113 protein-coding genes, 1 rRNA gene and 1 pseudogene (1 of these 115 running past the window's edge) are annotated in these 109,187 nt (G+C 71.5%); 57 read left to right on the top strand and 58 right to left on the bottom strand.

What is annotated here, in order from left to right; translation table 11 throughout:
- The 3 genes from ACFPZJ_RS20950 to ACFPZJ_RS20940 form a co-directional block, all read left to right on the top strand.
- A protein-coding gene (locus ACFPZJ_RS20950) for an ABC transporter ATP-binding protein (protein WP_381023774.1) crosses the window boundary here: on the top strand, positions 1 to 356 show its 3' end. The gene continues 733 nt to the left of window position 1, outside the view; 356 of the gene's 1,089 nt are visible here — the last part of the coding sequence; the start codon falls outside the window, past its left edge; it ends in the stop codon at positions 354 to 356.
- Between the two features lie 236 nt (positions 357 to 592).
- The gene (locus ACFPZJ_RS20945; protein ID WP_381023771.1) at positions 593 to 1,048 is read left to right on the top strand and encodes a hypothetical protein; all 456 of its coding nucleotides are present in this window, start codon (positions 593 to 595) and stop codon (positions 1,046 to 1,048) included.
- A gap of 103 nt (positions 1,049 to 1,151) precedes the next feature.
- The gene (locus tag ACFPZJ_RS20940) at positions 1,152 to 1,883 is read left to right on the top strand and encodes a nucleotidyltransferase family protein (protein ID WP_381023768.1); all 732 of its coding nucleotides are present in this window, start codon (positions 1,152 to 1,154) and stop codon (positions 1,881 to 1,883) included.
- A gap of 178 nt (positions 1,884 to 2,061) precedes the next feature.
- Here the strand turns inward: ACFPZJ_RS20940 and ACFPZJ_RS20935 are convergent, their stop codons facing one another.
- The 6 genes from ACFPZJ_RS20935 to ACFPZJ_RS20910 all read right to left on the bottom strand — a co-directional run bounded on the left by ACFPZJ_RS20935 (position 2,062) and on the right by ACFPZJ_RS20910 (position 8,399).
- Positions 2,062 to 3,729, bottom strand: coding sequence for a DoxX family protein (locus tag ACFPZJ_RS20935; protein WP_381023765.1), 1,668 nt, complete (start codon positions 3,727 to 3,729; stop codon positions 2,062 to 2,064).
- 118 nt (positions 3,730 to 3,847) lie between these two features.
- Positions 3,848 to 4,783 carry a 23S rRNA (guanosine(2251)-2'-O)-methyltransferase RlmB gene (rlmB, locus tag ACFPZJ_RS20930; RefSeq protein WP_381023762.1) on the bottom strand — a complete coding sequence of 312 codons (936 nt, stop codon included), beginning with the start codon at positions 4,781 to 4,783 and terminating at the stop codon, positions 3,848 to 3,850.
- 87 nt (positions 4,784 to 4,870) lie between these two features.
- Positions 4,871 to 6,268 (bottom strand): cysteine--tRNA ligase, encoded by a 1,398-nt coding sequence (gene cysS, locus ACFPZJ_RS20925; RefSeq protein ID WP_381023759.1) that lies wholly within the window; start codon positions 6,266 to 6,268, stop codon positions 4,871 to 4,873.
- 92 nt (positions 6,269 to 6,360) lie between these two features.
- Positions 6,361 to 6,867 carry a 2-C-methyl-D-erythritol 2,4-cyclodiphosphate synthase gene (gene ispF, locus ACFPZJ_RS20920; RefSeq protein ID WP_381023756.1) on the bottom strand — a complete coding sequence of 169 codons (507 nt, stop codon included), beginning with the start codon at positions 6,865 to 6,867 and terminating at the stop codon, positions 6,361 to 6,363.
- Complete coding sequence (gene ispD / locus ACFPZJ_RS20915; protein WP_381023753.1) at positions 6,857 to 7,609, bottom strand: 2-C-methyl-D-erythritol 4-phosphate cytidylyltransferase; 753 nt, start codon at positions 7,607 to 7,609, stop codon at positions 6,857 to 6,859. The genes ispF and ispD overlap by 11 nt, the downstream gene beginning before the upstream one ends.
- 307 nt (positions 7,610 to 7,916) lie before the next feature.
- On the bottom strand, positions 7,917 to 8,399 hold the full coding sequence (locus ACFPZJ_RS20910; RefSeq protein ID WP_003953493.1) for a CarD family transcriptional regulator: 483 nt from the start codon (positions 8,397 to 8,399) through the stop codon (positions 7,917 to 7,919).
- Positions 8,400 to 9,007: 608 nt separating this feature from the next.
- On the opposite strand from ACFPZJ_RS20910, the gene ACFPZJ_RS20905 reads away from it, so the two are divergent.
- Entirely contained in the window at positions 9,008 to 9,664 is a 657-nt protein-coding gene (locus ACFPZJ_RS20905) for a copper chaperone PCu(A)C domain-containing protein (RefSeq protein ID WP_381023751.1), read from the top strand.
- Positions 9,665 to 9,781: 117 nt separating this feature from the next.
- On the opposite strand, the gene phoP is transcribed toward ACFPZJ_RS20905, so the two are convergent.
- A complete protein-coding gene (gene phoP / locus ACFPZJ_RS20900; protein WP_019326704.1) occupies positions 9,782 to 10,462 on the bottom strand; it encodes a two-component system response regulator PhoP in 681 nt (226 codons plus the stop codon).
- Positions 10,459 to 11,814 carry a two-component system sensor histidine kinase PhoR gene (gene phoR / locus ACFPZJ_RS20895; protein WP_381023748.1) on the bottom strand — a complete coding sequence of 452 codons (1,356 nt, stop codon included), beginning with the start codon at positions 11,812 to 11,814 and terminating at the stop codon, positions 10,459 to 10,461. Before phoR ends, phoP begins: the two co-directional genes overlap by 4 nt.
- A gap of 189 nt (positions 11,815 to 12,003) precedes the next feature.
- On the opposite strand from phoR, the gene phoU reads away from it, so the two are divergent.
- The 5 genes from phoU to ACFPZJ_RS20870 all read left to right on the top strand — a co-directional run bounded on the left by phoU (position 12,004) and on the right by ACFPZJ_RS20870 (position 16,532).
- Entirely contained in the window at positions 12,004 to 12,708 is a 705-nt protein-coding gene (gene phoU, locus ACFPZJ_RS20890; protein WP_381023745.1) for a phosphate signaling complex protein PhoU, read from the top strand.
- A 120-nt stretch (positions 12,709 to 12,828) separates the two neighbouring features.
- Positions 12,829 to 12,984 (top strand): hypothetical protein, encoded by a 156-nt coding sequence (locus ACFPZJ_RS20885; RefSeq protein ID WP_381023742.1) that lies wholly within the window; start codon positions 12,829 to 12,831, stop codon positions 12,982 to 12,984.
- Between the two features lie 190 nt (positions 12,985 to 13,174).
- Positions 13,175 to 13,426, top strand: coding sequence for an SCO4226 family nickel-binding protein (locus ACFPZJ_RS20880; protein WP_381023740.1), 252 nt, complete (start codon positions 13,175 to 13,177; stop codon positions 13,424 to 13,426).
- Positions 13,427 to 13,627: 201 nt separating this feature from the next.
- Positions 13,628 to 15,082, top strand: a complete 1,455-nt coding sequence (locus tag ACFPZJ_RS20875) for a non-reducing end alpha-L-arabinofuranosidase family hydrolase (RefSeq protein ID WP_381023737.1) — start codon at positions 13,628 to 13,630, stop codon at positions 15,080 to 15,082.
- 502 nt (positions 15,083 to 15,584) lie between these two features.
- A complete protein-coding gene (locus ACFPZJ_RS20870; protein ID WP_381023734.1) occupies positions 15,585 to 16,532 on the top strand; it encodes a DUF2637 domain-containing protein in 948 nt (315 codons plus the stop codon).
- Positions 16,533 to 16,655: 123 nt separating this feature from the next.
- On the opposite strand, the gene ACFPZJ_RS20865 is transcribed toward ACFPZJ_RS20870, so the two are convergent.
- Positions 16,656 to 16,931 (bottom strand): hypothetical protein, encoded by a 276-nt coding sequence (locus ACFPZJ_RS20865; protein ID WP_381023731.1) that lies wholly within the window; start codon positions 16,929 to 16,931, stop codon positions 16,656 to 16,658.
- Positions 16,932 to 17,267: 336 nt separating this feature from the next.
- On the opposite strand from ACFPZJ_RS20865, the gene ACFPZJ_RS20860 reads away from it, so the two are divergent.
- From ACFPZJ_RS20860 to ACFPZJ_RS20835, 6 genes and pseudogenes are all read left to right on the top strand, one after another.
- A complete protein-coding gene (locus ACFPZJ_RS20860; RefSeq protein WP_381023728.1) occupies positions 17,268 to 17,768 on the top strand; it encodes an MSMEG_6728 family protein in 501 nt (166 codons plus the stop codon).
- Positions 17,769 to 17,820: 52 nt separating this feature from the next.
- Entirely contained in the window at positions 17,821 to 18,261 is a 441-nt protein-coding gene (locus ACFPZJ_RS20855) for a VOC family protein (protein ID WP_381023726.1), read from the top strand.
- Positions 18,262 to 18,383: 122 nt separating this feature from the next.
- Positions 18,384 to 19,253, top strand: coding sequence for a hypothetical protein (locus tag ACFPZJ_RS20850; protein WP_381023723.1), 870 nt, complete (start codon positions 18,384 to 18,386; stop codon positions 19,251 to 19,253).
- Between the two features lie 62 nt (positions 19,254 to 19,315).
- Positions 19,316 to 21,358, top strand: a complete 2,043-nt coding sequence (locus tag ACFPZJ_RS20845) for a PA14 domain-containing protein (RefSeq protein ID WP_381023721.1) — start codon at positions 19,316 to 19,318, stop codon at positions 21,356 to 21,358.
- Between the two features lie 130 nt (positions 21,359 to 21,488).
- Positions 21,489 to 22,023 (top strand): annotated as a pseudogene (locus tag ACFPZJ_RS20840) (IS481 family transposase); the annotation flags it as partial.
- 11 nt (positions 22,024 to 22,034) lie between these two features.
- Positions 22,035 to 22,382, top strand: a complete 348-nt coding sequence (locus tag ACFPZJ_RS20835; protein WP_381023718.1) for a DUF5959 family protein — start codon at positions 22,035 to 22,037, stop codon at positions 22,380 to 22,382.
- An 89-nt stretch (positions 22,383 to 22,471) separates the two neighbouring features.
- Here ACFPZJ_RS20835 and ACFPZJ_RS20830 read toward each other — a convergent pair whose 3' ends face one another.
- Positions 22,472 to 23,233: a phosphoglyceromutase gene (locus ACFPZJ_RS20830; protein ID WP_381023715.1), complete on the bottom strand. Its 762-nt coding sequence runs from the start codon at positions 23,231 to 23,233 to the stop codon at positions 22,472 to 22,474.
- Between the two features lie 168 nt (positions 23,234 to 23,401).
- Here ACFPZJ_RS20830 and ACFPZJ_RS20825 point away from each other — a divergent pair, with 168 nt between their 5' ends.
- The gene (locus tag ACFPZJ_RS20825; RefSeq protein ID WP_381023713.1) at positions 23,402 to 24,664 is read left to right on the top strand and encodes an MDR family MFS transporter; all 1,263 of its coding nucleotides are present in this window, start codon (positions 23,402 to 23,404) and stop codon (positions 24,662 to 24,664) included.
- A gap of 209 nt (positions 24,665 to 24,873) precedes the next feature.
- Here the strand turns inward: ACFPZJ_RS20825 and ACFPZJ_RS20820 are convergent, their stop codons facing one another.
- Together ACFPZJ_RS20820 and ACFPZJ_RS20815 are read right to left on the bottom strand one after the other, a co-directional pair.
- Positions 24,874 to 25,980, bottom strand: coding sequence for a DUF4037 domain-containing protein (locus ACFPZJ_RS20820; protein WP_381023710.1), 1,107 nt, complete (start codon positions 25,978 to 25,980; stop codon positions 24,874 to 24,876).
- Positions 25,981 to 26,051: 71 nt separating this feature from the next.
- A complete protein-coding gene (locus tag ACFPZJ_RS20815; protein WP_381023707.1) occupies positions 26,052 to 26,528 on the bottom strand; it encodes a DUF2000 family protein in 477 nt (158 codons plus the stop codon).
- On the opposite strand from ACFPZJ_RS20815, the gene ACFPZJ_RS20810 reads away from it, so the two are divergent.
- Positions 26,527 to 27,372: a helix-turn-helix transcriptional regulator gene (locus tag ACFPZJ_RS20810; RefSeq protein ID WP_381023704.1), complete on the top strand. Its 846-nt coding sequence runs from the start codon at positions 26,527 to 26,529 to the stop codon at positions 27,370 to 27,372. The genes ACFPZJ_RS20815 and ACFPZJ_RS20810 overlap by 2 nt on opposite strands.
- 9 nt (positions 27,373 to 27,381) lie before the next feature.
- Positions 27,382 to 28,026 (top strand): class I SAM-dependent methyltransferase, encoded by a 645-nt coding sequence (locus ACFPZJ_RS20805; RefSeq protein WP_381023701.1) that lies wholly within the window; start codon positions 27,382 to 27,384, stop codon positions 28,024 to 28,026.
- Positions 28,027 to 28,037: 11 nt separating this feature from the next.
- On the opposite strand, the gene ACFPZJ_RS20800 is transcribed toward ACFPZJ_RS20805, so the two are convergent.
- Positions 28,038 to 28,544, bottom strand: coding sequence for a type III secretion system chaperone family protein (locus ACFPZJ_RS20800; RefSeq protein WP_381023699.1), 507 nt, complete (start codon positions 28,542 to 28,544; stop codon positions 28,038 to 28,040).
- Complete coding sequence (mshA, locus tag ACFPZJ_RS20795; protein WP_381023696.1) at positions 28,537 to 29,874, bottom strand: D-inositol-3-phosphate glycosyltransferase; 1,338 nt, start codon at positions 29,872 to 29,874, stop codon at positions 28,537 to 28,539. Before mshA ends, ACFPZJ_RS20800 begins: the two co-directional genes overlap by 8 nt.
- 245 nt (positions 29,875 to 30,119) lie before the next feature.
- Between mshA and ACFPZJ_RS20790 the strand changes: the two genes are divergently transcribed.
- The 3 genes from ACFPZJ_RS20790 (at position 30,120) to ACFPZJ_RS20780 (ending at position 34,021) form a co-directional block, all read left to right on the top strand.
- Entirely contained in the window at positions 30,120 to 30,905 is a 786-nt protein-coding gene (locus tag ACFPZJ_RS20790) for a class I SAM-dependent methyltransferase (protein WP_381024628.1), read from the top strand.
- Between the two features lie 238 nt (positions 30,906 to 31,143).
- On the top strand, positions 31,144 to 32,235 hold the full coding sequence (locus tag ACFPZJ_RS20785) for a C40 family peptidase (protein ID WP_381023693.1): 1,092 nt from the start codon (positions 31,144 to 31,146) through the stop codon (positions 32,233 to 32,235).
- Positions 32,236 to 32,677: 442 nt separating this feature from the next.
- On the top strand, positions 32,678 to 34,021 hold the full coding sequence (locus tag ACFPZJ_RS20780; RefSeq protein WP_381023690.1) for a PP2C family protein-serine/threonine phosphatase: 1,344 nt from the start codon (positions 32,678 to 32,680) through the stop codon (positions 34,019 to 34,021).
- 121 nt (positions 34,022 to 34,142) lie between these two features.
- On the opposite strand, the gene ACFPZJ_RS20775 is transcribed toward ACFPZJ_RS20780, so the two are convergent.
- The 3 genes from ACFPZJ_RS20775 to ACFPZJ_RS20765 all read right to left on the bottom strand — a co-directional run bounded on the left by ACFPZJ_RS20775 (position 34,143) and on the right by ACFPZJ_RS20765 (position 35,992).
- Complete coding sequence (locus tag ACFPZJ_RS20775) at positions 34,143 to 34,475, bottom strand: DUF2516 family protein (RefSeq protein WP_381024626.1); 333 nt, start codon at positions 34,473 to 34,475, stop codon at positions 34,143 to 34,145.
- Between the two features lie 108 nt (positions 34,476 to 34,583).
- Positions 34,584 to 35,231, bottom strand: a complete 648-nt coding sequence (locus tag ACFPZJ_RS20770; RefSeq protein WP_381023688.1) for a hypothetical protein — start codon at positions 35,229 to 35,231, stop codon at positions 34,584 to 34,586.
- A gap of 77 nt (positions 35,232 to 35,308) precedes the next feature.
- Positions 35,309 to 35,992, bottom strand: coding sequence for a helix-turn-helix domain-containing protein (locus ACFPZJ_RS20765; protein WP_381023686.1), 684 nt, complete (start codon positions 35,990 to 35,992; stop codon positions 35,309 to 35,311).
- Positions 35,993 to 36,245: 253 nt separating this feature from the next.
- Here ACFPZJ_RS20765 and ACFPZJ_RS20760 point away from each other — a divergent pair, with 253 nt between their 5' ends.
- Both ACFPZJ_RS20760 and ACFPZJ_RS20755 read left to right on the top strand, forming a co-directional pair.
- The gene (locus tag ACFPZJ_RS20760) at positions 36,246 to 36,839 is read left to right on the top strand and encodes a TetR/AcrR family transcriptional regulator (RefSeq protein ID WP_381023684.1); all 594 of its coding nucleotides are present in this window, start codon (positions 36,246 to 36,248) and stop codon (positions 36,837 to 36,839) included.
- Complete coding sequence (locus ACFPZJ_RS20755) at positions 36,832 to 38,022, top strand: SGNH/GDSL hydrolase family protein (RefSeq protein WP_381023681.1); 1,191 nt, start codon at positions 36,832 to 36,834, stop codon at positions 38,020 to 38,022. The genes ACFPZJ_RS20760 and ACFPZJ_RS20755 overlap by 8 nt, the downstream gene beginning before the upstream one ends.
- A 280-nt stretch (positions 38,023 to 38,302) precedes the next feature.
- Here the strand turns inward: ACFPZJ_RS20755 and ACFPZJ_RS20750 are convergent, their stop codons facing one another.
- From ACFPZJ_RS20750 to ACFPZJ_RS20720, 7 genes are all read right to left on the bottom strand, one after another.
- Positions 38,303 to 38,926 (bottom strand): RraA family protein, encoded by a 624-nt coding sequence (locus ACFPZJ_RS20750; protein ID WP_381023678.1) that lies wholly within the window; start codon positions 38,924 to 38,926, stop codon positions 38,303 to 38,305.
- A 26-nt stretch (positions 38,927 to 38,952) separates the two neighbouring features.
- Complete coding sequence (locus ACFPZJ_RS20745; RefSeq protein WP_381023675.1) at positions 38,953 to 40,983, bottom strand: HelD family protein; 2,031 nt, start codon at positions 40,981 to 40,983, stop codon at positions 38,953 to 38,955.
- Positions 40,984 to 41,034: 51 nt separating this feature from the next.
- On the bottom strand, positions 41,035 to 41,643 hold the full coding sequence (locus ACFPZJ_RS20740; protein WP_381023672.1) for a TetR/AcrR family transcriptional regulator: 609 nt from the start codon (positions 41,641 to 41,643) through the stop codon (positions 41,035 to 41,037).
- Positions 41,644 to 41,701: 58 nt separating this feature from the next.
- Entirely contained in the window at positions 41,702 to 41,941 is a 240-nt protein-coding gene (locus ACFPZJ_RS20735; protein WP_381023669.1) for a hypothetical protein, read from the bottom strand.
- Positions 41,942 to 41,965: 24 nt separating this feature from the next.
- Positions 41,966 to 43,036: a phosphotransferase gene (locus ACFPZJ_RS20730; protein WP_381023666.1), complete on the bottom strand. Its 1,071-nt coding sequence runs from the start codon at positions 43,034 to 43,036 to the stop codon at positions 41,966 to 41,968.
- A 554-nt stretch (positions 43,037 to 43,590) separates the two neighbouring features.
- Positions 43,591 to 44,343, bottom strand: coding sequence for an HAD family hydrolase (locus ACFPZJ_RS20725; RefSeq protein ID WP_381023664.1), 753 nt, complete (start codon positions 44,341 to 44,343; stop codon positions 43,591 to 43,593).
- Positions 44,343 to 45,221, bottom strand: coding sequence for a GntR family transcriptional regulator (locus ACFPZJ_RS20720; RefSeq protein WP_381023662.1), 879 nt, complete (start codon positions 45,219 to 45,221; stop codon positions 44,343 to 44,345). Before ACFPZJ_RS20720 ends, ACFPZJ_RS20725 begins: the two co-directional genes overlap by 1 nt.
- 225 nt (positions 45,222 to 45,446) lie before the next feature.
- Here ACFPZJ_RS20720 and ACFPZJ_RS20715 point away from each other — a divergent pair, with 225 nt between their 5' ends.
- Positions 45,447 to 45,635, top strand: a complete 189-nt coding sequence (locus ACFPZJ_RS20715) for a hypothetical protein (RefSeq protein ID WP_381023660.1) — start codon at positions 45,447 to 45,449, stop codon at positions 45,633 to 45,635.
- A 38-nt stretch (positions 45,636 to 45,673) separates the two neighbouring features.
- Here ACFPZJ_RS20715 and ACFPZJ_RS20710 read toward each other — a convergent pair whose 3' ends face one another.
- The 4 genes from ACFPZJ_RS20710 to ACFPZJ_RS20695 all read right to left on the bottom strand — a co-directional run bounded on the left by ACFPZJ_RS20710 (position 45,674) and on the right by ACFPZJ_RS20695 (position 50,005).
- Entirely contained in the window at positions 45,674 to 46,588 is a 915-nt protein-coding gene (locus ACFPZJ_RS20710) for a winged helix-turn-helix domain-containing protein (protein ID WP_381023658.1), read from the bottom strand.
- Between the two features lie 315 nt (positions 46,589 to 46,903).
- Entirely contained in the window at positions 46,904 to 48,163 is a 1,260-nt protein-coding gene (locus tag ACFPZJ_RS20705; RefSeq protein WP_381023655.1) for a GNAT family N-acetyltransferase, read from the bottom strand.
- A gap of 187 nt (positions 48,164 to 48,350) precedes the next feature.
- Positions 48,351 to 49,304: an asparaginase gene (locus ACFPZJ_RS20700; protein ID WP_381023652.1), complete on the bottom strand. Its 954-nt coding sequence runs from the start codon at positions 49,302 to 49,304 to the stop codon at positions 48,351 to 48,353.
- 68 nt (positions 49,305 to 49,372) lie between these two features.
- Entirely contained in the window at positions 49,373 to 50,005 is a 633-nt protein-coding gene (locus ACFPZJ_RS20695) for an RsiG family protein (RefSeq protein ID WP_381023649.1), read from the bottom strand.
- Positions 50,006 to 50,185: 180 nt separating this feature from the next.
- On the opposite strand from ACFPZJ_RS20695, the gene dtd reads away from it, so the two are divergent.
- Complete coding sequence (dtd, locus tag ACFPZJ_RS20690) at positions 50,186 to 50,611, top strand: D-aminoacyl-tRNA deacylase (RefSeq protein WP_381023647.1); 426 nt, start codon at positions 50,186 to 50,188, stop codon at positions 50,609 to 50,611.
- Between the two features lie 9 nt (positions 50,612 to 50,620).
- Here the strand turns inward: dtd and ygfZ are convergent, their stop codons facing one another.
- From ygfZ to ACFPZJ_RS20660, 6 genes are all read right to left on the bottom strand, one after another.
- Positions 50,621 to 51,586: a CAF17-like 4Fe-4S cluster assembly/insertion protein YgfZ gene (gene ygfZ / locus ACFPZJ_RS20685; protein WP_381023645.1), complete on the bottom strand. Its 966-nt coding sequence runs from the start codon at positions 51,584 to 51,586 to the stop codon at positions 50,621 to 50,623.
- A 9-nt stretch (positions 51,587 to 51,595) separates the two neighbouring features.
- Positions 51,596 to 52,033 (bottom strand): Fur family transcriptional regulator, encoded by a 438-nt coding sequence (locus ACFPZJ_RS20680; protein WP_381023643.1) that lies wholly within the window; start codon positions 52,031 to 52,033, stop codon positions 51,596 to 51,598.
- A gap of 65 nt (positions 52,034 to 52,098) precedes the next feature.
- Positions 52,099 to 52,674, bottom strand: coding sequence for a heme-binding beta-barrel domain-containing protein (locus ACFPZJ_RS20675; protein WP_381023640.1), 576 nt, complete (start codon positions 52,672 to 52,674; stop codon positions 52,099 to 52,101).
- A 228-nt stretch (positions 52,675 to 52,902) separates the two neighbouring features.
- Entirely contained in the window at positions 52,903 to 53,739 is an 837-nt protein-coding gene (locus ACFPZJ_RS20670) for a hypothetical protein (RefSeq protein ID WP_381023637.1), read from the bottom strand.
- The gene (locus tag ACFPZJ_RS20665) at positions 53,736 to 54,857 is read right to left on the bottom strand and encodes a hypothetical protein (protein WP_381023634.1); all 1,122 of its coding nucleotides are present in this window, start codon (positions 54,855 to 54,857) and stop codon (positions 53,736 to 53,738) included. Before ACFPZJ_RS20665 ends, ACFPZJ_RS20670 begins: the two co-directional genes overlap by 4 nt.
- Complete coding sequence (locus tag ACFPZJ_RS20660) at positions 54,854 to 55,678, bottom strand: hypothetical protein (RefSeq protein WP_381023632.1); 825 nt, start codon at positions 55,676 to 55,678, stop codon at positions 54,854 to 54,856. The genes ACFPZJ_RS20665 and ACFPZJ_RS20660 overlap by 4 nt, the downstream gene beginning before the upstream one ends.
- A 102-nt stretch (positions 55,679 to 55,780) precedes the next feature.
- Here ACFPZJ_RS20660 and ACFPZJ_RS20655 point away from each other — a divergent pair, with 102 nt between their 5' ends.
- Positions 55,781 to 56,143, top strand: coding sequence for a DsrE family protein (locus ACFPZJ_RS20655; RefSeq protein WP_381023629.1), 363 nt, complete (start codon positions 55,781 to 55,783; stop codon positions 56,141 to 56,143).
- 52 nt (positions 56,144 to 56,195) lie between these two features.
- Here ACFPZJ_RS20655 and ACFPZJ_RS20650 read toward each other — a convergent pair whose 3' ends face one another.
- The 8 genes from ACFPZJ_RS20650 to ACFPZJ_RS20615 form a co-directional block, all read right to left on the bottom strand.
- A complete protein-coding gene (locus ACFPZJ_RS20650) occupies positions 56,196 to 56,456 on the bottom strand; it encodes a DUF3099 domain-containing protein (RefSeq protein ID WP_381023627.1) in 261 nt (86 codons plus the stop codon).
- A gap of 101 nt (positions 56,457 to 56,557) precedes the next feature.
- Positions 56,558 to 56,845 (bottom strand): DUF1416 domain-containing protein, encoded by a 288-nt coding sequence (locus ACFPZJ_RS20645; protein WP_381023625.1) that lies wholly within the window; start codon positions 56,843 to 56,845, stop codon positions 56,558 to 56,560.
- 42 nt (positions 56,846 to 56,887) lie between these two features.
- Positions 56,888 to 57,733 (bottom strand): sulfurtransferase, encoded by an 846-nt coding sequence (locus ACFPZJ_RS20640; RefSeq protein WP_381023622.1) that lies wholly within the window; start codon positions 57,731 to 57,733, stop codon positions 56,888 to 56,890.
- A gap of 125 nt (positions 57,734 to 57,858) precedes the next feature.
- Positions 57,859 to 57,939, bottom strand: a complete 81-nt coding sequence (locus ACFPZJ_RS20635) for a putative leader peptide (protein WP_350310325.1) — start codon at positions 57,937 to 57,939, stop codon at positions 57,859 to 57,861.
- Positions 57,940 to 58,201: 262 nt separating this feature from the next.
- Entirely contained in the window at positions 58,202 to 58,939 is a 738-nt protein-coding gene (locus ACFPZJ_RS20630) for an LmeA family phospholipid-binding protein (protein WP_381023619.1), read from the bottom strand.
- A gap of 187 nt (positions 58,940 to 59,126) precedes the next feature.
- On the bottom strand, positions 59,127 to 60,326 hold the full coding sequence (locus ACFPZJ_RS20625) for a hypothetical protein (RefSeq protein ID WP_381023617.1): 1,200 nt from the start codon (positions 60,324 to 60,326) through the stop codon (positions 59,127 to 59,129).
- 3 nt (positions 60,327 to 60,329) lie between these two features.
- Entirely contained in the window at positions 60,330 to 60,584 is a 255-nt protein-coding gene (locus ACFPZJ_RS20620; RefSeq protein WP_381023614.1) for a MoaD/ThiS family protein, read from the bottom strand.
- A 60-nt stretch (positions 60,585 to 60,644) separates the two neighbouring features.
- Positions 60,645 to 61,547 (bottom strand): alpha/beta hydrolase, encoded by a 903-nt coding sequence (locus ACFPZJ_RS20615; RefSeq protein WP_381023612.1) that lies wholly within the window; start codon positions 61,545 to 61,547, stop codon positions 60,645 to 60,647.
- A 253-nt stretch (positions 61,548 to 61,800) separates the two neighbouring features.
- On the opposite strand from ACFPZJ_RS20615, the gene ACFPZJ_RS20610 reads away from it, so the two are divergent.
- The 6 genes from ACFPZJ_RS20610 to ACFPZJ_RS20585 all read left to right on the top strand — a co-directional run bounded on the left by ACFPZJ_RS20610 (position 61,801) and on the right by ACFPZJ_RS20585 (position 67,243).
- Complete coding sequence (locus ACFPZJ_RS20610) at positions 61,801 to 62,589, top strand: winged helix-turn-helix transcriptional regulator (protein WP_381023610.1); 789 nt, start codon at positions 61,801 to 61,803, stop codon at positions 62,587 to 62,589.
- Positions 62,590 to 62,662: 73 nt separating this feature from the next.
- Positions 62,663 to 63,685 (top strand): LacI family DNA-binding transcriptional regulator, encoded by a 1,023-nt coding sequence (locus tag ACFPZJ_RS20605; protein WP_381023608.1) that lies wholly within the window; start codon positions 62,663 to 62,665, stop codon positions 63,683 to 63,685.
- 100 nt (positions 63,686 to 63,785) lie between these two features.
- Positions 63,786 to 64,766 carry a S1C family serine protease gene (locus ACFPZJ_RS20600; protein WP_381023605.1) on the top strand — a complete coding sequence of 327 codons (981 nt, stop codon included), beginning with the start codon at positions 63,786 to 63,788 and terminating at the stop codon, positions 64,764 to 64,766.
- An 8-nt stretch (positions 64,767 to 64,774) separates the two neighbouring features.
- Positions 64,775 to 64,951, top strand: coding sequence for a hypothetical protein (locus tag ACFPZJ_RS20595; RefSeq protein ID WP_381023602.1), 177 nt, complete (start codon positions 64,775 to 64,777; stop codon positions 64,949 to 64,951).
- Positions 64,952 to 65,051: 100 nt separating this feature from the next.
- A complete protein-coding gene (locus ACFPZJ_RS20590) occupies positions 65,052 to 65,789 on the top strand; it encodes a response regulator transcription factor (RefSeq protein ID WP_381023599.1) in 738 nt (245 codons plus the stop codon).
- Complete coding sequence (locus ACFPZJ_RS20585) at positions 65,786 to 67,243, top strand: sensor histidine kinase (RefSeq protein ID WP_381023596.1); 1,458 nt, start codon at positions 65,786 to 65,788, stop codon at positions 67,241 to 67,243. Before ACFPZJ_RS20590 ends, ACFPZJ_RS20585 begins: the two co-directional genes overlap by 4 nt.
- Here ACFPZJ_RS20585 and ACFPZJ_RS20580 read toward each other — a convergent pair.
- Both ACFPZJ_RS20580 and ACFPZJ_RS20575 read right to left on the bottom strand, forming a co-directional pair.
- Positions 67,218 to 67,436 (bottom strand): DUF397 domain-containing protein, encoded by a 219-nt coding sequence (locus ACFPZJ_RS20580; RefSeq protein ID WP_381023593.1) that lies wholly within the window; start codon positions 67,434 to 67,436, stop codon positions 67,218 to 67,220. The genes ACFPZJ_RS20585 and ACFPZJ_RS20580 overlap by 26 nt on opposite strands.
- On the bottom strand, positions 67,433 to 68,266 hold the full coding sequence (locus ACFPZJ_RS20575; protein WP_381023590.1) for a helix-turn-helix domain-containing protein: 834 nt from the start codon (positions 68,264 to 68,266) through the stop codon (positions 67,433 to 67,435). Before ACFPZJ_RS20575 ends, ACFPZJ_RS20580 begins: the two co-directional genes overlap by 4 nt.
- A gap of 137 nt (positions 68,267 to 68,403) precedes the next feature.
- Here ACFPZJ_RS20575 and ACFPZJ_RS20570 point away from each other — a divergent pair, with 137 nt between their 5' ends.
- The 5 genes from ACFPZJ_RS20570 to ACFPZJ_RS20550 all read left to right on the top strand — a co-directional run bounded on the left by ACFPZJ_RS20570 (position 68,404) and on the right by ACFPZJ_RS20550 (position 74,320).
- On the top strand, positions 68,404 to 68,631 hold the full coding sequence (locus ACFPZJ_RS20570) for a hypothetical protein (RefSeq protein WP_381023587.1): 228 nt from the start codon (positions 68,404 to 68,406) through the stop codon (positions 68,629 to 68,631).
- Positions 68,628 to 68,903, top strand: a complete 276-nt coding sequence (locus ACFPZJ_RS20565; RefSeq protein WP_381023585.1) for a hypothetical protein — start codon at positions 68,628 to 68,630, stop codon at positions 68,901 to 68,903. The genes ACFPZJ_RS20570 and ACFPZJ_RS20565 overlap by 4 nt, the downstream gene beginning before the upstream one ends.
- A 174-nt stretch (positions 68,904 to 69,077) precedes the next feature.
- Entirely contained in the window at positions 69,078 to 71,141 is a 2,064-nt protein-coding gene (locus ACFPZJ_RS20560) for a pectinesterase family protein (protein WP_381023582.1), read from the top strand.
- Positions 71,142 to 71,371: 230 nt separating this feature from the next.
- Entirely contained in the window at positions 71,372 to 72,139 is a 768-nt protein-coding gene (locus ACFPZJ_RS20555; protein ID WP_381023579.1) for a carbonic anhydrase, read from the top strand.
- Between the two features lie 285 nt (positions 72,140 to 72,424).
- Positions 72,425 to 74,320 carry a PA domain-containing protein gene (locus ACFPZJ_RS20550; protein WP_381023577.1) on the top strand — a complete coding sequence of 632 codons (1,896 nt, stop codon included), beginning with the start codon at positions 72,425 to 72,427 and terminating at the stop codon, positions 74,318 to 74,320.
- Positions 74,321 to 74,451: 131 nt separating this feature from the next.
- On the opposite strand, the gene ACFPZJ_RS20545 is transcribed toward ACFPZJ_RS20550, so the two are convergent.
- Together ACFPZJ_RS20545 and ACFPZJ_RS20540 are read right to left on the bottom strand one after the other, a co-directional pair.
- Entirely contained in the window at positions 74,452 to 75,606 is a 1,155-nt protein-coding gene (locus ACFPZJ_RS20545; protein ID WP_381023574.1) for a DUF2993 domain-containing protein, read from the bottom strand.
- A gap of 58 nt (positions 75,607 to 75,664) precedes the next feature.
- Complete coding sequence (locus ACFPZJ_RS20540) at positions 75,665 to 77,485, bottom strand: bifunctional metallophosphatase/5'-nucleotidase (protein WP_381023571.1); 1,821 nt, start codon at positions 77,483 to 77,485, stop codon at positions 75,665 to 75,667.
- 157 nt (positions 77,486 to 77,642) lie between these two features.
- Here ACFPZJ_RS20540 and mshD point away from each other — a divergent pair, with 157 nt between their 5' ends.
- A complete protein-coding gene (gene mshD, locus ACFPZJ_RS20535; RefSeq protein WP_381023568.1) occupies positions 77,643 to 78,569 on the top strand; it encodes a mycothiol synthase in 927 nt (308 codons plus the stop codon).
- Positions 78,570 to 78,577: 8 nt separating this feature from the next.
- Here the strand turns inward: mshD and ACFPZJ_RS20530 are convergent, their stop codons facing one another.
- The gene (locus tag ACFPZJ_RS20530) at positions 78,578 to 79,237 is read right to left on the bottom strand and encodes a hypothetical protein (protein ID WP_381023565.1); all 660 of its coding nucleotides are present in this window, start codon (positions 79,235 to 79,237) and stop codon (positions 78,578 to 78,580) included.
- An 821-nt stretch (positions 79,238 to 80,058) separates the two neighbouring features.
- Here ACFPZJ_RS20530 and ACFPZJ_RS20525 point away from each other — a divergent pair.
- The 3 genes from ACFPZJ_RS20525 to ACFPZJ_RS20515 are packed head-to-tail and all read left to right on the top strand — an operon-like array spanning position 80,059 to position 83,799.
- Positions 80,059 to 82,290: an RNA degradosome polyphosphate kinase gene (locus ACFPZJ_RS20525; protein ID WP_381023562.1), complete on the top strand. Its 2,232-nt coding sequence runs from the start codon at positions 80,059 to 80,061 to the stop codon at positions 82,288 to 82,290.
- Complete coding sequence (locus tag ACFPZJ_RS20520) at positions 82,271 to 83,371, top strand: CHAD domain-containing protein (protein ID WP_381023560.1); 1,101 nt, start codon at positions 82,271 to 82,273, stop codon at positions 83,369 to 83,371. Before ACFPZJ_RS20525 ends, ACFPZJ_RS20520 begins: the two co-directional genes overlap by 20 nt.
- Positions 83,368 to 83,799, top strand: a complete 432-nt coding sequence (locus tag ACFPZJ_RS20515; protein ID WP_381023557.1) for an NUDIX hydrolase — start codon at positions 83,368 to 83,370, stop codon at positions 83,797 to 83,799. Before ACFPZJ_RS20520 ends, ACFPZJ_RS20515 begins: the two co-directional genes overlap by 4 nt.
- Here the strand turns inward: ACFPZJ_RS20515 and ACFPZJ_RS20510 are convergent.
- A complete protein-coding gene (locus tag ACFPZJ_RS20510) occupies positions 83,796 to 83,975 on the bottom strand; it encodes a hypothetical protein (protein WP_381024624.1) in 180 nt (59 codons plus the stop codon). The two genes, ACFPZJ_RS20515 and ACFPZJ_RS20510, sit on opposite strands and share 4 nt — an antisense overlap.
- A gap of 158 nt (positions 83,976 to 84,133) precedes the next feature.
- Between ACFPZJ_RS20510 and ACFPZJ_RS20505 the strand changes: the two genes are divergently transcribed.
- Both ACFPZJ_RS20505 and ACFPZJ_RS20500 read left to right on the top strand, forming a co-directional pair.
- Complete coding sequence (locus ACFPZJ_RS20505; protein WP_381023554.1) at positions 84,134 to 84,976, top strand: SCO4651 family lipoprotein; 843 nt, start codon at positions 84,134 to 84,136, stop codon at positions 84,974 to 84,976.
- An 85-nt stretch (positions 84,977 to 85,061) separates the two neighbouring features.
- Positions 85,062 to 85,238, top strand: coding sequence for a hypothetical protein (locus tag ACFPZJ_RS20500; RefSeq protein ID WP_381023552.1), 177 nt, complete (start codon positions 85,062 to 85,064; stop codon positions 85,236 to 85,238).
- Positions 85,239 to 85,292: 54 nt separating this feature from the next.
- Here ACFPZJ_RS20500 and ACFPZJ_RS20495 read toward each other — a convergent pair whose 3' ends face one another.
- Positions 85,293 to 85,688 carry a metal-sensitive transcriptional regulator gene (locus tag ACFPZJ_RS20495; protein ID WP_381023549.1) on the bottom strand — a complete coding sequence of 132 codons (396 nt, stop codon included), beginning with the start codon at positions 85,686 to 85,688 and terminating at the stop codon, positions 85,293 to 85,295.
- A 239-nt stretch (positions 85,689 to 85,927) separates the two neighbouring features.
- Between ACFPZJ_RS20495 and ACFPZJ_RS20490 the strand changes: the two genes are divergently transcribed.
- Positions 85,928 to 86,548, top strand: a complete 621-nt coding sequence (locus tag ACFPZJ_RS20490; RefSeq protein WP_020269925.1) for a DUF47 domain-containing protein — start codon at positions 85,928 to 85,930, stop codon at positions 86,546 to 86,548.
- A gap of 9 nt (positions 86,549 to 86,557) precedes the next feature.
- Positions 86,558 to 87,556, top strand: a complete 999-nt coding sequence (locus ACFPZJ_RS20485; protein WP_381023546.1) for an inorganic phosphate transporter — start codon at positions 86,558 to 86,560, stop codon at positions 87,554 to 87,556.
- 254 nt (positions 87,557 to 87,810) lie between these two features.
- On the opposite strand, the gene pstB is transcribed toward ACFPZJ_RS20485, so the two are convergent.
- The 4 genes from pstB to pstS form a co-directional block, all read right to left on the bottom strand.
- On the bottom strand, positions 87,811 to 88,587 hold the full coding sequence (gene pstB / locus ACFPZJ_RS20480) for a phosphate ABC transporter ATP-binding protein PstB (RefSeq protein ID WP_381023543.1): 777 nt from the start codon (positions 88,585 to 88,587) through the stop codon (positions 87,811 to 87,813).
- A 27-nt stretch (positions 88,588 to 88,614) separates the two neighbouring features.
- Positions 88,615 to 89,676 carry a phosphate ABC transporter permease PstA gene (pstA, locus tag ACFPZJ_RS20475; RefSeq protein ID WP_381023539.1) on the bottom strand — a complete coding sequence of 354 codons (1,062 nt, stop codon included), beginning with the start codon at positions 89,674 to 89,676 and terminating at the stop codon, positions 88,615 to 88,617.
- Positions 89,673 to 90,677 carry a phosphate ABC transporter permease subunit PstC gene (pstC, locus tag ACFPZJ_RS20470; RefSeq protein ID WP_381023536.1) on the bottom strand — a complete coding sequence of 335 codons (1,005 nt, stop codon included), beginning with the start codon at positions 90,675 to 90,677 and terminating at the stop codon, positions 89,673 to 89,675. Before pstC ends, pstA begins: the two co-directional genes overlap by 4 nt.
- Before the next feature lie 131 nt (positions 90,678 to 90,808).
- Positions 90,809 to 91,936, bottom strand: a complete 1,128-nt coding sequence (pstS, locus tag ACFPZJ_RS20465; protein WP_381023534.1) for a phosphate ABC transporter substrate-binding protein PstS — start codon at positions 91,934 to 91,936, stop codon at positions 90,809 to 90,811.
- A 537-nt stretch (positions 91,937 to 92,473) separates the two neighbouring features.
- On the opposite strand from pstS, the gene ACFPZJ_RS20460 reads away from it, so the two are divergent.
- A complete protein-coding gene (locus ACFPZJ_RS20460; RefSeq protein WP_381023531.1) occupies positions 92,474 to 94,024 on the top strand; it encodes an FAD-binding oxidoreductase in 1,551 nt (516 codons plus the stop codon).
- 149 nt (positions 94,025 to 94,173) lie between these two features.
- On the opposite strand, the gene ACFPZJ_RS20455 is transcribed toward ACFPZJ_RS20460, so the two are convergent.
- The 3 genes from ACFPZJ_RS20455 to ACFPZJ_RS20445 all read right to left on the bottom strand — a co-directional run bounded on the left by ACFPZJ_RS20455 (position 94,174) and on the right by ACFPZJ_RS20445 (position 97,026).
- Entirely contained in the window at positions 94,174 to 94,884 is a 711-nt protein-coding gene (locus ACFPZJ_RS20455) for a phosphatase PAP2 family protein (RefSeq protein ID WP_381023528.1), read from the bottom strand.
- Positions 94,885 to 95,137: 253 nt separating this feature from the next.
- Positions 95,138 to 96,145 carry a C40 family peptidase gene (locus ACFPZJ_RS20450; RefSeq protein ID WP_381023525.1) on the bottom strand — a complete coding sequence of 336 codons (1,008 nt, stop codon included), beginning with the start codon at positions 96,143 to 96,145 and terminating at the stop codon, positions 95,138 to 95,140.
- Between the two features lie 110 nt (positions 96,146 to 96,255).
- Positions 96,256 to 97,026 (bottom strand): trypsin-like serine peptidase, encoded by a 771-nt coding sequence (locus ACFPZJ_RS20445; protein ID WP_381023523.1) that lies wholly within the window; start codon positions 97,024 to 97,026, stop codon positions 96,256 to 96,258.
- A 505-nt stretch (positions 97,027 to 97,531) separates the two neighbouring features.
- Between ACFPZJ_RS20445 and ACFPZJ_RS20440 the strand changes: the two genes are divergently transcribed.
- The 7 genes from ACFPZJ_RS20440 to ACFPZJ_RS20410 all read left to right on the top strand — a co-directional run bounded on the left by ACFPZJ_RS20440 (position 97,532) and on the right by ACFPZJ_RS20410 (position 104,714).
- Positions 97,532 to 97,840 (top strand): hypothetical protein, encoded by a 309-nt coding sequence (locus tag ACFPZJ_RS20440; protein ID WP_381023520.1) that lies wholly within the window; start codon positions 97,532 to 97,534, stop codon positions 97,838 to 97,840.
- A 90-nt stretch (positions 97,841 to 97,930) separates the two neighbouring features.
- Positions 97,931 to 98,053, top strand: a complete 123-nt coding sequence (locus ACFPZJ_RS20435) for a hypothetical protein (protein WP_381023518.1) — start codon at positions 97,931 to 97,933, stop codon at positions 98,051 to 98,053.
- Positions 98,050 to 98,877 (top strand): DUF8175 domain-containg protein, encoded by an 828-nt coding sequence (locus ACFPZJ_RS20430; protein ID WP_381023516.1) that lies wholly within the window; start codon positions 98,050 to 98,052, stop codon positions 98,875 to 98,877. The genes ACFPZJ_RS20435 and ACFPZJ_RS20430 overlap by 4 nt, the downstream gene beginning before the upstream one ends.
- A complete protein-coding gene (locus ACFPZJ_RS20425) occupies positions 98,867 to 100,192 on the top strand; it encodes a hypothetical protein (protein WP_381023514.1) in 1,326 nt (441 codons plus the stop codon). Before ACFPZJ_RS20430 ends, ACFPZJ_RS20425 begins: the two co-directional genes overlap by 11 nt.
- A complete protein-coding gene (locus ACFPZJ_RS20420; protein ID WP_381023511.1) occupies positions 100,189 to 101,745 on the top strand; it encodes an SCO6880 family protein in 1,557 nt (518 codons plus the stop codon). The genes ACFPZJ_RS20425 and ACFPZJ_RS20420 overlap by 4 nt, the downstream gene beginning before the upstream one ends.
- 6 nt (positions 101,746 to 101,751) lie before the next feature.
- The gene (locus ACFPZJ_RS20415; RefSeq protein ID WP_381023510.1) at positions 101,752 to 103,161 is read left to right on the top strand and encodes an ATP-binding protein; all 1,410 of its coding nucleotides are present in this window, start codon (positions 101,752 to 101,754) and stop codon (positions 103,159 to 103,161) included.
- Between the two features lie 14 nt (positions 103,162 to 103,175).
- Entirely contained in the window at positions 103,176 to 104,714 is a 1,539-nt protein-coding gene (locus tag ACFPZJ_RS20410) for a TraM recognition domain-containing protein (protein WP_381023507.1), read from the top strand.
- Between the two features lie 41 nt (positions 104,715 to 104,755).
- Here ACFPZJ_RS20410 and ACFPZJ_RS20405 read toward each other — a convergent pair whose 3' ends face one another.
- Entirely contained in the window at positions 104,756 to 105,298 is a 543-nt protein-coding gene (locus tag ACFPZJ_RS20405; RefSeq protein ID WP_381023504.1) for a GNAT family N-acetyltransferase, read from the bottom strand.
- 93 nt (positions 105,299 to 105,391) lie between these two features.
- On the opposite strand from ACFPZJ_RS20405, the gene ACFPZJ_RS20400 reads away from it, so the two are divergent.
- Genes ACFPZJ_RS20400 through ACFPZJ_RS20385 form a run of 4 tightly spaced genes read left to right on the top strand, consistent with a single transcriptional unit; the run spans position 105,392 to position 109,048 of the window.
- Entirely contained in the window at positions 105,392 to 106,312 is a 921-nt protein-coding gene (locus ACFPZJ_RS20400) for an ABC transporter ATP-binding protein (protein WP_381023501.1), read from the top strand.
- Entirely contained in the window at positions 106,309 to 107,088 is a 780-nt protein-coding gene (locus tag ACFPZJ_RS20395; protein ID WP_381023498.1) for an ABC transporter permease, read from the top strand. The genes ACFPZJ_RS20400 and ACFPZJ_RS20395 overlap by 4 nt, the downstream gene beginning before the upstream one ends.
- Positions 107,089 to 107,111: 23 nt before the next feature.
- A complete protein-coding gene (locus ACFPZJ_RS20390) occupies positions 107,112 to 108,371 on the top strand; it encodes a sensor histidine kinase (protein ID WP_381023495.1) in 1,260 nt (419 codons plus the stop codon).
- Positions 108,368 to 109,048, top strand: a complete 681-nt coding sequence (locus ACFPZJ_RS20385) for a response regulator (RefSeq protein ID WP_381023492.1) — start codon at positions 108,368 to 108,370, stop codon at positions 109,046 to 109,048. Before ACFPZJ_RS20390 ends, ACFPZJ_RS20385 begins: the two co-directional genes overlap by 4 nt.
- A 53-nt stretch (positions 109,049 to 109,101) precedes the next feature.
- Here the strand turns inward: ACFPZJ_RS20385 and rrf are convergent.
- A 5S ribosomal RNA gene (gene rrf / locus ACFPZJ_RS20380) occupies positions 109,102 to 109,187 on the bottom strand; the annotation flags it as partial.

Raw genomic sequence — 109,187 nt, 5'->3', positions numbered from 1 at the left:
AGGTGCCGATCACCGACGGCGGTGTGAAGTTCGGCAACTCGGTGGTGCCGGTGCAGCGCGACGCGATCTCCGCCACCACCGACAAGACCGTCACCGTCGGTGTCCGCCCGGAGCACTTCGACGTGGCCGGCGCCGAGTCGGACCAGGGCCTCGCCGTGACGGTGAACGTCGTCGAGGAGCTCGGCGCCGACGCCTACGTCTACGGCACCGCGAAGATGGGCGACACCTCCAAGGACCTGGTCGTCCGCGTCAACGGCCGTGACGTGCCGGAGAAGGGCAGCCAGCTGCACGTCGTGCCGCGCTCCGGCGAGACCCACGTGTTCTCGACCTCGACCGGCGAGCGCCTGTCCGACTGAGCGCCGCCCGGTCCACGGCACCGGACAAACACCCGACCTGGGGTGATTCACCCAGGTTGACGAGGAGGGCCCCGCAGACCGCTGCGGGGCCCTTTTCCGCTGTCGACAAATACCCCGGCACACCGGTCATTTCGAGCCGCGTGCGTCAACCCCGTACCCAATTTCGGACGGTCTCTCATCCCCCGAACCGGTGACTAAATGTCTACAAACCATTACGGGGCGCTACCCTCACACGCGTGAAGCACACCACTACCCCACAGACGCGACGCGGCCGGGGCCCCGCCCGCCGGATCGGCCGCTCCCTCGCCCTCGTCCTGCCCGTCGTCCTGGTACTTTCCGGGACCCTCGCGGTCACCCACGTCAACTGGTCGGGGAACCCCTCCGGTCCGGTGCTGACCGCCGCGGACACCGCCCTGTCGGACAGCGCCTCGAAGGCCGACGCGCGCGCCCCTCAGGACGTCCTGCGCGACCAGCTGCTGACCGAGCTGCAGGAGGAGGACCCGGGTGTCGCCCTCACCCACCTCCAGCAGGCCGTCGACGACCGGCCCTCACTGGCCAGGCACTGCACGTCGATCGCCCGTGCCCTCGGCCGTGCCGCGGTCCGGGTGTACGGCCCCACCCGCGCCCAGTCCTTCGCGCGTCCGGTCTGCGACACGTCCTTCGCCTCGGGCGTCACCGCCGCGCACCGCTGAGCGCACCGAACGACCGATCCGCCAGGTGGGAAGTGGGTAACGGCTGATGTAAGAGACGGCTGTCCACGGGATGCGCGAGCGGGACGCCACGTACAGTTCGGTCATGACCGATCCGAGTGCCGCGTCCCGCCCCGTCCAAGCCGTCGTCCTGGCCGGCGGCCAAGGTTCCCGGCTGCGTCCCTACACCGACGACCGGCCCAAGCCGATGGTCGAGATCCCCGGTACGGGGACGCCGATCATCGGCCATCAGCTGTCCTGGCTCGCCGAAGAGGGCGTGACCGACGTCGTCGTGTCCTGCGGCCACCTGGCCGAGGTGCTGCAGAAGTGGCTGGACACGGCCGATCTGCCGCTCTCCGTCACCACGGTCGTGGAGACGGAACCCCTCGGCCGCGGCGGCGGGCTGAAGTACGCCGCCGCGCACCTCCCGCACCCGGACCGGCCCTGGTACGCCACGAACGGCGACATCTGGACCCGTTTCTCGCTGCGCGACATGGCGGACTTCCACACCGAGCGGGACGCCGTCGCGACCGTCGCCCTGGCCCGCCCGCGCATTCCGTGGGGCGCGGTGAAGACCGACGGCTTCGGCCACATCACCGACTTCATCGAGTCCCCGCCGTCCACCTTCGAGATCAACGCGGGTGTGTACGTCTTCTCCCCCGAGTTCGCCGGCATGCTCCCGGAGCGCGGCGACCACGAGCGCACCACGTTCCCGCACCTGGCCCGCGTGCGTCGCCTGGCCGGTTTCCCCATCCCGCAGGGCTCCTACTGGCGCGCCATCGACACCGCCAAGGACCTGACGGAGGCGGCGAGGGAACTGGCGGCCCTGGGCCGCTGACCTCCTCGGGCACACCGCCGGCAGCCACAGCAGCCACCCGCCGTTCCCAGGAACCGTTCCGCAGGAACACCGCCGACCAGGCACGCCGACGGGGTCCCGCACGTCGTCCGTGCGGGACCCCGTCGTCGTACGTACCGGCGCCGCGGCCGGCCCCAAGGGGCCGGCCCGGGTGGGAGCCTCAGCCCAGCAGGCCGCCCACGAGTCCCGGCTCCCCGGTGGAGGAGCCGCCGTCGGAGCCGCCGGCCGAGCCGCTGCCGCTGGTCGCACTGCCGCCGGAGGTCGGGCCGGAGCTGGTGCTCGGCGCCTGTCCGGCCGGGGAGGACCGCTGGGGCGGGACCTGGCCGACGCTGCCCTGGGTCTGGCTGGGAGCGCCCGTGGTGGCGGTGCCGCTCTCGCGGGCCGCGCCCGGGGTGGTCGCGGCGCTGGCGGACGGGGAGGCCGCGCCCGACGTGGCGCCCTGGGTGGGCGAGGTGGACGCCGACGGCGTGCGCTTCTGCCGCTGGCCGGGCTCCTGCGGGAGCGGGGAGCCGGGCAGCTCGTTGCGCGGGGCCTCCCCCGGGCCGGGTACGACCACGCGGTCGACGTCGCGGACGGCCCCGCCGAGCAGCGAGCCGACGAGGAGCGTGATCCCGGCGACGACGGCGGTGACGAGGGCGCCGCGGCGCAGCACGTAGCGGCGCAGGTCCCACAGGGCGGCGCGGGGTCCGAGGCGGCGCCAGGCGCTGCCCGCGAGCCGGCCGTCCACGGAGTAGACCGGGGCGCCGGCGATGATCAGCGGGGACCAGGCGGCGAGGTAGATGATGTCGGGGGTCTCGTAGGCGGGGACGCTCGTCCAGCTGACGGTGACCAGCAGCGCGGCCGACAGCGTCGCGCCGCCCACGGCTGCGACGCGCTGCCAGCAGCCGAGGACCGTCAGGACGCCCACGATGACCTGGGCGAAGGCGATGACGAGCCCGGCGCCGACCGGGTGCTGGAGGGCGAACTGGCGCAGGGGCTCGGCGACTTCCCAGGGGTGCAGGGTGTTCAGCCACTTCACCAGGGAGCCGCGCTCGCCGCCGTCGAAGTAGACGGGGTCGCACAGCTTGCCCATGCCGGCGTAGATGGAGATGAAGCCGAGGAAGACGCGCAGCGGCAGCAGCACGACGCCGAGGTGCATACGGCGGCCCGGGTAGTAGGCGTGCCGTGCCGGGTCGTCGCCGTGCCGCCTGGCGGACCGCCCGGTCTGCTCGCAGTCCGCCGCGGGACAGGCGCCGTGGTCGCCGTAGTCCGCGAAGTCGTCGTCCTGGTAGCCGGGTTCGTCGTAGGAGCTGCCGGCGGTGCGCATGGGCGGCAGCAGGCGGGTCTCACCGGAGGCGGGGGTGCGCTGGGCACCGACCACCGGGGTCTCGACGGTCTGGGCGTAGTCGTCCTGCGGGGCCTCGTCGCCGTAGCCGGTGTCGACGCGGGGGATGACCTGCGTGGCCCCGGCGTCGGAGAGCGGCTCGTCGGCGTACCGGACGCTTTCGCTCCGCACGGCCTGCAGGAGCCGGTGGGCGCCGGTGTCGTCCGGGGCGGACCTGCCGCTCCAGACGACGGGCCGGCGGCGGGGCTGGGTCGCGCCGGCATGGCCGGCGGTGCCCATGGCGGGGATGCGGGCGGTGTCCTCGGCGGCGCTCAGATGCCGTGCGATCCGAGGGGATTGGATGCGCCGCGTCGAGGCGCCCAGCTGCACGCGGAAGCTCGCGTGGTTGACGATGACCTGCGCCGGATCGCTCGGCACCTTCACCATGCTCAGCGCGGGAGCGTCGTCGTGTCCCGACGAGCGGTCCCCCGTGGGTGTGCGGGGTGTTCTGGTGTCCACACTCATCTAACCGAGTGACGTGGTGTTAGGACACTGCTTTGACTCGCCGGATCTGTCCGGACCGCGTCAAGCTTGCCCGAACCGACCGGAACACCCCGTCTGGATGAAGGTGCCGAACGCCCGTTCAGGCCCTGCGGCGCGCCGCCTCGTACAGCACGATCCCCGCCGCCACACCGGCGTTGAGCGATTCGGCGCCGCCGGGCATCGGAATCCGCACCCGGAAGTCGCACGTCTCGCCGACCAGCCGCGACAGCCCCTTGCCCTCGCTGCCGACGACGATGACGACGGGTCCCTCCAGCGCGTCCAGCTCGCCGAGTTCGACGTCCCCGTCGGCGGCGAGCCCGACCACCATGATCCCGGCCTTCTTGTACGCCTCCAGAGCCCGTGTCAGGTTCGTGGCGCGGGCGACGGGCGTACGGGCGGCCGTACCGGCGGACGTCTTCCACGCGCCGGCGGTCATGCCGGCGGCGCGCCGCTCGGGCACGACGACGCCGTGTCCGCCGAAGGCGGCGACGGACCGTACGACGGCACCGAGGTTGCGCGGGTCGGTCACCCCGTCCAGGGCGACGATCAGCGGGTCCTCACCCTCGTCGGCGGCGTTGTCGGCGAGGTCCTGCGGGTGGGCGTACTCGTACGGCGGGACCTGGAGCACCAGCCCCTGGTGGTTGAGCCCGTTGGTCATGCGGTCGAGCTCGGGCCGGGGCGCCTCCATGAGGTTGATGCCCCCGCGCTCGGCGGCCAGTTGCAGCGCCTCGCGGACCCGCTCGTCGTTGTCGATGAACTGCTGGACGTACAGCGTGTTGGCGGGCACTCCCTCGCGCAGTGCCTCGACGACGGGGTTGCGGCCGACGACGAGTTCGGAGGTGCCCTTGGAGCGGGGCCCCTTGGCGCGGCTCTGGGCGCGCCGGGCCTTGGCCTGGGCGGCGCGCTGCTTGGCGTGGCCCTTGCGCATCTCGGCGGGCGGGGTCGGCCCCTTGCCCTCCAGGCCCCGGCGCCGCTTGCCGCCACTGCCGACCTGCGCGCCCTTCTTGCCGGACATGCGGCGGTTGTTCGCGGCCATGATCTACCTGTCTCTGTCGCGTGCGTACGTACGTCTGTGCAGTGTGCCGCCCGGAGGCCCGGGCGGCACAGTCGATCAAGCGGGGCGCTAGCGCGGGCCGAGGCTCCAGCGCGGCCCCTGCGGGCTGTCCTCGATGACCAGACCGGACTGGTTGAGCTGGTCGCGGATGGCGTCCGCGGTGGGCCAGTCCTTGCGGGCCCGGGCGGCCTCTCGCTGGTCGAGGACCATGCGGACCAGGGTGTCGACGACACCGTGCAGGTCCTCGCCCCGGTCGGTCTCCCCGGCCCAGTGCGGGTCCAGCGGGTCCAGGCCGAGCACGCCGAGCATGGCGCGCACCTCGGCGAGGCGGGCGACGGCGGCCTCCTTGTCGTCGGCGGCCAGCGCGCTGTTGCCCTGCCGGACCGTGGTGTGGACGACCGCGAGCGCCTGCGGCACCGACAGGTCGTCGTCCATGGCCTCGGCGAAGGCGGGAGGCACGTCGGGAGCGGGCTCGACGACCCCCGCCTTCTCCACCACCCGCTGCACGAAGCCCTCGATCCGCGCGAACGCCGACTCGGCCTCGCGCAGGGCCTCCTCGCTGTACTCGATCGTCGACCGGTAGTGCGGGGTGCCCAGGTAGTAGCGCAGCACGATGGGACGCCACTGCTTGACCATCTCGCCGACCAGCACCGAGTTGCCGAGCGACTTGGACATCTTCTCGCCGCTCATGGTGACCCAGGCGTTGTGCACCCAGTACTGGGCGAAGTCGTCGCCGTACGCCTTGGCCTGCGCGATCTCGTTCTCGTGGTGCGGGAAGACCAGGTCCAGGCCGCCGCCGTGGATGTCGAAGGCCGAGCCGAGGTACTTGTGCGCCATGGCCGAGCACTCCAGGTGCCAGCCCGGCCGGCCCCGTCCCCACGGCGTCTCCCAGTCGGGCTCGCCCGGCTTGGTCGCCTTCCACATCGCGAAGTCGCGCGGGTCGCGCTTGCCGGTGATGCCCTCCTCGGCGGGCTGGCGCATCTCCTCCAGGTCCTGCCCGGACAGCTCCAGGTACGAGGGCCAGGACCGCACGTCGAAGTAGACGCTGCCGTCGGCCTCGTAGGCGTGCCCGCGCTCGATGAGGGTGCGCATCATCTCGACCATCTCGGTGACATGGCCGGTGGCGCGGGGCTCGTAGGTGGGCGGCAGGCAGCCGAGCGCCTGGTAGCCGTCGTTGAAGGCGCGCTCGTTCTCGTAGCCGATGGCCCACCAGGGGCGGCCCTGGTCCGCCGACTTGGCGATGATCTTGTCGTCGATGTCGGTGACGTTGCGGACGAACGTCACCTGGTAGCCGCGGTACTCGAACCAGCGGCGCATGATGTCGAAGTTCAGTCCCGACCGGATGTGCCCGATGTGCGGGGCCGCCTGCACGGTGGCGCCACACAGGTAGATCGAGACGCGACCCGGCTTGAGCGGGGTGAAGTCACGGATCTGCCGGGCGCTGGTGTCGTACAGGCGAATAGTCACGTGTCCCAGGGTAGTGGGCCGCGCGCAGTGCCTTGCGACCTTCCGCGCAAGGGGGACGGATTCGTGACGTTCGCCCCCTTCACGCGACTGCCTCAGGAGCCGGCCCTGACCACCAGCGCCGTGGCCACCGCCATCAGGCCCTCGCCGCGCCCGGGGAAGCCGAGACCGTCCGTGGTCGCGCCCGACACGGACACCGGAGCCCCGGCCGCCTCCGAGAGGATCTTCTGGGCCTCCTCGCGGCGCTTGCCGATCTTCGGCCGGGGGCCGACGACCTGCACCGCGATGTTGCCGATCCGGAAGCCGGCCTCCCGCACGATCCGGGCGGCCTCCGTCAGCAGCACCACTCCGGACGCCCCCGACCACTCGGGCCGGCCGGTGCCGAAGTGCTGCCCCAGGTCGCCGAGGCCGGCGGCGGAGAACAGCGCGTTGCAGGCCGCGTGCGCGACGACGTCCGCGTCGGAGTGCCCGGCCAGCCCGGGCCCCTCGCCCTCCCACTTCAGGCCCGCGCACCACAGCTCGCGGCCCTCCTCGAAGGCGTGGATGTCGGTGCCGATGCCGACCTGCGGCAGGGGCGTCCCCGCGAAGCCGTCAGAAGCCATCGTTGAGCCTCCTGCGCGCCAGCACCGCCTCGGCGAGCACCAGGTCCAGGGGGCGCGTGACCTTGAACGCCTCCTCGTGCCCGGGCACCGCCACGACCGTCAGCCCCAGCTGCTCGACCATCCCGGCGTCGTCGGTGACGTCACCGGTGACCTCCGTGTGCGCCCGTACGAGCGTCGCCCGGTCGAAGCCCTGCGGCGTCTGCACCGCGCGCAGCCGCGCCCGCTCCGGCGTGGCGACGACCGGCTCGGGATCGCCCGGGACGGCCGCGGGCTCGACCTGCTTGACGGTGTCGGCGAGCGGCAGCGCCGGGACGACGGCGGGCGCGCCTTCCCGTACGGCCTCGATGACGGCGTCCACCGTGTCCACCGGCACCAGCGGCCGGGCCGCGTCGTGCACGAGCACGATGTCGTAGTCGGAGGGCAGCGCGTCCAGGCCGAGCCTGACGGACTCCTGGCGCGACTGCCCGCCCGGTACGACGAGGAAGTCCGTCCGCTCGGGCAGCGCGTGCGCGTCGAGCAGGGACTTGACCTCGCCTGCGCCGTCGGGCGGGGCCACGACGATCACCAGCGAGACATGGCGCGACGCGGCCATCGCGCGCACCGCGTGGATGAGCATGGGGGTGCCGCCCAGCGCACGGAGCGCCTTGGGGGCGCCCGGACCGAGGCGTACACCTCGGCCGGCGGCCGGGATCACGGCCGCCGTGCGGGCCGCCGACGGCGTGGGGCGCGAATCGTCAGACATAGTTCCTGTCAGGTTTGTGTGCTCGGCCCAGGTGGGTATGGCCTGGGAGGTACCCCCTGCTCGCGGAGCGTGGGGGAGTGCCGGGCGCGACGCCTTGACCGGCCCCTTCCGTGACACTGGTCGAGCCAGCCGCCCGGGCCCGGCACACCGGAGCGCGGGGACGTGAGTGACGACACATCACGGCACGCCCCGCGGCGTACGGCGAGCGAGTACGAACATGCCGCAGCGCCCGGCGACAGAAGTTGCGTCATCGGGCACCGCGGCATTGTGCTGTGCGAAGTGCTGAACGAACGGGCTTCGCCTCGGGTCAGGAGGCGAGAACCTCGTCGAGCAGGGCCTCGGCCTTGTCCTCGTTGGTGTTCTCCGCGAGGGCGAGCTCGCTCACCAGGATCTGGCGAGCCTTGGCGAGCATGCGCTTCTCACCGGCGGAGAGTCCGCGCTCGCGCTCGCGACGCCACAGGTCACGCACGACTTCCGCGACCTTGATGACATCGCCCGAGGCGAGCTTCTCCAGGTTTGCCTTGTAGCGACGGGACCAGTTCGTGGGCTCCTCGGCGTACGGCGCGCGCAGCACCTCGAAGACCCGGTCCAGCCCGTCCTGACCGACCACATCACGCACGCCGACGAACTCCGCATTGTCCGCTGGCACACGTACCGTCAGGTCACCCTGGGCGACCTTCAGCACCAAGTAGGTCTTGTCCACGCCTTTGATCTGGCGAGTTTCGATGGCCTCGATCAGCGCGGCCCCGTGATGGGGATAGACCACGGTGTCGCCAACCTTGAACGTCATGTGACAGGTACCCCTTCCGTGGCTATCCAGGGTAACACGGATACGGCGTCTTCTGAATGGCGTTTTCGCAGGTCAGGGCATATCTCGGGGCTTGACAACAGCGACACGAACGTGCTTCGCCGGGCGAGCGGAACAAGATATTCGCAGGTCGGAGCGGCTGTCCGGGGCAGGTGAAACGCGTACGGTACACGCATCCGGAGGCCCATCCGGGCGACCGAACATCCCGGTATGTCCGGTTCCAGGCGTGCGACTTCCGCTACTCCGTTCGGCGGCCCGAGCCGGGTTCCGGCCGAATCGGGAATTGATCACGGAGGGCCGGACGGCGCGGCCGGTGATCAATTCCGGGGGCGCCCGCGCATTCCTTCACGAGAAATGCCGCGAGCCCCCGGGGATGGTTAGCGGCACTCCCGGGCGCTACTTATGTGAATGTCGGACGACGGCGGGGCCAATGGGACCACCGAGTCGCTTGTGCCGCAGTGGGACGAGGGTGTCGGGGGGTCGGGTGCGGGCGCGCGCGGGCGGCTCGGTAACCTAAGCCCGCTGACAGACACTTAGGGCGGCTTTACACCTCGCCGCCGCCTCGCTCGAGTCAAGGAGTTGCCGCCGCCGTGAGCAGCAGCCTTCGACGCGGCGCCCTCGCCGCCGCCGCCATCGCGTTCTCGATCGCCTCGCTCGCCGCGTGCGGTGCCGGCAACAACGCCCAGACCCTGCAGATCAAGCCGGACAACGCGGCGACGACCGTCGGCGACATCAAGATCCAGAACGCCATCGTCATCACCCAGCCCGACCGCGAGTCGACGGGCCCGGCCGTGGTGTCCGCCACCCTCTTCAACTCCGGCGACACCGCCCAGGAGCTGGAGTCGATCACCCTGCCCGGCACCGGAAAGACCGCCGAGCTGAAGCCCGCCAAGGGCAGCCGCAGCCTTACCGTCCCGGCAGGCGGGTCGCTGATCCTCGGCGGCAAGGACAACGCCTCCGCCGTCCTGCCCAGCAGCCGCGAGGCCGTCCAGGACGGCAACGCGCAGAAGGTCACCTTCACCTTCAGCGAGACCGGCGACGTGAGCCTCGAGGCGTTCGTCGTCCCGGCCGAGGGCTACTTCTCCTCCTGGGGGCCGACCGAGGTCCCGGCCGCGCCGGGTGCCTCGGCGAGCCCGTCGGGCGAGCCGTCCGAGGGCGCGTCGGCCTCGCCGGGCCACACCCCCGGCACGTCGGCCTCCCCGACCGAGTCGGCGGCGGCCGAGGGCGGGTCGGCGGCCGGCCACTGAGCGGCCGTACCGCGACCGGTTCGTACGAGAAGGGCGGGGCCTCCGTGGAGGCCCCGCCCTTCTCGTCGTGCGTACGGGCCGTCGGCGACGCAAGCGTCTCCGTCGTCCGGGTCCGGTCTACGGCTCGAACTTGTAGCCGAGGCCGCGGACCGTCACCAGGTAGCGCGGGGCGCCCGGATCCGGCTCGATCTTGGCGCGCAGACGCTTGACGTGCACGTCGAGGGTCTTGGTGTCGCCGACGTAGTCGGCGCCCCAGACCCGGTCGATGAGCTGCATGCGGGTCAGCACGCGGCCGGCGTTGCGCAGCAGCATCTCCAGCAGGTCGAACTCCTTCAGCGGCAGGTCGATCTTGGTGCCGCCCACGGTGACGACGTGCCGGTCGACGTCCATACGCACCGGGCCGGCCTCCAGCGCGGCCGGCGCCACCTCCTCCGGCTCGCCGCGGCGGCGCAGCACGGCGCGGATGCGCGCGACCAGTTCCCGGGAGGAGAACGGCTTGGTGACGTAGTCGTCGGCCCCTATCTCCAGGCCGACGACCTTGTCGATCTCACTGTCCTTCGCGGTCACCATGATGACGGGGACGTTGGAGCGGCCGCGCAGCTGGCGGCACACCTCCGTGCCCGGCAGGCCGGGCAGCATCAGGTCGAGGAGGACGAGATCGGCGCCGTTGCGCTCGAACTCGTCGAGTCCGTCGGGCCCCGTGGTCGCGACGGCGACCTCGAAGCCCTCCTTGCGGAGCATGTACGACAGGGCGTCGGAGAAGGACTCCTCGTCCTCGACGACGAGCACACGGGTCACGGAAGGACCTCCGGGGCGGAAAGCGTTTCGTACGCGGTGGTGTTCGGGGATGAGTCGTGGGATGCGGGGGTGGACCGCCCGGTCTCTGCGTCGAGGCCCGCGCCTGCGGCGCGCGCGTCCCGGGCGGACTGCTGTGCTGCGCGGTCACGGGCCGCACCGGCCTCCGGCAGCCGCAGCGTGAAGGTGGAGCCCTGGCCTTCGGCGCTCCACACCGTGACCTCCCCGCCGTGCGAGGCGACCACGTGCTTCACGATCGCGAGGCCCAGCCCCGTGCCGCCGGTGGCACGGGAGCGGGCCGGGTCGACGCGGTAGAAGCGCTCGAAGATGCGCTCCTTGTCCTTGTCGGAGATGCCGATGCCCTGGTCGGTCACGGCGATCTCGATCAGGTCCCCGCCGGGCTGGCTCACCCTGCGGGCGGCGATGCCGACGCGGGTGCGGGCCGGGGAGTAGTTGACGGCGTTCTCGACGAGGTTGCCGAGGGCGGCGGCGAGCTGGCCGCGGTTGCCCCACACGGCCAGGTCGGCGGTACCGCCCTCCTGCCGGCCGCCTCCCCCCTGACCGAGCCCTTCGGGCACCCCTACGTTCGAGGCCATGGTGATCTGCTTGGTGCCGGCCTGGTGCCGGCAGCGGTCGATGGCCTCCGCGACCAGTTCGTCGACGCGGACCGGCTCGGCGTCCTCCAGCGGGTCGTCGTTCTGCACCCGGGAGAGGTCGATGAGCTCCTGCACCAGGTTGGTCAGCCGGGTCGCCTCGATCTGCATCCGTCCGGCGAAGCGCTCCACGGCCTCCGGGTCGTCGGAGGCGTCCATGACGGCCTCCGACAGGAGGGAGAGCGCGCCGACGGGCGTCTTGAGCTCGTGGCTGACGTTCGCGACGAAGTCGCGCCGGACCGCCTCGATACGGCGGGCCTCGGTGAGGTCCTCGACGAGCAGCAGCACCAGCCGGGAGCCGAGGGGGGCCACGCGCGCGGAGACGGCGAGGGCCTCGCCCCGCCCGGTCCCGCGCCGCGGCAGGTCCAGCTCGACCTGGCGTATCTCCCCGTCCCGTCGGGTGTCCCGGGCCATCTGGAGCATGGGCTCGACGGCGAGCTTGCCGCCGCGCACCAGCCCGAGGGCGTAGGCGGCGGAGCTGGCCTTGACCACGGCGTCCGCCTCGTCGAGGACGACGGCGGAGGAGCGCAGGACGGACAGGACGGTGTCCACGCCCGGCGGAAGCACCGGGTCGGTGTGCAGGGAGGTACGAGTCGGGCGCTTCTGCTCGCGCTCGCTCCAGCGGAACGCCAGCATGGCGATGACGCCGGTGAGCACCCCGGCGATCGCTGCCGCTGCGGCGACCGCCGCGTTCACGTCCATGCATCCAGGTTAGGCATGGGGTGCGACATCCCCACAGCCGTCGGAGGGCGAGCTCGAACAGTCGTCGCCCAGAGTTCACCTTGGAGCCAGTAATGGTTCATTTGGGGTGCCGGAAACGGACGCGTACGGGCCGCAACGTGGGAGCGTGGGGTGCGAACCCCCGGAAATGACGTACGAGAGGGAACCCTGATGCGGGACGCGTACCACGAGGAACTGGACTCGATCGGCGACGGTCTGGTGGAGATGGCCCGGCTGGTCGGGTCGGCGATCGGGCGCGCCACGACCGCCATCCTCGACTCCGACCTGAAGCTGGCCGAGAGCGTGATCGAGGCCGACGCCAAGGTCGACGAGCTCCAGCACGGCCTGGAGGCCCGGGCCATAGCCCTGCTGGCGCGGCAGCAGCCGGTCGCGACGGACCTGCGTATCGTCGTCACGTCGCTGCGCATGTCGGCCGACCTGGAGCGCTCCGGCGACCTCGCCCAGCACGTGGCGAAGCTGGCCCGGCTGCGCTACCCGAACCGGGCGGTCCCGCAGGACCTGCACGCCACCATCCTGGAGATGGGCCAGCTCGCCCAGCGTCTGATGGCCAAGGCGGCCGAGGTGATCGTCACCAAGGACGTCGACCTGGCGCTCCAGTTGGAGCAGGACGACGACGCGATGGACCTGCTGCACCGCACCCTCTTCCAGCACCTGATGGACGACCGCTGGAAGCACGGCATCGAGACGGCCGTCGACGTCACGCTGCTCGGCCGCTACTACGAGCGGTTCGCCGACCACGCCGTCTCGGTCGCCAAGCGGGTGGTGTACCTGGTGACCGGCGAGCACGCGGACGAGATCCAGGCCGCGGACATCCAGCCGGAGATCCAGCCGGTGGCGGGCGCCGAGAGCGCCTGAGCAGGCGCGAAAGGGGTCGGCCGGGGCTTCGCCGAGGCGCGTCCGAGCCACAGTGCGCCGTTGATGCGCCCAGCCCCGCGGGCGTCCAATGGGCACAGGCTCCAGCCTTGAGGAGGGACCATGGCCGAATCCCCCATCCCGACCCCCGACCCCACGCAGGAACGCGAGACCGAGCAGCCCGCCGAGATCAAGAACCTGATGCTGATCGCCGCGTGCGGCTGCGGCTCGGGCTGCGGCTGCGGCTGCCAGTCGGGCAGCCCCTGCCAGTGCGGTTGAGACGAGAAGTGGCGTACGGCTGATCCCGTACGACGGTGAAGGGCCCCGGCGCTGCCGCCGGGGCCCTTCGGCGTGCGCTGGCCTTCGGCGTGCGGGCCCGGGGCGGTCCGGGCACCGGTCGCCGCGCAGGCGTCAGGGGCGCAGCATGAAAGAGGGGGCGAGCGCACACGCGACGAGGAGGTGCGGGGCCATGGCCAAGTTCATGGACGTCCACCACAACATGAAGGGCATCACCGAAGACCAGCTGCGTGAGGCCCACAACGCCGACCTGGCCATAGAGAAGGAGGAGAAGGTCCACTTCGAGACGGCCTGGGCGGACCCGGACTCCGGCACGGTCTACTGCCTGTCCGAGGCCCCCTCCGCCGAGGCGGTCCAGCGCATCCACGAACGCGCCGGGCACAAGGCGGACGAGATCCACCCGGTGCCTCTGACGGTGCAGTAGCTCCCACGGGCACACGGGGGTCGGTTCACACACCGGTACACCGATCACGTACACGGCTATTGACGTGTTCAAGGCAAGTCTTTAGCGTCCGCCGGGGGAAAGCGCTTCCCCCGCTGGTCGCCAGCTGTCGCCGGCTCTTGCCAGTTCTTCACGTTCTCGCCTGTGCCTGTGGACCACCGAGCCGACCCCGTGGAGTCCGCCATGCGCCTGAAGACCCTGTCCGCGTTCACCGGCCTGTTAGGGCTGCTGAGCCTCCTGCTCGTCGCGTTACCCGGCACCGCGGCACACGCCGCCACGACGCGCCACGAGGCGGAGACCTCGCCGTCGGTCTGCACCGGCTCCCTCGACTCCAACTACCCCGGCTTCTCCGGCAGCGGCTTCTGCAACGGCGTCAACGCGGCGGGAGCGTACGCCCAGTTCACCGTGAACGCGCCGGCCGCCGGCACGGCGACGCTGCGAGTCCGCTTCGCCAACGGGACGGCCACCGCCCGCCCGGCCGCGCTCCTCGTCAACGGATCGACGGTCCAGACACCGTCGTACGAGGCCACGGGCGCCTGGTCGACCTGGGCCACCAAGACGCTGACCGTCCAGCTGAACGCGGGCGGCAACACCGTCCGGCTGAACCCGACCACCGCGGCCGGCCTGCCCAACGTCGACTACCTCGACGTCGAGGTCGCCGGTCCCGCGGCCGGCCTGCCGTCGAGTTTCCGGTGGCGCTCCAGCGGCCCGCTGATCGGGCCCAAGTCGGACGCCACGCACAGCATCCGGGCCGTGAAGGACCCGTCGGTCGTGTACCACGACGGCCGCTACCACGTGTTCGCCACGACCACGAACAACAGCGGCGCGTACAGCATGGTGTACCTCAACTTCACCGACTGGTCGCAGGCGAACGCGGCCCAGCACCACTACCTGGACCAGACCGCGATCGGCACGGGGTACAAGGCGGCCCCGCAGGTCTTCTACTTCGCGCCGCAGAAGCTCTGGTACCTCGTGTTCCAGACCGGTGACAACGCCGCGTACTCGACGACGGCGAACATCGCCGACCCGAGGTCCTGGAGCGCCCCGAAAAAGTTCTACGCCGGCGGCATGCCGCAGATCATCAGGGACAACATCGGCAACGGCTACTGGGTCGACTTCTGGGTGATCTGCGACAGCGCCAAGTGCTACCTGTTCTCCTCGGACGACAACGGCCACCTGTACCGCTCGGAGACGACGGTGGCCGACTTCCCGAACGGCATGGGCAACACCGTCATCGCGATGCAGGACGCCAACAAGTTCCGCCTGTTCGAGGCGCCCAACGTGTACAAGGTCGCGGGCACCGACACGTTCCTGCTGATGGTCGAGGCGATCGGCGGTGACGGCAAACGCATGTTCCGGTCGTGGACCGCCCCGGCCATCACCGGCCCCTGGCAGCCCCTCGCGGACACCGAGGCCAACCCGTTCGCCCGGGCCAACAACGTCACGTTCGACGGCACACCCTGGACCCGGGACATCAGCCACGGAGAACTGATCCGCAACGGCGTGGACCAGACCCTGACCATCAGCCCGTGCAACCTGCGCTTCCTGTACCAGGGCATGGACCCGGCGGCTACGGACCCGTACAACCTGCTGCCCTGGCGGCTGGGACTGCTGACGCAGACCAACTCGACCTGCTGAGCGACGGGACGGGGGTGGCCCGGCGGTCCCGGGCCATCTTCACGGGAAGCCGCTCCCCGCCCTGTGCTTGTCATAAAGGGATATGTAGGGCTGGAAGCGCGATACAGCGCCGGGACAGTATTAACAAAAGAAACTCGTCACAAAACCCTTCACCCGTTTGCCGCGCATCCGCCGCAGCGGACAGACGTTAGTCGGGATACGAGCGAGGCGACCGCAAAAGGGAACATTCGGCCTGGTCGTGAGCCGTGAGTGAGAGGACTCGACTGTGGAACGGGCGGTAAAGATGGGCTCCTACACCTACATTCCCGCACCGGGACGCTCATCCACGACCGTCGACGGAACTCTCACCAGGGACGGACGCCTCATCGCACTGAGAGCGACGGAGCCCCTCCTACGAGATTTCATCGACGCCATGCGAGCGCTGGAGGACGAGCTCGACCGGCGGTGGATGAGCGCGACGGGCCGGCCCACGTTCGCCCGAGCGGAATGATCAGCCCTCGCCATGTACGACTTCAGCGAAACGGGCACCGGCCGACACCGCGCCCCCACCAGCGCCGCCCCTCATCCGCTGGTGCCACCGGACGCGACCTGGGACCCGGCCGAGGAACTCGCCTTCATGCTCCAGGAGGGCCTGCTCCGCGAGAGCCAGGAGCAGAGTGCTCGGAGGTTTCCCACTCCGCGCGACGACCGACCGGCGGACGGCGGGCCCGGTGACGGAATCCCGGGCCACGGACGTGGCGCCGGCGGCGCAAGGCACGGTGGCGAAGGTCCCGGCGGCGACATGCCCGCTGCCGGAGGTCTCGGTGTCCGAGGCCCCGGGGCCGAGGCCCTGGCCGGTGACCCGGCTGCGGGTGCCGGTACCGGCTCCCACCTGAGGAACCTCCAGGACATCACGGCGGAACTGCCACCGCTGAAGGCGGCGCCACGAGGCCACCGCAAGGTGCGGCAACGCCCGGGTCTGGCCCGGACCGTCAGCTGCGTCATCGCCGCCGCGGTGGCCCTCATCGCCTCCGCGGTGAGTTTCATCAGCGGGCTGGCCTCCTACAACCCGCTGCGCGACGCCGCCGAGTCCGGGGCGCAGAGCGGTGTCGCCTCGTGGTGGCCCCTGCTGGTGTACGGCCCCTGGCTCGCCGCGTCCCTCTCGGTCCTGCGGGCCGCACTGCACCAGCGCCGCGCCGTTCACTCGTGGTGCGTCGTCCTGATCTTCTCGTCGATCGCCATCCTTCTCTCGGTGGCCCAGGCCCCCAGGACCGCCGTCGACATCTCGGCGACGGCCCTGCCCGGACTCGCGTCCCTGGCCTGCTTTCAGCAGCTCGTACGCCAGATCACGCTGACCCGCCCGCCTCACCGGCCCATTCCCCGCCATCGCCTGCGGCCGTCGCGGGCCCGGGCCGGGTGCCCTGGGCGGGACTCGGTCCCCCGTACCAAGCCGCATGAGAACGAGGCGTAGAGACACTACGAGGCGTACAGACGCTTATGGGGCGCGTTTCCTGCCGGAAGCGCGCCCCTCACGGTGAGGACGGTGGTGTCCGCCCGGGCGGACACCACCGCAGCTCCCCGCTGCCGGGGCCGCTCAGCCGGCCGCGCGGTGCTGCCGCAGGTCGTGGACGCTGGCGGTGAGGGTTCCGTCGTGCTGTTCGTAGTGGGACAGGGCGATGCCGAGGCCGAAGAAGGTGGGAGCCCACTCGCCCACGAAGAGGCCCCACCGGTCGGCGCGGGCGAGCCCGGTGCCCGGTTCGGCCTTGAGGCTGACCATCCAGGCGGCGACGGTGAGTCCGATGGACGTGAAGGCGGCCATGTAGGCGTGCTCGCTACGGACGCCCATTTCGTGCATTTTCTTGACGATCATGGTGCTCTCCCGGTCACTGGCCGGTAGTGGGGGGAAGGTGGCGGCAGCGTCCCGCGCTGGCCATAGCTCAGAGTGCCCCTTTTCCTCAACAACACCCGCGATCCGGGAAATTGGCGGCGCCTTTTTATTTTCCTTTTCAACCTGCCGGGCAGGTGCGCCGCCGCCCAGGTGGCGTGATGGCATGAGCGCCGGACGTGGTACTCGCGTGCACAGACCGCATGAGCTCTCCCTCGCGCGGGCTGTCGCTTCAGTGACTGGTGGACTGTGACTCGTGGCTCGTGACTCGTGACTCGTGACTCGTGACTCGTGACTCGTGACTCGTCGAAGGACGATGGCATGCAGACTTTCCTGCCGTATCCCGACTTCGCCGCGTCGGCCGTGGTCCTGGACCGTCGCCGGCTGGGCAAGCAGCGGGTCGAGGCACTGCAGGTCCTTCGGGGACTCGTCGTGCCGGGTTACGGGTGGCGTCACCATCCAGCGGTCCGGATGTGGGCCGGGTACGAGGAGGCGCTGGTCCGGTACGGACTCGAAGTGTGCAGGGTGTGGCGTGAACAAGGTCATCAGGACAGCTGCGCGGCCACGCTGGTCGCCGACCTCCGCGCCGTCCGCCCCGGCGGCCCGCTGCGCGACCAGGCGGCCCTGGCTGCCGCCGGCGAACTGCCTCCTTGGCTCGGCGACGAGGCCTTTCACCGCAGCCACCGCTCGGCGCTGCTGCGCAAGGACCCGACCGCGTACGCACCGCACTTCAGTGACGTTCCTGATGACCTGCCGTATGTCTGGCCGACATCGGACCGGGCGGGAGACGCCCTTTCCGGGGATTCCCTTCGCGGGAAGTAAAGGGCCAAGGAAATTCCGTCCGAGAAATCGACCGCCCCTTTAGGATCGGAAGATGACGATTCAGCGCATGGATAACGTCGGCATCGTCGTCGACGACCTCGAGGCCGCTATTGCGTTCTTCGCCGCGCTGGGTATGGAGCTGGAAGGCGAGATGCTGGTCGAGGGACGTTGGGTGGACCGTGTCGTCGGGCTCGACGGCGTCCGGGGCGACATCGCGATGATGCGGACGCCGGACGGCCATGGCGGGATCGAGCTGACGAAGTTCCACACGCCGGCAGCGATCAGCGCCGAGCCGGGCTACGCACCGGTGAACACGCTGGGCATCCGTCGCATCATGTTCGCCGTCGAGGACATCGAGGACGTCCTCGCCCGCCTGCGCGCCCACGGCGCCGAACTGATCGGCGAGGTGGAGCGGTACGAGGACAAGTACCGGCTCTGCTACGTCCGCGGCCCCGAGGGCATCATCGTGGCACTGGCGGAGGAACTCGGCTGAAAGCCCCCGGCTCGCGAACGCCCGGCCTCGCCCGGCCTCATGGTGGAGCCGCCGACACCACGGCTCCGTGAGATGAGCCCGCGCACACATGCCCATGACTGTGGGGCTCGGGTGGCGCTAGCGTGCGGCGGTGGTCAGGAGCGAGGGAGCAAGCAAGTCTGGGTGCGGCGGCCGCGCGCCGCCTGACGGAGACGGGCCGGTACGAGTTCGAGCCGGGGCTGACGGACGTCGAATTCGCGCGCATCGAGCGTGAGTTCGGCTTCGAGTTCGCCGACGACCACCGAGCGTTCCTCGCGGCAGGCCTTCCGGTCAACGTCCCTCCCGAGGACGGACAGACCTGGGACAGGCCCTGGCCGGAGTGGCGCGCCGGTGACGTGGACAGCCTGCGTCGACAACTCGCCGGGCCGGTCGAGGGTGTTCTGTTCGATGTGGAGCGCAACGGGTTCTGGTACGCGGGCTGGGGCGAGCGCCCGGCCGACCAGACGGCGTCTGTGGAGACGGCACGGCGTCACCTGGCGGAGGTGCCGGTGCTGGTACCCGTGTATGCCCACCGGTACCTGCCCACCGGCCGGGGAAACTTCGGGCACCCGGTGCTCTCGGTGTGCCAGACCGACATCATCTACTACGGGCTCGACCTGGACGACTACATCCACCGCGAGTTCGGTGAGGCGCGGGGCGCCGTCGACGACAGCTGGAACCCGAAAACGACGGTCCCCTTCTGGCGGGACCTTCTCCGATCGGTCAGGGTGCGCGCGGGGACGGGCTGGACCACTCGGCTTCGCGGGCGGTCCCCGCCATCCGGAAGATCATCGACTCGTCGGTCGCGGGCGGCTTCGACGACAACGCCGGCCTGCCCGTCCCGGGACCCCGGGGCCCCGGGGCATGGTCGCGCGGCCTGGGCCTGGAGCGAAGGACTGTCCGGAGCCCGGCGGGTGTCCGGAGCCGGAGGGGCTCGGCCAGCGGGGAAGGGCAACCCTGCCCCCGCCTCATGAGTCACACAGGCGTCGCCGTTTCACATGCTTTCCCTTGGTCCAGAAGGGGCCCACTCTCTGTGATGACTCGTACCCGGCTGTCCGCGCTGGCCGCGACGGCGGCGCTCGCCACCACCGGCGGCCTGATCACCGCCGCCCCCGCCTCCGCGGCGGTCACCTGCACCTCTCCCGTCTGGAGGGCGCAGTACTTCGGCAACTCCACCTTCAGCGGCACGCCGAAGCTCACCGCCTGCGACACCGCCATCAGCGAGAACTACGGGTACGGCGACCCGGCCGGCGTCACGCTGCCCAAGGACAACTTCTCCGTCCGTTGGTCCCTCACCCGTGACTTCGGCTCCGGCGGCCCCTTCCGGCTCTCCGCCGCCACGCAGGACGGCATGCGCGTCTACGTCGACGGTGTGCGGAAGATCGACCTGTGGAAGAACGTCTCCACCACCGCCCGCAAGACCGTCGACCTGACCATCCCGGCCGGCAAGCACACGATCCGCGTGGACTACGTCGCATGGACCGGCGTCGCCAACGCCGCCTTCACGTACACCCCGCGCACCGAGGCCGCCGTCGACACGGTCAAGCCGCTCGCCCCGACCGGCCTCACCGCCGCGTACGACTGGACGACGGCCAAGACCACCCTGCGCTGGACCGCCAACAAGGAGATGGACCTCGCCGGGTACCGCGTGTACCGCCGGCTGAGCGCCACCAGCTGGGCCAAGGTCAGCGGGACGTCCCTGCTGACCACCCGGTCCTTCGTCGACGCCCCGCCCGCCACCGGCCAGACCTTCCTGTACGAGGTCCGCGCCGTCGACAAGGCAGGCCGCGAGTCCACCGGCAGCCCGGACGTGACGGCGACGACCGTCGACCGCACCGGGCCGGCCGCCCCCACCGGACTCACGGTCGCCACCGGCGAAGGGTGGTGGGACACCCTGAACTGGCAGGGAGTCGCCGACACGGCGAAGTACGAGGTGTACGCCTCGTCCGCGGCTGCCGGACCGTTCGAGCTGCGCGGTACGACGACCACGACGTCGTACCGGACCAGCGGCGCCGTGAACACGAACACGTACTACCGGGTCCGGGCCCTCGACGCAGCCGGCAACCCGGGGGCGTACGCGACGGTCACCAGCGACGGCGTCGACCGGATGCCACCGAAATCCCCGACCGGCGTCACCGCCAGCGCCCGCCCCGGCTACACCAACGTGCACTGGAGCCAGCCCGACGGTTTCTACGAGGACTGGGACAACGGCGGGCTCTACCGCGTGTACCGCTCGCCCGGCAAGACGTTCGACCCGACCGCGCGCACCCAGGTGACCTGCGTCGCGGAGGAGAGCCACGAGGCGAGCAACGGCGGCAACTGCTACGACGTGGACATGCCCGCGAACACGTACGTGACGTACGCCGTCACGGCGGTGGACCCGTACGGCAACGAGTCGGCGTACTCCGCGCCGGTCGTCGTCCGCACCGGCGACACCGTGGCGCCCGGCCCGGTCACCGGCGTGAAGGTCACCCCGCGCAACGACGGCATGCTGGTGAGCTGGGCCGCCTCGCCCGAGGACGACATCGACGAGTACGTGGTGTGGAAGGGCGTCCGGCAGGCCGACGGCACGGTCAAGTGGCTCGGCCCCGACACCTGCTCGGATGGCACGAGCAACTGGCTCGCGATCCTCTGCGGCAACCTGCCGGACGGCGAGGCGCACGTGTACGCGGTGATGGCCAAGGACCACTGGGGCAACACGCTGCACCCGAGCGACCCGAAGGTCACCGTGGTCGAGGCCACCGAGCTCGACGTCCGGCCGTCCGTGACCGTCACCCGGGACTGGAGCCTCGGCAGCCTGAGCCACAACCGGACGACCACTCGTCCGTCCGTCGACTGGCAGTGCACCGACACGGCCCGCTGCGCCACGGTCATCGGCTACCGCGTGAGCCGGTGGAACCCGGTGACCAAGGCGTACGAGCCCCAGCACGACGGACTGCTCCCGGCGGACGCCCGGACGTGGGAGGACGCCACGGCGACGAAGGGGAACACATACTTCTACACGCTGGAGGCCGTGACGGCCGACGGCGCCGTGGTGGGGACGTACCCCTGGTACACCGTCTTCCAGGACCGCGTCTAGCTAGAGGTCATTCACCTAAAGCTGTGCTTCGCCCAGTGGCGGTGGGTCGCTGACGCGAAAGGTCGGCGGAACGAATTTGGCCGGGAGCTGCTTTAGGGCGAGTGATCATGGCCCCGTAAGCGTCCGGCGCGTCCTCATCGGCGGTGGCCGGCACAAGACGCTGCCCTCGAAGCTGTCCGGCCGGGACCTCAAGGCTCTGCTGGCCGGTGGACGCGCCCGACCTGCTGGCCCCTGGGCGAACGACCCAGGCCCAGGCCAGGACACGAAGGGGGCGGTGGAGGTGGACCGGACCGTCAACGCGGTCGGCTACGTCGGTCTTGGAGGTGACAAGGTCCCGGTCGGCTGGCCGTTCGCCGGACAGCCGGTCACCCTCCGGCTCGACGGCAAAGTGCTGCAGGTCCTGGACGAGCAGCGTGTTCTGCAGGCCACCTTGCCCAGCCCTTTTGCCGCCCTCTGCCTGCGGGCGCCCGCAAGGAGGCCGTTCGGCCGGACCGCCACCGCTGCTGCCTCCGCCCGCCGAGCAGATCGCCGAGCGGACGGTCAGCGGCGTTGGCGGCTTCATGGTCGCCGGACAACGCATACAGCTCGGCCGCGGCTATGCCCACCAGGTCGTCACCGCCCACCTGAGCGAGGACGTGATCCGTGTCTTCCACGGCCAAGAGCTGAGATCGTCGTCGTGGCGGAGTCCGTCAGCGCCCACTTCTCGGTGACCCTCCTCCCTGAGGACCTGGAGGAGTGGGAAGACGCTTTGGCAACGCTGGAGTCCGGTCGGTTCGCCATGTGGCTCGAATCCGGCCGGACTCCCTCGATGAAGTTCAAGCCTGACGAGAGCCGAGGGCTCTGGGTGTCCGTTCACGACGGGCCGTCGTCGGGCGTCAGTGTCAGCCTCCCGCTGTTCGCACCACCAGAGGCGTGGGCCAGCGAGCAGCGCGACCTGCTCGCCCGGGTGCGGGAGGTCTATCCCCGCGAGGTCGTCGAGACTTCACCCGGCTCCTACGAGTGGCGGCGCGCCACCAACGTCTGACGGCCCGGCCTGGCACCTGACGGCCCAGCCCCACCAACAAGCCCCCGACCCGCGAGGAAATCGCAGGTCGGGGGCGCAATGGCGTTGCGTTACTTCTTCTTGCCCTGGTTCTTGACCGCCTCGATGGCTGCCGCCGCGGCCTCCGGGTCCAGGTACTTGCCGCCGGGGGTGACCGGCTTGAAGTCGGCGTCGAGTTCGTAGTACAGCGGGATGCCCGTCGGGATGTTCAGGCCCGCGATGTCGGCGTCCGAGATCCCGTCCAGGTGCTTGACCAGGGCGCGGAGGCTGTTGCCGTGGGCTGCGACCAGGACCGTGCGGCCGGACAGGAGGTCGGGGACGATGCCGTCGTACCAGTACGGGAGCATGCGGATGACGACGTCCTTCAGGCACTCCGTGCGGGGGCGGAGCTCCGGGGGGATCGTCGCGTAGCGCGCGTCGTCCGACTGGGAGAACTCGGCGCCGTCCTCCAGCGGGGGCGGCGGGGTGTCGTAGGAGCGGCGCCACAGCATGAACTGCTCCTCGCCGAACTCGGCGAGGGTCTGCGCCTTGTCCTTGCCCTGCAGGGCGCCGTAGTGGCGCTCGTTCAGGCGCCAGCTGCGGTGGACCGGGATCCAGTGCCGGTCGGCGGCCTCCAGGGCGATCTGCGCGGTGCGGATCGCGCGCTTCTGGAGGGACGTGTGGACCACGTCGGGCAGCAGGCCGGCGTCCTTGAGCAGCTCTCCGCCGCGCAGCGCCTCCTTCTCGCCCTTCTCGTTGAGGTTCACGTCCACCCAGCCGGTGAACAGGTTCTTCGCGTTCCACTCGCTCTCGCCGTGGCGGAGGAGGATCAGCTTGTACGGTGCGTCGGCCATGGCCCCGAGCGTAATCGAACCCCCTGATCGCTCGCGCGCCCCGCCCGCAGGGCGGACGGTCGACGGGTTCCGTTAATTGAGTGGCCCCCACAGACACCCGGGTCGTAAGTTGTGCCTGCCGCCCGAGCCGCTTACATCGGGTGGTGTGCTGATCTTGGTGGGGGATCCATGCCGTTCGTTCGTGCCGGACGTGCCGTCCGGGAGACCGTCTCGGGGCTGCCGCGGGCCTTCTGGTGGCTGTGGACCAGCACGCTGGTGAACCGGCTCGGCGGTTTCGTCGCCACCTTCATGGCGCTGTACCTCACGCTCGACCGCGGCTACTCCGCCTCGTACGCCGGTCTGGTCGCCGCCCTGCACGGCCTCGGCGGGGTGGTCTCCTCGCTGGGGGCCGGGGTGATGACCGACCGGCTCGGGCGGCGGCCGACCCTGCTGGTGGCGCAGGCGTCCACGGCCGTGTCCATCGCGGTTCTCGGGTTCGTGCGGGATCCGGTCTCCATCGCCGTCGTGGCGTTCTTCGTCGGCATGGCGTCCAACGCCTCCCGGCCGGCGGTGCAGGCGATGATGGCCGACATCGTGCGGCCCGAGGACCGTATCCGTGCCTTCTCCCTCAACTACTGGGCGATCAACCTGGGTTTCGCCGTCTCGTCCGTGGCGGCGGGGTTCATCGCTGAGGTCAGCTATCTCGCCGGGTTCCTGATCGAGGCGGGGATGACGATGGTGTGTGCCGTGGTCGTCTTCCTGAAGCTGCCCGAGTCGCGTCCGGCGGGCGGGGCGGGGAGCGAGGAGGCCCCGGGTGACGGTGTCGGGCTCGGTGCCGTGCTGCGCGACGGGCGCTTCATGGGGGTCGTCGGGCTGTCCTTCCTGATCGCCCTCGTCTTCCAGCAGGGCGCCGTCGGCCTGCCGGTGGCGATGGGCCGGGCCGGATTCAGTCCGGCCGACTACGGCATGGTGATCGCCGTCAACGGCGTCCTGATCGTGGCGTTGCAGATTCCCGTGACCCGGTTCATCCAGCACCGGGACGCCCGGCGGCTGCTCGTGGTGTCGTCGCTGCTCGCCGGGTACGGCTTCGGGCTCACCGCCTTCGCCGGGTCGATCGGCGTCTTCGCGCTCACCGTCTGCGTGTGGACACTGGCCGAGATCGTCAACGCGCCGACGCAGACCGGTCTCGTCGTACGCCTCTCCCCGCTGCACGGCCGCGGGCGCTACCAGGGCATGTACACCCTGTCCTGGTCCGTCGCCTCCCTCGTCGCCCCGCTGATGGCCGGCTTCGTGATCGACCGGTTGGGGGCGGAGTGGCTGTGGGGGCTGTGCGCGGTGGTCGGTACGGTCGCCGGGCTCGGGTACGGGCTGCTGATGCGGCGGCTGCCGGAGCCGGAGCCGGGTGTGGTGCCGGGAGCCACCGGGGCGAAGGCGGAGGCCGCTGCGGGGTGAGGGCCGGGCCCGTACGAGGAGCAGTGCCTCGGGGCCTCCGACGGGTGGTTCCTCGGCGCCTCCGAGGAGTGGTCCTCCGCGCGTCCGACGAGCAGCTCCTCCGAGGAGTGGTTCGTCCGGACGTCCGACGAGCGGCTCTTCGGGTGCGGGCGACGAGCGGCTTCTCGGTGCGGGTGCGGAGCGGCTTCTCGGTGCGGGTGCGGAGCCGTTCATTCCACGGCATCCGTCGCCGCCCGGAGGATCCGCGGCCGGCAGAGCAGATCGGTGTTGTCCGCCCACTGGTCCACGGCTCCCACCGGCGGCAGCGTGCGCAGAGTGGGGTCGGTGACGGTGCGGGCCAGTGCCTGGGCGAAGCGGTCGGCGCGCAGGACCAGGAAGGGGCGCGAGTGGTAGGGGCGGCGCCGGGGGTCGACCGGGGCGGCGAGTCCGGAGGCGTTCTGCAGGGCGGCGACCGTCTCGTAGGCGTCGCACAGGTGCGCCTCCCTGGTGGGGTGGTCCGTCGCCGCGAGTGCTCCGCGCAGCGAGGGCGTGAGGGACGCCGCCGCCGGCAGGCGGCCGAACGCGCTGCCGAGCCACTTGCTGTACGGGGCGTACCGGCGCTCCAGCAGCAGGCACAGCCGCATCAGGTCCCGCACCAGCCGGGCGGCCACGACGGCCGAGCCGAGGTCGTCGCCGACCTCCGCGCAGCGCCCCACGAACGCCTCCTCCTGCGACAGGCGCTGCCACTGGCAGGCCAGCAGGTGGCGCCACACCTGGTCCGGGTACCACTCCAGCCTGCGCCGGACGGCGGTGAGGGCGCCGAGGCCGTCGTGGAACACGGCGCCGCCGGTGGTCTCGGCCAGCCGCTGCTGCGGCATCGCCAGCCACTCGCGCACCCCCGGCTCGGCGTCGGCCGAGCTCAGGCCGAGCCGGCGGGAGAGCCAGGTGTCGAGGTCGTGCACGTCCACGCGGTGGTCGACCGGGCCCTCGGTCGGCGTCATGAGCCCGGAGGAGTCCAGCGGATCGTCGCTGTCCCGGAAGTGGGTGGGCCAGCCGCGCACCCGCTTCGGCAGCCGCTCCGCCAGGACGCGACGGATGTCGGCGCCGTACCGGGCGCGGTCCTCGGCCGTCAGGAAGAGCTGCAGCCGCGGACCCCACTCGTGGTCCGCGGACCGCGGGGTGTCGAGGCCGAGCACCTCCGAACCGCTGCCGACCCGGGCGGCCGCGTACCGCAGCCTGGGGAAGGCGTCGCGGAGGACCGGCCGTACGGCCTCGTCGTAGAGGACGCGGGACAGTTCGACACCGGGCATGAACCTGCCGCCACCGGACACCGTCATGCCCCCACTGTCCCGGGGGTCCCGCCTTCGGGGCCATCCATTATCGCGTTGCGGGCGCGCGGCGACCGGGCTCACGGATGCATCCGCGCCCCCTTCACCACCTTGTCCACGGCGTTCCTCGGCCCGTACACCGCCAGCCCGACCAGGTCCAGCTCCCCCGTCCGGACCGCCCGTACGGCCGCGCGGTTGTCGCGGTCGTTGCCCGTCGTGAAGAGGTCGGACGTGAAGACCGCGCGCGGCAGGGCGCGGGACAGCACGCGCGCGTGGGCCGTCGTCAGGGTCTCCTTGGTGCCCTCGAAGACCAGCACCGGCTGGCGGAACATCGGCAGGTAGGGCACGCCGTCCGCGTCCTCGTACGGTGCGCCGATCACCTCGGGGACCTCGGTGCCGAGGCCGCTGACCAGGAAGGCGGTGACGTTCAGGCGCTGCCAGGGTTCCAGGTCCTCGCGCAGCAGGACGGCGATCTTCGTGTCGAAGCGGAGGGGTTCAGTGCTCATGGAGCGAGACTGCCGGGAGCCGCAGGGCGCGGTCTTGTACGTTCTTTGCATGGGCCCGCAGGGCAACGCCCCCCAGCAGAACGTCTCCGCGTGGCGGCCCCGCGTCCCGGGCGTCGTCGAGGTCTTCCACGCCCGGTTCACGCGGTACGCGTATCCGATGCACGTGCACGAGGCGTGGACGCTGCTGATCGTCGACGACGGGGCCGTACGGTACGACCTGGACCGGCACGAGCACGGCACCCCGCTCGACACCGTGTCGCTGCTGCCGCCGCACGTGCCGCACAACGGCTCGGCCGCGACACCGGACGGCTTCCGCAAACGGGTGCTCTATCTGGACGGCACGCATCTGCCCGACGACCTCATCGGGGCCGCCGTGGACGGGCCCGACCTGCGTGATCCGCTGCTGCGGCGGCGCGTCGGGCAGGTGCACGCGGCACTGGTGCGGCCCGGGGACGAGCTGGAGGCCGAGAGCCGGCTGGCGTTCGTCGGCGAGCGGTTGCGGGCCCATCTGCGGCCCAGAGCCCAGGCGCCGGCCCCGCGGCGTGATCCGGTGCTCGCGCGCCGACTGCGCGAGCTGCTCGACGAGCGGGTCGTTGAGGGGCTGAGCCTGGAGGAGGCCACCGGGCTCCTGCACGCCCATCCGGCCCATCTCGTCCGGGCGTTCAGCGGCGCGTACGGCATAGCCCCGCACCAGTACCTGATGTCGCGCCGTGTGGGCCGCGCCCGCCGGCTGCTCCTCGACGGCCTCCCGCCGGGGGAGGTGGCCTCGGCGACCGGGTTCTTCGACCAGTCCCATCTCACGCGCCACTTCCGGCGGCTGGTGGGTGTGCCGCCGGGGCGGTATGCGGCGACGGCGGTGAAAAAGGCCTCGTCGTCCGGGCGTTCGCGGTCGTAGTGTCCGAGCGTGGACTGGCACAGGTGGCACGACGCGTACGACTCCTCCGGCTCGTTCCTGGCGCGACGGCTGACGCTCGTCCAGGACCGTGTGCGGCGCGCCCTCGACGAGGCCCCGCCGGGGCCGCTGACGGCGATCAGTCTGTGCGCGGGGCAGGGGCGTGACCTGATCGGCGTGCTCGCCGATCACCCACGCCGGGACGACGTGCGGGCCCGTCTGGTCGAGCTGGACGAGCGGAACGTCGAGGTCGCGCGGGGTGCGGCGCGGGCCGCGGGGCTCGCCGGTGTCGAGGTCGTCGCCGCCGACGCCTCGCTGACCGACCACTACGTCGACCTGGCGCCCGCCGATCTCGTCCTGGTCTGCGGCACGCTCGGCAACGTCACCGACGCCGACGTCGAACGCATCCTGGACCACTGCACCCGGCTGTGCCGGACCGGGGGCACCCTGATCTGGACCCGCAACCGCAAGGCCCCCGACCTCGTTCCGCAGGTCTGTGCCTGGCTGGAGCAGCGCGGGTTCGCCCGCCTGTGGGTGTCGGATCCGTCGCTCGCCCAGGCCGTCGGCGCCCACCGGTTCACCGGCGAACACCGCCCCCTCGTGCCGGGAGAGCGGATGTTCGAGTTCGTCGGGTACGACGTGCTGTGGAGGACCTGAACCGCCGGCCGTCAGTCTCCGGCGGGCCGTTCGAGCAGGTGCGTGAAGGCCTCCAGGTTCCGGGTCGACTCGCCGCGTGAGACGCGCCAGGCGTACTCCTTGCGGATGGCGCTCGCGAAGCCGAGTTCCAGGAGGGTGTTGAAACTGCCGTCGGCGGCCTCCAGGACCTGTCCGAGCAGCCGGTCGACCTCGTCCGCGGTGACGGCCGACAGCGGGAGCCGGGCGGTGACGTAGACGTCGCCGTGCTGGTCGACGGCGTAACTCACCCCGTACAGCTTGAGGTTGCGTTCCAGCAGCCAGCGGTGGACGGCCGCCTCGTTCTCGTCGGGGTGGCGGATGACGAAGGCGTTCAGCGACAGCGAGTGGCGGCCGACGATGAGCGACACCGTCGTCGACAGCTTGCGGGTGCCCGGGAGTTTCGCGACGTACGTGCCCGGTTCGGGGCTCTCCCACTCCACACCGGCGTCCTTCAGGGCGCCCTCGATGACCTGTGCCGCCTGCCGCTCCGCTTCAGCCATGGTGGGAGCGTACGCGACGCCGGTGCGCCTGCAGCGCGGCCGTGTACACGTCCGCGGTGGCGGCGGCCGCGGTGTCCCAGCCGAAGGACTGGGCGTGCCGGGCCGCGGCGGCGCCCATGCGGTCCGTCAGTGCCGGGTCGTCGGCGAAGTCGCGCAGCACGCGCGCGTAGTCGGCGGGGTCGTGGCCGCGCACCAGGAAGCCGGTGTGTCCGTCGCGCACGGCGACCGGGAGCCCGCCGACCGCGGCCGCGAGCACGGGCGTGCCCGCCGCCTGGGCCTCTATGGCGACCAGGCCGAAGGACTCGCTGTAGGAGGGCATGACGAGCAGGGAGGCGGCGCGGAACCAGTCCGCGAGCTGCTCCTGGCCGACGGGCGGGCGGAACCGTACGACGTCCGCGATGCCGAGGCGGGCCGCGAGCTTCTGCAGCCCCTCGGGCCTCGCGAGGCCGCTGCCGCTGGGGCCGCCGACGACGGGGACGACGACGCGGGAGCGCAGCTCGGGGCGCTCGTCGAGGAGGGCGGCCACGGCCCGCAGGAGCACGTCGGGGGCCTTGAGGGGCTGGATGCGGCCCGCGAAGAGCGGGACCAGGGCGTCCTGCGGCAGGCCGAGGCGGGCCCGGGCTGCGGCGCGGCCGTCGGCCGGAGAGAAGCGGGCCAGGTTCACCCCGGGGTGGACGACCGCGACCTTGGCCGGATCGGCTGCGTAGTGCCGGACGAGTTCGTCGGCCTCCTCGGCCGTGTTGGCGATGAGGCGGTCGGCGGCGTCGACGATCTGGGTCTCGCCGATGACGCGGGCGGCGGGCTCGGGGGTGTCGCCGTCGGCCAGGTTGGCGTTCTTGACCTTGGCCATGGTGTGCATGGCGTGCACCAGCGGGACGCCCCAGCGCTGGGCGGCGAGCCAGCCGACGTGGCCGGAGAGCCAGTAGTGGGAGTGGACCAGGTCGTAGTGGCCAGGGCGGTGGCCGGCCCAGGCCTGCATCACGCCGTGCGTGAAAGCGCACAGCTGGGCGGGGAGGTCCTCCTTGGCGAGGCCCTCGTAGGGGCCGGCGTCGACATGGCGGACGAGGACGCCCGGGGCGAGCTGCACGGTCGGCGGGAGGGCGGCGGCGGTGGCGCGCGTGAAGATCTCGACCTCGATGCCCAGCGCGGCGAGGCGCTGCGCGAGCTCCACGATGTAGACGTTCATGCCGCCGGCGTCGCCGGTGCCGGGCTGGTGCAGCGGGGACGTGTGCACGGAGAGCATGGCCACGCGGCGGGGCCTGCGGTGCAGCCTCAGGCGCGGCGGTACGGCCGGGGAGCGCCGCCCGAGCCTGCCGATGTAGTGGCTCACGTGGCGTTCCTCCTCGCTTCAGGGCATGCCTTCGCAGGGCGCACGGGCCCTCCGAGGAGGTGCAACACCGGACGGGGCCGCTCCATTTCCGCACGGGCGGTTTTTGCCCAATCATTACCGCTGCTCGCTCAACCGTTCGACTATGGGCTGCGTGGCCGTTCCGGCCCCCTACCCTCGTACGCATGACATCCCGCGCCGCCTCCCTCCCCCGCTCTCGGTTTCGCCCGAGCGGGCGGGCCCCCATCGTGGGAACGGTGACGCGCGGGACGACCAACCCCAACCGGCTGCGCCGCATGGACCGCTGGATCGCGGCCACGCACGGCGCCGAACTGCGCCGCCGCACCGACCCGGTCGCGGTCGACCTGGGGTACGGGGCAGCCCCCTGGACGGCCGTCGAACTGCTCGGCCGCCTGCGTACGGTCGCCCCACGCGCGCGCGTGGTCGGCGTCGAGATCGAACCGGCGCGGGTCGCGGCGGCCCGGCCGTACGAGCGCGAGGGGCTCGTCTTCCGGCACGGCGGGTTCGAGGTCCCGGTCCCCGGGCGGCCCCTGCTCATCCGCGCAGCCAACGTCCTGCGGCAGTACGACGAGGAACAGGTCGCCGCTGTCTGGGCCGGGCTGTGCGCCCGTCTGGCACCGGCGACGGAACACTCCCGTGGCGGGCTGCTGGTGGAGGGGACCTGCGACGAGATCGGACGCCGGCACGTGTGGGTGGCCCTCGGCCCCGAGGGTCCGCGCACGGTGACCTTCGCGACCCGGCTGGGCTCCCTGGAGCGCCCCTCGGACCTGGCGGAACGCCTGCCGAAGGCGCTCATCCACCGCAACGTCCCCGGCGAGCCGGTGCACGCCTTCCTGAGGGACTTCGACCGCGCCTGGGCGGCCGCCGCGCCCTATGCCTCCTACGGCGCCCGGCAGCGCTGGATCCGGGCGGTGCGGGACCTGAGCGCCGACTGGCCGGTGACGGACGGGCCGGTGCGGTGGCGGCAGGGCGAAGTCACCCTGCGCTGGGAGGCGTTGGCGCCGCGCGGCTGACGCGGCCGGGGCGGGACCCGCCCGGACGCGGACGGCCGGGCCGCGACGCGCCCGGGCGTGCTCCCCGGGGAACGATCTCCGTGAGTCGTTCGTCACACTCGCGGGGGGATCGTCATGACGAGGCGGGGAGGGAGGAAGTACCAGCACACGTACGACCTCTGTCGCTTTGGACGTCGGCATGGCAGCATCCCCCGGACGCCGAAGTTACTGGTGGTTAACCACGTTTGGGGGATGGGGTATGGGAACGGGTAAGCGCGGCCTGATCACGGCGGCCGTGACCGTGGTCTGCGCGGTCACCGTGCTGGCGGCACCGGGCACGGCGTTCGCGAGCCCGGCCCCCGCACCGAACCCCAGCACGCCACCCTCTGTCGGCGCGAGCCCGACCCCGGTGCCGGGCAGGGACCTGGAGGCGGTCCGCGACAGGCTCGACAAGCTGTACCGGGCGGCGGCCGTCGCCACCGACGAGTACAACGCCGCCGAGGAGAAGGCGAAGCAGCAGTCCGCCGACATCGCCCGGCTCGCGAAGAAGATCGTCGAGGGTCGGGAGAAACTCGCCGAGTTGAAGGACCGCGCGGGCGCCGCGGCCCGCGCCCAGTACCGCAACGGCGGGCTGCCGCCCGAGGCGCACCTGATGCTCAGCGACGACCCGCAGGAGTTCCTCGACGGCACGCGCCGGGTCCGCCAGGGCGAGCACGCCACGAAGGGCCTGCTCGGCGAACTGATCCGTACCCAGCAGGACTTGGAGCAGTACGCGCAGGACGCGACCGCCCAGCTGAAGAAGCTGGAGGCGGGCCGCAAGGCCAAGGCCGCGGCGCAGCGCGAGATCGAGAAGCAGATCGCGGCGGCCGAGAAGCTCGAGTCCGAGCTGGAGAAGGGCGAAAGGGAGCGCCTCGCCGAGCTGGAGCGGCAGGCCGCGCAGCAGGCGCAGACCGCCTGGCTCGACTCCGGCATCCTCGACGAGATCACCGGCGAGGCCTCCGAGCAGGGCAGGAAGGCCGTCGAGTACGCCACCGCCCAGCTCGGCAAGCCGTACCAGTGGGGCGCCGAGGGCCCGAAGACCTACGACTGCTCCGGGCTGACCTCACAGGCCTGGGCGTCGGCCGGGCAGGGCATTCCGCGCACCTCCCAGGAGCAGTGGAAGCGGCTCAAGCACGTCGACATCGAGGACATGCGCCCCGGCGACCTCGTCATCTACTTCGACGACGCCAGCCACGTCGCCCTGTACATCGGCGACGGCTCCATCGTGCACGCCCCCCGGCCGGGGCGGACGGTGACGATCGCGGGGGCGGGCACGATGCCGATCCTCGGAGTGGTCCGGCCGGACGCGTAGGCCGGCACCGGCCGTGGAGGCGACGCCGGGCGACATGTCCGGAGGCGTGAGGCCTGGCCGGCTGGCGTGGGGCGCATGGCCGGCTCGCGTGGGGCGCGTGGCCGGCTGGCGTGGGGCGCCTGGCCGACTCGTGTGGAGCGCAGACCGGATGGCGTGGAGCGCAGGCCAACCGGTCGGCAAACGTGTCGGTGACTTGTCCCACGTGACCCAGCCCACGCTCAACGCCCCGGCAAACCCGGTGCGGACGTGACGTTCGTCATCCCCGCGGCACACTTCCCCTGTCCAACTGCGGTACATATCGCGGCATATGACAGTGGCCGAGGGCGCAGCGGCGTGCCTCACACCATTCCACTGCGGCGCCGACACCCGCTATGGTCCCCGTCGGTGGGTCGAGACCCCTCGCCCCCGCCGTGCCCTCGGGGGGAGGGAAGGAACTCAAACGATGCCCGTACCCGTACCGCGGCAGAGAGCGATCCCGGCCGTGGAGAGTGGTCAGGCGCAGGCCGCGCCCCTGGGCGGCGGCACTTCCAAGGACTCCTTGGGGGCTGCCCCGCGCGAGGAGGCCAAGGCCGGGAACACCAAGGACCAGGTCGAGAACCACACCGCCCACGCGAACCTGACGCTGCTGCTCATCGAGGACGACCCGGGCGGCTCGCCGATCGTGCCCGACCTGCTCGACCAGGCCGGCAAGCCGATCCGCGTCCGTACCGCGCGCAACCTCACCGAGGCCGAGCGGCTGCTCACCGACGACGTCCACTGCATCCTGCTGGACCTGGCGCTGCCGGCGCCGGGCCGGGCGGGCGACGGTGACGACGACGAGCTGGCCGTGCTCAAGCACGTGCTGAAGCTCGCGCCCCGGCACGCCGTCCTCGCGCTCACCGCGTCCGGTGACGCCGAGCGCGGCGCCGAGGCGGTGCGCGTGGGCGCCCAGGACTACCTCTTCCGCGACGAGCTGGACGGCCGGCTGCTCAGCCGGGCGATCCGGTACGCCGTGGAGCGCAAGCGTTCCGACACCGCCGAGCGGCGGCTCGCCGAGGGCCGTATGCGCGCCCAGGAGAACCGCCGTCTGGAGCGCGGCCTGCTGCCGACCCCGCTGCTGGAGGGCTCCTCCCTGCGGTTCGCCGCACGCTACCGCCCGGGCCGCTCGCGCGCGCTGCTCGGCGGCGACTTCTACGACGTGGTCCGCACCCAGGACGGCACCGTGCACGCCATGATCGGCGACGTCTGCGGGCACGGCCCGGACGAGGCCGCGCTCGGCGTGGAGCTGCGCATCGCCTGGCGCGCGCTGACGCTGGCGGGCCTGTGCGGGGACCAGCTGCTGGGCACACTCCAGCAGGTGCTGGAGCACGAGCGCGCCGACGACGAGATCTTCGCGACCCTGTGCACGGTCGACATCGCGCCGGACGGCCGCCGCGCGGGCCTGTGCCTGGCCGGGCACCCGTCGCCGCTGCTGGTCCGCCCGGGCCGGCCCGCGCGGCTGCTGCCGTACGACAACAACGGCCCGGCCCTCGGCCTGCTTCCAGGTGCCCGCTGGCCGCGTATGCAGGTGGAGCTGGGCGCCGAGTGGAGCCTGATGCTCTACACCGACGGCCTGATCGAGGGCCGTGTCGGCGAGGGCCGGGAGCGGCTCGGCCAGGACGGCATGGTGGAGATGGTCCGCCGCCAGCTCTCCGAGGGGCTGCGGGGGGAGGCGTTGCTGCGGGCGGCGGTGAACGAGGTGCGGGACCTCAACGGGGGCGAGCTGACGGACGACGTGGCCGTGTTGCTGCTGGATCGGGCGGGGTGAACGGCCTGCCCCCGTTCCGCGTGTCGGCGCAGACGGAGCGCGCATCCGCTGCGGCTGGTCGCGCCCAGGCGGCGGCGCCGCAACCGCATGTCGGCACGGCCCCGCGCCGGCAGGGACGCTTCTAGCGGCCGCCGTTCCAGGGGCCGTACGGGCCGTCGCTGCTGGAGCCGCGGCCGGTGCGGCCGCCGCCCGGGAGGCTGCGGATCGCGGGCCGTACGTCGACCATGTACACGATCGTCGCGATGAGGCCGATGATCGGCAGGAACGACAGGATCGGGAAGAGCAGGTTCACCACGAAGGCGAGCCCGAGGATCAGCAGCCAGAACGGCTTGGTCTTCTTGTCGGCCGCGCGGTAGGCGTCCTCACGGCGTACGGCGGCATCGATCAACGCGAAGCCGCTGAAAACGATCAGGGCCATGCTCAGCAGCCACATCAACCCCGCGAAGCCCTGCATCAGCACAACGTCCACCACCCGAATCGGCTCGTCCCTCTGCGGTCACCGTACCCGTAGAACGGGCCGGACACCCCGAGGGTGCCCGGCTCGTGCCACCGATTGCGCCGCTTACTTGGCGGGCGGGGTCGTCTTCCTGGCGGGGGTCTTGCGGGCCGGGGCCTTCCTGGCCGGGGCCTTCTTCGCCGTGGCGGCCTGGGCGGCCTTGGCGTCGGCGGGCTTGGCCTCGTCCTTCACCTCGACCGGCTCGGCCTTCGGCTCGACGGCCACGGCCAGCTCCTCCACGCCCTCGGCGATGTCCTCGATGCCCTCGGCGGCCTCGCCGCGCCAGGTGCGCACGGCCTGCTCGCCGTGCTCGGCGACCTTCTCGTAGGTCTCCCTGGCCTTGACGGCGTACTCGGCGGCCACGCCGACCCCGCGCAGCGCGAGGTCCTGGGCGGTCTCGCCGAACTTCTTCAGGTCCTTGTCGAGGGTGCTGCCGAACTTCTTCAGGTCGGCGTCGAGGGAGCCGAGGAACTCGCTGACCTTGGTCTGGAAGGTCTCCTGCGTCTCCTTGACCCGGGCGGTCGCCTTCTCCTGCACGGCCTTCGGGTCGGTGTTGCGCACGGCCTCGATCCGGGCCGGGGCCTCGGTGCGCAGCTGCTCCACCAGGGCCGGCACCTTCTTGGCCTGCTGCAGGGCGAGGTCGGCGGTGCCGGCGGCGAAGTAGAGCGGGGTCGGGTTGCTCAGGGTCTTGCGCAGGTCGTCGGTGATGGCCATGGTGAGGGTCCTCCCGGATTTCTTTCTCGGCTGAGGGTCTGTGTGTCCGCAGTCGGCGGCCGGTGCCCTGGTCCGGCTCAACTGGCCGTCTGCTGCGGACCGTTGTCGTTGCCGCCCGCCGTGCGGTGACGGCGTTCGGCGGTCTTTCCGCCGCCGGTGCGGGAACGGCGTGCGGCGGTGCCGGCACGGTCGCCCGTGCGGGTACGTCCTACGGCGGTGTCGCTGTCCGGAGCGTCCGCGGCGTCCTCGCCCCCGTCGGCGCCCGGGGCCTCGGTCGCGCCCGTGGCGCCCTCGGTGCTCCGGACCGCCTCGGCGTCCACGGTCCCTCCCGCCGCCTCGGCCCTCCCCTCGGCGCCGGCCGTTGCGGCGAGGCCGGTGACCTCGCCGTCGGACCCGCCCGCCGGGGCGCTTCCGAAGCCGTTCTCCTTGCGGAAGGACTCGTAGATCTGGAGCAGCACCTGCTTCTGCCGCTCGGTCAGCGTGGGATCGGCGAGGATGACGGCGCGCGTCTCCACCTCGTCGCGGTCGCGTTCGGCGTCGAGGATGCCCGCACGGACGTACAGCGTCTCCGCGGAGATCCGCAGTGCCTTGGCGACCTGCTGCAGCACCTCCGCGCTCGGCTTGCGCAGCCCGCGCTCGATCTGACTGAGATACGGATTGGACACTCCGGCGGCGTCGGCGAGCTGCCGCAGCGACAGCTGCGCGGTACGCCGCTGCTCGCGCAGGTACTCACCGAGATTGCCGACGTTGAGCGATGCCATGTCTCCACCTTGCCCAACTCCGCTAACTATTGCAAGCACCCGCTTGCAAGAGTGCGCCACGCCACGCGGGGAACCCCTCGGACGGCCGATCCCGGCCAGCCCCGGCAAGTCCGCGCCCCCTCAGCAGTCCTCTGGGCAGTTCGGCGCCACCTAGGCGTTTCGGCGCCACCCAGGCAGGACAGCGGCACCTAAGCTGTACGGCTATTTGCCTAAAGGCCTTAGGCAGATAGCCTTCGGAACGGAGAGGGAGGCCATGACACGCGCAGGACTGACCGCGGAGCGGCTGACGCGGGCCGGGGCGGAGCTGGCCGACGAGGTCGGCTTCGACCAGGTGACCGTCTCGGCGCTCGCCCGGCGGTTCGACGTCAAGGTCGCGAGCCTGTACTCGCACGTGCGCAACTCCCAGGACCTCAGGACCCGGATCGCCCTGCTGGCCCTGGAGGAACTCGCCGACCGGGCCGCCGACGCCGTGGCCGGGCGGGCCGGCAAGGACGCCCTGACTGCCTTCGCCGACGTCTACCGCGACTACGCCCGTGAGCACCCCGGCCGTTACGCCGCCGCCCAGCTCCGGCTCGACCCGGAGACGGCGGCCGCCGGCGCCGGTGTCCGGCACGCGCGGATGACGCGGGCGATCCTGCGCGGCTACGAGCTCGCCGAACCGGAGCAGACCCACGCCGTCCGGCTGTTGGGCAGCGTCTTCCACGGCTACGTCAGCCTGGAGCTGGGCGGTGCCTTCAGCCACAGCGCCCCCGACACCCAGCAGACCTGGACCCGGGTGCTGGACGCCCTCGACGCCCTGCTGCGCAACTGGCCCGCCCCGACATCAGAAAGCCGAACCCGTGGCTGAACCCGTGCCCACCCGGTGGACCACCACCCCCCTCACCGCGGACCTCGTGCGCGGCGCCCTCGACCTGGAGCGCACCGAGCGCGGCGTCCTGCCGCACCGGCTGCCCGCCCGGGCCCGCGCGCAGTGCGCCGACGAGCAGCTCGCGACGGCCGAGTCACAGCCGTCGGGCGTACGGCTGGTGTTCCGTACCTCGGCGACCGCCGTGGAACTGGACACGCTACGCACCAAGCGGACCTACGTCGGTGCCCCGCCCCGCCCGGACGGCGTGTACGACCTGCTCGTCGACGGCCGCCCGGCCGGCCGTGCGACGGCGACCGGCGGCAACACACTGACCATCGACATGGCCCGCGGGACCGCCGAGCACCGGCCCGGTCCGCCCGGCACGCTCCGCTTCACCGGGCTGCCCGACCGGGCCAAGGACGTCGAGATCTGGCTGCCGCACAACGAGACCACCGAGCTCCTCGCCCTGCGCACCGACGCGCCCGTCGAGCCCGTGCCGGACCGGGGCCGCAGGGTGTGGCTGCACCACGGCAGCTCGATCAGCCACGGCTCCGACGCGGCGAACCCCACGGCCGTCTGGCCGGCGCTCGCCGCCCGTCTCGGCGGCGTGGAGCTGATCAACCTCGGTCTGAGCGGCAGCGCCCTGCTGGATCCCTTCACCGCCCGTGCCATACGGGACACCCCTGCCGACCTGATCAGCCTCAAGATCGGTATCAACCTGGTCAACCTGGACCTGATGCGGCTGCGCGCCTTCGGTCCGGCCGTCCACGGCTTCCTCGACACGGTCCGCGAGGGCCACCCGGACACGCCGCTGCTGGTCGTCTCGCCCATCCTGTGCCCCATCCACGAGGACACGCCCGGCCCCAGCGCCCCGGACCTCGGCGGACTCGGCGCCGGACGGCTGCGGTTCGTGGCGATGGGCGATCCTGCGGAACGCGCGAGCGGCAAGCTGACCCTCGGCGTGATCCGGGAGGAGCTGTCCCGCATCGTGCGGGAGCGGTCGGCGGACGACCCGCACCTGCACCACCTCGACGGCCGCGACCTCTACGGCGAGTCCGACCACGCCGAACTCCCCCTGCCCGACCAGCTCCACCCCGACGCGGCAACCCACCGCCGCATCGGCGAACGCTTCGCAGCGCTGGCCTTTGGAGAGGAGGGGCCCTTCGCCGGCAGCACGACCTGACCTCCGTCCCGGCGTCCAAGCTCCCGACGACCCCGCCCCGGCGAGTTCCTGACCGGCGGCGAGGCGTGGCTGTGGTACCGCTCGGGCCTGATCGACCCGGACCGCACCCGACACCCACCGTGTGGGTGCGCGGAGCGGGCTCAGGACGTCGACGCCGGCTCCGACGCCTGCGGGCGCAGCTCCGACCGGTTGTCGGCGAGCCGGTGCCCGGGGCGCCGAGGTCCTCGGCCGCCGGTGGCGCCGCTCCCCGGGGCTCCCGTTGCGCGGCAGCCCCGGGAGGTCACTCCTCGAACCCGCCGTCCGCGAGGATCCTGTCGATCCGCGCCCGGTGCGCCGCCTCCCACACGTCGAGGGACTCCTCCGCCTCCTGCGCCAGTTTCGCCCGGGCGGCGGCGAGGATCTCCTTCCGGCGGGCGCCGGGGACCATCACCACGCCCTCCTCGTCGGCCACGACGACGTCCCCCGCGTCGACGGACACCCCGCCGCACCGGACCCGCTCACCCAGCGGCCGTACGGCCGACTTCTCGCCAGGGATCGGGATGACGCCCCGCGCGAACACCGGGAACCCCATCTCCCGCACCTCGGCCAGGTCCCGGATCAGCCCGTCGGCGACGAGGGCCGCGACGCCCCGGCGCCGGGCGACCGCGCACACGTTGCCGCCGGCCAGCGCGTAATCCAGGTCGCCCGACTGCACGACCACGACCGAACCGGGCCCGGCCCGGTGGACGGCCGCGTGCAGCATCAGGTTGTCGCCGGGCGGGCACCGTACGGTGAACGCCGGCCCGGCCACGCGCGGCGGCGGGCCCCACAACGCACGGATGCCGATGTCCATGACCTGGGCACGCCCGAGCAGGTCGGCGAGGGTGGTCGTGGGGATGTCCGCGAACTCGTCGGTGTCGGCCATGACGTGGACCCTATGCCCTCGCTCCGTCAGAACGGCAGGGCCCTGCTGCGCACCACGTCCAGCCGCGACACCGCGCGCGTGAGCACCACGTACAGCCGGTGCGGCCCCCGCTCCTCCGCCTCCGCGATCGCCGCCGGCTCGACGGCCACCACATGGTCGTACTCCAGGCCCTTGACGACACTCGCCGGCACCACGGCCACCCGCGCGTCCAGTTCCTCCGGCCCTCCCGTGGGCACTCCGGCCACGGTGAGGGCGTCGCGCACCCGGGCCACGTCCGCGTCCGCAGCGACGACCCCGACGGAGCCCTCCTGGGCGAGCGCGTCCCGTACGGCGTCCACGACCGCGCCGAGCACCTCGCCCGGGGCCGTCTCGCGGATGCGCAACTCCCCGTCGCCGCGCAGGGACGTGGCCGGCGGCACGTCGACGCCGAGCCGTCCGAGCAGCCGGTTGGCGAGGGCGACGACCGCCTTCGGCACCCGGAAGCCGGTGGTCAGCGCGATCACGGCCGCGTCCGGCTTTCCCAGGTGCGTGAGGAGCGTCCGCCACGACCGCGCCGCCCACGGCGTGGTGCCCTGCGCCAGGTCGCCGAGCACCGTGAGCGAGCCGAAGGAGGACCGGCGGGCGATGGCCCGGCACTCCATCGGGGAGAGGTCCTGCGCCTCGTCGACGACGACATGGCCGTAGCCGTCCGGATGTTCGATGAGCCCGGCTACCTCGTCGAGCAGCACGAGGTCGGCCGCCGACCAGCGCGCCGACCGCCACGAACGCGGCGGCCTCGCCCACAGCAGCGCCTTCCGCTCGTCGGCGTCCAGCAGCCCCTCGGCGGCCGACTCCAGCACGGCGGGCTCGGAGAGGAGTTCGGCAACGACCTCCTCGGGCCGCACCCGGGGCCAGACGGCGTCCAGGTACGAGGCCACCGGCCGAGCCCGTTCCGTCCGGCGCAGCCACGCGGTGGTGCGCGGCCCGCCGCGCCGCTCGGCCTGATCCCGCAGACAGCGCACGATCCGGCTGCGCACCCGCTCCCTGCCGACGCCGTACAGCGGCCGCTCCGCCCGTACGTCCGCCACGATCCCCGCCAGCTCCCGCGCCCCGATCCGCCAGCGGTACGAGCCGTCCGGTACGGCGAGGTCGTCGGTGCCGTCGGCGCGCACGCGCGCGTACAGCGCCCGGCGCAGCACCTCCGCCATCCGGGCGTCGTGCTTGACGACGGCGGTCCGCTCGTCGTCGGTCCCGGTGACCGGGTGCCCGGCGATCTCGTCGGCGAGGGTCGACTGGCGTACTCCGCTCTCGCCGAGGGCCGGGAGGACCTGCGCGATGTACGACAGGAAGGTGCGGTTCGGGCCGAGGATCAGCAGGCCACCGCGCCGGATGCGCTGCGGATGGGTGTAGAGCAGGTACGCCGCCCGGTGCAGCCCGACGGCCGTCTTGCCGGTCCCGGGCGCGCCCTGCACGCACACCGACACCGCGAGGTCCTCGCGTACGAGGTCGTCCTGCTCGGGCCGGATGGTCGCGGCGATGTCCCGCATGGGGCCGACGCGGGGCCGTTCGATCTCCCGGGCGACGATGGCGCTGGCCCGGGCCTCGCCCCGCGCCAGGTGCTCGTCCTCCAGGCCGGTGAGGTCGGCGGAGTCGCCCCGGCTGCCGGGCGCCCACCCGAAGCGCCGCCGCACGGCCACGCCCTGCGGATCACGGGCGGAGGCCTGGTAGAAGGCCCGGGAGACGGGGGCGCGCCAGTCGACGACGAGGGGCGGCGCGGCCGGGTCCTCGGTGATCCGCAGCCGCCCGACGTGGTAGCGCTGCCCGGCGTGGTCCCCGCCGCCGAAGTCCAGCCGCCCGAAGAACAACGGCCCCTCGGGCAGCTCGCGCAGCTCCTCGGCCCGGCTGCGCAGCCGGTACCCGAGCACTTCCGCGTCGGCCCCGGACGCGGAGACGTCCTCGCCGGTGACGACGTGTTCCCGGGCATCGTCGGCCATCGCGGCCAGGGCGGCGCGGCAGCGGTCGTGGTGGGCGCGTTCGTGGGCGAGGGCCTGCCGGAGGGCGGGGTCGGGTGACGTCATTCCACCGAGCGTACCCAGAAAACGCAACTGAGTTAAATTCTTTTCTGAGTCTCACCGCGCCAGTCGGGACAGCCCTCCCGCCAGCAGTCCGAACGCCCGCTCCGCCGCCGCCACCGCGTCCCCGCGTACGTCGGCCACCCGCTCCCCGGCCGCGATCCGCCGCCAGTTCTCCTGCGCGAGGATCCGCTGGACGGCGATGATCTGCCCGGCGGCGAGCCGGGCCTCCAGGTCGCCGCCGAGCGCCTCCGCGAGCGCGGCCTCGGACCGTTCCAGATGGGCGTACAGCCGCGCCACCAGCGACGGCGTGCCGTACAGCAGCCCGTGAAAGGCGAGCACCTCCGGGTCGTCGTTCAGCCCTGTCACCGGGTCGCACCGCTCCAGCCCCCGCAGGAAGTGCCGCCGCAGCGCCTCGATCGGCGAGGGCCCCTCCGCCGCCACCCGGGCCGCCTCGCCCTCGTGGTCGGCGATCCGGTACAGCACCAGATCCTCCTTGGCGGGGAAGTACCGGAACAGCGTCGGCTTGGAGATCTCGGCCGCTGCGGCCACCTCGGCGACGGACACCGCGTCGAAGCCCCGTGCCACGAAGAGCCGGATGGCGGTGTCCGACAGCACCTGGTACATCCGCTGTTTCTTGCGCTCGCGCAGCCCGGGGTTGGTCATGGGGTGAGCCTACGCAGCACGGCACGAACCACGGACCGGCCGCCGGGCCGGGCCGCGGTTACGCGAAGGCCAGGCCGGGGGTCGGGTCGGCACCGGGGCGGTAGGGCAGCCCGAGCGAGGTCAACGCCTCCCGCAGGGTCATCGCGTACGAGCCGACCGCCAGCCTGACGTCCAGGGAGTGCAGCCCCTCCCCGCTCACCATGCGGTCCAGGTCGACGTACGCGGACCGCACGACCTCCAGCCGCCGGCAGACCCGCCAGTCCTCACGCCAGTCGCGGGTGCGCTCGGGCGGCAGCACGCAGTTCCCACGCGAAGCCGGGGTCTATGCCCCCACCCGTCCGCGGTGCCAGTGGACGAGCGCCGCCATGATCTGCGCACGGCCCGGCACGTCCGTCAGGCCGAGCGGCTCGGCACCCGCGGCCAGGACCCGGTGCAGTTTCCCGGCGGCCCGGGGAAGAGCCAGCCAGTCGAAGTCCGGTCCGTCGCACAGTGACAGCGCGATACGGATCAGGTCGGTCGGGACCGATTGAGCCCGCTTGAACTCCAGCAGCAGCGGGAGGTCGCGCTCCCAGCCGTACGCGCTGCCGGGACGGACGCCCTCCACGACCCGGCACCACTCCCGCGCCATACGGCGCTCCTGTTCCGCGGGAAAGCGCATCAGGTAGAGATGCGTCGCCACGTCGTAGAGCGGATCGCCGAACATGGCCAACTCCCAGTCGATCGTCCAGAGCCGGCCGCACGGGTCGATGATGAAGTTCTCGCGGTGCAGGTCGGCGTGGAGCAGACAGAAGGGACGTTCATGCAGGCCTGACGTCCTCTTTCTGAGCTGCTGGAAGGAGTCGTCCGTCACTCCGAGGTCCCGGAACAGGCCCTCGAACTCCGCGCGGTTCCTGCCGTAGACCTGGTCCTCGATGAAGACGATCAGACGGTCCAGGAAGCCGCTGCTGTCGCCGTCCTCGGGCCGGTCCTCGGGTTCACAGCGCCGCTCGACGTCGAGCATGTCCGGCCTGATCAGCGCCAGTTCCCGGAAGAGCCCCACGATCTGGTCGAAGACCGCGTCGGGTACGCGCCGGCCCGGCCGGTGGAGGGCGCCGAGCGTGTCCCCCTCGATGAAGCTCTGGAGGCCCATGTCCTCGACGTCGACGATGTCGGGGATGCGTGTGATGTGCCCCTTGAGGGCGCGCAGCAGTTCCTCCTCCGACAGGAAACATCTCCGGTCGAACCACAGGATCGCGTCACGTGGTTCCCGGCACTTGACAGTCACCGTCCGGCCCGGAAGCGGGAACACGTACGTCTCGTGGTGGTACCCCTTCAGCGGGCCCACGACCGCTGTCGCATCGCCGCTGACCTCGTCGGCTCGTCGCCGGGCCACGGAGACCGGTTGCGCTGCCATGCTCTGCGTTCGGACCGTTCTGGTGGAACCGATGGGGGAAATGGGAAGCACGTTACTCTCCCGCGGGCCGGGACCGGAGCGAAATCCGGCCATTCGAGGGACCCGGCGCCCGCCGAGGAGGGGAGGGCCCGTCCCGGCGCCGCCCCTGACGGGTTCCCGGCTCCGGCCGCCGCGCGTGACTTCGACGGGCCCGTCCGCTCCCTCTTCGGCGGCTCGTCCACGGCGGGTGTGGCGCGGCGGATCAAGGAGGCGGCTCGGGCCGACTGGGGCGCCCTGGACCCCGAGGCCGGACGACTCGCACGGCATCCTCCGGCACCTCAGGGACATGTACGACCGGTCGGCGAAGCCGCTCAGCCGGCGTCCGCTCCGGCGGGCGGAGGAGATCGTCACCGAGCAGGAGCTGGCGGCGGTCGGGACCGGCGGTCCCCCGACGTCGGGACCCTGCTGGACCTGCCGTCGGGCGCGCAGCGCGCCCTGCGCGTCCGCCGAGCGGTCCTCTTCGTCCTCATGACCCAGGCCTGAGGCGGCGACCGGGCTGACGGGCACCCCGGCCGTTACCTCCCGAGGACCCGCAGGGACCGCAGCAACGGCTCCAGCGACTGGACCATCTGCCGCGCACCGGCGTTCCGCAGGCACTTGGCCTTGCGCTCGTTGCGCGCGTAGCCGAGAAACGGCACACCGGCCTCGCACGCGGCCGTGAAGTCGCTGGGCGAGTCGCCGATCATCAGGGCGGCGGAGGGAGCGGCGCCCATCGCCCGCAGGGCCCGGTTGAGGCAGTCGGGGTTCGGCTTGAGCCGGTGCAGGTCCTGGGTACGGCCGTAGATGTGGGGGGCGAAGCAGGAGTGCAGCCCCCGGCCGGTCAGGTAGGTGCGGACCACTCGCGGCGAGTTGTTGGTGGTGATGGCCAGCCGTGAGCCGACCGCGGCCCAGGTGCGTATCAGCGGGTCGGCGTACGCGGTGGGCATGGCCGAGGACGCGGCCCGCAGCTCCTCCTGGGTGAGGCGTTCCTCCAGCTCCGCGACCAGATCGCTGCCCGGGTGGCGGCGGTCGACGGCGCGCAGGACGACATGCGGGTCCAGGGTCTCGCGCTCGGTCTCGGTCAACAGCCCGCGCAGGCCCCGGCTCTCCAGCCACTCCACCAGGTCCCCCGCTATCCGGCCCGCGGAGTGCCGGGCGAACAGACGGCAGATCGGTCCGTCGAAGTCCCAGAGCACGACGCGGGCACGTCTGGTCAGCTCCCCGAGTTCCCCGGGGTCCGTCAGGGTTCCGGCCGTCGCCGCTGCGGTCTGCGTCGCATCAGAAGTCACTAGGAGAGTGTCAGGTCCGACGTGATGGTTTCCCAGAGGGCGTCGAACCACTTCTGCGACTCCTCCACGAACGCCGCGTCCCGGCGGCCGGCCCGCTTCTCGAAGGAGAAGAGCAGGGACTCCGTGCCGAGCACGTCGTACATGTCCACCGTGCCGCTGTCCGTGAACTCCTCGCGCCGCGTGACCATGTAGTACGCGATCAGCGCCTCCCGCTGGTTGAGGAGGTAGAGCTTCACCGGCGGCGTGAACGGCAGCGCGCGGAACGTCACGTGGACGTCGATGCCGTGGGTGGAGCGCAGGGCGTACAGGTTGTGCCGCAGGACGTGGCCCTGGGCGTTGCGCTGGGCCAGCCAGCGCTCGTGGACCGGGTCGTCGTCGCCGTGCCCCTCGACGGAGATGGGGAAGGCCAGGTTGATGTCCCGGGACGGCAGCAGGACCCGGACGTCGATCGACTCGGGGCGTATGCGGCCCTCGTGGATCAGCCGGAGCGGTTCGCCCAGCGCCAGCATCAGCGTCTCGGCGGTCAGGCACGCCGCGTCGACCCTGACCCGCGGCACCTTGAACGCCTCCGTCAGCCGCGGCGCCAGCCCCACCATGGTCGGCTGCGGCCCGTCCCGCTCGGGAGCCGGCTCCGCGATCCGGGGCGGGCTGCCCTTGCTGACGTTGGTCAGCAGGCCGTCCTCCTGGAGTGCCCGCAGGGCCTGGCGCACGGCTCCGCGCTCCACGCCGAACTCCTCGGCGAGTTCCGCCTGCGTGGGCAGGCGCTGCCCCGCCCGGAGCTCGCCGACGCGGATGCGTTCCCGCAGGACATCGGCGATTTCCTGGGGCGAGAGCCTTCTGCTGCCGTTCACTGCCACGTTCTCCTGAGTCACGACCAAACGCTACAACTCGGATCCATCTACGGGGAGTTGTTTGAAAGTTGTTTATGAGTAGGGGCCAAGTGGGGACAACTTAGTCAGAGTTGGTTGCCAACTTGGTCGAGTTGGCGGAGGTTCTGCTTCCGAAGTTCGACCCCCCGGCGCCGCCGGCCGCACCATCAGCTCCCCGCCTCACCGCACCACCCCCACGCCCGTCCGTCCAGGAAGCCCGAAGGGGGAAAGACCGTGCCCGTCCTCGCTCTCCTCTCCGCCGTCTTCGTCATCGGCTTCGAGCAGCTCGTCCAGTGGAAGTACGGCGCCACCGGCCTCGTCGGCCTGCTCCTGCTCACCGTGGGCATCAAGGCCAAGAGCCCGGCGGTCAGCTCCGCCGGGGCGGTCGTGCTCGCGCTCCTGATGGCGGGACCCGCCCTGTGAGTGCCCGCTCTGCCACCGGCTCATCCCTGTGGGAGGCGTCAGCTCGTGAGCTTCAGCTCCGAACTGATCGTCTCCCACAGTGCGTTGAACCACAGATGGGACTGCTCCACGAAGGTCGTGTCGCGCAGCCCGGCGCCCTGCGAGAACGCGAACAGCATCTGCCGGATGCCCTGCGCGTCGTACATCACCAGGTGCTCGTGGCCGATCTCCTCCTCGCGGCGCGAGAGCGTGTAGTACGCGAACAGTGCCTCCGCGCCGTTGAGCAGGTACAGCTTCACCGGCGGGGTGAAGGGCAGGGCACGGAAGGATACGTGCACGTCGATGCCGTGCGAGCCGCGCAGGGCCAGCAGGTTGTGCTGAAGAACCTGCAACTGGGCGTTGCGCATGGCGAGCCACCGCTCGTGGATCGGGTCGCCGTCGCCGTGGCGGCCCCCGACCGGCACCGGGAAGGCGAGGTCGATGGTGCGGCTCGGCACCAGGACCCGGACGTCGACCTTGGCCGGTTTCAGCTGTCCGGCGTGGATCCGGCGCAGCGGTTCGCCGATGGCGAGCGTCAGGGAGACCGCGGTCAGGCACACCGCGTCGATCTCCACGTGCTCGGCGGCGAAGGCGGACCCGATACGCGGGGCGAGGGCCACCGTGGTGGGCAGCGGCGGGGCGGAAGGGCCGGTCAGCGCACGGACGGGGTCGGGGGCGACGGTCGCCGGGCTCCCCTTGGAGACGTTGGTGAGCAGATGCTCCGACTGCAGGATGCGCAGGGCCTGGCGCACGGCTCCGCGCTCGACGCCGAACTCGTGGGCCAGCTGTGCCTGGGTGGGCATGCGCTGCCCGGGCCGCAGCACTCCGGACCTGATCCGGGCGCGCAGTTCGTCGGCCACCTCGCGGTGTGTCCTCTGTGGCCGCTGCGACCTCTTCCGCTCAGTGACGGAGGCGTGTTCCGGGTCCACACCCAAACACTACAACTTCCCGCCATCTTTGGGCAGTTCGGTGAAAGGTGGTTATGAGCCGCTTCCAAGCGGAGATAAGGACTGTGAAGTTGGTAGCCAACTTGAGCAACATGGTCACACTTCGCACAAGGTTGGCCACCACGCTGACGAGGGACCGACCGGGCTCCCTTCCGGAGGGGAGCCGGGAGCCCGACCGGTGGGCACAGCCACAACTCCACATCGACAACCGAACACCGACCGCACAGCCACAACCGAACAACAACCGCATCGCAACGGTTCGCTACGGATGAGCGTCCCTGTCGTCGGCAGAAGGGAGCGGTCTCAGAACACGTCGGGGCACCACGGTCGCCTGGACGTACGCAGCAGGGCGTCGGCCTTCCGGGCGGCGCCCGCTCGTTCTTCCCGGATTCGGCCCAGCGCCGCGAGGCGCACCGCCGACTCGTCGCCCAGCCACAGCGTCGCCAACTCGCCCACCTCCAGCGCGAGGTCGGCGCTCCGCGTGGTCGGCGTGCAGGACCCCGTTCCGTCCTCGGATGCCTCCAGCAGGTACCGTCCGCCGGTCAGCCCGCCCCGGTCGGACACCTCCACCACCAGCGACCCCGGCGCCTCGTACGTCCGTGCCTCCAGGGCCCGTACGACGTCCAGGATCCGTACCCACAGCCAGTCCGCCTGCGTGGTGATGGCGGCCGCGCGCGGGTCCGGCAGGAAGAACGGGAGCAGGTCGTCGGGGGCGCGCCAGCCGGTCTTCACCCGGGTGATCCAGTCGATGGAGCACAGGTAGCGCCACAGGGCGCGCTCGGCGGCCGGGGTCACCGCGGTCAGCCACTTGACGCTCGCCGTGTTCAGCGGCTGCTTGCCATCGCCCCAGTTGTCGTCGGCCTGGTAGACGACCATGCCCTCGACCTCGCCGGCCGCCGACCGGTACACGGCGTAGAAGGGCTCGTTCCACGACGCCCAGAAGCGGACGGCTCCGGTGGCGAGCTTCCACCACAGCTCGTCGCGGCTGACGGCGCCCGGCTGGACGCGACGCAGCCGCTCGTGCAGCTCGGGGCCGAGCTTGCGGATGTCCTCGCCGTCCACGAGATCGACCCGGCCGCCGTCCTCCGGGCCCGCCCAGCGGGGGTCGAGGCCGGTGCGCGGTACGTCGATGGTCCACTCGGCGGCCCAGGTCGCGGGGCCGAAGCCGTACCGCCCGTAGATCGGGTACTCGGCGGCGATCAGCGTGGCGACGACGTCCCCGCGGTCCTTCGCGGCCGCCAGGTCCCGGGTCATCATCCGGGTCAGCAGGCCGCGGCGGCGGTGCGTGGGACTGACGGTGACGTTGGAGACGGCGTCGGCGGGCACGGGTGCGCCACCGACCGCGGTGAGCTCCTGCTCGAAGGAACGGAAGGTCGCGACACAGCGTCCGCCGTCGAACGCGCCCAGCAGGCGGCCGGGGACGAACTGACTGCGGCGGGCGTCGAGGACGTCGTCGGGGACGGTGGGTTCGCGCAGGAAGCCGGTGTTCAGCGCACGGGTCCAGTCGGCGAACTCGGGCTCGGTGACGGGGCGTACGTCGATGGCGTCGGTGCGGGGCGTCATGGGGGCCACGGTAGGTGGACGGGGGTGCGGGCGTCGCACCCTTTTTTCCGCACGGCCCCTCGCCTCCGCACGGCCCCTCGCGACGTCCGTACGCCCCTGGTCGCTTCCGCGCACCCCCTCGCTGCTTCCGTACGGCTGCTGGTGGCCTGGTACCGATGTCCCCCTCCGCGCAGACCACTCCCGCCCGTCAGAACACCGCCCGTGTCTCCCCCACCTCGCGCCCCCCGCCCAGCAGGGGCGCTCGGCCGATGCGGTCCACCACCGGCGCGTCGATCCCCATCACGGTCAGGGCACGTGCCAGCACCGGACCCAGCGCCCGGCCGGACCCGTCCTCCACCTTGAAGGCCAGTGCGCGGCCGTCCGGCAGCGCCACCGCCTGGACCGCCTCCGCGCCCATCTTGGACAGCGCGCCGGGCACCTCGCGCATCAGCCAGGTGTCGTGGCGGCGCGTGCCGGCGACGTACTCGGGGTGGGCGCGCATGGCGTCGGCGACACGGCGTTCGGCCGAGCCCGGCTCCGCCAGCACGAAGGACCGGTACGCCCGGGCCAGGCCGGTGAGGCTGATCGCCATCAGGGGCGCTCCGCAGCCGTCCGTGCCGACGGCGGCGACCGGCTCGCCCGCCGCGTCCTCCACCGCCCTGTGGATGATCCTCTGGAGCGGGTGGGCCGGGTCCAGATAGGTCTCCGTCGGCCAGTCCCGCAGCAGGCAGGCGGCGAGCATCGCGGTGTGCTTGCCGGAGCAGTTCATCGTCACGCGGTCGCGCGCCGCGCCGGAGACCAGGTACGTCTCCCTCTCCTCGGCGTCCAGCGGCAGGTCGGGCGGGCACTGCAGCCGCTCCGCGCTCAGGCCGTGCTCGTCGAGCATCTTCTGGACCAGGTCGCGGTGGAAGGACTCGCCGGAGTGGCTGGCCGCGGCGAGCGCCAGCCGTTCCCCCGACAGGTCCAGGCCCGCCCGCAGCACACCCGCCGCCTGCATCGGCTTGTTGCTGGAGCGCGGGAAGACGGGTGCCGTCACGTCCCCCAGCGCCAGCTCCACGGCACCGTCCGCGTCCAGCACCACCAGGGCGCCCCGGTGCCTCCCCTCGACGAACCCGGAGCGGACGACCTCGGCGAGAACGGGGGGTATCGCGGGTACGGACATCGGCGGTGGCCTTCCGGACGGGGCCGACCCGCCCCGGCCGACGGCCCGGGATCGCCGGGCCGTGTGCGTCACATGAGCAGGTCGTCGACTTGTGCTTCTCCTTCACGGTACCTGCGGGCGATCTCCGCACTGCAGTCGTCGGCCGTGCGCTGCAGCCGCTGCCGCCGCCGCGAGACCTGCTGCTCGTACCGGCCCAGCCGCCCCATCGCGGCGTTCAGCTCCAGGTCGGTGCGGGCGTCCAGGTCGGACAGCTCCACCTCGGCGAGCATCTCGGCGGCCAGCCGCCGGTACTCCTCGCCGTGCGGGGTGCCGAGTGTCACATGGCGGGCCGAGGAGCGGTGCCGCGCCGGGGCGTCCCGCAGGATCTCCGGCAGCCGGTCGACGACGGACGCGTCCGCCGGGGCGGCGACGGAGGCCGCGCCGGCCGGGGCGCGCCGCGCCAGCTCGGCGCGCAGGATGTCGATCCGCCCCTGCAGCAGCCGCCGTACGTAGCTCAGGTCGGCCTCGTCGCGCTGGGCCTCGCGGCGCAGCGCGCGCAGCTCCGCCAGGCTCAGGACGGCCAGGCCGGGCCCGGGCGGGTCCTGGGGCAGGGGCGGGCTGTCCGTGCGCTGGATGGGCGGACGGTGGTACTCCACGTCCCCGACCCCCGCGTGGGTCAACGAGACAGCCCCAGGCGGCTGCCCGGTACTCGATGTGCTCATGTGTCTCTACCGTCCCCTCGACCGGCGTGTGCGCAAGCATCGTGCCACCCTGACCGGCCGCCGTGTGACCGAGTGCTCACGATCCGCCCCGGATGGACGGTTAGGAGGAATAATGGGCCGACCGGGTCCCCGCGCGGACCGCACGCGGGCCGGGTTCCGCCGCCCTGCATCATGGTCGGTATGCGTGCAGTGGTGCAGAGGGTGGACGGTGCGAGCGTCGTCGTGGACGGCGAGACGGTGGGGTCGATCGAGGGCGAGGGGCTGTGCGTCCTCGTCGGCGTCACCCACGAGGACACCAAGGAGAAGGCGGCCCAGCTCGCCCGCAAGCTGTGGTCGATCCGCATGCTGCACGACGAGAAGTCGTGCAGCGACGTCGGCGCACCGCTGCTGGTGATCAGCCAGTTCACCCTTTACGGCGATGCCCGCAAGGGCCGTCGGCCCACGTGGAACGCGGCGGCGCCCGGCGATGTGGCCGAGCCGCTCGTCGACGAGGTCGTCGCGCAACTGCGGTCGCTGGGGGCGACCGTGGCGACGGGCCGCTTCGGGGCGCGGATGCGGGTGTCCCTGACGAACGACGGCCCGTTCACCGTGCTGCTGGAGATCTAGAACCCCCGGTCAGGGCTCGACCACGACCTCCTGGGCCGCCGCGGTGTCCCCCGCCACCAGGTGCGCGTCCACCGGGACGTTCCGCTTGACCAGGGCCAGGGCGACCGGCCCCAGCTCGTGGTGGCGTACGGACGTCGTGATGAAGCCGATCCGGCGACCGTCCGGGCCGTCGTCCGCGAGGCGGATCTCCGTACCGGGCGGCGGCAGGTGGACCTCGCTGCCGTCCAGGTGCAGGAAGACCAGCCGCCGCGGCGGCTTGCCCAGGTTCTGGACGCGGGCGACGGTCTCCTGGCCCCGGTAGCAGCCCTTCTGCAGGTGCACCGCCGAGCCGATCCAGCCCAGCTCGTGCGGGATCGTGCGGTGGTCGGTCTCGAAGCCGAGGCGCGGCCGGTGGTGCTCGACGCGCAGCGCCTCGTAGGCGAGGAGCCCGGCGGGCGGGCCGGCCTTCTCGGCGTAGGACTCCAGGTCCGCGCGGGGCAGGAAGAGGTCACGGCCGTGCGGGGTCTCCCGTACGACGACGCCCTCGGGCACGTCGGCGATGGAACCGGCCGGCAGGTGCACCACCGCGAACTCTGCGGTCCGGTCGGCGACCTCGACCCGGTAGAAGAACTTCATCGACTCCAGGTACGCGATCAGCGCGCCCTGGGTGCCGGGCTCCACGTGCGCCCAGACCGTCTCACCGTCGTCCACCAGGTACAGGGCGTGCTCGATGTGGCCGTGCGCGGACAGGATCAGCGCCTCGGTGGCCCGGTGCGGCGGGAGCTCGCTGACGTGCTGGGTGAGCAGGAGGTGCAGCCAGCCGAGTCGGTCCTCGCCGGTGACGGTGACGACGCCGCGGTGGGACAGGTCGACGAAACCGGTGCCGTCGGCGAGGGCACGCTGCTCGCGGAACAGGTCGCCGTAGTGGGCGGCGACGCCTTCGTCCACGCCCTCGGCGGGGACGGCGCCGGGCAGGGACAGCAGGGGGCTCTTCATATGCCTAGCCTACGACTCGGTATTTGAACCCTTCAGGGAACAGTCCCCGCACTGGCCGAAGATCGCGAAGTGCTTCATGTCCGTGTCGAAGCCGAACTGCTCGCGCAGCTTCGCGGTGAACTCGGCGGCCACCGACAGATCCGCCTCGATGACGTTGGCGCAGTCGCGGCAGACCAGGTGGATGTGGTGGTGCCGGTCGGCGAGGTGGTAGGTCGGGGCGCCGTGCCCGAGGTGGGCGTGGCTGACCAGCCCGAGTTCCTCCAGGAGCTCCAGGGTCCGGTAGACGGTGGAAATGTTGACCCCCGACGCCGTCTTCCGCACTTCGCTGAGGATGTCGTCGGGGGTCGCGTGCTCCAGGGTGTCCACGGCTTCGAGCACGAGTTGCCGCTGCGGCGTCAGCCGGTAGCCACGCTGCCTGAGGTCGCTCTTCCAGTCGGTGCTCACCACACCAAGAGTCTAGGACGCTTTCCCGGAGGGCCCCCTGCTCGCCCACGTGAAGAAGGCGATGGCGCCTACTTGAAGAAGGCGATCCCGTCGTCCGGCAGGTCGTCCGGGAGGGCCTTGGCCCAGCGCTCGACCTCCTCCGGGGTGACGACCTTCTTCAGGTGCGCCGACATGTAGGGGCGCAGCTCGACCTCGGGGGTCTGCTTCTCGCCGACCCACATCAGGTCGCTCTTGACGTAGCCGTACAGCCGCTTGCCGCCGCTGTAGGGCTGGGAGGCGCCCGTGCGCGCCACCGCGTCCGTGACCAGGTCGATCTGCGGCTTCCTGTCGGCCAGCTCGCCGTACCAGATCTCGACGACGCCGTCGTCGCGGGTCATCGTCACCTCGACCTTGCGGTCGGCGTCGACGCGCCAGTAGCCGTGCTCGGACTCCAGGGGCCGGACCTTGTTGCCGTCGTTGTCCAGGACCCAGGTGTGCGAGTGGTACTCCAGGAAGTCCCGGCCGTCGTGCGTGAAGGTGACCTCCTGACCGAAGTTGCACTTCTCGGCGCCGGGGAAGTCGTGCACGCCCGCGCCCGCCCAGTTGCCGAGCAGGAAGGCGAGGGGCACGAGGTCCTTGTGGAGGTCGGACGGGATCTCGATCATGAGCAGCAGTTCCTAGAGAGGGGTCAGCGCTGGCCCTGGTACAGCTTCTTCACGGTCAGTCCGGCGAAGGCGAGGACGCCGACGGCGACCAGGACCAGCAGGATTTCGAAGAAGAGTTCCACGGGATGCTCCTCGGTGAGCGGAGGGGTGTGCGGGACACAGGGCCGGGCCCCAGCTTACGCGGCCGGGACCCGGTGCTCCTTGTGAGGTACGTCAGCGTGCGGTACGTCAGCTCAGCAGCTGGCTCTGCAGCGTGACCGTCTGGTGGAAGGGGACGGGGTGCGCCTCGCCCTTGCGGGACTGCACGACCAGCGCGAGGGTGTCCCCGGCGGCGAGATAGGCGTGCCGGACGTGCTCCGGGCCGTACGGCTTGTGCTCGACGTACGCCACGCGCTGGACGTGGTCGACGTTGGCGTCGTCGGGGAACTTCTCGTCGTGCACGGACAGCTCGGTGCCGCTCAGCTGGTACTTCGGCTGCGCGTAGGGGGCCAGGTAGGGCCCGAGGAACTCGTCCGTGACGGACGCGGTGTCGAACTGGAGCAGGTAGATCCGCGTCCGCGTGCCGTCCTGCGTGGTCCAGCCCCGGGCGGCGATGTGCCGCAGGCCGTGGTCGGTCAGCTTCTGCCGGAGCTCCTCGCCGTCCTCCTTGTCGGCGTACTCGGCAAGGAGGTCCTTCGTCGCCAGCCAGCCGTCGGTGCCGCGCAGGCCCGCGTCCTCCTTCGCGCCCTCGGGCGCGGGCAGCAGCAGGGCGCGCAGGTCGGCGTGGTGCGTGCCGGCCAGGTTGGTCTCGGCGAACGGCCCCGGGCGGCCGGAGGGCAGTGGCGGCTTGGTGAGCGTCGGGTAGGCCCAGCGCCCGTCCGACTCCGTCGCCAGCCCCGGTACCTCGGTGCGCTCCAGGCGCGTGATGCCGTACGCGGCGGAGGTGCCGACCGCCGCGAAGACGGTCACGGCGGCGGCCCAGCGCAGGACGGCCCGCAGCACGCGACGGTCCTTGCGGACCTCGGCCGGGGGCTGCGGCTGCAGCTGCTGTTCTTGTTGCTGTTGTTGCTGCTGCTGCTCGGTCATACGGCCTTCCCCGGCTCGGAGACACGGTCGAGCTGCTCGGTGAACAGCCCCGCGGCCCCCTTGGTGTCGAGTGGCTTCGCGCCGTCCGCGGTCGCGGTGACCAGGACGTTGCCGACGTACGCGGAGCAGAACATCGTCTCCAGGTCCTGCTCGGAGTCCTTCGGCGGCAGGAAGCAGTGGGCGTTCTCGTGGCCCTCGATCTTCGGGCCCTTCCGCAGGACGTCCAGGGCGGCGAGGAACTCGCTCTGGAAGCGCGCCACGTCGCGCACGGCCGCCCTGTTGTCCATCCGGGCCAGCTCGACGCGCATGGTGAAGGCGTCGGCCGTGAAGGCCGGGGCGAGATCGGTGGTGCTGACGTAGCTGCGCATCGCCAGACCCGTGATGCGCTGCCGGTCGATCGCCTTCTCCAGCCGCTTGCGCTGGGTACGGGGCAGCCCGTTCAACGCCTCCTTGCGCAGCGCGGTGGCCTCCTCGCCGCTCAACGCGGCGTCCGCACCGAACCGACCGAGATCCGGCCCACGGCCCCACCGGGTGTCATACGGCACGAGCATCCCGGCGAGCGGGGAGCCGCCGGCCTTCTCACCGCCCTCTGCGCCGGCCCGGGTCCTGCTGCGGGCCTCGTCCTTCGGGAACTCCCAGACAGCCGCCCCGGCGTCCCGATCGGCCCCCTTCACCGTCACGACGGTGTATCCGACACCCGCGACGACGGCGACCGCCAGCAGCGCGGACGTACCGAGAACGCCGACGCGGCCACGGCGCAGGCGCAGGCGCTCGCGGACGGGAGTCGGGGTGGGGGTGGTGACTGGTTCGGGGAGGGGGGTGGGTGCGGCCGGCGCGGCGGCTACGGGTGCCGGGGCAGGTGCGGGTGCCGGGGTGGGGCCGGATATCGGGGCGGGCGCGGGCCCAGCCGCGGACGCCGGTGCGGGCGCGGACGTGGCTGTCGGCTCCGGTGCGGGCCCCGGCTCAGGCACCGGACCGACTGCGAGCCCGGGCTCGGGCGCGCCCTCGGCCTGCGGGCCGGCGAGGGGGGTCGGCGCAGGTGCCGGTTCCGCCGTCGGCGCGGGCGTGGGGCTCGGGGCCGTCGGCGGGGTGGGCTGGTGGGACTGGTTGTCGGTCACAGTCGCTCCATCTGCCGTTCGGCCAGGTCCATGATCTTCTTCTTGGGGATCGGCCTGGTGTCCGTGATCCAGATCTCCATGGCGATGTCGCCGCGCCAGGCGAGGGCCTTGGCGGTGTACTCCGGCAGGTAACCGGGGGTGGTCTCCGGGCGGTTGTGGACGTACGCGCGGCCGTTCTCCGTGCCCGGGATGCCCCAGCTGTCGGTGTCGTCCTCGTCCTCGGTCCAGTACTGGTTGCCCTCGCTGTTCGCGGCGGCGCCCAGGCCCTCCTCCTGCCGGAACTGGATCAGCCGGATCTCCACCACCGTCGTGCTGCCGAGCTCCCAGCCGGTGACGGCGGCGCGCCGGAACTCGTCGCTGATGAGCTCGCCGAACGCGTGGTCCGGGTGCTCGTAGAACTCCGCGTAGCCGTCCAGGTCGAGCCAGCCGTCGTCGCCCATGAGGTACTCGGCGTCCTTGGCCCCGCGCGGCTTCTTCAGCAGCAGCTTCCGCAGGTCACCGTCGGTCTTCACACGCCGGTCCTGTGCGGCCGTCAGTGGCTCGGGTCCCTCGCCCTTCGCCTGCGGCAGCACCGGCTGCGACAGCGACGGCAGCTCGGTGGGCTCACGCTCGGCCTGGAAGAGATATCCGGCGCAGGTGCCCGCGACCAGCCCCAGTGCGGCGGCGACACCGATCAGCGCCGCGGTACGTCCGCGCCGGCGCCCGCCGGAGACCGACCCGGACCCGTCGGCGGCTGCCCGCTCCGGTCCCGCGCCCGCCTGCGCCGAACCGGGCGGTCTCGGCGCATCCGGGGCGTCGACCACTTCTTCGGGTTGTTCCAAGACGTCCCCCCACAGAAGGTGAAGCACGCATTCCGTATGCGCGCGCACAGGAGACCGTCGGCCAAGGCCCCTGGTTGTGGCGACGTTGATTACGATTCGGCCATGGCGAAGAAGCTCGTAGTGAAGGTGACGGCGGGGGCCGATGCCCCCGAACGCTGCTCCCAGGCGTTCACGGTCGCGGCGGTGGCCGTGGCCAGCGGCGTCGACGTCTCCCTGTGGCTGACCGGGGAGTCCTCCTGGTTCGCGCTGCCGGGCCGCGCCGCCGAGTTCGAGCTGCCGCACGCCGCCCCGCTGCCCGACCTGATCGAGTCGATCCTGGCGGGCGGCCGGATCACCCTGTGCACGCAGTGCGCGGCCCGTCGCGAGATCACGGAGAAGGACGTCATCGAGGGCGTACGGATCGCGGGGGCGCAAGTCTTCGTGCAGGAGGCGCTGGGCGACGAGACGCAGGCGCTCGTCTACTGAGACACCCGGGCGCCCATCTCACGGGCCTGCCCGGGCGGCCACCTCCCCGGGCCTACCCGGACCGCCGCTTGCCGTCCAGCTCGTCCCACCACTCGTCGGAGACGGGGTCCCCGGACGGGTCGTCCCACCAGCGGTCGTCGGGGCCGCGCCGGTTGGCGATCATCGCGGCGACGGGCGGGATGACCATCGCCACCACGCACATGCCCACGGCCACCGGCACCGACCACAGGCGCACGACGCCCCAGGCCATGACGAACAGCCCGACACACGTGCCCATGAGGGCGAAGTAGATGCGCCGCCTCCGCGCGTACATACCACCAGCGTAGGCCCGTGGGGCCCGGTCCGGGGCACGGCGAAGGGCCGCACCCCAGGCGTCCAACCCGTGGGGTGCGGCCCTTCAGCGAACAGACGCCGTCAGACGGCGATCGCGACCTCCGCCAGGCCGCCCTTCTGGGCGACGACCGTGCGGTCGGCGGTGGCGCCGGGCACGAGGGCGCGAACAGTCCAGGTGCCCTCGGCCGCATAGAAGCGGAACTGTCCGGTCGCCGAGGTCGGCACCTCGGCGGTGAACTCGCCGGTCGAGTCGAGCAGGCGCACGTAGCCCTGCACCGGCTCGCCGTCCTTGGTCACCTGGCCCTGGATCGTGGTCTCACCGGGCTTGATCGTCGAGGCGTCCGGCCCGCCGGCCTTCGCTCCACACATGTCGTTCTCCTGAAGAGGTCGGATTGGGTCGGTCGGGAGGGGTTACTTGTTGGCGCCGAGCTCGATCGGCACGCCCACCAGGGAGCCGTACTCGGTCCAGGAGCCGTCGTAGTTCTTGACGTTCTCCACGCCGAGCAGCTCGTGCAGGACGAACCAGGTCAGCGCGGAGCGCTCACCGATGCGGCAGTAGGCGATGGTGTCCTTGGACAGGTCGACGCTCTCCTCGGCGTAGAGCGCCTTGAGCTCCTCGTCCGACTTGAACGTGCCGTCGTCGTTGGCGTTCTTCGACCAGGGGATGTTCCGGGCCGAGGGGACGTGACCCGGACGCTGGGACTGCTCCTGCGGCAGGTGCGCCGGGGCGAGCAGCTTGCCGGAGAACTCGTCGGGCGAGCGCACGTCGACCAGGTTCTGGGTGCCGATCGCGGCCACGACGTCGTCTCGGAAGGCACGGATCGACGTGTCCTGCGGCTTGGCCTTGTACTCGGTCTTCGGACGCTCCGGCACCTCGTCGCCGGCGACCAGCTCGCGGGCGTCGAGCTCCCACTTCTTGCGGCCGCCGTCGAGGAGCTTGACGTTCTCGTGGCCGTACAGCTTGAAGTACCAGTAGGCGTAGGACGCGAACCAGTTGTTGTTGCCGCCGTAGAGGACCACCGTGTGGTCGTTGGCGATGCCCTTCTCCGACAGGAGCTGCTCGAAGCCCTCCTGGTCGATGAAGTCACGGCGGACCGGGTCCTGAAGGTCCTTCGTCCAGTCGATCCGGATCGCGTTCTTGATGTGGTTCTTGTCGTACGCGGACGTGTCCTCGTCCACCTCGACGATCGCGATGTTCGGGTCGTCCAGGTGCTCCTGAAGCCAGTCGGCGTCGACCAGGACGTCGCTGCGGCTCATGCTTCTTCTCCTCCGGGGCAGTTGCGGCGGGGCGTGCGAGGTCTTCACGGCGCGCGCCCATGTCGAGGGCGGCGCACGGGTGCCCTGGGACAGGGCGATGAGGGATACGGAAGCCGGACTTCCGCTCAGAAGGTGCGACAGAGCATGGCGGCAACGCGGCACAGGTCTACTGCCCGCCGCTTCGTGAGATCCGCCTGTCGCTTCATGCGGTCGATCGTAGGGACGGTCGGGGGACCGTGTCACCGGTGTGTCGTATGGTGAGACGCGATCGTCCGTGATGTGGGATCGAGGCCGGGATCGGGCAGCCGTCGCCCGGCTCCCGGGCGGACGTGTCCGTCATCGGCCCCGCGCCTCGGACGGCACTGTCTCGCCCATCGGACGGCGGCCGTCCACCGGACGTGGTCCAGCCGGCCGTCGGCGAACGCGGTGGCCCGCATAGGGCCACCAGCGCTCCCGGACGGACGTGGTCTACCCGGCCAGCCGGACGTCGGAACCCTTCACCGTGATCTCGACGCCGTTCTGCGCGGCCTCCACCTTGTCGAGCCGGATGCCGCCGGGCAGTCCGTCGATCCGCTGCTCGAAGTCGGTGATCGCCCGGACCCGGTTCTCCGCGAGGTCGACCCCGCCGAAGCTGGGCAGGGAGTCGGCGTGCACCCGGACGGTGTCGCCCTCGACCGCGACCGAGCTGAGCACGGACACCGGCTTCGGCAGCTCGGTGCCGAGCACGGTCGCCTCCACCTCGACCTTGATCTTGCCGTTGCCGCCGTCGGAGAGGCCGACGACGTGTGCGCTGACGCCGGGGGCGACCTGGGTGGCGTCGGACTTGGCCGTCTTGAGCAGCTCGTCGTAGGAGATGAACGCGGTGCCGGTGGCGCTGGCGGCGGTGGCGGAGCTGTAGTCGCCGGAGAACTCGACGCCCTTCATGTCGGCGCGCAGGTCGTCGATACGGATCTTCTGGGCACCGTTGCCGGTGGCGGCCTCGTACGTGTCGATGCCGACCTGGACGTCGTCGAGGGAGCCGCCGGCGACCTGCGTGAGGAACGGGAAGCCCTTGATCGACACGTCGGGGGTGGCGGCGAGGTTCTCGGTGGTTTTCAACCGGTCCGCGGCCTCCTTCTCGGCGAAGTTGACCGCGACGCGGTCGACGACGACGAAGAGGACGGCCAGGACCACGACGACGATCGACAGTATTCGCAGTGCTCGCATGCGGCTTTCCCCACCTGGTCGGTCGACGACGGTCCCTGACGACCGGGTGGCCGTCCACAGCGCGAGCGTAACCCTGCGGGATGCTCTGGCCCGGGGATTGTCGATCAGCTGTGACAAGGGCGGCAGTGCGGGCTGGGCGGGGCGCCGCTCCGGGCGGCAGGCAGGCCCGCGGCCCACCGCGGCGCGCTCAGACCAGGGCCCGGCCCAGGACGTACACCACGGGGGCCGCCGCCGACAGCGGCAGCGCGACGCCCGCCGTGAAGTGGACGAAGCGGGACGGGTAGTCGTAGCCGGCCACCCGGTGGCCGATCAGCGCGCACACCGCCGCGCCCGCGCCGAGCAGCGCGCCCGACGTGCCCAGCCCCGTCATCGAGCCGACCACCATGCCAGCCCCCGCCGCCGCGAGCAGCGCGACCGCCACCGACGCCGGTGTCGGCAGCGGTACGGCACGGGCCAGGACCGCCACGGCCACCGCGGCCGCCCCCACCGTCACGGCGTCCGCCTCGGCCGCGAGGTATCCGCCCGCGACGATCGCCAGGGCCGCCGCGGCGACGGTCGCCATCAGGCCGTACATCCGCTCGTCCGGATCGGCGTGCGAGCGCAGTTGCAGAACGAGCGCCAGCAGCACCCACACGCCCAGCGTGCCGAGGATCGCCGCCGGCGACCGGCCGGACACCAGCAGCGCCACGTCCGCGACCAGTCCCCCGGCGAATCCCAGCGCGATGCCCTGCCGCGCCGGCCACATCCCGTTCAGCCGGAACCAGCCCGCGGCCGTCACCGCCTGGAGCAGCACCAGCGGCACGACGAGCGCGTACGTGCCGACCGCCGCCGTACCGGCGAGCAGCAGCCCGAGCAGCGCCGTGAGCGCGGCCGGCTGCATCCCCGGGTCGATGATCGGCGAACGCCCCTCCGCCCGGGCCCGCTGCGCGTCGGTGATCCGCGCGTTGCCGGCGAGGGTGGCGGGACCGTACTGGGGAGCCGCGCCCCCGGCCGTGCCCTCCGGCCCGGCGGCCTCAGCGCGCGGAGGAGGCTCGTACGCGTTCACTGCGTTCACCGGCGGCAGATACGCCGTCTCCGCCGCGGCGGCCGGCGAGGACACCGGCGGCTGGGTCTGCGTCTCCCACGTCTGCCCCTGCCACTGCTGCGTGTACTGCTGGTCGGCGTACGGGTCGCCGTACCCCGGGTACGCCTGGTTGCCCTGGTACGCCTGGTTGCCCTGGTACGCCTGGTCCCCCTGGTACGCCTGGTCCCCCTGGCCCGACGGGTACCCGTGGTCACCCTGCTGTCCGGGCCAGGTCTGCGGCTGCTGTCCCGCGTACGGCCCGTATCCGTCGTACCCGTGGTACGAACCGCCGTTGCCGCCGTTCCCATACGACTGGTCGGTCATCGCTCATCCTCCTGCGAACGGCGGGAGCACCTCGACCGTGCCGCCGTCGGCCAGCCGTACCGTCTCATGTCCGCGGGTGCCCACGGGGTCACCGTCGACGAGGAACGAGCACCGCCGCAGGACGCGCGTGAGCTCACCGGGGTGTCGAGCGCGCACCGCGTCGAGCGCCTCGGCGAGCGTGGCCGCCTCGTACGGCTCCTCGGCCACCCCGGCCGCGGCCTTGGCGGCGGCCCAGTAGCGCACCGTGACCTTTGGCATCTGCTTCCTCAATCACATGACGCCCACCCGACGGTGAGCTCGACCGTGAACACCGTCAGGCTAGCCCGCCCGGGCGACCACCCAGTCCCCGATCCGGTGCAGCAGTGCGTCGGCGGCCGCGTGCTCGGCGTGGCCCATGCCGGGCTCGACCCAGAGTTCGCCGTGGCCACCGGCGGCCGCCGCCAGCATGCGGGGGTGGTCGAGGGGGAAGTAGCCGTCCTGGTCGCCGTGCACGATGAGCAGGGGCGTCGGGGCGATGCGCGGGACCGCCTCGACCGGCGACAGCGGGACCGGGTCCCACGCGCGGTGGTGGATGCGGGTGCGGAAGCCGTACCGGCCCACCACGCGACCCTCGGGGCGCGTCACCAGCCAGTGCAGCCGCCGCATGGGGGCCGTGCCCCGGTAGTACCAGCGGGCGGGCGCGCTGACCGAGACGACCGCGTCGGTCGTGCCCCCGTTGAGCGCCGCGTGCCTCAGCACCACGGAGCCGCCCATCGAGAAGCCCACGGTCGCCACGCGCGCGTGCCCGAGGTCCCGCGCCCAGGCCACCGCCGCCGCCAGGTCGAGCACCTCCCGGTCCCCGACCGTCGACCGCCCGCCGGACATGCCGTGCCCGCGGAAGGAGAACGTGACCACGGCCCCGTACCGGGCGAGCGCCGCCGCCACCCGCCGTACGTGCGGCCGGTGCGCGTCGCCGGTGAAGCCGTGCGCGACCACGAACACCAGGTCGCGGGACGCCGGCGGCCGGGAGGCGTCCTCGCCCGCGGCACGTCCGGCACGGCGGTCACGGCTGTCACGGCGGTCAGGGCTGCCGTCGTATACGGCCGGACCCGGGTCGTATACGGAATCGATCCGCACCCCGTCGGCCGTGTGCAGAAACCTCCGGAAAGGTGCGCTTGTGCGCGTCTCGGAATGCGGACGAACGGTGGATCGTGCCACATGACCTGCCGGATGGGTGCTCATGTCGGCTATTCTGCTGGGCAGAGGACTCGGGCAGCGTAGCCCCCGGGTCCTTTCGTGCTTTCGGAAGCGTTGTATACGACGCGGGAAACCGCAGGTGTACGGGCCGTCGAACGCATAGCGAGTCCCAGGGGCGCGGGATTCGCACCGTACGAAGCAGTGCCGCAAACGTCCTCGCAGGGACCGAGGAGGAACCAGACGTTATGGGCGAGCGAACCGTGCACGAACGTATGACGACCCGGGCAGGTGGGGCGCGATGAGCTCTCTGTTGCTCCTGACCAATGCCCTTCAGCCGTCGACGGAGGTGCTTCCCGCCCTCGGCCTGCTGCTGCACAACGTGCGCGTCGCGCCCGCGGAGGGACCGGCGCTGGTGGACACACCGGGCGCCGACGTGATCCTCGTCGACGGCCGCCGCGACCTGCCGCAGGTGCGCAGCCTGTGCCAGCTGCTGCGCTCCACCGGCCCCGGCTGTCCCCTCGTCCTCGTCGTGACGGAGGGCGGCCTGGCCGCCGTCACCGCCGACTGGGGCATCGACGACGTCCTCCTCGACACCGCCGGCCCGGCCGAGGTGGAGGCGCGGCTGCGTCTCGCCATGGGCCGCCAGCAGATCGTCAACGACGACTCCCCCATGGAGATCCGCAACGGCGACCTGTCGGTGGACGAGGCGACCTACAGCGCCAAACTCAAGGGCCGCGTCCTGGACCTCACCTTCAAGGAGTTCGAGCTCCTGAAGTACCTCGCGCAGCACCCCGGCCGTGTCTTCACGCGCGCCCAGCTGCTCCAGGAGGTGTGGGGCTACGACTACTTCGGCGGTACCCGGACGGTCGACGTCCACGTACGGCGGCTGCGCGCCAAGCTCGGGCCCGAGCACGAGTCGCTGATCGGCACCGTGCGGAACGTGGGTTACCGGTTCGTCACCCCGGAGAAGGTGGACCGCGCCGCCGAGGAGGCGAAGGCCAAGTCCGCCCGGTCCGCCTCGGCGAAAACGGATGATCCGGGCGATGCTGCCGCTCTGGACGCCTCCGAGGTCCGGGCCGAGGCATAGCCGGGTGCCCGCGCGGGCAGGGAAGCTCCCGTACGCCCTGCCCAGAGTGGGTATATCCGCGTAGACTCCGCGCGTGGCCAAGGTGACTCGGGATGATGTGGCGCGGCTGGCGGGAACTTCCACCGCCGTCGTCAGCTATGTCATCAACAACGGACCCCGGCCGGTCGCCCCGGCCACGCGCGAGCGTGTCCTCGCCGCGATCAAGGAGCTGGGGTACCGGCCCGACCGGGTCGCCCAGGCGATGGCGTCGCGGCGCACGGATCTCATAGGCCTGATCGTGCCGGACGCGCGCCAGCCCTTCTTCGGGGAGATGGCGCACGCGGTCGAACAGGCCGCGTCCGAGCGCGGAAAGATGGTGCTCGTCGGCAACTCCGACTACATCGGTGAGCGCGAGGTCCACTACCTGCGGGCCTTCCTCGGCATGCGCGTCTCGGGGCTCATCCTCGTCAGCCACGCGCTCAACGACCTGGCCGCCGCCGAGATCGAGGCCTGGGACGCCCGGGTCGTCCTGCTGCACGAGCGGCCCGAGGCCATCGACGACGTCGCCGTCGTCACCGACGACCTGGGCGGCGCCCAGCTCGCCGTCCGCCACCTGCTGGAGCACGGCTACCCGTACGTCGCCTGTGTCGGCGGCACCGCCGAGACACCGGCCGTCGGCGACCCGGTCTCCGACCACGTCGAGGGCTGGCGGCGCGCCATGCGGGAGGCCGGCATCCCCACCGAGGGCCGCCTGTTCGAAGCCCCCTACAACCGCTACGACGCCTACCAGGTGGGTCTGCGGATCCTCTCCGGCCCCGACCGTCCGCCCGCGATCTTCTGCTCCACGGACGACCAGGCGATCGGTCTGCTGCGCGCGGCGCGCGAGCTGCGCATCGATGTCCCCGGCGAGCTCGCGGTGGCCGGGTTCGACGACATCAAGGAGGCGGCGCTCGCCGACCCGCCCCTGACCACGGTCGCCTCGGACCGCTCGGCGATGGCCCGTTCCGCCGTGGATCTCGTCCTCGACGACGGGCTGCGGGTGGCCGGGGCGCGGCGGGAGCGGCTGAAGGTGTTCCCCTCGCGCCTGGTGGTGCGGCGCTCCTGCGGCTGCGCGTAGCGCCTCCCCCGCGCGGCTTTATATCGGGCATACGAGGTTCTGTCGGGCTTCTCAGGGAGCACTCAGCAAGCTCTCATGGTCGGCGGACAAGCTCGGGGACATGACCGAGAGCTTCCACCGCAGTGGCGAGTACGACAACCCCTACGAGGGTCAGCAGCAGGCCCCGGTGAACCCCGAGTGGCCGCCCCCGCCGGCGTACGCCCCGGCACCCGCTCCGAAGAAGCGCGGCCGCGGCCCGGTCGCCCTGCTCGCCGCCGTGGCGATCGTCGCCGCGGCGATCGGTGGCGGCACCGCGTACGGCATCCAGGAACTGGCGGGCGGCGACACCGTCGCCGCCTCCAGTTCCACCAGCACCACCGTGGTGCCGTCCAGCCAGAAGGGCACGGTCGCCGGGGTCGCCAAGGCGGTCGGCCCGAGCATCGTCGAGATCAACGCCACCTCGAACTCCGGGGCCTCCACGGGCTCCGGCGTGATCATCACGAGTGACGGCGAGATCATCACCAACAACCACGTCGTCGCCGGCGCCCAGCAGATCAAGGTGTCGACCAGTGACGGCAAGACCTACACGGCCAGGGTCGTCGGCACCGACAGCAAGAAGGACCTCGCCCTGATCAAGCTGGAGGGCGCCTCCGGTCTGAAGACGGCGACGCTCGGCGACTCGGCCGGTGTGCAGGTCGGCGACGAGGTCGTGGCGATCGGCTCCCCCGAGGGACTGACCGGCACCGTCACCAGCGGCATCGTCTCGGCCCTGAACCGTGACGTGACCGTCTCGACGGACGAGGGTCAGCAGCAGCCGGACGGCGGCTGGCCGTTCGAGTTCGGCGGTCAGCAGTTCAACGGCGACACCGGCTCCGACACCACGACGTACAAGGCGATCCAGACGGACGCCTCCCTCAACCCCGGCAACTCCGGCGGCGCGCTGATCGACATGAACGGCAACATCATCGGCATCAACTCCGCGATGTACTCCGCCGCGGGAGCGTCCTCGTCCACCGCGGGCAGCGTCGGCCTGGGCTTCGCCATCCCGATCAACACGGTCAAGGCCGACCTCGCCAAGCTGCGCGCCGGTTCCGACAGCTAGGGCCCGCCATGATCAAGCAGATCGTCCACGCGGTGCCGGGCACCGACCCGGCCGGCCTCTCGCTCGCCCTGGCGGTCGCCGCCGAGCTGCATCCCCCGGTGACCCGGGCCCCGGAGACGGCGGTGGCCCGGCCCGCCCGGGCTGTGCGCGCCCGGCGCCGCCGTACGTCCACCGCACGCGGGTGAGCCCCGTCCCGCGCCCCCTTGGGACGTGCGACGCTGAGAGCCGGAGAATGAGCAGGAGATCCCGGCCCGCGTCCCCCGTACACGAGGAAATCCCACGCCCATGAGCCCCGCAGAAGGCGACCGTGACCCCCAGCGCATCCTGATCGTCGACGACGAGCCGGCGGTGCGCGAAGCCCTCCAGCGCAGCCTGGCCTTCGAGGGGTACGGCACCGAGGTCGCCGTCGACGGCGCGGACGCCCTGGACAAGGCGGCGGTGTACCGGCCCGACCTGATCGTCCTCGACATCCAGATGCCCCGCATGGACGGTCTGACCGCCGCCCGCCGAATCCGCGGCACGGGCGACACGACGCCCATCCTCATGCTCACGGCCCGTGACACGGTCGGCGACCGGGTGACCGGACTGGACGCGGGCGCGGACGACTACCTGGTCAAGCCCTTCGAACTGGACGAGCTGTTCGCCCGGATCCGCGCCCTGCTGCGGCGCAGCTCCTACGCGGTCGCCGTGGGGGCGGGCACGGCCGAGGGGAACGACGTCCTGGCCTTCGCCGACCTGCGCATGGACCTCGCGACCCGCGAGGTCACGCGCGGCGGGCGGCCGGTGGAGCTGACCCGTACCGAGTTCACACTGCTGGAGATGTTCATGGCGCATCCGCGCCAGGTGCTGACCCGTGAGCAGATCCTGAAGGCGGTGTGGGGCTTCGACTTCGAGCCGTCGTCCAACTCGCTGGACGTGTACGTGATGTACCTGCGGCGCAAGACGGAGGCGGGCGGCGAGCCGCGGCTGGTGCACACGGTGCGGGGGGTCGGGTACGTGTTGCGGCAGGGCGGCGCCGAGTGAGGAAGGTCCTGCGTCACGTCCGCGCCCTGCCGATCCGGTCGCGCCTGGCGCTGCTGGTGGCGGCGGCGGTGGCGTTCGCGGTGGCCGCGGTGTCGGTGACGTGCTGGTTCATCGTGCAGGGCAAGCTGTACGACGAGATCAACAACGACCTGGAGTCGGGCGTCCCGCGTTCCCTGCCGGAGGACCAGGTGGCGGCCACGCTCAGCGGCTGCCCGCAGTCGCCGTCGGAGGCGTTCCCCTTCGGCCCGCGGTTCAAGGGCTACGTCCAGATCGTCAAGGCCGACGGCAAGGCCTGCCTGTACGGCAATTCCACGGCCCTGGTGAAGACCACCGGCGGCGACACGGACGTGGCCGAACACCCGAGGATCGGTGAAGGCGCGCTGCGCGACGGCAAGGACGGCGACGGCAACCCGGTGCGTGTCCTGACCACGGCCCTGGTCCTGGACGGCGTGGACGGCAGGTACCTGGCCCGGAACGCGGCCCTGCAGATCGCCGTCCCCCTCGACAGCACGCGGTCCACCCTCAACGAACTCGCCCTGATCCTCCTCCTCGTCTCCGGTGTCGGAGTCCTCGGCGCCGGCGCCGCCGGGCTCGCGGTCGCCCGGGCCGGGCTCCGCCCCGTCGACAAGCTCACCGACGCGGTCGAGCACGTGGCCCGCACCGAGGACCTGAACATCCGCATCCCCGTCGAGGACGACAGCGAGGACGAGATCGCCCGCCTCTCCCGGTCCTTCAACTCCATGACCTCGGCGCTGGCCAGCTCCCGCGATCTGCAACAGCAGCTGATCGCGGACGCGGGACATGAACTCCGTACGCCCCTGACCTCCCTGCGCACGAACATCGAACTTCTCACCCGCAGCGAGGAGACCGGCCGCCCCCTGCCGGAGGCGGACCGCAAGGCGCTGCTGGCCTCCGTCAAGGCGCAGATGACCGAACTGGCCGCGCTCATCGGCGACCTGCAGGAACTGTCGCGGCCGGACACCGGCCAGCACGCCGACCGGGCGCAGATCGTGGCCTGGCAGGACGTCGTCGAGTCGGCGCTGCGCCGCGCCCGGCTGCGCGGCCCGGAGCTGACCGTCACGGCGGACGTACAGCCGTGGTACGTACGGGCGGAGCCGTCCGCGCTGGAACGCGCGGTGGTCAACATCCTGGACAACGCCGTCAAGTTCAGCCCGGAGGGCGGCACGATCGAGGTCCGGCTCGCCGACGGCGTCCTCACGGTCCGCGACCACGGCCCTGGCATCTCCGCCGACGAACTCCCGCACGTCTTCGACCGTTTCTGGCGTTCACCGAGCGCCCGGGCGCTGCCGGGCTCGGGGCTGGGCCTGTCGATCGTGGCCCGGACCGTACAGCAGGCGGGCGGCGAGGTGTCGCTGAGCGCCGCGGCGGACGGCGGCACGGTGGCGACGATCCGGCTGCCGGGGGCGCCTACGCCGCCGCCGGAGATGCCGTGACCTTGACCTGCTCCAGGAAGAACGCCCAGGAGGCCGCGCCGAACACGAGCACCGGGCTCGCCGAGAGCTTGCTGTCACGGACCGGGACCATGCCGGGGCAGTTGTCGGCGACCTCTACGCAGTTGGTACCGCCACCATCACTGTAGGAGGACTTGTGCCAGACAGCGTTGGTGAGGTCAGGGGCTCGGTTCATGCTCTGCACTCCTCCAGAAGGCGCTTGATGAACGCCGTCGACTCCGCCGGGGTCAGCGCCGCATCCCTGACCAGATCGTAGGACGAACGGAACCTCAGAACCTTGTCCAGATCGTGGATCAGCTCGCCGAAACCGTTGCCCTCCGTCCAGGCGACAGGATCGCCGACTCTCTGCCAGAGCAGCCAGAGGTGACTGTCCATGAGGTCGTGCACACCGGCTGAGAAAGGCAGCACCTGGATCGCCACATTCGGCAGCTGCGCCGCGTCCAGGAGGTGGGACAACTGGTCCGCCCACACCTTTGGGCCGGGGACCGGCCTCCGCAGCGCGCCCTCGTCCAAGATCACCCGTACGTTCGGTGCCGGGTCGCGGTGGAGCAGTTCCTGGCGCCCCATGCGTACGGCCACCTGTTCCTCGACCGCGTCGCTGTTGCCAGGTGTTGTCTGCGCGCCAGACAACCCGGACAACACCGCTCGGGCGTAGTCCTCGGTCTGCAGCAGACCCGGCACCCGCAACTGGAACATCCACATGATCCGGGCCGTCGCCTCAAGGTCCATGAACGCCTTGTACTTGTCCTTGACGACCTCCCTGCGGGCGTCGTGCCACAGACGTACCAGCAGGTCACCGGACCCGTAGTAGCTGTCCAGATCCTCCATGACCGCCCGTTTGGAGAGCCGTTCCCCCTTCTCCAGGCGGCTCAGGTAGCTCTTGTCGTACCCGGTCTCTTCAGCCAGCTGCCCCAATGACTTCCCCGCCTGGTCTCGCAGGAACTTCAGCGTCCGTCCGAGCGCGATCCTCCCCGACTCCGGCTCACCGTCGACCACTTCCCGCATGTCACCCCTCCCCGTTGACTGAGGTTGCCAGGCAACACCTGGCAACTTCCGCAGCGTACGCGCGATCCGTGACCATCGAGGCACGAACGGTAATCACCGCTCGCCAGACCCCACCCCCTCCCCGAAAGGGCACCGCCATGCCGCTGCGCCTGCGCCTCGCCGGACTCTGCGAAACAGCCCTGCTCACCCTCGTACGGCTCCTGCTGCCCGCCGAGGGACGTCACCGGGCCACGGCACCGCCCCAGCCACCGTCGGTCTCCACCCACTCTCCGCCCCCCGCCGTGGAGCCCGTCTGGCTCGACACCCCGCTCGTACGCCCGTACCTGCTCGCCCTCGAAGAGCGCGCGCTGGAGGTGTCCGCATGAGGCTGCTCCCCTGGACGGGCCCCGACGGCAAGCCCTGCTACCTCAGCACCGACAACCCCCACAGCCCGCTCTCCCGGCTCGCCGACGAGATCGAGGCCGCCCAACTCCACTCCGCTGAACAGGTTCTGGCAGGTGCCAGAGCCGTCCTCGGCGACGCCGAGGCCGGTGAGCGGGCCGTGCGCTTCGCGCTCACCCGGGCCGCCGAGTGCCTGGAGGACGTCCTGCGCGTCGCGGTCAGCCGAGGTGCTCGCACCGAGGTCGGTGAGAGCTGACACGACCGTCCCCCCTGCCCAACCGGCCTGTCGGCAGCGACGTCATCGACCTGGTGGCTCTCTGACGGCGGCTGCTTCCCGTGGGCCGACGCAGAGCGGCAACCTTTCCGTGCGGGGCGGCGACTGCCCGACCGAGCAGGTTCACATCCCCCCGCACGGAACGGATCTCGCCGCATGAGTGAGCTGCGCAGCAAGCCCCGGCACCGCAGAAGCAGGACGGCCCTGGCGGTCGGCGTCCCGGTGGCCCTGACCGCCGGCGGCACGCTGGTCTACGGAGCGGACCTCGGCGTCCTCGGCACACAGCAGCAGGCGTCCGCCGCCACCACCGCCGCCCCGGCCTGGGCGACCGCCACCGCCGACGGCTTCGCCTCCGTCGACGCCCTCGGCCAGAACGGCACGTACGGCGGCCGGGACGGCAGGACCGTCACGGTGACGACGCAGGCCGACCTGGAGAAGTACGCCACCGCCGCCGAGCCGTACGTCATCGTCGTCGCCGGGACGATCAGGATGAACCCGGTCGGCAAGGAGATCAAGGTCCGGTCGGACAAGACCATCGTCGGCGCCGGGACCTCCGGGCACATCGTCGGCGGCGGCTTCTTCCTCGGCCAGGGCGTCCACAACGTGATCATCAGGAACCTGACGATCCGGGACTCCTACCAGGGCATCTGGAACGACAAGGACCACGACTTCGACGCGATCCAGATGGACGGCGCCCACCATGTGTGGATCGACCACAACGACCTGCGGCGCATGGCCGACGGGCTGATCGACGTCCGCAAGGACAGCACCTATGTGACGGTCTCCTGGAACAAGCTGAGCGACAACAACAAGACCTTCGGCATCGGCTGGACCGAGAACGTCAAGACGGACATCACCATCCACCACAACTGGCTGCGCGACACCGAGCAGCGCAACCCGTCCACCGACAACGCCGCCCACGCGCACCTCTACAACAACTTTTTGGAGGACGTCCCGAACACCGGCGTCAGCTCCTCGTACGGCAACTACTCGCGCGGCGCGACCAGGATGGTGCTGGAGAACAGCTACTTCCAGGGCGTGAAGAACCCGGTCATCAAGGACGCGACCGCGTCGATCGTCCAGCGCGGCAACGCCTTCTCGGGCACCTCGGGCCGCAACGAGAGCGGGGGCAGCGCCTTCGACCCGAAGACGTACTACGGCTACAGCCCGGACAAGGCGGCGGACGTGCCGTCGATCCTCAGGTCCAGCGCGGGGCCGCGCGCCTCGATCGGCACGACGGCGGCGAGCACCAGGGCGGCCGCGGCCACGACGCTCACCGTCGCCAAGGACGGCAGCGGGCAGTACAGGACCGTGCAGGCCGCGGTGAACGCCGTGCCGGCCGACAACCCCTCGCGGGTCGTCATCGCCGTCAAGCCGGGCACGTACCGGGAGACGGTCAAGGTGCCGTCCAACAAGCCGCACGTCACCCTCCAGGGCACGGGCGGCAGCCGGAAGGACACGGTGATCGTCTACAACAACGCGGCGGGCACCCCCAAGCCCGGCGGAGGCACGTACGGCACGGGCGGCAGCGCGACCGTCGCCGTCGAGGCCGACGACTTCCAGGCCCGCAACCTGACGATCTCCAACGACTTCGACGAGGCCGCCAACCAGTCCCTCAGCGGCCACCAGGCCGTCGCCCTGCGCACCGCCGCCGACAAGGTGTTCCTGGACGGCGTCATCGTCTCCGGCGACCAGGACACCCTGCTGCTGGACACGGCGGCGAAGGACAGGCTCGGCCGGGTCTACGTCTCCAACTCCTACGTCATCGGCAACGTCGACTTCATCTTCGGCCGGGCGACGGCCGTGATCGACCGGTCCGTCATCACCCTGAAGAAGCGCTGGAACGGCACCTCCGCCGGCTACGTCACCGCCCCCAGCACGGCCGCGGGCCGCAAGGGCATCCTGATCGCCAACTCGACCGTCAACGGCGACGTCTCGGACCGCTCCTTCTACCTCGGGCGGCCCTGGCACGCGGGAGGCGACGCCTCCCTCGACCCGCAGACCACGGTCCGCAACACGACCCTGAGCGCCGCGATCCGCACGGCCCCCTGGACCGACATGAGCGGCTTCTCCTGGAAGGACGACCGCTTCGCCGAGTACAGGAACACCGGCCCCGGCGCGGGCGCCGCGAGCGGCGATCGCCCGCATCTGACCGACGCGCAGGCCTCGAACCAGGAGGTCATGGACTGGCTGGCCGGCTGGACGCCCACGGCGTCCTGACCTTCCGTCCGTTCCCGCGCCCGCGCCACCGTCCCCCAGCCGGCGGCGCGGGCGCGGGGCCCCGGTGCCCGTCCGCGCACCGTGGTCGGCAGCGGTGGCCCCGGAAAAGGTCAAGAAAACCGTAAGGGCGGGCCAAGAACAGACCTGCGTCCACTCATGACTTCCTCTTACCCGGCCATGATTCAGCAACGTGAACATCTGTCGCACGGCTCGGGCATACGTTCCACCCCGTGAACTCTGACAGATCCGTCGGCCACGAGCCGACCGCATCCGCCCACCAGCGGTTCTCCGTCGCCTCGCTCGCCCGCCGCGCACTCCTGCGGGCCGGGCTGACCGGAGCCGCGGCGCTGGGCACCGGCGTCGCCCTCGGCGCGTCCCCCGCCTCCGCCGCCACCCCCGGCAGGCGTCACCGGCCCAGCACCCCCGAGGAAGCCCTGCGGGCACTGGCGGCGGGCAACCGGCGCTGGAGCACCTACCGTGAGCGGCACCCCGACGAGACGCCGGACGTGCGCCGGAGCCTGACGTCCGGTCAGCACCCGTTCGCCCTCGTCCTCGGCTGCATCGACTCCCGGGTTCCTCCGGAGCTGGTTTTCGACCAGGGCCTCGGTGACCTGATGACCGTGCGCTCCGCCGGTGAGGTCCTGGACGAGGCCGTCCTCGGCAGCGTCGCCTACGGTGTGCTCGAACTGGCCATCCCCCTGGTGCTGGTGCTCGGACACCAGTCGTGCGGCGCGGTGAAGGCCGCGGTGGAGGCGGACGAGACCGGCGGGCGTCTGCCGGCCCACATCCAGTACATAGCCGACCAGATAGCCCCGAGCATCGACCGCACCAAGGAGGGCGACCCCCGCGTCGACTCGACGATCGACGCCAACGTGCGTGCCGTTCGCGCACGTCTCGCCGCGGAGCCCGATCTCGCGGACAAGGTGGCGTCGGGCCGCCTGGCCATCGTGGGCGCCCGCTACGAGCTGACCACCCAGCGCGTCCACCGCGTCGCCTGACCGCCGCCCGGCAGCGACACCGGTACGGCTCCGGTGCCCGGCATGCTCGTCGTCAGCGGAAGCCGAGCATGCCGGGGGAGAGGCCTGCCGGTGCCGCTCGGGCCGCTGACGACGAACCGGCCCCGAACGACCCCTCTGGCCGCCCCGTCCGTCGACGCCCCGTGCGCCGGAAGGCCGATACGGTCACGTTTACGACGCGACAGAACCCTTTCCTCACAGGACTCCCACAGAGTACGGTCCCCTGGCCGCCCCCCGCGCCTCTTCACTCTCGGACCAAGGAGAGCCATGGGAAGAGCCATGGGCAGCGCGAGGGCCCGCACCCGCGCCGCGAGTTGCCTCGCCGCCGCGAGCCTCGTCGTGGGCGCCTTCGCCGGTGTCGCCCGAGCACATGACGGTGTCTCCGCCGACGACGGCGGTATCGACAACGCCAAGGCCACTCACGATCACCACAGCCACCAGCACGGTGGTGACGAGGGCCACCTCCCCGCCGGAAGCGACAACGTCCGGCTCGTCAGCAAACTCGGCCTGAAGAACGTCGAACCGGAGAAGATCGCCGACGTCGGTGTCTTCGGGGGGTACGCCTACCTCGCCGCCTGGGGCGGCGCGACCTGCAAGTACAACGGCGTGCACGTGGTGGACATCCGCAAGCCCGCCGCGCCCAGGGAGGTCGCCTTCATCCAGGCCAAGGAGGGCAGTTACCCGGGCGAGGGCATCCAGACCCTGCACATCGACACCCCGTACTTCAACGGGGACGTGCTGGTCAGCAACAACGAGAAGTGCAAGGCGACCGCCGGATTCGGCGGCATGAACCTCTACGACGTCACCAACCCGGCCCATCCCACTCCGCTCGCCGAGGGCGTGGGCGACAAAACGGTCATGGGTCAGGGCAAGAAGAACGCCAACGAGATCCACAGCGTCTTCGCCTGGGACGCGGGCGACAAGGCGTACGCGGTCATCGTCGACAACGAAGAGGGCCCGGACGTCGACATCGTCGACATCACCAACCCGAAGAAGGCGAAGGTCATCGCGGAGTACGACCTCGACGAGGCGTTCCCGCAGATCGTCCAGGACGCCCCGGCCAACCTCACCGAGATCTTCCTGCACGACATGGTCGTCAAGGAGATCGGCGGCCGGCAGATCATGCTCGCCTCCTACTGGGACGGCGGCTACGTCACCCTGGACGTGACCGACCCGACCAAGGCCGTCTACCTCGGCGACACGGACTTCGCCGCGCTCGACCCCGAGGCGCTGGAGAGCGGGTTCGAGGTCACGCCGGAGGGCAACGCCCACCAGGCCGAGTTCACCCTCGACGACAAGTACGTCGTCGGCGCCGACGAGGACTTCGGGCCGTACGCGCTCACCTCCCGCAACGTCACCGACAACACCGAAATCTCGGCGAGCCAGGGCAGCAACACCACACGCCTGGAGCAGGGGCAGACCATCACCGGCGACTCGGTCTTCGCCGGCCGGGCCTGCCCGGGCGACCCGGCGGTGCCCGCCGGTGACCCCGCCGCCGTGGACGTCGCCGTCGTCGAGCGGGGCGTGTGCACCTTCAGCGAGAAGGTGGCAAGCGTGATCGCCGCCGGTGGCTACGACGCCGTGCTCGTCTTCAACCGCACCGGCACGGACGCCTGCGACCAGACGCTCGGCATGAGCGTCGAGGGCGACATCCCGGCCTTCGGCGTCGCACCGCGCGGCCAGGGCTTCGCCCTCTTCGACCAGCGCTACGACAACGCGTCCTGCCTGGCCGGTACGGGCCCCGCGCAACTGCCCGTCGCGCTCGGCACCAAGGGCGACCGGCTGACCTTCTCGTCGTACTTCGACGGCTGGGGCTACGCGCACCTCTACCGCAACGAGAGGGGCAAGCTCACCGAGCTGGACACCTACGCCGTTCCCGAGGCGCACGACCCCGCCCACGCGTCGGGCTCCGGCGATCTGTCCATCCATGAGGTGGCCGTCTCCGAGAAGCGGGCCGACCTGCTCTACTTCTCGTACTACGCGGCCGGGCTGCGCGTCGCCAAGATCGTCGACGACAGGATCGTCGAGGTGGGCCACTACATCGACCAGGGCGGCAACAACTTCTGGGGCGCCCAGGTCTTCCAGTCGGGCGGCAAGGAGTACGTCGCCGCCTCCGACCGCGACCACGGCCTCTACATCTTCGAGTACACCGGGGGTGCCTGAGCAGCCGGATGCACGGACGGACCGGCGGGCGGGTGTCCGCAACGGGGCCGCTGACAGCGGCCCCGGAACGGGACGGCCGACCCACGCGGGGCCGCGCGACGCCGGCGCGGCCCCGCGCGTCGGTGAGGGGCTCAGGAACCACCCACGGCCAGCCCGGCCCCCGTGAGCCGCACCCGTATGCCGTCCTTCTCCACCCGTACGTCCCTCAGCCGCACGTCGCCCTGCTTCGGCCGCGGCAGGTCGAACGCCAGGGTCAGCCGGTCGGCGAGCACCGGACGGGTCAGACGCGACAGGCCGTCGAGCAGGGCGGGGTCGAGGCCGAGCCGCCTGAGCACTTCGGGATGGCCGACGGCCAGGTCGATGAGGTCGAGACGGACGGCCTGGCGGGCGAAACCGGGCGAACCGGTCAGCTCGGTGAGCCTGGAGTCGTCGCTCAGGGCCGCGCGCAGGGCGGAGTCGGAGACGCCCATGCGGTGGGCGATCGCCGGGACGGACAGCAGCGCCTTCGCCCTGCGGGTCTCCCGCGCGAGGTCCGCCGCGGCCCCGGGGGTCAGGTGCAGGCCCTCCGAGGCCCGGGTGCCGGGGCGGTAGGTCGCCAGGCCGCCGATGTCCAGGCGCATGCCGCCGATCTCGGTGGCGATGCCCCGCTCGCCCTGCCGCTGGATACGGGCCTCGGCGCGCAGCCGCAGGTCGTGCCCGGCGACCGGGAGGGTGCCCCGGGCCCGGATCCGGTCCCGGCCCTGCCCGGTGAACGTGACCTGGGAGGCGCCGAGTTCCCGGCTCAGGTCCGCGAAGGACAGCAGGACGTCCCCGTCGAGCCGGGGCACGCGGGCGCCGCGCAGGGTGGTCAGGCCGTCGGTGTCCAGCCGTATGTCATGGGCCGTCGCCGACACCTTCGCCAGGGACACACGGTCGGCCGCCACGTCCGGCACGGTCACCCGCACCGACTCCAGGCGTTCGCCGGCGAGTTGGGTCAGAAAGGGGAAGCCGCCGATCTCCACCTCGGGTGCCGCGGCCAGGTCCAGACGGTCCCGCAGGGCCTGCGCGGCCCGGTGCTCGGCGTACAGCACGGCCCAGCGGTCGCCCAGCACGAGAAACGCCCCGAGCACCGCGAACCCCGCCATCGCCTTCACCGCGACCGGCAGACCGGTGAACCGGCCCCGTCGGCGCCGACGGGGCCCGCCGCGGCGGTGGTTGGGCGGCTCCCAGGGCTCGTCCTCCTGGTCGTCCCGGTCCTCCAAGGGGCTCGGGCGGGGATGCGTCACGGTGTGGTGGGGGGTACGCATCGCTCCATCCGACCATGCGCACCGGCCCCACCCGCAACTTCCGCCCGAGGTATGCGATCTACTTCACGACCGTGATCCGGTCCGCCTTCGGCGGAGCGATCGGGTTCGTGGCCGAGGAGTTGGCCAGCAGGTACTTCTCCAGCGCGGCCAGGTCGTCCGCGCCGACCAGGTCGTCGGTGCCCTGGCCCAGCGTGGTGAAGCCGTCGCCGCCGCCCGCGAGGAAGCTGTTCGTCGCGACGCGGTAGGTGGCCGCCGGGTCGATCGGGGCGCCGTTCAGCCTGACGGAGTCCGTCACCACACGGTCCGCGCCCGTCTTCGTCAGGTCCAGCGTGTACGTCAGCCCGGACGAGACCTGGAGGATCTTCGGCGCCGCGGCGTTGGCGCCGGTCACCTGCTCCTTGAGCACCTGCACGAGCTGGGCGCCCGTGAGGTTCTGCAGGTTCACGGTGTTGGCGAACGGCTGCACCGTGAATCCCTCGGCGTACGTCACGACACCGTCGCCCTCACCGGCCTTGGCCGCGTAGGTCAGCGGCGCCCGGATGCCGCCGGGGTTCATCAGCGCCAGGTCGGTCTCCGGGTCGAGCTCCTTGCCGTACGCGAGCTGGGCGTCGGCGATGAGGTCGCCCAGCGGCGTCTCGGCGGTGCCGGTGTTGCCGATGTCGGCGGAGATGTAGCCGATCGGCCGGTTGCCGATGGGCGCGGCGAGGGTGTTCCACTTGGTGATCAGCTCGGTCATGTCGGTCGCCTTGGGGACGTCCCGGGTGACCACGTGGTTCGCCGAGGTGACCGCCGTCCGGGCGATGTCACCGGTCCACCGGTCGTACGTCAGCGTGGTGTCCGTGTAGAGACGGCCGAAGGACGCGGCAGAGGTGACCATGCGGGGCTTGCCCGCCGGGTCGGGGATGGTGCACACGTACGCGTTGTGGGTGTGGCCGGTGACCAGCGCGTCGACCTGCGGCGTGATGTTCTTGGCGATGTCGACGATCGGGCCGGAGACACCGTCGCCCGCGCCCGGGGAGTCGCAGTCGTAGTTGTACGACGTGGAGGCCGGGAAGCCGCCCTCGTGGATCAGCGCGACGATCGACTTCACGCCCTGCGCCCGGAGCACGCGCGCGTACTTGTTGATCGTCTCGACCTCGTCCTTGAACTTCAGGCCCTTCACGCCCTCGGCGGAGACGATGCCCGGGGTGTCCTCCAGGGTCACGCCGATGAAGCCGACCTTGACGTCCTTCTTCTTCCACACCCAGTACGGCTTGAGGATGGGCTTGTCCGTCTTCTCGTCCAGGACGTTGGCGGCGAGGTAGGGGAAGTCGGCGCCCTGGAACTCCTCGTCCGTGTAGCAGCCGTCCGTCGGGTGGCAGCCGCCCTTCTGCAGGCGGGCCAGCTCCTTGGCGCCCTCGTCGAACTCGTGGTTGCCGACGGAAGTGACGTCCAGGTCGAGCTTGTTGAGCGCCTCGATGGTCGGCTCGTCGTGGAACAGGCCGGAGATGAGCGGGGAGGCGCCGACCATGTCGCCGCCGGCCGCGGTGATGGAGTACGTGTTGCCCTCGCGCGCCTGGCGCAGGTGGGTGGCCAGGTACTCGATGCCGCCCGCGGTGATCTGCTCGGTGGTGCCGTCCTCGTGGACGTGGGTGACGCGGCCGGAGGAGCCGGACGGCGGTTCCAGGTTGCCGTGCAGGTCGTTGAAGGACAGCAGCTGCACGTCCTGGTAGCGGCCCGTGGCGTGGCCGCCCGGCCGGCGGTCCTCGCCCGCGCTCGCCGAACCCGGGAGCGCGGCCGCGGCCAGTGCGCCGACGGTGGCGGCACCGGCCGCGAGGGCGAGGAAACGGTTCGTACGGCGTCTGCGGCGCTCCGGGTGCGCCGGGGAAGTGGCTGGCATACGCCCCCCTGTGTGTGTGCTGAGGTGGTGTCCCCGTCCGGCGCAGCCTAGAGTCAACGCGCGTAGCGCGACAGAGGGTTCGTGGTTACATCCTGGTTGCTTCTTCACCTGTTGCTCTGCCGCCACTTTGCCGACGGCTCCCCGTACCCTCGTACGCATGACCAGCGACGACATCGCACGGCCCGGCAGCCCCCGTTCGATCGAGACCACTTCCGCGCTCTCCCCGCAGCAGGTCGACGCCGTCCTCGGACTGCTCGCCGAGGCCGCCCGGAGCGACGGACAGCAGGCGGTGTCCGAACAGGGCCGGCTGCAGTTGCGCGGCGGCGCACGCGAAGGCGTGTCGCACTACCTGCTGACCGCCGACGGCGAACTCCTCGGCTACGCCCAGCTGGAGGACACCGACCCGGTGGAGCCGCCGGCCGCCGAGCTGGTCGTCCACCCCTCGCACCGCGGGCAGGGGCACGGCCGGGCGCTGGGCGCGGCCGTGCTGGCCGCCTCCGGCAAGCGGCTGCGGGTCTGGGCGCACGGCGGCCACTCCGCCGCCCGGCATCTCGCCCAGGTCCTCGGCCTCACCCTGTTCCGCGAACTGCGCCAGATGCGACGCCCGCTGGCCGACTTCGACGCACCCGAGCCGGTGCTGCCCCCGGGAACGACCGTACGGACCTTCGTGCCGGGGCAGGACGACGCGGCCTGGCTCGCGGTGAACGCCGCCGCCTTCGCCCACCACCCCGAGCAGGGCTCCCTCACCCAGCGCGACCTCGACGACCGCATGGCCGAGCCGTGGTTCGACCCGGCGGGCTTCTTCCTCGCCTTCCGCGGGGAGGAGCTGGTCGGCTTCCACTGGACGAAGGTGCACGCGGCCGAGCGCCTCGGCGAGGTGTACGTCCTCGGCGTCAGCCCCGCGGCCCAGGGCAGCGGCCTCGGCAAGGCCCTCACCACGATCGGCCTGCGGCATCTGAAGGAGCGGGGGCTGCCGACGGCGATGCTGTACGTCGACGCCGACAACAAGGCGGCGGTGTCGGTGTACGAGCGGCTGGGCTTCACGACGTACGAGACGGATCTGATGTACCGGACGGAGACCTGAGATCCCTGTCAGGTGCTCACGGGCCGGGCCCGCACCACGAGCACGTCCGTCTCCAGCTCGTCGGCCCCGATCTCCAGCCCGGCCCACATCGCCTGCGCCGCCAGCAGGTTGAACGCCCGGTGCGGTGCGCACACCACATCCGTCCCGGCCTCGCCGCCCAGCCGGTCGGCGACGGCGCGGGCCGCCGCCTCCGCGTCGGCGGCGTGCTGGCCCAGGACGGTGGCCACGGGCTTCCCGGCCCCCGACACGAAGGCCTCCACCAGCAGCAGGCGGGCGTCACCGCCCGTCCAGCGCCCTGCCTGGGTGGTGACCGTCAGCCCGGGCACCGCCCGGCCCAGTTCGGACAGCATCCACGCCCCCTGCACGAGCCCGGTCCCCAGCGCCCCGGCCCCGGCGCTCGCGGACCAGGCCCGGTTGCCCTCCCCCGCACGCCCCTTGCCCAGCTGCTCCCACTCCTGCGGCACGGGCACCGACATCGGCGCCTCCAGCGCGAGCACGGCCCGCCGGCCGGCGGCCAGCGCCTCGGCGGCCGACGCGACGGCCGACGCCGGATCGCTCCCGTACCCGCAGAGCCCGGGCCCCCCCGCGGGCACGTCGACCGCCGCCCAGGCGAAGGACCCCGTCCGTACGGAGCCGACGTCGACGGCGACCACTCGCACCTCTCCCATGCCGCGCCCGCCCGCCTCTCGCTTCGCCGCCCGACCTGATGACAGGTCAGGGTAGAGGTCCGCCGGCCTCGGCCCGCTCCGGCATCCGGGTCTGCCTTCGGGCCGGCCCGGTCGTGCGGCGGCCGGGTGCTCGCGAGCGCTGCGGCTGTGCCACCGCACCGGAGCTGCCGTACGACCGCCCGCACCACGTCAGCGCCCGCCGCCCGCACCACGTCCGCGCCCCCGCCGCCCGCACCGCGCCCGACCCGCGTGGCCTGCTCCAGGCCGTGCTGCGCTGCGCCGCGCGGCCCCGGCCCCTGGGCCCTGGCCCTGGCCGCCGCCACCGCCCGCCTCATCCGGCCGCACGCCCTCGGCGACGAGGCGCCGGGACAGCAGCTCCCGCGCCACACCGGCCCACGACGGCCTGCCCTCCTGCGCGGCGGATCGACGCGAGCACGGCCGACGGCACCCTGCGAGGCCGCCGCCGCGACGCCCACCGCCTGCCTCCTGCCGCGCCGCCGCACCCCGCTGACCCGCCCCGTCCCGGGCCGTATGTCCCTGCACCGGGGGGCTGCCCCTCCACCGGGGGAGGCACGTAGGGACCCCTTCCCCCGAGGCGGGACCGGACCCCCGCGAGCCGCCGCCCGCTATCCCGCACGTCATGTCTCCGTAACCGTCGATTCAGACGACCTTGCGACGCTCGGCCAATGACTTCCGCCGTGCCAGAGCCTTCGCCGCCCAGAGAGGGCCCCGGGAGGAACGGGGACGCGCCGGCCGTGCCCCCGCTTCCGCCCGCGCTTTCCGACGCGCCCGTGATGCTGGCGACGCGGAACAATGGGTCCATGAGCCAGCCGAACACCCAGGCACAGGTCCAGCACCCGCAGCCCTCCGTGGGCTCCATAGCCGCGCACCGCCCGCACACCGTGGCGGCCACGGTCTCCGACCTGGAACCCGACCTCGACGCCGACCTCGACGCGTACGAGGAGTCGCACGTCGACGGGGCACAGCTGCCGCAGGGCCGGTTCCTGGACCGGGAACGCAGCTGGCTCGCGTTCAACGAGCGCGTCCTGGAACTCGCCGAGGACCCGAACACGCCCCTGCTGGAGCGCGCCAACTTCCTCGCGATCTTCGCGAGCAACCTGGACGAGTTCTTCATGGTCCGCGTGGCCGGACTGAAGCGCCGTATCGCCACCGGTGTGGCCACCCGCTCCGCGTCCGGGCTCCAGCCGCGCGAGGTCCTGGAGATGATCTGGGCCCGCTCCCGGGAGCTGATGGCCCGGCACGCCGCCTGCTTCCACGAGGACGTCGCCCCCGCCCTCGCGGAGGAGGGCATCCACCTGGTCCGCTGGAACGAGCTGGCCGAGAAGGAGCAGGCCCGCCTCTTCACGCTCTTCCGGCACCAGATCTTCCCGGTCCTGACCCCACTGGCGGTCGACCCGGCGCACCCGTTCCCGTACATCTCCGGCCTGTCCCTGAACCTGGCCGTCGTCGTCCGCAACCCGGTCACCGGGCACAGGCACTTCGCCCGTGTGAAGGTGCCGCCGCTGCTGTCCCGGTTCCTGGAGGCCTCCCCGGGCCGGTACGTCCCCATCGAGGACGTCATCGCCGCCCACCTGGAGGAGCTGTTCCCGGGCATGGAGGTCCTGGAGCACCACGCCTTCCGCCTCACCCGCAACGAGGACCTGGAGGTCGAGGAGGACGACGCCGAGAACCTGCTCCAGGCCCTGGAGAAGGAGCTCATGCGGCGCCGCTTCGGCCCGCCCGTGCGCCTGGAGGTCGAGGAGTCCATCGACCGCGAGGTCCTGGACCTCCTGGTCCGCGAACTGAAGATCAGCGAGGCCGAGGTCTACCCGCTGCCCGGCCCCCTGGACCTCACCGGCCTCTTCCGCATCCACAGCCTCGACCGCCCCGAGCTGAAGTACCCGAAGTTCGTCGCCGGCACCCACCGCGACCTCGCCGAGGTCGAGTCGGCCTCCGCGCCCGACATCTTCGCCGCCCTGCGCAGCCGGGACGTCCTGCTGCACCACCCGTACGACTCCTTCTCCACCTCCGTCCAGGCCTTCCTGGAGCAGGCGGCGGCCGACCCGGACGTCCTCGCCATCAAGCAGACGCTGTACCGGACCTCCGGCGACTCCCCGATAGTGGACGCGCTGATCGACGCCGCCGAGTCCGGCAAGCAGGTCCTCGTCCTGGTCGAGATCAAGGCCCGCTTCGACGAGCACGCCAACATCAAGTGGGCGCGCAAGCTGGAGGAGGCCGGCTGCCACGTCGTGTACGGCCTGGTCGGCCTGAAGACGCACTGCAAGCTGTCCCTCGTCGTCCGCCAGGAGGGCGAGACGCTGCGCCGCTACAGCCACGTCGGCACCGGCAACTACCACCCGAAGACGGCCCGCCTCTACGAGGACCTCGGCCTGCTCACGGCTGACCCGCAGGTCGGCGCGGACCTCTCGGACCTGTTCAACCGCCTGTCCGGCTACTCGCGCCGTGAGACCTACCGGCGGCTGCTGGTCGCCCCCAAGTCCCTGCGCGACGGCCTGATCTCGCGGATCAACAAGGAGGCCCAGCACCACCGCGCCGGGCGCCCGGCCTACATCCGCGTCAAGGTCAACTCGATCGTCGACGAGGCCCTCATCGACGCCCTCTACCGCGCGTCCCAGGCGGGCGTGCCGGTCGACGTGTGGGTGCGCGGGATCTGCGCGATCCGGCCGGGCGTCACGGGCCTGTCGGAGAACATCCGGGTGCGGTCTGTGCTCGGCCGCTTCCTCGAACACTCCCGTGTCTTCGCCTTCGGAAACGGCGGCGAACCCGAGGTGTGGATCGGCAGCGCCGACATGATGCACCGCAACCTCGACCGCCGGATAGAGGCCCTGGTCCGGGTCACCGACCCGGCCCACCGGGCCGCCCTGAACCGGCTGCTGGAGACCGGCATGTCCGACGGCACCGCCTCCTGGCACCTCGGCCCGGACGGCGAGTGGACCCGACACGCCACCGACGGGGACGGCCAGCCCCTGCGCAACATCCAGGAGATGCTCATAGACGCCCGGAGGCGCCGGCGTGGCAACGCAACACCATGATCCGACGACGGACTCCACGGCCGGGCCGGTGACGGGGGACTCCCTCGCGCACTACCTGCGGTCCCAGGCCACGGAGTTCCTCCGCGCGCTGCGCCTGCACCGGGAGACCGGCGCGGGCGCGGGCGGCTCCGAGGAGTCCGTCGAAGCGGCCCGCGCGCTGCGCCGCTCGGCCCGCCGTATCAGCGGCAGCCTGCACACCTTCCAGCCCCTCCTCGACTCCGACTGGTCCGAGGCCATGCGCCCCGAACTGGCGTGGGTGTCCGGCACCTTGGCGATGGAGCACGCGTACGCGGCCCGCCTGGAGCGCCTGCTGGCGGCCCTGCACCGCCTGTCGGGCTCGGGCGCGCTCCCGGCGCCGCCGACGGGCGCGGCGGTGGGCGGTCGAGCGGTGTCCGGCGACGCCGGTCCCCCGGCCCACCCGGCCGCGACCGGGGAGCGCGGCAACCTGACGGTCGGCGCGGTGAAGGCAGGCGCCCTGCTGGAACGCCAACTGACCCTGGCCCGGACCCGAGCGCACTCGGCGGCCCTCCAGGCACTGGGCTCCTCCCGCTTCCACGCCGTCGCGGACAAGGTCGCCTTACTCGCCAGCGAGGTCCCCCTGACCCGCCCGGCCTCCGCGGCCGACCTGCGCCCCCTGGCCGCCGCCGCACGGGAACGCCTGGCCGACGCCGTCGCCGCCCTGCCCCTGCTCACCGCGGGCAGCCCGTACAACGCGGAGGCCCTGGTCCACGGCCTGTCCCCGGACCCGTCCCCGCACCCGCAGGACACCCCCTGGCACCAGGTCCGCCTGCTGCTGCGCCTGCACCGCTACGCCTGCGAGGTGGTCCTCGGCGACGACGAGCCCGTCGACCTGCGGCTGCTCGCCGCGGGCCAGGCCCTCGACCGGCACCGCGACGCCTCGGAGGCCGCGGCCGCCGCGGCCCAGGCCGCCCGTACGCCCCGTATCGCCCCCGCGACGGCGTACGCGCTCGGGGTGCTCCACGCCGACCAGCGGCATGAGGTGGAGGCGGCGCGGTACGCGTTCCAGCGCTGCTGGCAGAAGGAACGGCAGAAGGAAGGAGAGGCGGTGAGCACGCGGTGAACTCCCCCGAGGACCGCACGGACACCACCGTTGAGGCGGCCGGCTGCGTCCTGTGGCGCCGCTCCCCCGTCGACGGCGCACTGGAGCTGTGCCTCGTGCACCGGCCGAAGTACGACGACTGGTCCTGGCCGAAGGGCAAGCTGAAGCGCGACGAGGAGCCGCTCGCCGGTGCGCTGCGCGAGGTGGCGGAGGAGACGGGCCACACGGCCGTGCCCGGAGCCGAACTCCCCACCCTCCACTACGTGGCCAACGGCCGCCCCAAGCGGGTCCGTTACTGGGCGGCCGAGGCCACCGGCGGCACCTTCCTGCCCACCGACGAGGTGGACCGCGTCCTCTGGCTCACACCCGACACGGCCCGCCTGCGCCTGACCCGGCCGCAGGACCGCGACCTGATCGACGCGCTGCTCGCCGCCCTGCGCCTGGCCTAGGACACCGCCGGTTCGTCACCGGTGTGCCGCGCGGCGTCCGTGCGGGCCAGGCTGCGGGCCCGGCGGGCCGGTCCGCTCCAGCCGCAGGTACAGCGGGCCACGCAGAAGGGTCCCCGTTCGATGGTGGACGTGCGGTGTTCCGGAGGGTCCGAGGAGGGTGCGGACCGGTCCTGCAGAGTCACACCGCCACGTTACCCAGGCCGGGTGAACGGCTCGTACACCGCACCCCGTGCGTCCGCCGCCCGACCGCGCCCGCGTGACGGCCCTACCTACCCGTCGTTAACCGGTTCGACAGGGGCCCGTGACGGACGCAGCGGCTGGGGGTAGGCAGGCGATGACCAGGCGGCAACGGCAGCACAGGACGGGCGAGGCGGTTGTCGCGGCCGGGGTCGCGGTCTGCGTGTGCCTCGGCACCGGCGGCTGCTCCGGCAGCGACGCCGTGGCGGAGGACGCCCGCGGGGGCGACGCCGTCGCGGTACTGCGCCAGGCCGCCGACCGGCTGCTGGACGCCGGGAGTTCCAAGGCCCGTACGTCGATGGAGATGGCCACCGGCGGAACCCGGGTGACCATCCGGGGCGAGGGTGTGTACGACTACCGCAAGCGGCTCGGACGGCTGGAGGTGCTGCTCCCGCAGGACCCGGCGGGAGCCGCCCCGCGGCGGCCCATCACCGAACTGCTCGCGCCGGGCGCCCTGTTCATGAAGAACCGGGGCGCCGGGGTGCCCGCCGACAAGTGGGTGCGGGTGGACACCGGGACGGTCTCCGACGGCAATCTCGTCACCGGCGGCGCCACCGACCCGCTCGCGGCCGCCGAGGTGCTGCGCGGGACGCGGACGGCGACGTACCTGGGGCACACGCGGATCGGAGGGACCGAGGTCCGGCACTACCGGGGCACGGCGGACCTCGGCCGGGCCGCGAAGGCCGCGACGGCCGCCAACAGGGCTCCCCTCGAAGCGGCGGCGAAAGGGTTCGCCACGGCCGAAGTCCCGTTCGACGCCTATCTCGACGACCAGGGCCGCATCCGCAAGGTCCGGCACCGTTTCAGCTTCGTCAACGGACAGCACGCCAAGCCCGTCGCGGTCGCCTCCACGACCCTGCTGTACGCATTCGGGGCCCCCGCCCGCGTCCGGCTCCCGGACGAGGACGACATCTACGCGGGCAAGATCGCCGAGGAGTGACCGGCGCGAACTAGCCCTTCCGTGCCATGCGCGGCGTGCGGGCCGCTCCCTACCCTAGGAAGTCGGTGACGGCAGAGAAGAGGTGATGCGCGTGGCTCCGGTCGGCGGTACGGCAGTTCAGGACCACGTGGCCCTCGCCGAGATCGAGCTGTGCGGAGATCTGATCATCGCGGCCTCGGCGGCGCAGGACCGGCTCAGCCTGGAGAGCATCGACGAGGTGCTGAAAGTGGCCGAGGCGCGGGCGGCGGCCGCCGGCGACTGACCCCGGCGACCGCCCCGGCGTCACGTCCGCAGCATGCGGGCGACCGCCCCGGCGTCACGTCCGCAGCATGCGGGCGATCGCCTGGGTCGCCTCCTTGACCTTCGCGTCGATCTCGTCGCCGCCCTTGAGGGCCGCGTCGGCCACGCAGTGCCGCAGGTGCTCCTCCAGCAGCTGCAGGGCGAAGGACTGCAAAGCCTTGGTGGAGGCGGACACCTGCGTGAGTATGTCGATGCAGTACACGTCCTCGTCGACCATGCGTTGCAAGCCCCGGATCTGGCCCTCGATACGGCGCAGGCGCTTGAGGTGCTCGTCCTTCTGCTTGTGGTACCCGTGCACACCCCGGTCGTGAGCGGTCACCACGTCCGCCCCGGTGCCCGCGGGAGTGACGTTCGCGGTGTCCGTCGCGTCCGCGGCGGAGGGCGCCCCGGCGCCGGCCTCGGTGGTCGTCATCGCGTCCTCCTGGTGTGCAACGAACCGACATATACCCCTGGTGGGTATATGGTACCGAACTCTTCTGGGTATACGCCTCTTGGCCAAAGCCGTACGGGACGGCCGGATCCGTCCCATGGACCGCCCCCGTGCTCATCACTCTGCCTGATGGGCGACACTGGAGGGCGGCCCGTTAGCCGTGGCCGGATGATGTGCCTAGCATCAGCCTGACCGAAACCGAAGCACCCCGAGGACCCCACGTGCGCTTTCGTCTGACCCCCAGGGAGACGAGCTTCTACGACATGTTCGCCGCCTCCGCGGACAACATCGTCACGGGCTCGAAGCTCCTGATGGAACTGCTCGGGGCGGACGCTTCCGCCCGGGCCGAGATCGCAGAGCGTATGCGGGCCGCCGAACACGCAGGTGACGACGCCACGCACGCGATCTTCCACCAGCTGAACTCCTCGTTCATCACGCCGTTCGACCGCGAGGACATCTACTCCCTCGCGTCGTCCCTCGACGACATCATGGACTTCATGGAGGAGGCCGTCGACCTGGTCGTCCTCTACAACGTCGAGGAGCTCCCCAAGGGCGTCGAGCAGCAGATCGAGGTCCTGGCACGCGCGGCCGAACTGACGGCCGAGGCGATGCCGCACCTGCGCACCATGGAGAACCTGACGGAGTACTGGATCGAGGTCAACCGGCTGGAGAACCAGGCGGACCAGATCCACCGCAAGCTCCTCGCGCACCTCTTCAACGGCAAGTACGACGCCATCGAGGTCCTCAAGCTCAAGCAGATCGTGGACGTACTGGAAGAAGCGGCGGACGCCTTCGAGCACGTGGCGAACACGGTGGAGACCATCGCCGTCAAGGAGTCCTGAGGCCCGTCCATGGACACCTTCGCCCTGGTCGTGACCATCCTGGTCGCGCTCTTCTTCACGTACACCAACGGCTTCCACGACTCGGCGAACGCGATCGCCACGTCCGTCTCCACCCGTGCCCTCACCCCGAAGGCCGCGCTGGCGATGGCCGCGGTGATGAACCTCGCCGGCGCCTTCCTGGGGTCCGGCGTCGCCAAGACCGTCAGTGAGGGCCTGATCCAGACGCCCGAGGGCTCCAAGGGGATGGGCATCCTCTTCGCGGCCCTCGTCGGCGCGATCACCTGGAACCTCGTCACCTGGTACTTCGGTCTGCCCTCGTCCTCCTCGCACGCCCTGTTCGGCGGCATGGTGGGAGCGGCCCTGGCGGGCGGCACGACGGTCTACTGGCACGGTGTGCTGGAGAAGATCGTCATCCCGATGTTCGTCTCCCCGGTGGTGGGCCTGCTGGCCGGCTACCTGGTGATGACGGCGATCATGTGGATCTTCCGCCGGACCAACCCCCACAAGGCCAAGCGCGGCTTCCGCATCGCCCAGACGGTCTCCGCGGCCGGCATGGCCCTCGGCCACGGCCTCCAGGACGCCCAGAAGACGATGGGCATCGTGGTGATGGCCCTGGTCATCGCCGACGTCGAGGACTACGGCGACCCCATCCCGATGTGGGTGAAGATCGCCTGCGCGGTGATGCTGTCCCTCGGCACGTACGCGGGCGGCTGGCGCATCATGCGCACACTCGGCCGCAAGATCATCGAGCTGGACCCGCCGCAGGGGTTCGCCGCGGAGACCACCGGCGCGTCGATCATGTTCACCACGGCGTTCATCTTCAAGGCGCCGATCTCCACGACCCATGTGATCACCTCGGCGATCATGGGCGTCGGCGCGACGAAGCGGGTGAACGCGGTGCGGTGGGGTGTCGCCAAGAACATCATCCTCGGCTGGTTCATCACCATGCCTGCGGCGGCGACGGTGGCGGCGGCGGCCTTCGGCCTGGTCCACCTGGCGTTCCTCTAGGCGTACCGGGCCAGCGGAGCCGCTGCGGGGGTGTGTGCGCGATTAGCCGTGACGGGTACCCCGCTGCACGGCACTCGCCCGCGGCCGGCGCGGCACACCGGAGGCTGGGCGCATGCGCACTCGCGCACGGCGGCGACCAAGGCAACCACGACGAGCGGGACCACCACGACGACGGGCCCGCCCCCTGGAATCCAGAGGGCGGGCCCTTCTCGTCCCCGCGGTGGCACCGCCATGCAGCACCGCGAGGGGCTCGCTCAGCCGAAGCGGCCGGAGATGTAGTCCTCCGTGGCCTGGACCGACGGGTTGGAGAAGATCCGCTCCGTGTCGTCGATCTCGATCAGCTTGCCCGGCTGGCCCACCGCCGCCAGGTTGAAGAACGCCGTACGGTCGGACACCCGCGCGGCCTGCTGCATGTTGTGCGTCACGATGACGATCGTGAAGCGCTCCTTCAGCTCACCGATCAGGTCCTCGATCGCCAGCGTCGAGATCGGGTCGAGGGCCGAGCACGGCTCGTCCATCAACAGCACCTTCGGCTCGACGGCGATCGCCCGGGCGATGCACAGCCGCTGCTGCTGACCGCCCGACAGCCCGGAGCCCGGCTTGTTCAGCCGGTCCTTGACCTCGTTCCAGAGGTTCGCGCCCTTGAGCGACTTCTCGACGATGTCGCTCAGCTCGCTCTTCTTGTAGTTGCCGTTCAGCCGCAGCCCCGCCGCCACGTTGTCGAAGATCGACATCGTCGGGAACGGGTTCGGCCGCTGGAACACCATGCCGACCTCGCGGCGCACCGACACCGGGTCGACCCCGGCGCCGTACAGGTCCTCGTCGTCCAGCATCACCTTGCCCTCGACCCGCCCGCCGGGCGTGACCTCGTGCATACGGTTCAGCGTGCGCAGGAACGTGGACTTGCCACACCCGGACGGCCCGATGAACGCCGTCACCGAGCGCGGCTCGACGGTCATCGAGATGTCCTCGATGGCCTTGTGGGACCCGTAGTAGGCGGTCAGACCGGATACGTCGATTCGCTTGGCCATGATTCAGTCACTTCCAGGTTGGCCGCGTCAGCGACCGGTCTTCGGGGCCTTCCAGCGGGCGATCCCACGGGCCACCAGGTTGAGGATCATGATGAACGCGATGAGCGTCAGTGCCGCCGCCCAGGCGCGGTCGTACGCCGCACCGGCGCCGCCGCTGTTCGCGTACTGGAGGTAGATGTACATCGGCAGCGAGGCCTGCGGGTCGGAGAAGGGGTTCGCGTTGATGAAGTTCGTACCCCAGACCAGCAGCAGCACGGGGGCGGTCTCACCGGTGATGCGGGCGATCGCGAGCATCACGCCCGTCGTGATGCCGCCGATCGAGGTCGGCAGGACCACCTTCAGGATGGTGCGCCACTTCGGCACGCCCAGTGCCAGCGAGGCCTCGCGCAGCTCGTTCGGGACGAGCTTGAGCATCTCCTCCGTGGAGCGGACGACCACCGGGATCATCAGGATGCACAGGGCCAGCGATCCGGCGAAGCCCGACGGACCCAGCTCGAACATCAGGACGATGCTGAGGATGAACAGACCGGCGACGATCGACGGGATGCCCGTCATGACGTCGACGAAGAAGGTCACGGCCTGCACGAGCCTGCCGCGCCCGTACTCGACCAGGTAGATCGCGGTCAGGACACCGACCGGCACGGAGATCAGGGTGGCCAGACCCACCTGCTCCAGGGTGCCGAGGATGGCGTGGTAGATGCCGCCGCCGGGCTGGCTGTCGGCGACCACGCCCATCGAGTGGGTGAGGAAGTAGCCGTCGAGGACCTTCACACCGCGCTTGACGGTCTCCCAGACGAGGGAGGCCAGCGGAATGACGGCCAGCAGGAACGCGACCCACATCATGCTGGTCGCCATGCGGTCCTTGGCCTGCCGCCGGCCCTCGACCCCCGCGGATATGCCGTACGACCCGACGACGAAGACGAGCGCGGCGATGAGGGCCCACTGGATGTCGCTGTGCAGCCCGGCCGCGGCACTGATGCCGAGGCCCAGGGCGACCGAACCGGCGGCGACCGCCCAGGAGAACCACCTGGGCAGGTGCGCGCCGCGCAGGGAGCTGGGGCGCTTGTCGGAGAGGGTTGCGTTGCTCATGCGTTGGCCCCCGAGTACTCCTTGCGGCGGGCGATGATCAGGCGGGCCGTGCCGTTGACCAGCAGGGTGATGACGAAGAGCACCAGACCGGAAGCGATGAGCGCGTCCCGGCCGACCTCGGTGGCCTCGTTGAACTTGCTGGCGATGTTCTGGGCGAAGGTGCCGCCGCCCGGGTCCAGCAGGCTGAGGTTGATGTCGAAGCTGGAGGACAGGACCATCGCGACGGCCATCGTCTCGCCGAGCGCGCGGCCGAGGCCCAGCATCGAGGCGGAGATGACGCCGGAGCGCCCGAAGGGCAGGACCGCCATGCGGATGACCTCCCAGCGCGTGGCTCCGAGGGCCAGGGCGGCCTCCTCGTGCATCTGCGGGACCTGGCGGAAGACCTCACGGCTCACGTTGGTGATGATCGGCAGAATCATGATCGCGAGCACGATGCCCACGGTGAGCAGGGAGCGAGGGGCGCCGCCGTTCCACTCCAGGACGCCGGTCCAGCCGAGGTACTCGTCCAGCCAGGCGAAGAGCCCCTCCAGGTGCGGTACCAGGACGAGGGCGCCCCACAGGCCGTAGACGATGGACGGCACGGCGGCGAGCAGGTCGATCACGTACGCGATGGGGCCGCCGAGCTTGCGCGGGGCGTAGTGCGTGATGAACAGGGCGATGCCGACCGCGATCGGAACGGCGATGACCATGGCGATGATCGACGACACGACGGTGCCGAAGGCCAGGACCGCGATGCCGAAGACCGGCGGGGCACCGCTGGGGTTCCACTCGAAGGTGGTGAAGAAGTTGCCCTCGTCCTTGCTGATGGCGAGGGAGGCGCGGTAGGTCAGGAAGACCGCGATGGCGGCCATGATGGCCAGGACGAGGATGCCGGACCCGCGGGAGAGCCCGAGGAAGATCCGGTCTCCGGGGCGGGTGGCGCCGCGTGCGGCGCGCTTCTCCTCGGCCGGGACGGGCTGGGGTGCGGGCGGAGCGCTTGCGTTCTGTGTGGATACGTCCATCGGATTCTCCGGTCTGCGGAACCGTCCCGGAGGGGCGGCTCTGTCAGAGCCGCCGCTGACGGGCGGCTCCTGGCGGCGGTGCACCGGACGGTGTGGGCCCGACCCCGTTCGAGGCCGGGCCCACACTCAGGTCAGCTCAGGCCCTTCACGGTCTCCCGGACCTTGGTGATGATCTCGGCGGGCATCGGGGCGTAGTCGGCGTCCTTCAGCAGGCCCTGGCCCTCGTCGGAGGCCATGAAGCCGAGGAAGGACTTGACGGCGGGCAGGGTGTCCGCCTTGTTGCCCTTGTCGCAGACGATCTCGTAGGTGACGAGCGTGATCGGGTAGGCGTTGTCGGCCTGGGTCGCGTAGTCCAGCTTGAGGGCGAGGTCCTTGCCGGTACCGACGACCTTGGCCGCGGCGATGGCGTTGGTGGCGTTCTCCAGCGTCGCCTCGACCGGCTGGGCGGCACCGGTGTTCAGGGCGACCGTCTTGATGCCGTCCTTGGCGTAGGAGAGCTCGAAGTACGAGATCGCGCCGGCGGTCTGCTTGACCTGCTGCGCCAGACCGGAGGAGCCCTGTGCGGCCTGTCCGCCCTTGGCCTCCCAGGCCTTGCCGGGCTCGTACTTCCAGTCCTTGGGAGCCGCGGCGGCCAGGTACTTGGTGAAGTTGTCCGTGGTGCCGGACTCGTCGGAGCGGTGGAACGCCTGGATCTTGAGGTTCGGAAGCTTGGCGTCGGGGTTCAGCTTCGCGATGGCCGGGTCGTTCCAGTTGGTGATCTTGCTGTCGAAGATCTTCGCGAGAGTGGAGGCGTCCAGGACGAGCTTGTCGACACCGGGGACGTTGTAACCGAGGGCGACCGGCCCGCCGACCATCGGCAGGTCGATGGCCTGGCCGCCGGAGCAGACCTTCTTGGACTGCTCGACCTCTTCGGGCTTCAACGCGGAGTCCGATCCGGCGAACGCGGTCTGGCCCTGCAGGAACGCGGTGATACCGGCGCCCGAGCCGGTCGGGTTGTAGTTGACCTGCACGTTCTTGCAGGCCGCGGTGTACTGCGCTACCCAGGCGTCGATCGCGTTCTTCTGCGCCGTGGAGCCCGAGGCCTGCAGCTGGCCCTTGGCGTCGTCACACTTGATGTTGCTGGCCGGCGCGCTGGCGTTGCCGCCCGCGGCGCCGTTCCCGCCGGTGTCGTCGGAGCCGCACGCCGTGAGGGCCAGGGCGCCGGAGACGGCGAGAGCACCGAGAGCGAGGGCCCGCCGGTTCATGCGCTGAAGCTTCACTTGAGGGAGTTCCTTCCAGGAGCCGCCGTCCTGATTTCGGCGGCGTGCGAGGTGTAGGTGATGCGGACGCGCGTGTTCGGGATGCGGCTCGCATCGCGTAAGGCCGAAATTAGGCAGATCAGGTGAAGCCGCCGATGGCCGTACATGAACGGGGGGTGAACCCCTGTAGACAGTGCGGTTAGGTCACGGAATGCTCACGGGGAGAGCACGCCGAGGTCCCGGTCCCGGACGGAAGGCCGTCGAACCGCAACGATCATGCCGGGGCCCTGGGAGCGGTCCTGGGATCGGTCAAGCCCGGGCCCTGAGAGCGGTCCGGCCGTGGGAGCCGGGAGGCGCCGTGATCGGTCCGGCCGTGGGAAACCGGCAGAGGCCCTGGCAGCGGTCCCGCCGTGGGAAACCGGCAGCACCCCCGAGAGCCCGTGGGACCGGGAGCGAGCGCCCCGGCCCTGGCACCCTTGGAACACGGGACGCGGGACGCGGAACCCGGGAGGCGCTGGACCCGTCTGGCTCCACGAGAACCACCCACGGGAGGCGCACATGGACCGGCGTACGTTCATCGGAGGCGGCGCTGCCGCGATCGCGGCGGTGACGACGGCCGCCTGCGAAGGCTCCGGCCCGGCCGGCCGACCCCGCGGCGCCGCGGCCTCCCGCACCTCCCTGACCTCCGTCGGCACCACGGCAGCCGCCAACTGGACCGCGCTGGCCCGCGACCTCGACGGCCCCCTGGTCCGCCCGGGCGACGCACAGTGGAAGGCGGCCCGGCAGCTCTACAACACCCGCTTCGACACCCTCACCCCCGCCGCCGTCGCCTACGTCGCCCACTCGGACGACATCCGCACGGCCCTGGCCTACGCCCGCGCCCACGACGTCCGGGTGGCGATCCGCAACGGCGGCCACTCCTACGCCGGCTGGTCCTCCGGAAACGGCCGCCTGATCCTCGACGTCTCGAAGCTCAGCCGGGTCCGGGCCGGCGGCGGCACCGCCGTCGTCGGCGCCGGAGCCAAGCTGATCGACGTCTACCGCGCCCTGGCCGCGAAGGGCGTGACGATCCCGGCCGGCTCCTGCCCCACCGTCGGCGTCTCCGGCCTCACCCTGGGCGGCGGCCACGGCGTGGTCTCCCGCGCGTACGGCCTGACCTGCGACAGCCTCACCCGGGCCACCCTGATCACGGCGGACGGCAAGCAGCTCACCGCCGACGCCCGGGAGAACAAGGACCTGTTCTGGGCGCTGCGCGGCGCGGGCAACGGCAACTTCGGCGTCGTGACCGAACTGCACTTCAAGACCCACCCGGCCCCGCAGGGCGTCTCGGCGTACCTCACCTGGCCCTGGGCGAAGGCCGCGGCGGTCGTCAAGGCCTGGCAGGAGTGGGGCCCGGCCCAGCCGGACGAGATCTGGTCGTCCCTGCACCTGGCGAACGCGGCCGGCGGCACCCCCACCGTGTCCGTCGCCGCCTTCTCCCTCGGCACCCACCGCGAACTGCAGAACGCGCTCGACCGCCTCGCCGACCGCGTCGGCTCCCCGGCGAGCCACGTCTCGCTGAAGCGCCGCTCGTACGAAGAGTCGATGGAGGTGTACGCCGGCTGCTCGTCCTTCCCGACGGACGCCCAGTGCCACCTGCCGGGCTCCACCCCGGGCCGCTCCCCGCAGGGCGCGCTGGGCCGCGAGACGTACACGGCCCGCTCGGACTTCTTCGACCGCTCCCTGTCGGCGGCCGGGATCCGCACGCTGCTGTCCCAGATCCGCTCGGTGCGCGGCGGTGTCGGCAGCGTCCAGCTCACGGCTCTCGGCGGTGCCGTCAACCGCGTCTCCCCGACGGCCACGGCCTTCGTCCACCGCCGCTCGCGGATGCTGGCCCAGTACATCGCCTCCTGGCGGGCGGGCACGACCGGATCGACGGCCCAGTCCTGGCTGACCTCGGCCCACAAGGCGATGCGCCCGTACGCCTCGGGGGCGGCCTACCAGAACTACACGGATCCGACCCTGACGAACTGGCGCAAGGCGTACTACGGGGACGCGGCCCCTCGCCTGACCAAACTCAAGAACCAGTACGACCCGAACCGCTTCTTCACGTATCCCCAGGCGCTGTAGGGGGCCGGCCCGGCCGCGGACGTGCTCAGCCGCTCAGCCGCAGAGCTGCGGCAGCCGTACTTCCCCACCAGCGCCTCGAGGGCCTGGGAGCGCCCCCAGGGCGGCACGGGCGGGTGCAGGGGCACCTCGTGGCGCGGGCCAGCCGTCACCTACGCGGCGAGGTCGCGCTCCTCCGACCCGCCGGACGCCTCACGCCGAGTCCCCGGAATCACCGTGTCCCGACCGACGTGCCCTCTGGTCCGGGCCCGGATCAGCCACCCCGCCCGGGGCGACCGCTCGACCGCCCGCGTGACCGGCGTCAGCAACGCCATCGCCACCGGCGACAACAGCAACGCCACCGCCGTACCGAGCGCGAACCCGCCCACGACGTCCGTCGGATAGTGCACGCCCATGTAGACGCGGCAGAAGCCTTCGAGCAGCCCGAGCCCGATGCCGACGAGCCCGAACCTCCGGTTCGCGACGAACAGCGCCACGGCCATGGCCATGGTGATCGTCGCGTGGTCGCTCACGAAGGAGTAGTCGGTCTTGCCGGAGACGAGCACCTCCAGCCCCTGGTGGTCGAGGAAGGGCCGCGGCCGTTCCACGAAGCCCCGGATCGGGACGTTCACCAGCACGGCGATACCGGCCGCCAGCGGCGCCCACACCAGCGCGGCCACCGACGACGCCGCGTCCTCGGCGCCGCGCCGCCGCACGGTCCACCAACACCCGAGCACGAGCAGCACCATGGCGAGCAGCAGCCCGTACTCCCCCACGTACTCCATGACCCGGTCGAACCACGGCGGCGCGGCCTTGGCCAGGCCGTTGATGTCGTAGAGCAGGTCGACGTCGGGGTTCGACCCGGAATCGGCGAGTCCAGCCATCGTGCTGCGGCCCCTTCGTCATCTCTCCCGGCGCACCGGTGCGTGCGCCACTGCTGCCACCCCCGTGGTCTGTAGATCCGCTTCCGTTGCACACGTGCACACATCGCCACACGTGCCGGCTGACGTCGGCTCGGCTACGCCAACAGGAACGCACGGTCCTCGTTGATACGTTCCACACTCCACCGAATGATCACGCAGACGTTATCGAAGAGAGACCCATCGACGCAGCTCAGGGGGAGGTTTAACGCTCGGTTCACACCGTCGTGGGCAACGCTTTCGCGCCATCTTCGGTGACCCGGGTGGCCCCGAAGTAGTCCGGCGTGTCGATCGGGTCGAACCGGATCACAGCCCCTGTCCGGGGCGCGTCGATCATGTACCCCCCGCCCACGTAAATGCCGACATGCCGGATGGCTCGTGGATCGGTGAGGTCGTCCGAGAAGAACACCAGGTCACCGGGGAGCAGTTCGTCCCGCTTCGGATGCGGTCCCGCGTTGTACTGGTCGTTGGCGACGCGCGGCAGCTTGATCCCCACACTGGCGTACGCGGCCTGCGTCAGACCCGAGCAGTCGAAGCGTCCGCCCTGCTCAGGGGTGCCGGTGCCGCCCCAGAGATAGAGCGTGCCGAGCTTCTTCTGGGCGTAGGCGATGGCGCCGGCGGCCTGCTCGGTGGGATCGACGCGGCCCACGGGAGCGGCGAAGCTCTTCTCCAGCGCCGTGATCCTCCGGACGTAGTTCCGCGTCTCCTTGTACGGCGGCACGCCCCCGTACTTGATCACCGCGTAGGCCCCCGCGTTGTAGGAGGCCAGCATGTTTTCGGTCAGGTTTCCGGGTACGTCCTTCACGTACGAGGCGAGTTTGCAGTCGTACGACGCCGCCGAGGGGATGGCGTCCTTCGGGTCCCACACATCACGGTCCCCGTCCCCGTCGCCGTCGATGCCGTGCGTGGCCCACGTCCCCGGGATGAACTGCGCTATGCCCTGCGCCGCCGCGTGGCTCTGGGCCTTCGGGTTGAACCCGCTCTCCTGGTAGAGCTGTGCGGCGAGAAGCGCGGGACTGATGGCGGGGCACAAGGTGCCCCACTTCTGCACGAGGGCCGAATACGCGGCCGGCACGGTCCCCTTGGCCAGCGTCCTGGCCCCGCCGCGCACGCCGTTGACGATGTTTCCGGCGACGACGTAGACCCCGACGACCAGCAGCATCACGAAGGCCAGCGCGGCACCGGTCACCGCGGTCGCCACGATCCACGCCTTACGCACCGTCAACCGCCCCTCACCGACCGGGAGTCCGTCGCCACGTCAGTGTAGGGGCGGTAGCCGTGCCACGGAATGATCACACGGGGGCAGAGGGGGAGCGGAGGGGCGGCCGGCCCGGGTCAGGGGTCGCGCGCGGCGTCCCGGTACAGCTCGGCCGCCTCCGCGCCGAGCACGACACTGTAGGAGACGTCCGGTGACGTCCCGCCCTCCTCATGCCCGCCCAGCACCCCGACGACCTGCCCGTCACCGTTCACCCAGGGGCTGCCGCTGGTGCCGCCGCTGAAGCCCGGGCACTGGATGCGCTGCTGGGTGGAGCTGTGCGCGATCGGCTTGTTGGTGCAGGTGACGGGCGTCTCGCGCGAGTCGGGATACCCGGTGACGGTCACGGCCGTGGCCCCCGTCGCCGTACCGGTGGTGAACCGGTTGGCGCCCACCACGTCCTCCACCCCCTTCCCGCCCCGGGGAGCGAGCACCGCGAACGCCACGTCGCTGTCCTCGTCCTGCCCCTTGGCCCACCCGTCCGGCAGGAACCGCCGCTTCACCCTCCACACCCCGTACGGTGCCCGGCCGTCCCGGTACCCGGGCACGAACACCAGCTCCCCGGTGCCGTCCAGACAGTGCGCCGCGGTGACGACGAGGTTCCGGTACGGCCCGTGCACCACGGAGGCGGTGCAGAAGTGCCCGCCGGCCGGCCGAGAGGCCCGTCCGGCGGGGAACAGCGCCCCCACCCGCGCGCTGCGCGCGTTCACCGCCGCCGTGACGGTCACCCCGAGGGGCCCGGTCCCGTCGTCCGCGGCGGCGACGGAGGCCGAGGTCACGGCAGCCAGCAGCACGAGCACGCCGAGCAGCGCGCGCCCGCGCGGGCCCAGGAGGCGGAGGGTGCGCTTCATCGGCCCCACTGTGGGCCACGAAGGTGAGAGAAACGTCAAACGGACCGATGGACGCGCACCGGTACCCGTCGCCTCACACCCGCTGACTCTCCGTCACGGAAGCGAACGCGCCACGGAGTCCCCGTGCCGGCCCGTTCGCGCCGCCCGGACACCCCCGGTTAGCCTTCACCCGGAGAACGAGGTGACGACCTTTCACCCGCCCGACCGCCACAAACGGGCAAAGGCCTGAAAGGTGCTCAACCGCGGAACCACACCGCAGGTTCCGCTGCGGCCTCGTTGCCCGGCGTGACCTGCCGTGATACACAGAGTGACCATACGACTCTTCGTACACCGGTCCGCGCCTCCCTTAGGCGCCGGCACGGACCGATGGCAAGGTATTCGTACGAAACCCGCCAATCAATGACGCCAAGTCGACATACGACAGCGTCATTGTCGGCGAGAATGAGGCCTGACCTCTGCACGACCGCAGAGGATGCGGAACTACCCAACAGGGGCGGTGACTTACATGCTCTTTGCGGCCGACAAGGGAGACATCAACACCATCATCGGCGGGATCGCTCCGGACTGGGGGCCCTTCGGCAGCCTGGGCAACGAGGCCAAGACGATGATCCAGGTGGTGATGGCATTCGCCATCCTGCTCTGCCTCGGCATCGCCGTCTGGGGCGCCGCCAAGCAGCGCATCGGGGCGACGGCCCTTCGCGACACCTTCAGCGCCGAACAGGGCAAGGGCCTCATCATCGCGGGCCTGACCGGAGTCTTCATCATCGGCTCACTCGGCACGCTCTTCACCATCGTGTACGGCATGGCCGTGTAGGCCGGGCCGCCCCGTCCCGACCGGGCACGCCCGGCTCCCCCTCCATCCCACCCGCCCGTCGTGCCCACCGGCTGAGGTTGCGTTTCCCTGATGTCGAGTCACCACACCGCGCCCGCGCGGGAACCAGCACGGCTACCGTCGTACGTGGAGTACGAGGAGTACGACCGACACGAGGAGTTTCCGCACGACGTCGAGGGGGCGTACGCGGCATGAGTCTCGGAGACGAGCACGAAGCCTCCGGCGGGTACGGCGGCACGGGCCAGACCCGCACCCGCCTGCCCGACGGAGGCGCTGACCTGTACGGCGGCGCCCGCCGCGGCCGGTCGTCCTCCCGCAGCCTCGTCACGGTGGTGGGCGTGGTGGTCCTCCTCATCGCGGCGATCGCCTTCGCGAACCGCGGAGGAGACGATTCCGCCGCCCCGGGCGACACGGAGAACAAACCGGAAACCTCAGCCACAGCCCCGTCGGGCCAACGCCCGGTCCGGTCCAAGACCAACACCATCCCCACGGGCTACGCCCATGACCGACAGGGGGCGGAGAGCGCGGCGGCGAATTACGCGGTCGCCCTGGGCTCGGCGGAGATGTTCAACAAGGACCGGCGGGACGCCATCCTTCGGACGATCATCGTTCCTGCACGGGTCGCCGACTTGCAGGCAAAGTTGGACAACGCGTACACACCTGGGTTCAACAAGAACGTCGGCCTGAACGAGGACGGCTCCACACCCCGGGGCTACACGTTCGTCTCCCGTACCAGCCCGATCGGCACGACGGTCACCAAGGCCTCCGCCGACAGCGCGACCATTGATGTGTGGTGCAGCGGCCTTCTGGGCCTCGCGGGCGAAAACTCCACGAATCCCGTCACGAACAGTTGGTTCACCCTCACCATGCAGCTGAAGTGGACCGATGGTGACTGGAAGATCCTGACGCACTCTCAGAAGGACGGTCCGGCGCCGGTGCCCGGCGACGAGAGGGCCTCCACCGCGGACGAGATGGCGAAGGCCGTCGAGGAGTACGGAGGGTTCACTTATGCCCGCTAATCGCCGCGTCCTCAAGGTCGCCGGCCTCCTCACAGCCGTGCAGACGGCAGCGGTTCTCACGGCCGCGCGTGCCTTCGCCGCGCCCACGCCGACACCGACGCCGTCCCAGAGCACCGACTGTTCGCTGATCGCTCCTCCCGCCAGGAAGTACTGTGAGGAAGGCGGCGGTTCAGGGGGAGGGGGTGGCGCTTCGACCCTCGACCCCACCTCCACCCTCGACCCCCTCTCCTCCCTCGCCCAGGGCTGTGCCAAAGCTGCCTCCTGGACCGTCGAGAAGCTCAGCGGTGCCGTGCAGGACACCGCCGACGTCGACTTCACGAACCCCAGGTTCCTCCAGCAGTACGCGGTCGTCTTCGCCGCGTCGACGATCCTGACCCTCCTGCTGTGGCTGCTGGCCGTGGCCAAGCGGGCCGTACGCGGCGTGCCCCTGTCCACCGCCCTGTCCGAAGCCATCGGCTTCCTCTGGCTCACGGTCCTGGCCTCCGCCTTCACCCCGCTGATCCTCTACACCGTCGTGTCCGCCACCGACGGCGTCACCGAAGTCCTGGCCAAAGCCACCGGCGACCAGACGGACGCCTTCTTCGGCACGTTCGCCGCCGCCCTGGAGAAGGGCGATGACATCGGCGGCGGCCCGATCATGCTGATCGTCGTCTCGCTGGTCAGCATCCTCGCCGCCGGCGTCCTGTGGCTGGAGCTCGTCATCCGCGCCGCCCTGCTCTACGTCGGCGCCCTGCTCGGCACCGTCGTCTACGCGGGCCTGGTCGACAAGAACCTGTGGGGCCACGTCCGCCGCTGGGCGGGCATCATGATCGCGGTCATCCTCGTCAAGCCCGTCATCGTCATCGTGCTCGGCCTCGCCGGCGCGCTCTCCGCCGACGACGGCCCGGACGCCTTCTCCGCCGTCGTCTCCGGCCTCGCCATCATCCTGCTCGCCATCTTCGCCAGCGCGATGATCTACCGCTTCGTCCCCGGCTTCGGCGACGAGATCGCCGGCTCCCGCAACAACCGCCTCATGCAGGGCGCCGAGGGCAAGGCCGCGGCCGTCATCAGCTCCCCGGCCACCCTGGTCGCCCAGGGCATCAAGACCCACAGCTCCCGCGCCGACCACAACGGCTCGGGCACCCAGTCCTCCGCCCCCCGCCCCTCCAACCCCGCCTCCGGTGGAGTCGCCGCGCACAGCGCGCGCGCCTCGAACGGCGGCGGAACGGCCCCCTCCGCCGCACCCGCACCCCGCTCGGGCAGCCCGGTGAACACGCCTCACGCCAGCAACACCCGCACCAGCAGTACCAACCGCACGGGAGGTGAAGGGCGTTGACGACCGAGTCGCACGTGTCCCATCCGGTCACGCCCCGCCGTACATATCTGATCGGCCGCGCCCGGCCGAACGCGATCATCGGCCGCAACCGCGAGACCGGCGAGATCGCGCTGATCATCGCGGGCGCGTTTCTCGGCATGATGTGCGGACTCCTCGTCCCCGTCCTGTCCCTGCGCATCGTGCTGCTGATGGGCTTCCCGCTGGTGGCGCTGGCCGCGGTGTACGTGCCGTACAAGCACCGCACGTTCTACAAGTGGTTCGAGATCAACCGCAGCTACAAGCGCACCCTGAAGCGGGGGGCGACGTACCGTTCCACCGCCATGGAGGCCGGGACCCGGCTCGACGGGCAGGAGATCGAGGTCGGGCCGCCGCCCGGGATCGGCCGCATCACCTGGCTCGCCGCGCCCTTCGGGCCCGACGAGATCGCCGTGCTGCTGCACGCCGACCGCAAGACCGTCACCGCCGCCATCGAGATCGAGGGCCCGGGCGTCGGCCTGCGCGACTCCGAGGACCAGGAGGCCCTGGTCGACCGCTTCGGCACCCTGCTCAAGCACGTGGCCAACGGCGACGGCTTCGTCACCCGCCTGCAGATGCTCGCCCGCACCCTCCCCGCCGACCCCGACGCCCATGCCAAGGACGTCGCCGTCCGCGGCGACGAGCGCTCCCCGGCCTGGCTCCAGCAGTCCTACGACCAGCTGCTGTCGATGGTGTCCACCAGCAGCGAGCAGCACCGCGCCTACCTCGTCGCCTGCATGCACTACACGCGCGAGCTGGCCGCCGAGGCCCACGCCATGGCCCGGGCGGCCCGTCCGCACGGCGGCAAGATCGACCGGGACGCCGGTCTCGCCGTCGTCATGGCCCGCGAGCTGACCGACATCTGCTCGCGCCTGCAGGAGGCGGACATCCGCGTACGGCAGCCGCTCGGCCAGGGGCGGCTGGCCTCACTGATCCACTCCATGTACGACCCGGACCACCCGATCGACCACATCCAGGCGATGACGAAACGCAATGCCTGGCCGGCCGAGCTGGACGCCACCGAGCCCACCTACCTCCAGGCCAAGACCCGCGAGTCCTCCACCCGCGCGCCCTGGTGCCACGCCACCGCCTGGGTGAAGGAGTGGCCGATGACCCCGGTGGGCGTCAACTTCCTCGCCCCGCTGCTCGTCCACACCCCGGACGTCATCCGAACGGTCGCCGTGACGATGGATCTCGAACCCACCGAGGTAGCCATCGAACGGATGCTGACCGAGAAGACCAACGACGAGGCCGAGGCCTCCCGCGCCGCCAAGATGAACCGCACCGTCGACCCCCGTGACGTCGCCGCCCACTCCCGCCTCGACCAGAGAGGCGAGGACCTAGCCAGCGGCGCGGCGGGCGTCAACCTGGTCGGCTACATCACCGTCTCCTCCCGCTCCCCCGAGGCCCTGGCCCGCGACAAGCGGACCATCAGGGCCTCGGCCGGAAAGTCGTACCTGAAGCTCGAGTGGTGCGACCGCGAGCACCACCGCGCCTTCGTGAACACACTTCCCTTCGCCACCGGCATCCGGAGGTAGGACCTGATGCGGGACCCGCTGTCCGTCCTCACCGACGCCTTCACCTCCTTCCTCTTCGGGAAGGTCGAGACGACCCGGCTGCCGGTGCGCACGTCCACGGGCCAGGCCCAGGCGGTGTACCTGCCGACCGCCGCGCCCGGCCTCGGCGACTCCGGCGTCATCATCGGCCGCGAGGTGTACTCCGGGAAGGGCTACATCTACGACCCCTTCCAGCTGTACGGCCAGCAGCTCCCCGCCCCCCACTGGCTGGTCCTCGGCGAGTCCGGCAACGGCAAGTCGGCCCTGGAGAAGACGTACGTCCTGCGCCAGCTGCGGTTCCGCGACCGCCAGGTCGTCGTCCTGGACGCGCAAGGCGAGGACGGCGTCGGCGAGTGGAACCTCATCGCGCAGGAGCTGGGGATAACTCCCATCCGGCTGGACCCGATGGCCGCCCTGGACCACGGCATCCGGCTCAACCCCCTCGACCCGTCGATCACGACGACCGGGCAGCTCGCGCTGCTGAGGACGATCATCGAGGTCGCGATGGGGCACGGCCTCGACGAGCGCTCCGGCTTCGCCCTGAAGGTCGCGCACGCCTACGTCAACGAGACCATCGTCGACCGCCAGCCCGTACTGTCCGACATCGTCGAGCAGTTGCGCCACCCGGAGCCGGAGTCGGCGGAGGCGATGAACGTCGACATAGACGACGTACGGGCCTGGGGCCTGGACGTGGCGCTGGTGCTGGACCGGCTGGTCGACGGTGACCTGCGCGGCATGTTCGACGGCCCCACCACGGTCGGCATCGACCTGGATGCGCCGCTGATCGTCTTCGACCTGTCCCACATCGACCGCAACTCCATCGCCATGCCGATCCTCATGGCGATCGTCGGCGTGTGGCTGGAGCACACCTGGATCCGCCCCGACCGCAAGAAGCGCATCTTCCTGGTCGAGGAGGCCTGGCACATCATCAACAGCCCGTTCGTGGCGCAGCTGTTCCAGCGGCTGCTGAAGTTCGGGCGGCGCCTGGGCCTGTCGTTCGTGGCGGTGGTCCACCACCTGTCGGACGTCGTGGACGGGGCGGCGGCGAAGGAGGCCGCGGCCATCCTGAAGATGGCGTCGACCAGGACGATCTACGCCCAGAAGGCGGACGAGGCCCGGGCCACCGGCCGCGTCCTGGGCCTGCCCCGCTGGGCGGTGGAGATCATCCCGACCCTCACCCCCGGCATCGCCGTCTGGGACGTCAACGGCAACGTCCAGGTCGTCAAACACCTGGTCACCGAGACCGAACGCCCGCTCGTCTTCACCGACCGCGCGATGACCGAGTCCTCCGCCGACCTTGCGGACGACGCCCTGCGCGCCGCCGAACGGGAGGCGGAGGAGCGGGCCGCGGCCTTCGTGGAGCAGCACCTGGGCGACTCCGAGTCGACGGTGGCGTAGGGGCAGGAGGCAGGGTGAGACCGGACTACCGCCACGACCAGCGCCGGGACGGCCAGCAAGGCATCCCGGACGGCCTGCTGATCGGCATCCTCGCGTTCCTCCTCGGCATGACCCTGCTGGTGTGGACCGCCACGGGCCTGGCCGGCCGGTTCGCCCACGGCTCCTGGCCGCGGGGCGTCACCTTCACCCGCACCCCTCTGGCCATGCGCCATCTCATCACCCGGCCGCAGGACATCACGGGCGCCTGGCCGGACACACCACCGGGCCAGCTCCCCGGCTACGGACTCTTCTGGGGCCTGTTCATCGGCCAGTTGATGGTGCTGTTCGTCCTCACGGTGTTCGCGATGAGCACGGCGGCCCGCTGGAAGGCCGGACGCCTGCGGCGCCGGGCCGAGCAGAGCGCGGCACTCCAGCGGCCGGCGGCAGCGCCGCAGGACCCGACCGGGACCCGGTCCCGGCACGACGTTCCGACGCCGGTCCAGCACGAGACGGCCCCACCGCGCCACCCCGACGTACCGACGGCCCGCACCGCGCCCGACGCCACGGCTCTCTCAGTGCCCCCCGACGCCGCTCCAGCGCCCCGTCATCAGTCCCCGGCTTCTCCGTTCGGCCAGGACCGGACGGGCGGACGGGAAAAGATCCTCGTAGCCCCGAGGGAGACCCGCCGGACCACCGCCACCCAAGCGGTACGCGATGCGGACGGCCCCGCCCTGATCATCACCTCCAACGCCGACCTCTGGCAGGACACCAAGGACGCCCGCGCCAAACTCGGTCCCGTCCTCCTCTACGACCCCACCCACCTCTGCGCCACCCCGTCCCGCCTCCACTGGTCCCCCACAGCCGGATGCGAGGACGGACAGACGGCTGCGCGGACAGCCACCGCCCTCCTCACCCCCGTACGCCCCACCGCCAAACTCGACCAGGCCGTCGCCGACACCGCCACCACACTCCTGCGCAGCTACCTGCACGCCGCGGCCCTGGACGGCCGCACCGTCCGCCACGTCCACCGCTGGTCCCAGGGCACCCAGCTCCAGGAAGCCGTACGCACCCTGCGGACGAACCCCAAGGCCGCGCCCGGAGCCGCCGGCGAACTCGAGGCCGCCCTCACCGCGCACCCCGAACGCCGCGACACGGCCCAGCAGTTGATCACCCGCGCGCTGTCCGCGCTGTTCACGGTCAACGTCCGCGAAGCCTGCACTCCCAACCGAAGTGATGCCCTCGCCTTGGATTCCTTCGTCCACGAAGGGGGCACGCTTTATGTGGTGGGGGAATCCATCGAGGACCCCAGGACGAATCCGGGCGCCATGCCCCTCCTGACGGCCCTCGTCTCCAACGTGGTCGAGCACGGCCGGCGCATGGCCGAACGGTCATCCTCCGGTCGGCTCGACCCACCACTGACGCTCGTCCTCGACGACGTCGCGGCCGTGGCCCCGCTGCCGCAGCTGCCGGAGCTGCTGGCCACCGGAGCGGACCGGGGCATGCCGACCCTGGCCCTGCTCCGGTCCCGGGAACAGGGCCGCGCCCGCTGGCCGGACACCGAACTGCCGGTTTGAGCAGCCCTCCAGCCCCTCAGAAGCCGCCGCAGGACGCCCCCTCAGTCCCGCTCCAGCACGAACTCCAGCTCCCGCTCCCCCGACTCCCCCACGGGCACGCTCACCCCGCTCGGCACGAAACCCACCTTGCGGTAGAACCGCTGCGCCCGCCCGTTCCCCTCGTGCACGATGAGCCGCACCCGCTCCGCCCCGTGCGCCCACGACCACTCCAGGGCGGCGTCGAACAGCACCTCGGTCAGCCCGCTCCCCCGCTCCTCGGGCCGTACGAACACCCCGACCACGTGTCCCTGCTTGCGCTCCACCGCACACCCGGCCCAGTCCGTCGTCCCGGGCTCCTCCATCAGCACGGTCAGCGTCCCCACCCACCGCCCGTCCGGGCCCTCGGCGATGATCTGCTGCGCCGCGTCCGCCCCTTCGGCCGCACCCGCCGTCCGCTCCTGCCAGAAGGAGTCCGGCCTGGCGGCCGCCTCGTCGTACGTCTCCACGAAGGCGAGGTGCGCCACCGGGTCCCGCAGCGCCGCGAGCCGCAGCTCCTTCGCCGCCGGCCACTCCTCGGGACGGACGGACCGGATCAGGTAGGTCATGCGGCCACCGTAGTACCCGGGTACGACGCCCCTCACCCCGAATACCGCCGCCGGTCCGACGCCCGCCGCCCCCGCGCGGACGAGCATCGAAGCATGATTACGGCACAGGACCTGACCAAACGCTACGGCGACAGGACGGTCGTCTCCGACCTGTCCTTCACCGTCCGCCCGGGCACCGTCACCGGCTTCCTCGGCCCGAACGGCGCCGGAAAGTCCACCACCCTGCGCATGATCCTCGGCCTGGACGCCCCCACCCGCGGCCACGCCACCGTCGGCGGACGCCGGTACGCCGCCCACCCCGCGCCCCTCACCGAGGTCGGTGCCCTGCTGGAGGCCCGCTCGGTCCACCCCGGCCGCACCGCCCACCACCACCTGCGCGCCCTCGCCCACACCCACGGCATCCCGCGCGCCCGCGTCGCACACGTCCTGGCCCTCACCGGGCTGACCGAGGTCGCCCACCGCCGCGTCAAGGGCTTCTCCCTCGGCATGGGCCAGCGCCTCGGCATCGCCGCCGCCCTGCTCGGCGACCCGGCCACCGTCATCCTCGACGAGCCGGTCAACGGCCTCGACCCGGAGGGCGTGCTGTGGATCCGCACCCTCCTGAAGTCCCTGGCCGCCGAGGGCCGTACGGTCTTCGTCTCCTCCCACCTGATGAGCGAGATGGCCCTCACCGCCGACCACCTGGTCATCATCGGCCGAGGCCGCCTCCTGGCCGACACCACGGTCGGGGACTTCGTACGGGACTCCGGCGCCGGCACCGTCAAGGTCGTCACCCCGGAAGCCGCCGCCCTCGTCCGTCTCCTCTCCGGCCCCGGCGTCGACATCACCAGCGACACCCCCGGCACCCTCCAGGTCCGCGGCGCCGACACCGAACACATCGGACGCACCGCCGCCGCCCACGCCATCCCCCTCTTCGAACTGACCCCCAGCACAGCCTCCCTGGAGGAGGCGTTCATGGACCTCACCCGCGACGCGGTGGAGTACGCCGCGACTCTGGAAGGAGCCGCGGCATGACCACCGCGAGCCTCGCCCACCGCGTCACCCCGGCCCGGGTCCTGCGCTCCGAATGGCACAAGCTGTGGACCCTGCGCTCCACCTGGATCACCCTCGTCGCGACGAGCGCCCTGACCGTCGCGATGGGCGCGGGCCTGGGCGCCGCCTACGACGGCGACGGCGAGGGACAGCTCGACACGGTCGTCCTCGTCCTCCTCGGCACCCAGTTCGCCCAGCTCAACCTGGGCGTGCTGGCCATCCTGGCCACGGCCGGCGAGTACTCCACGGGCCAGATCCGCGCCACCATGACCGCGGTCCCGCGCCGCCTGCCCGTCCTGTGGTCCAAGGCCGCCGTCCTCGCCGCGATCACCCTGCCCCTGACCCTGTGGACGAACCTCCTCACCTTCCCGCTGGCCCAGTACTTCCTCTCCGGCACCGACCAGGCCGCGGCCCTCGGCGACCCCGGTGTCCTGCGCGCCCTCGTCGGCAACGCCGTCGGCCTGACCCTCCTCACCGTCACGGCCCTCGGCATCGGAGCCCTGGCCCGCTCCGTCCCCCTGGCCACCGGCGCCTTCATCGGCCTGGTCATGATCCTCCCGGAGGTGCTGGCCATGCTCCCGTACGACATCGTCGACGACGCGGTCCGCTGCTTCCCCGGCAGGGCACTGGAGGCCCTCACCACCGCACAGCCGACCCCGGGCGCGACCTCACCGGAGGCCGCGCTCCTGGCGATGGCCCTGTGGGCGGCCGCATCCCTGGCCACGGCCGCCCTGTTCCTGAGGCGACGAGACGTGTGACGCCCGGCGGCAGAACTCCCACGATGGATCCCGTGACGGCAGAACGAGCGGCGGCAAGGACGACCGAGCCCCTCACCGAGTACCTTCAGCGCGTCACCCAGCGGGTGCGCGCCTTCGACCAGCGCCACCCGCTCGTCTGGGACCTGCACCTGACGGGATTCTGGGTGACGGCGGCGCTGATCGACTACTACGGCGGCGGCTGGCGCAACGTGGCGCGCAATTCCCACAACCCGGACTGGCTGATCCTCGCCCTGAGCCTGGGCTTCTCCGTGCCGCTCCTCTGGCGGCGCAGCCGCCCGTTCGGCGTGCTCCTGGCCATCGTCCCGGTCGCCCTGGTCAACTCCTGGACCGGCGCCGTCCTGCAAGCGGCCCTGCTCCAGCTGCTCGTCGTCTTCCACATCGCCCTGCGCCTGCGCCCGCGCATGCTGTGGTGGGCGACGGTCCTGATCACCGCGCCGGTGGTCGTGACCACCGTTCGCCACCCGAAGGGCACCGCGGACCAGGACATCGTTCCGGTGCTGATGTCGATAGCCGTAGCGGTGGCCATCGGCATCACGGTCCGCACCCGCCGCGACTACACCGAGGCCCTGGAAGAACGCGCCCGCCGCCTGGAGATCGAACGCGACCAGCAGGCCCGCCTGGCCGCCGCGGCCGAACGCGCCCGTATCGCCCGAGAGATGCACGACATCATCGGCCACAACCTCTCCGTCATCACGGGCCTCGCCGACGGCGGGAAGTACGCCGCCGCCAAGTCCCCGGAACGCGCCGCCCAGGCCCTCCACGCCATCGGCACCACCAGCCGCCAGGCCCTCGGCGAACTCCGCCGCCTGCTCGACGTCCTACGGGAGGAGGAGAAGCCGGACCACGCCGAGCTGACCCCGCAGCCCACCCTCACCGACCTCGACCAGCTCCTCGCCAACGTCCGCGCCGCCGGCCTGCCCGTCCGCACCACCACCCACGGCAACCCCACTCTTCCCCCGGGCCGCCAGCTCACCGTGTACCGCGTCATCCAGGAAGCCCTGACCAACACCCTGAAGCACGGCGGCCCGGGCGCGACCGCCGAGATCGTCCTGTCGTACGAGGACAAGGGCGCCGTGACCGCGACCGTCACCGACACCGGGAACGGGGGCCGGCCCCCTGGCCCGGGCGACGGCGGCAGGGGTCTTGCCGGAATGCGGGAGCGAACGGCCCTGTACGGCGGCACACTTGAGGCCGGTCCGCGCCCGCATCCGGAGCGCGGCTGGCGCGTCCACCTACACCTCCCGGAGGAAAGCGCGCAGTGACCACGGTCCTCATCGCCGACGACCAGCCCCTCCAGCGCTTCGGCTTCCGGATGCTCCTGGAGAGCCAGGACGACATGACGGTGCTGGGCGAAGCGTCCAACGGCAGCGAAGCGGTCCGCATGACGGCGGAGCTCCACCCGGACGTGGTCCTCATGGACATCCGTATGCCCGGCCTGGACGGCATCGAGGCCACCCGCCGTATCGCCGCCGCCGGCGACCGCACCAGGGTCCTGATCCTCACCACCTTCGACCTGGACGAGTACGCCTACGCCGGCCTGCGCGCCGGAGCGTCCGGCTTCCTCGTCAAGGACGCCCAGCCCGAGGAGCTCCTGTCCGGCGTCCGCGCCGTGGCGACGGGAGACGCGGTGGTGGCCCCCAGCCTGACCCGCCGCCTCCTGGACGCCTACGCCCATCACCTGCCGACGGGAGGGGTCACCACGGAAGCGCCGACACCGGAAGACCCCCGCCTGGCGCCCCTGACGGACCGCGAACGCGAGATCCTCACGGTTATCGGCAAGGGCTGGACGAACACGGAGATAGCCACGCGCCTCCATCTCGCCGAGTCGACCGTGAAAACGCACGTGGGCCGCATCCTCGCCAAGACCGGTTCCCGGGACAGGATCCAGGCGGTGATCCTGGCGTACGACACCAAGCTGGTGAGGCCCTCCGGAGCCTGACCGGGAAAAGCAAAAAGCCCCGCATCATACGATGCGGGGCTTTCTCAATGATTGTTCGGCGGCGTCCTACTCTCCCACAGGGTCCCCCCTGCAGTACCATCGGCGCTGTAAGGCTTAGCTTCCGGGTTCGGAATGTAAC

It is taken from the genome of Streptomyces bullii, from assembly GCF_042657145.1.
GTDB classification, from domain to species: Bacteria; Actinomycetota; Actinomycetes; order Streptomycetales; family Streptomycetaceae; genus Streptomyces; species Streptomyces bullii.
This window is presented reverse-complemented; position numbering and strand designations above follow the sequence as displayed.

What these genes read in the sequence shown, in the direction of transcription:
- ACFPZJ_RS20545 (WP_381023574.1), bottom strand. Translation starts at nt 75,606, where the DNA reads ATGCGTACCCCCCACCACACCGTGACGCATCCCCGCCCGAGCCCCTTG.
- ACFPZJ_RS20800 (WP_381023699.1), bottom strand. Translation starts at nt 28,544, where the DNA reads ATGGCTGAAGCGGAGCGGCAGGCGGCACAGGTCATCGAGGGCGCCCTG.
- ACFPZJ_RS20760 (WP_381023684.1), top strand. Translation starts at nt 36,246, where the DNA reads ATGACACGCGCAGGACTGACCGCGGAGCGGCTGACGCGGGCCGGGGCG.
- ACFPZJ_RS20860 (WP_381023728.1), top strand. Translation starts at nt 17,268, where the DNA reads ATGCAGACTTTCCTGCCGTATCCCGACTTCGCCGCGTCGGCCGTGGTC.
- ACFPZJ_RS20675 (WP_381023640.1), bottom strand. Translation starts at nt 52,674, where the DNA reads ATGATCGAGATCCCGTCCGACCTCCACAAGGACCTCGTGCCCCTCGCC.
- ACFPZJ_RS20845 (WP_381023721.1), top strand. Translation starts at nt 19,316, where the DNA reads ATGACTCGTACCCGGCTGTCCGCGCTGGCCGCGACGGCGGCGCTCGCC.
- ACFPZJ_RS20485 (WP_381023546.1), top strand. Translation starts at nt 86,558, where the DNA reads ATGGACACCTTCGCCCTGGTCGTGACCATCCTGGTCGCGCTCTTCTTC.
- ACFPZJ_RS20670 (WP_381023637.1), bottom strand. Translation starts at nt 53,739, where the DNA reads ATGACCGAGCAGCAGCAGCAACAACAGCAACAAGAACAGCAGCTGCAG.
- ACFPZJ_RS20775 (WP_381024626.1), bottom strand. Translation starts at nt 34,475, where the DNA reads ATGCAGGGCTTCGCGGGGTTGATGTGGCTGCTGAGCATGGCCCTGATC.
- ACFPZJ_RS20870 (WP_381023734.1), top strand. Translation starts at nt 15,585, where the DNA reads ATGTACGACTTCAGCGAAACGGGCACCGGCCGACACCGCGCCCCCACC.
- ygfZ (WP_381023645.1), bottom strand. Translation starts at nt 51,586, where the DNA reads ATGAAGAGCCCCCTGCTGTCCCTGCCCGGCGCCGTCCCCGCCGAGGGC.
- ACFPZJ_RS20415 (WP_381023510.1), top strand. Translation starts at nt 101,752, where the DNA reads ATGCGGGACCCGCTGTCCGTCCTCACCGACGCCTTCACCTCCTTCCTC.
- ACFPZJ_RS20705 (WP_381023655.1), bottom strand. Translation starts at nt 48,163, where the DNA reads ATGACGCCCCGCACCGACGCCATCGACGTACGCCCCGTCACCGAGCCC.
- ACFPZJ_RS20620 (WP_381023614.1), bottom strand. Translation starts at nt 60,584, where the DNA reads ATGCCAAAGGTCACGGTGCGCTACTGGGCCGCCGCCAAGGCCGCGGCC.
- ACFPZJ_RS20750 (WP_381023678.1), bottom strand. Translation starts at nt 38,926, where the DNA reads ATGGCCGACACCGACGAGTTCGCGGACATCCCCACGACCACCCTCGCC.
- ACFPZJ_RS20865 (WP_381023731.1), bottom strand. Translation starts at nt 16,931, where the DNA reads ATGATCGTCAAGAAAATGCACGAAATGGGCGTCCGTAGCGAGCACGCC.
- ACFPZJ_RS20610 (WP_381023610.1), top strand. Translation starts at nt 61,801, where the DNA reads ATGAGCTCTCTGTTGCTCCTGACCAATGCCCTTCAGCCGTCGACGGAG.
- ACFPZJ_RS20530 (WP_381023565.1), bottom strand. Translation starts at nt 79,237, where the DNA reads ATGGGAGAGGTGCGAGTGGTCGCCGTCGACGTCGGCTCCGTACGGACG.
- ACFPZJ_RS20445 (WP_381023523.1), bottom strand. Translation starts at nt 97,026, where the DNA reads ATGAAGCGCACCCTCCGCCTCCTGGGCCCGCGCGGGCGCGCGCTGCTC.
- ACFPZJ_RS20500 (WP_381023552.1), top strand. Translation starts at nt 85,062, where the DNA reads ATGCGCGTGGCTCCGGTCGGCGGTACGGCAGTTCAGGACCACGTGGCC.
- ACFPZJ_RS20655 (WP_381023629.1), top strand. Translation starts at nt 55,781, where the DNA reads ATGGCGAAGAAGCTCGTAGTGAAGGTGACGGCGGGGGCCGATGCCCCC.
- ACFPZJ_RS20615 (WP_381023612.1), bottom strand. Translation starts at nt 61,547, where the DNA reads ATGAGCACCCATCCGGCAGGTCATGTGGCACGATCCACCGTTCGTCCG.
- ACFPZJ_RS20880 (WP_381023740.1), top strand. Translation starts at nt 13,175, where the DNA reads ATGGCCAAGTTCATGGACGTCCACCACAACATGAAGGGCATCACCGAA.
- ACFPZJ_RS20810 (WP_381023704.1), top strand. Translation starts at nt 26,527, where the DNA reads ATGGGCCCGCAGGGCAACGCCCCCCAGCAGAACGTCTCCGCGTGGCGG.
- dtd (WP_381023647.1), top strand. Translation starts at nt 50,186, where the DNA reads ATGCGTGCAGTGGTGCAGAGGGTGGACGGTGCGAGCGTCGTCGTGGAC.
- ACFPZJ_RS20855 (WP_381023726.1), top strand. Translation starts at nt 17,821, where the DNA reads ATGACGATTCAGCGCATGGATAACGTCGGCATCGTCGTCGACGACCTC.
- ACFPZJ_RS20630 (WP_381023619.1), bottom strand. Translation starts at nt 58,939, where the DNA reads ATGCGAGCACTGCGAATACTGTCGATCGTCGTCGTGGTCCTGGCCGTC.
- ACFPZJ_RS20405 (WP_381023504.1), bottom strand. Translation starts at nt 105,298, where the DNA reads ATGACCTACCTGATCCGGTCCGTCCGTCCCGAGGAGTGGCCGGCGGCG.
- ACFPZJ_RS20550 (WP_381023577.1), top strand. Translation starts at nt 72,425, where the DNA reads ATGGGAAGAGCCATGGGCAGCGCGAGGGCCCGCACCCGCGCCGCGAGT.
- ACFPZJ_RS20940 (WP_381023768.1), top strand. Translation starts at nt 1,152, where the DNA reads ATGACCGATCCGAGTGCCGCGTCCCGCCCCGTCCAAGCCGTCGTCCTG.
- phoR (WP_381023748.1), bottom strand. Translation starts at nt 11,814, where the DNA reads ATGGACGTGAACGCGGCGGTCGCCGCAGCGGCAGCGATCGCCGGGGTG.
- ACFPZJ_RS20395 (WP_381023498.1), top strand. Translation starts at nt 106,309, where the DNA reads ATGACCACCGCGAGCCTCGCCCACCGCGTCACCCCGGCCCGGGTCCTG.
- ACFPZJ_RS20875 (WP_381023737.1), top strand. Translation starts at nt 13,628, where the DNA reads ATGCGCCTGAAGACCCTGTCCGCGTTCACCGGCCTGTTAGGGCTGCTG.
- ACFPZJ_RS20935 (WP_381023765.1), bottom strand. Translation starts at nt 3,729, where the DNA reads ATGAGTGTGGACACCAGAACACCCCGCACACCCACGGGGGACCGCTCG.
- ispF (WP_381023756.1), bottom strand. Translation starts at nt 6,867, where the DNA reads ATGGCTTCTGACGGCTTCGCGGGGACGCCCCTGCCGCAGGTCGGCATC.
- ACFPZJ_RS20625 (WP_381023617.1), bottom strand. Translation starts at nt 60,326, where the DNA reads ATGACCGACCAGTCGTATGGGAACGGCGGCAACGGCGGTTCGTACCAC.
- phoU (WP_381023745.1), top strand. Translation starts at nt 12,004, where the DNA reads ATGCGGGACGCGTACCACGAGGAACTGGACTCGATCGGCGACGGTCTG.
- ACFPZJ_RS20695 (WP_381023649.1), bottom strand. Translation starts at nt 50,005, where the DNA reads ATGAGCACATCGAGTACCGGGCAGCCGCCTGGGGCTGTCTCGTTGACC.
- ACFPZJ_RS20560 (WP_381023582.1), top strand. Translation starts at nt 69,078, where the DNA reads ATGAGTGAGCTGCGCAGCAAGCCCCGGCACCGCAGAAGCAGGACGGCC.
- ACFPZJ_RS20740 (WP_381023672.1), bottom strand. Translation starts at nt 41,643, where the DNA reads ATGACCAACCCCGGGCTGCGCGAGCGCAAGAAACAGCGGATGTACCAG.
- ACFPZJ_RS20815 (WP_381023707.1), bottom strand. Translation starts at nt 26,528, where the DNA reads ATGCAAAGAACGTACAAGACCGCGCCCTGCGGCTCCCGGCAGTCTCGC.
- ACFPZJ_RS20595 (WP_381023602.1), top strand. Translation starts at nt 64,775, where the DNA reads ATGATCAAGCAGATCGTCCACGCGGTGCCGGGCACCGACCCGGCCGGC.
- ACFPZJ_RS20580 (WP_381023593.1), bottom strand. Translation starts at nt 67,436, where the DNA reads ATGAACCGAGCCCCTGACCTCACCAACGCTGTCTGGCACAAGTCCTCC.
- ACFPZJ_RS20600 (WP_381023605.1), top strand. Translation starts at nt 63,786, where the DNA reads ATGACCGAGAGCTTCCACCGCAGTGGCGAGTACGACAACCCCTACGAG.
- pstC (WP_381023536.1), bottom strand. Translation starts at nt 90,677, where the DNA reads ATGGACGTATCCACACAGAACGCAAGCGCTCCGCCCGCACCCCAGCCC.
- ACFPZJ_RS20525 (WP_381023562.1), top strand. Translation starts at nt 80,059, where the DNA reads ATGAGCCAGCCGAACACCCAGGCACAGGTCCAGCACCCGCAGCCCTCC.
- ACFPZJ_RS20910 (WP_003953493.1), bottom strand. Translation starts at nt 8,399, where the DNA reads ATGACGTTCAAGGTTGGCGACACCGTGGTCTATCCCCATCACGGGGCC.
- ACFPZJ_RS20540 (WP_381023571.1), bottom strand. Translation starts at nt 77,485, where the DNA reads ATGCCAGCCACTTCCCCGGCGCACCCGGAGCGCCGCAGACGCCGTACG.
- ACFPZJ_RS20765 (WP_381023686.1), bottom strand. Translation starts at nt 35,992, where the DNA reads ATGGCATCGCTCAACGTCGGCAATCTCGGTGAGTACCTGCGCGAGCAG.
- ACFPZJ_RS20645 (WP_381023625.1), bottom strand. Translation starts at nt 56,845, where the DNA reads ATGTGTGGAGCGAAGGCCGGCGGGCCGGACGCCTCGACGATCAAGCCC.
- mshD (WP_381023568.1), top strand. Translation starts at nt 77,643, where the DNA reads ATGACCAGCGACGACATCGCACGGCCCGGCAGCCCCCGTTCGATCGAG.
- ACFPZJ_RS20425 (WP_381023514.1), top strand. Translation starts at nt 98,867, where the DNA reads ATGCCCGCTAATCGCCGCGTCCTCAAGGTCGCCGGCCTCCTCACAGCC.
- ACFPZJ_RS20635 (WP_350310325.1), bottom strand. Translation starts at nt 57,939, where the DNA reads ATGAAGCGACAGGCGGATCTCACGAAGCGGCGGGCAGTAGACCTGTGC.
- ACFPZJ_RS20885 (WP_381023742.1), top strand. Translation starts at nt 12,829, where the DNA reads ATGGCCGAATCCCCCATCCCGACCCCCGACCCCACGCAGGAACGCGAG.
- ACFPZJ_RS20745 (WP_381023675.1), bottom strand. Translation starts at nt 40,983, where the DNA reads ATGACGTCACCCGACCCCGCCCTCCGGCAGGCCCTCGCCCACGAACGC.
- ACFPZJ_RS20430 (WP_381023516.1), top strand. Translation starts at nt 98,050, where the DNA reads ATGAGTCTCGGAGACGAGCACGAAGCCTCCGGCGGGTACGGCGGCACG.
- ACFPZJ_RS20390 (WP_381023495.1), top strand. Translation starts at nt 107,112, where the DNA reads ATGGATCCCGTGACGGCAGAACGAGCGGCGGCAAGGACGACCGAGCCC.
- ACFPZJ_RS20400 (WP_381023501.1), top strand. Translation starts at nt 105,392, where the DNA reads ATGATTACGGCACAGGACCTGACCAAACGCTACGGCGACAGGACGGTC.
- ACFPZJ_RS20575 (WP_381023590.1), bottom strand. Translation starts at nt 68,266, where the DNA reads ATGCGGGAAGTGGTCGACGGTGAGCCGGAGTCGGGGAGGATCGCGCTC.
- ACFPZJ_RS20590 (WP_381023599.1), top strand. Translation starts at nt 65,052, where the DNA reads ATGAGCCCCGCAGAAGGCGACCGTGACCCCCAGCGCATCCTGATCGTC.
- ACFPZJ_RS20770 (WP_381023688.1), bottom strand. Translation starts at nt 35,231, where the DNA reads ATGGCCATCACCGACGACCTGCGCAAGACCCTGAGCAACCCGACCCCG.
- ACFPZJ_RS20505 (WP_381023554.1), top strand. Translation starts at nt 84,134, where the DNA reads ATGACCAGGCGGCAACGGCAGCACAGGACGGGCGAGGCGGTTGTCGCG.
- ACFPZJ_RS20650 (WP_381023627.1), bottom strand. Translation starts at nt 56,456, where the DNA reads ATGTACGCGCGGAGGCGGCGCATCTACTTCGCCCTCATGGGCACGTGT.
- ACFPZJ_RS20495 (WP_381023549.1), bottom strand. Translation starts at nt 85,688, where the DNA reads ATGACGACCACCGAGGCCGGCGCCGGGGCGCCCTCCGCCGCGGACGCG.
- ACFPZJ_RS20825 (WP_381023713.1), top strand. Translation starts at nt 23,402, where the DNA reads ATGCCGTTCGTTCGTGCCGGACGTGCCGTCCGGGAGACCGTCTCGGGG.
- pstB (WP_381023543.1), bottom strand. Translation starts at nt 88,587, where the DNA reads ATGGCCAAGCGAATCGACGTATCCGGTCTGACCGCCTACTACGGGTCC.
- ACFPZJ_RS20565 (WP_381023585.1), top strand. Translation starts at nt 68,628, where the DNA reads ATGAGGCTGCTCCCCTGGACGGGCCCCGACGGCAAGCCCTGCTACCTC.
- ACFPZJ_RS20780 (WP_381023690.1), top strand. Translation starts at nt 32,678, where the DNA reads ATGCCCGTACCCGTACCGCGGCAGAGAGCGATCCCGGCCGTGGAGAGT.
- ACFPZJ_RS20440 (WP_381023520.1), top strand. Translation starts at nt 97,532, where the DNA reads ATGCTCTTTGCGGCCGACAAGGGAGACATCAACACCATCATCGGCGGG.
- ispD (WP_381023753.1), bottom strand. Translation starts at nt 7,609, where the DNA reads ATGTCTGACGATTCGCGCCCCACGCCGTCGGCGGCCCGCACGGCGGCC.
- ACFPZJ_RS20435 (WP_381023518.1), top strand. Translation starts at nt 97,931, where the DNA reads ATGTCGAGTCACCACACCGCGCCCGCGCGGGAACCAGCACGGCTACCG.
- ACFPZJ_RS20570 (WP_381023587.1), top strand. Translation starts at nt 68,404, where the DNA reads ATGCCGCTGCGCCTGCGCCTCGCCGGACTCTGCGAAACAGCCCTGCTC.
- ACFPZJ_RS20640 (WP_381023622.1), bottom strand. Translation starts at nt 57,733, where the DNA reads ATGAGCCGCAGCGACGTCCTGGTCGACGCCGACTGGCTTCAGGAGCAC.
- ACFPZJ_RS20455 (WP_381023528.1), bottom strand. Translation starts at nt 94,884, where the DNA reads ATGGCTGGACTCGCCGATTCCGGGTCGAACCCCGACGTCGACCTGCTC.
- ACFPZJ_RS20820 (WP_381023710.1), bottom strand. Translation starts at nt 25,980, where the DNA reads ATGACGGTGTCCGGTGGCGGCAGGTTCATGCCCGGTGTCGAACTGTCC.
- ACFPZJ_RS20830 (WP_381023715.1), bottom strand. Translation starts at nt 23,233, where the DNA reads ATGGCCGACGCACCGTACAAGCTGATCCTCCTCCGCCACGGCGAGAGC.
- ACFPZJ_RS20730 (WP_381023666.1), bottom strand. Translation starts at nt 43,036, where the DNA reads ATGGCAGCGCAACCGGTCTCCGTGGCCCGGCGACGAGCCGACGAGGTC.
- rlmB (WP_381023762.1), bottom strand. Translation starts at nt 4,783, where the DNA reads ATGGCCGCGAACAACCGCCGCATGTCCGGCAAGAAGGGCGCGCAGGTC.
- ACFPZJ_RS20700 (WP_381023652.1), bottom strand. Translation starts at nt 49,304, where the DNA reads ATGTCCGTACCCGCGATACCCCCCGTTCTCGCCGAGGTCGTCCGCTCC.
- pstA (WP_381023539.1), bottom strand. Translation starts at nt 89,676, where the DNA reads ATGAGCAACGCAACCCTCTCCGACAAGCGCCCCAGCTCCCTGCGCGGC.
- ACFPZJ_RS20460 (WP_381023531.1), top strand. Translation starts at nt 92,474, where the DNA reads ATGGACCGGCGTACGTTCATCGGAGGCGGCGCTGCCGCGATCGCGGCG.
- ACFPZJ_RS20785 (WP_381023693.1), top strand. Translation starts at nt 31,144, where the DNA reads ATGGGAACGGGTAAGCGCGGCCTGATCACGGCGGCCGTGACCGTGGTC.